Origin of the sequence: Bacillus sp. FSL M8-0025 (assembly GCF_037975475.1) — a bacterium.
Classification (GTDB): Bacteria; Bacillota; Bacilli; order Bacillales; family Bacillaceae; genus Bacillus; species Bacillus subtilis.
Genome location: NZ_CP150258.1, coordinates 2456576 through 2570433 on the forward strand (window position 1 = coordinate 2456576; position 113858 = coordinate 2570433).

The 113858-nt window shown below is 38.0% G+C and carries 123 protein-coding genes and 16 pseudogenes (2 of these 139 running past the window's edge); 48 read left to right on the plus strand and 91 right to left on the minus strand.

Features of this window, described 5'->3' with window-relative positions; translation table 11 throughout:
- Positions 1-751 carry the 3' portion of a late competence protein ComER gene (gene comER, locus MKX38_RS12590; RefSeq protein ID WP_032722142.1) on the plus strand. It extends 71 nt beyond the left edge of the window, so the window shows 751 of its 822 coding nt (coding positions 72-822); its start codon lies beyond the left edge, outside the window; its stop codon occupies positions 749-751.
- A gap of 65 nt (positions 752-816) precedes the next feature.
- Here comER and MKX38_RS12595 read toward each other — a convergent pair whose 3' ends face one another.
- The 8 genes from MKX38_RS12595 to MKX38_RS12630 are packed head-to-tail and all read right to left on the minus strand — an operon-like array spanning position 817 to position 5828.
- The gene (locus MKX38_RS12595) at positions 817-1560 is read right to left on the minus strand and encodes a class I SAM-dependent methyltransferase (protein ID WP_339187283.1); all 744 of its coding nucleotides are present in this window, start codon (positions 1558-1560) and stop codon (positions 817-819) included.
- The gene (gene rsfS / locus MKX38_RS12600; protein WP_041333759.1) at positions 1557-1913 is read right to left on the minus strand and encodes a ribosome silencing factor; all 357 of its coding nucleotides are present in this window, start codon (positions 1911-1913) and stop codon (positions 1557-1559) included. Before rsfS ends, MKX38_RS12595 begins: the two co-directional genes overlap by 4 nt.
- 17 nt (positions 1914-1930) lie before the next feature.
- Positions 1931-2491 carry a bis(5'-nucleosyl)-tetraphosphatase (symmetrical) YqeK gene (yqeK, locus tag MKX38_RS12605; RefSeq protein ID WP_014480316.1) on the minus strand — a complete coding sequence of 187 codons (561 nt, stop codon included), beginning with the start codon at positions 2489-2491 and terminating at the stop codon, positions 1931-1933.
- The gene (locus tag MKX38_RS12610; RefSeq protein WP_004398676.1) at positions 2481-3050 is read right to left on the minus strand and encodes a nicotinate-nucleotide adenylyltransferase; all 570 of its coding nucleotides are present in this window, start codon (positions 3048-3050) and stop codon (positions 2481-2483) included. The genes yqeK and MKX38_RS12610 overlap by 11 nt, the downstream gene beginning before the upstream one ends.
- Positions 3051-3061: 11 nt before the next feature.
- Entirely contained in the window at positions 3062-3352 is a 291-nt protein-coding gene (gene yhbY, locus MKX38_RS12615) for a ribosome assembly RNA-binding protein YhbY (RefSeq protein WP_003226133.1), read from the minus strand.
- Entirely contained in the window at positions 3346-4188 is an 843-nt protein-coding gene (gene aroE / locus MKX38_RS12620) for a shikimate dehydrogenase (RefSeq protein WP_003229967.1), read from the minus strand. The genes yhbY and aroE overlap by 7 nt, the downstream gene beginning before the upstream one ends.
- Positions 4189-4205: 17 nt before the next feature.
- Positions 4206-5306, minus strand: a complete 1101-nt coding sequence (yqeH, locus tag MKX38_RS12625; RefSeq protein ID WP_003229966.1) for a ribosome biogenesis GTPase YqeH — start codon at positions 5304-5306, stop codon at positions 4206-4208.
- A 3-nt stretch (positions 5307-5309) separates the two neighbouring features.
- The gene (locus MKX38_RS12630) at positions 5310-5828 is read right to left on the minus strand and encodes a YqeG family HAD IIIA-type phosphatase (protein WP_105990408.1); all 519 of its coding nucleotides are present in this window, start codon (positions 5826-5828) and stop codon (positions 5310-5312) included.
- A gap of 361 nt (positions 5829-6189) precedes the next feature.
- Between MKX38_RS12630 and MKX38_RS12635 the strand changes: the two genes are divergently transcribed.
- The gene (locus MKX38_RS12635; protein ID WP_003226124.1) at positions 6190-6330 is read left to right on the plus strand and encodes a sporulation histidine kinase inhibitor Sda; all 141 of its coding nucleotides are present in this window, start codon (positions 6190-6192) and stop codon (positions 6328-6330) included.
- 305 nt (positions 6331-6635) lie between these two features.
- Here the strand turns inward: MKX38_RS12635 and MKX38_RS12640 are convergent, their stop codons facing one another.
- Positions 6636-7367, minus strand: a complete 732-nt coding sequence (locus tag MKX38_RS12640) for an SGNH/GDSL hydrolase family protein (protein WP_003229964.1) — start codon at positions 7365-7367, stop codon at positions 6636-6638.
- Between the two features lie 251 nt (positions 7368-7618).
- Positions 7619-8371: an N-acetylmuramoyl-L-alanine amidase CwlH gene (gene cwlH, locus MKX38_RS12645; protein ID WP_163138266.1), complete on the minus strand. Its 753-nt coding sequence runs from the start codon at positions 8369-8371 to the stop codon at positions 7619-7621.
- Between the two features lie 186 nt (positions 8372-8557).
- Here cwlH and MKX38_RS12650 point away from each other — a divergent pair, with 186 nt between their 5' ends.
- Positions 8558-9184 (plus strand): TVP38/TMEM64 family protein, encoded by a 627-nt coding sequence (locus MKX38_RS12650; protein ID WP_038429330.1) that lies wholly within the window; start codon positions 8558-8560, stop codon positions 9182-9184.
- 18 nt (positions 9185-9202) lie between these two features.
- Here MKX38_RS12650 and gnd read toward each other — a convergent pair whose 3' ends face one another.
- Complete coding sequence (gene gnd / locus MKX38_RS12655) at positions 9203-10096, minus strand: phosphogluconate dehydrogenase (NAD(+)-dependent, decarboxylating) (RefSeq protein WP_339187289.1); 894 nt, start codon at positions 10094-10096, stop codon at positions 9203-9205.
- Positions 10097-10347: 251 nt separating this feature from the next.
- On the opposite strand from gnd, the gene MKX38_RS12660 reads away from it, so the two are divergent.
- On the plus strand, positions 10348-11070 hold the full coding sequence (locus tag MKX38_RS12660; RefSeq protein WP_010886572.1) for a hypothetical protein: 723 nt from the start codon (positions 10348-10350) through the stop codon (positions 11068-11070).
- A 32-nt stretch (positions 11071-11102) separates the two neighbouring features.
- Here the strand turns inward: MKX38_RS12660 and nucB are convergent, their stop codons facing one another.
- Complete coding sequence (gene nucB / locus MKX38_RS12665) at positions 11103-11513, minus strand: sporulation-specific Dnase NucB (protein ID WP_227057745.1); 411 nt, start codon at positions 11511-11513, stop codon at positions 11103-11105.
- Between the two features lie 195 nt (positions 11514-11708).
- On the opposite strand from nucB, the pseudogene MKX38_RS12670 reads away from it, so the two are divergent.
- The 3 genes and pseudogenes from MKX38_RS12670 to MKX38_RS12680 form a co-directional block, all read left to right on the plus strand.
- Positions 11709-12053, plus strand: a pseudogene (locus MKX38_RS12670) (sigma-70 family RNA polymerase sigma factor); the annotation flags it as partial.
- Between the two features lie 145 nt (positions 12054-12198).
- On the plus strand, positions 12199-12669 hold the full coding sequence (locus tag MKX38_RS12675; protein WP_033884465.1) for a MarR family transcriptional regulator: 471 nt from the start codon (positions 12199-12201) through the stop codon (positions 12667-12669).
- 150 nt (positions 12670-12819) lie between these two features.
- Entirely contained in the window at positions 12820-14232 is a 1413-nt protein-coding gene (locus MKX38_RS12680) for an MDR family MFS transporter (RefSeq protein WP_339187293.1), read from the plus strand.
- A 186-nt stretch (positions 14233-14418) separates the two neighbouring features.
- Here MKX38_RS12680 and spoIVCA read toward each other — a convergent pair whose 3' ends face one another.
- The 3 genes and pseudogenes from spoIVCA to MKX38_RS12695 form a co-directional block, all read right to left on the minus strand.
- Positions 14419-15879 (minus strand): site-specific DNA recombinase SpoIVCA, encoded by a 1461-nt coding sequence (gene spoIVCA, locus MKX38_RS12685; protein ID WP_235701260.1) that lies wholly within the window; start codon positions 15877-15879, stop codon positions 14419-14421.
- Positions 15837-16015: pseudogene (locus MKX38_RS12690) on the minus strand (hypothetical protein). Before MKX38_RS12690 ends, spoIVCA begins: the two are co-directional and overlap by 43 nt.
- 408 nt (positions 16016-16423) lie before the next feature.
- Positions 16424-17146, minus strand: a complete 723-nt coding sequence (locus MKX38_RS12695; RefSeq protein ID WP_119899593.1) for an NAD(P)-binding domain-containing protein — start codon at positions 17144-17146, stop codon at positions 16424-16426.
- A gap of 225 nt (positions 17147-17371) precedes the next feature.
- Here MKX38_RS12695 and MKX38_RS12700 point away from each other — a divergent pair, with 225 nt between their 5' ends.
- Both MKX38_RS12700 and nfsA read left to right on the plus strand, forming a co-directional pair.
- Entirely contained in the window at positions 17372-17731 is a 360-nt protein-coding gene (locus tag MKX38_RS12700) for a winged helix-turn-helix transcriptional regulator (RefSeq protein ID WP_049635841.1), read from the plus strand.
- 479 nt (positions 17732-18210) lie between these two features.
- Positions 18211-18951, plus strand: coding sequence for an oxygen-insensitive NADPH nitroreductase (nfsA, locus tag MKX38_RS12705; RefSeq protein ID WP_119899595.1), 741 nt, complete (start codon positions 18211-18213; stop codon positions 18949-18951).
- A gap of 477 nt (positions 18952-19428) precedes the next feature.
- On the opposite strand, the gene MKX38_RS12710 is transcribed toward nfsA, so the two are convergent.
- A complete protein-coding gene (locus MKX38_RS12710; protein ID WP_038429342.1) occupies positions 19429-20556 on the minus strand; it encodes a Rap family tetratricopeptide repeat protein in 1128 nt (375 codons plus the stop codon).
- A 186-nt stretch (positions 20557-20742) separates the two neighbouring features.
- Between MKX38_RS12710 and MKX38_RS12715 the strand changes: the two genes are divergently transcribed.
- The 4 genes from MKX38_RS12715 to MKX38_RS12730 are packed head-to-tail and all read left to right on the plus strand — an operon-like array spanning position 20743 to position 23904.
- Positions 20743-22635 (plus strand): T7SS effector LXG polymorphic toxin, encoded by a 1893-nt coding sequence (locus tag MKX38_RS12715; protein ID WP_339187298.1) that lies wholly within the window; start codon positions 20743-20745, stop codon positions 22633-22635.
- A gap of 21 nt (positions 22636-22656) precedes the next feature.
- On the plus strand, positions 22657-23016 hold the full coding sequence (gene cdiI / locus MKX38_RS12720) for a ribonuclease toxin immunity protein CdiI (RefSeq protein WP_040082462.1): 360 nt from the start codon (positions 22657-22659) through the stop codon (positions 23014-23016).
- Between the two features lie 51 nt (positions 23017-23067).
- On the plus strand, positions 23068-23403 hold the full coding sequence (locus MKX38_RS12725) for a tRNA-Val4 (RefSeq protein ID WP_317680597.1): 336 nt from the start codon (positions 23068-23070) through the stop codon (positions 23401-23403).
- Positions 23404-23463: 60 nt separating this feature from the next.
- Positions 23464-23904 carry an SMI1/KNR4 family protein gene (locus tag MKX38_RS12730; RefSeq protein ID WP_317680596.1) on the plus strand — a complete coding sequence of 147 codons (441 nt, stop codon included), beginning with the start codon at positions 23464-23466 and terminating at the stop codon, positions 23902-23904.
- Positions 23905-24097: 193 nt separating this feature from the next.
- On the opposite strand, the gene MKX38_RS12735 is transcribed toward MKX38_RS12730, so the two are convergent.
- The 6 genes and pseudogenes from MKX38_RS12735 to terS form a co-directional block, all read right to left on the minus strand.
- The gene (locus MKX38_RS12735; protein WP_268310042.1) at positions 24098-24643 is read right to left on the minus strand and encodes an SMI1/KNR4 family protein; all 546 of its coding nucleotides are present in this window, start codon (positions 24641-24643) and stop codon (positions 24098-24100) included.
- Between the two features lie 20 nt (positions 24644-24663).
- On the minus strand, positions 24664-25656 hold the full coding sequence (locus MKX38_RS12740) for an HNH endonuclease signature motif containing protein (RefSeq protein WP_317680595.1): 993 nt from the start codon (positions 25654-25656) through the stop codon (positions 24664-24666).
- A gap of 132 nt (positions 25657-25788) precedes the next feature.
- Positions 25789-26747 (minus strand): annotated as a pseudogene (locus MKX38_RS12745) (N-acetylmuramoyl-L-alanine amidase).
- A 43-nt stretch (positions 26748-26790) separates the two neighbouring features.
- A pseudogene (locus tag MKX38_RS12750) lies at positions 26791-26931 on the minus strand (phage holin family protein); the annotation flags it as partial.
- 26 nt (positions 26932-26957) lie between these two features.
- Positions 26958-27143: pseudogene (locus MKX38_RS12755) on the minus strand (phage terminase large subunit); the annotation flags it as partial.
- Entirely contained in the window at positions 27140-27907 is a 768-nt protein-coding gene (gene terS, locus MKX38_RS12760) for a phage terminase small subunit (protein WP_317680594.1), read from the minus strand. The pseudogene MKX38_RS12755 and the gene terS, both read right to left, overlap by 4 nt.
- 181 nt (positions 27908-28088) lie before the next feature.
- Here terS and MKX38_RS12765 point away from each other — a divergent pair, with 181 nt between their 5' ends.
- Together MKX38_RS12765 and MKX38_RS12770 are read left to right on the plus strand one after the other, a co-directional pair.
- Positions 28089-28175 (plus strand): YjcZ family sporulation protein, encoded by an 87-nt coding sequence (locus tag MKX38_RS12765; RefSeq protein ID WP_073991391.1) that lies wholly within the window; start codon positions 28089-28091, stop codon positions 28173-28175.
- A gap of 40 nt (positions 28176-28215) precedes the next feature.
- Positions 28216-28308, plus strand: coding sequence for a YjcZ family sporulation protein (locus MKX38_RS12770; protein ID WP_088326573.1), 93 nt, complete (start codon positions 28216-28218; stop codon positions 28306-28308).
- A 187-nt stretch (positions 28309-28495) separates the two neighbouring features.
- On the opposite strand, the gene MKX38_RS12775 is transcribed toward MKX38_RS12770, so the two are convergent.
- The 8 genes and pseudogenes from MKX38_RS12775 to MKX38_RS12810 all read right to left on the minus strand — a co-directional run bounded on the left by MKX38_RS12775 (position 28496) and on the right by MKX38_RS12810 (position 32500).
- The gene (locus MKX38_RS12775) at positions 28496-28711 is read right to left on the minus strand and encodes a CotD family spore coat protein (RefSeq protein WP_273796126.1); all 216 of its coding nucleotides are present in this window, start codon (positions 28709-28711) and stop codon (positions 28496-28498) included.
- A 561-nt stretch (positions 28712-29272) separates the two neighbouring features.
- The gene (locus MKX38_RS12780) at positions 29273-29728 is read right to left on the minus strand and encodes a sigma factor-like helix-turn-helix DNA-binding protein (protein ID WP_033884487.1); all 456 of its coding nucleotides are present in this window, start codon (positions 29726-29728) and stop codon (positions 29273-29275) included.
- 91 nt (positions 29729-29819) lie between these two features.
- Positions 29820-30557: a hypothetical protein gene (locus tag MKX38_RS12785; RefSeq protein WP_033884489.1), complete on the minus strand. Its 738-nt coding sequence runs from the start codon at positions 30555-30557 to the stop codon at positions 29820-29822.
- A gap of 175 nt (positions 30558-30732) precedes the next feature.
- Positions 30733-30939: an XtrA/YqaO family protein gene (locus MKX38_RS12790; protein ID WP_033884491.1), complete on the minus strand. Its 207-nt coding sequence runs from the start codon at positions 30937-30939 to the stop codon at positions 30733-30735.
- An 81-nt stretch (positions 30940-31020) separates the two neighbouring features.
- Positions 31021-31452, minus strand: a pseudogene (locus MKX38_RS12795) (RusA family crossover junction endodeoxyribonuclease).
- Positions 31453-31526: 74 nt separating this feature from the next.
- Positions 31527-31676 carry a hypothetical protein gene (locus MKX38_RS12800; RefSeq protein WP_134818976.1) on the minus strand — a complete coding sequence of 50 codons (150 nt, stop codon included), beginning with the start codon at positions 31674-31676 and terminating at the stop codon, positions 31527-31529.
- A pseudogene (locus tag MKX38_RS12805) lies at positions 31667-31927 on the minus strand (ATP-binding protein); the annotation flags it as partial. The gene MKX38_RS12800 and the pseudogene MKX38_RS12805, both read right to left, overlap by 10 nt.
- A gap of 171 nt (positions 31928-32098) precedes the next feature.
- On the minus strand, positions 32099-32500 hold the full coding sequence (locus MKX38_RS12810) for a hypothetical protein (RefSeq protein WP_080529581.1): 402 nt from the start codon (positions 32498-32500) through the stop codon (positions 32099-32101).
- A gap of 422 nt (positions 32501-32922) precedes the next feature.
- Between MKX38_RS12810 and MKX38_RS12815 the strand changes: the two genes are divergently transcribed.
- Both MKX38_RS12815 and MKX38_RS12820 read left to right on the plus strand, forming a co-directional pair.
- Positions 32923-33765 (plus strand): sialate O-acetylesterase, encoded by an 843-nt coding sequence (locus MKX38_RS12815; RefSeq protein WP_163130587.1) that lies wholly within the window; start codon positions 32923-32925, stop codon positions 33763-33765.
- Complete coding sequence (locus MKX38_RS12820; protein WP_103803722.1) at positions 33762-34319, plus strand: PadR family transcriptional regulator; 558 nt, start codon at positions 33762-33764, stop codon at positions 34317-34319. Before MKX38_RS12815 ends, MKX38_RS12820 begins: the two co-directional genes overlap by 4 nt.
- Positions 34320-34497: 178 nt before the next feature.
- Here MKX38_RS12820 and MKX38_RS12825 read toward each other — a convergent pair whose 3' ends face one another.
- A complete protein-coding gene (locus MKX38_RS12825; RefSeq protein WP_163130585.1) occupies positions 34498-35034 on the minus strand; it encodes an AAA family ATPase in 537 nt (178 codons plus the stop codon).
- Positions 35035-35298: 264 nt separating this feature from the next.
- On the opposite strand from MKX38_RS12825, the gene MKX38_RS12830 reads away from it, so the two are divergent.
- Positions 35299-35817 carry an ImmA/IrrE family metallo-endopeptidase gene (locus MKX38_RS12830; RefSeq protein ID WP_339187309.1) on the plus strand — a complete coding sequence of 173 codons (519 nt, stop codon included), beginning with the start codon at positions 35299-35301 and terminating at the stop codon, positions 35815-35817.
- Positions 35818-35822: 5 nt separating this feature from the next.
- Positions 35823-36215, plus strand: a pseudogene (locus tag MKX38_RS12835) (sigma-70 family RNA polymerase sigma factor); the annotation flags it as partial.
- A gap of 571 nt (positions 36216-36786) precedes the next feature.
- On the opposite strand, the gene MKX38_RS12840 reads toward MKX38_RS12835, so the two are convergent.
- A complete protein-coding gene (locus MKX38_RS12840; RefSeq protein WP_015714344.1) occupies positions 36787-37467 on the minus strand; it encodes a TetR/AcrR family transcriptional regulator C-terminal domain-containing protein in 681 nt (226 codons plus the stop codon).
- Positions 37468-37597: 130 nt separating this feature from the next.
- Here MKX38_RS12840 and MKX38_RS12845 point away from each other — a divergent pair, with 130 nt between their 5' ends.
- On the plus strand, positions 37598-38941 hold the full coding sequence (locus MKX38_RS12845; protein ID WP_033884504.1) for an MATE family efflux transporter: 1344 nt from the start codon (positions 37598-37600) through the stop codon (positions 38939-38941).
- A gap of 523 nt (positions 38942-39464) precedes the next feature.
- On the opposite strand, the gene MKX38_RS12850 is transcribed toward MKX38_RS12845, so the two are convergent.
- The 14 genes and pseudogenes from MKX38_RS12850 to bltR all read right to left on the minus strand — a co-directional run bounded on the left by MKX38_RS12850 (position 39465) and on the right by bltR (position 48118).
- Positions 39465-40562 carry a glycosyl hydrolase gene (locus MKX38_RS12850; protein WP_033884505.1) on the minus strand — a complete coding sequence of 366 codons (1098 nt, stop codon included), beginning with the start codon at positions 40560-40562 and terminating at the stop codon, positions 39465-39467.
- 774 nt (positions 40563-41336) lie between these two features.
- The gene (locus MKX38_RS12855; protein ID WP_033885479.1) at positions 41337-42113 is read right to left on the minus strand and encodes a sulfite exporter TauE/SafE family protein; all 777 of its coding nucleotides are present in this window, start codon (positions 42111-42113) and stop codon (positions 41337-41339) included.
- A gap of 59 nt (positions 42114-42172) precedes the next feature.
- Positions 42173-42400: a sulfurtransferase TusA family protein gene (locus MKX38_RS12860; protein ID WP_042976637.1), complete on the minus strand. Its 228-nt coding sequence runs from the start codon at positions 42398-42400 to the stop codon at positions 42173-42175.
- 33 nt (positions 42401-42433) lie between these two features.
- Positions 42434-43568: pseudogene (locus MKX38_RS12865) on the minus strand (MBL fold metallo-hydrolase).
- A 29-nt stretch (positions 43569-43597) separates the two neighbouring features.
- Positions 43598-43810 (minus strand): annotated as a pseudogene (locus MKX38_RS12870) (DsrE/DsrF/DrsH-like family protein).
- A 30-nt stretch (positions 43811-43840) separates the two neighbouring features.
- The gene (locus MKX38_RS12875) at positions 43841-44398 is read right to left on the minus strand and encodes a sulfurtransferase TusA family protein (RefSeq protein ID WP_339187314.1); all 558 of its coding nucleotides are present in this window, start codon (positions 44396-44398) and stop codon (positions 43841-43843) included.
- Between the two features lie 65 nt (positions 44399-44463).
- Positions 44464-44560: pseudogene (locus MKX38_RS12880) on the minus strand (rhodanese-like domain-containing protein); the annotation flags it as partial.
- A 23-nt stretch (positions 44561-44583) separates the two neighbouring features.
- Complete coding sequence (locus MKX38_RS12885; RefSeq protein WP_015251635.1) at positions 44584-45066, minus strand: DsrE/DsrF/DrsH-like family protein; 483 nt, start codon at positions 45064-45066, stop codon at positions 44584-44586.
- A 145-nt stretch (positions 45067-45211) separates the two neighbouring features.
- Positions 45212-45472 (minus strand): metal-sensitive transcriptional regulator, encoded by a 261-nt coding sequence (locus MKX38_RS12890; protein WP_003237170.1) that lies wholly within the window; start codon positions 45470-45472, stop codon positions 45212-45214.
- 21 nt (positions 45473-45493) lie between these two features.
- Entirely contained in the window at positions 45494-45811 is a 318-nt protein-coding gene (locus MKX38_RS12895; protein ID WP_015251633.1) for a hypothetical protein, read from the minus strand.
- A gap of 383 nt (positions 45812-46194) precedes the next feature.
- Complete coding sequence (locus MKX38_RS12900) at positions 46195-46755, minus strand: cupin domain-containing protein (protein ID WP_015251632.1); 561 nt, start codon at positions 46753-46755, stop codon at positions 46195-46197.
- Between the two features lie 225 nt (positions 46756-46980).
- Positions 46981-47124, minus strand: a complete 144-nt coding sequence (locus MKX38_RS12905) for a hypothetical protein (RefSeq protein ID WP_032722385.1) — start codon at positions 47122-47124, stop codon at positions 46981-46983.
- A pseudogene (locus tag MKX38_RS12910) lies at positions 47102-47233 on the minus strand (hypothetical protein); the annotation flags it as partial. The gene MKX38_RS12905 and the pseudogene MKX38_RS12910, both read right to left, overlap by 23 nt.
- 63 nt (positions 47234-47296) lie before the next feature.
- Entirely contained in the window at positions 47297-48118 is an 822-nt protein-coding gene (gene bltR, locus MKX38_RS12915) for a multidrug efflux transcriptional regulator BltR (RefSeq protein ID WP_015251630.1), read from the minus strand.
- A gap of 116 nt (positions 48119-48234) precedes the next feature.
- Here bltR and blt point away from each other — a divergent pair, with 116 nt between their 5' ends.
- On the plus strand, positions 48235-49437 hold the full coding sequence (gene blt / locus MKX38_RS12920) for a multidrug efflux MFS transporter Blt (RefSeq protein WP_280149953.1): 1203 nt from the start codon (positions 48235-48237) through the stop codon (positions 49435-49437).
- A gap of 168 nt (positions 49438-49605) precedes the next feature.
- Positions 49606-50064 carry a spermine/spermidine acetyltransferase gene (gene bltD, locus MKX38_RS12925; RefSeq protein WP_069322783.1) on the plus strand — a complete coding sequence of 153 codons (459 nt, stop codon included), beginning with the start codon at positions 49606-49608 and terminating at the stop codon, positions 50062-50064.
- 156 nt (positions 50065-50220) lie between these two features.
- Here bltD and MKX38_RS12930 read toward each other — a convergent pair whose 3' ends face one another.
- The 3 genes from MKX38_RS12930 to MKX38_RS12940 all read right to left on the minus strand — a co-directional run bounded on the left by MKX38_RS12930 (position 50221) and on the right by MKX38_RS12940 (position 52933).
- A complete protein-coding gene (locus MKX38_RS12930) occupies positions 50221-51525 on the minus strand; it encodes a hemolysin family protein (RefSeq protein WP_339187319.1) in 1305 nt (434 codons plus the stop codon).
- Between the two features lie 281 nt (positions 51526-51806).
- Positions 51807-51950, minus strand: a complete 144-nt coding sequence (locus MKX38_RS12935) for a YrzO family protein (protein ID WP_014477437.1) — start codon at positions 51948-51950, stop codon at positions 51807-51809.
- A 17-nt stretch (positions 51951-51967) separates the two neighbouring features.
- A complete protein-coding gene (locus tag MKX38_RS12940) occupies positions 51968-52933 on the minus strand; it encodes a DMT family transporter (protein WP_033885204.1) in 966 nt (321 codons plus the stop codon).
- Positions 52934-53058: 125 nt separating this feature from the next.
- Between MKX38_RS12940 and czcR the strand changes: the two genes are divergently transcribed.
- A complete protein-coding gene (gene czcR, locus MKX38_RS12945; RefSeq protein ID WP_021480163.1) occupies positions 53059-53925 on the plus strand; it encodes a LysR family transcriptional regulator CzcR in 867 nt (288 codons plus the stop codon).
- Positions 53926-54044: 119 nt separating this feature from the next.
- On the opposite strand, the gene MKX38_RS12950 is transcribed toward czcR, so the two are convergent.
- The 3 genes from MKX38_RS12950 to MKX38_RS12960 all read right to left on the minus strand — a co-directional run bounded on the left by MKX38_RS12950 (position 54045) and on the right by MKX38_RS12960 (position 56795).
- The gene (locus tag MKX38_RS12950) at positions 54045-55082 is read right to left on the minus strand and encodes an NAD(P)/FAD-dependent oxidoreductase (RefSeq protein ID WP_029318140.1); all 1038 of its coding nucleotides are present in this window, start codon (positions 55080-55082) and stop codon (positions 54045-54047) included.
- A gap of 87 nt (positions 55083-55169) precedes the next feature.
- A complete protein-coding gene (czcD, locus tag MKX38_RS12955; RefSeq protein ID WP_029318141.1) occupies positions 55170-56117 on the minus strand; it encodes a CDF family zinc transporter CzcD in 948 nt (315 codons plus the stop codon).
- A gap of 288 nt (positions 56118-56405) precedes the next feature.
- The gene (locus MKX38_RS12960; RefSeq protein WP_029318142.1) at positions 56406-56795 is read right to left on the minus strand and encodes a tautomerase family protein; all 390 of its coding nucleotides are present in this window, start codon (positions 56793-56795) and stop codon (positions 56406-56408) included.
- Between the two features lie 332 nt (positions 56796-57127).
- Here MKX38_RS12960 and gltR point away from each other — a divergent pair, with 332 nt between their 5' ends.
- Positions 57128-58018: a glutamate biosynthesis transcriptional regulator GltR gene (gltR, locus tag MKX38_RS12965; protein ID WP_019712544.1), complete on the plus strand. Its 891-nt coding sequence runs from the start codon at positions 57128-57130 to the stop codon at positions 58016-58018.
- A 157-nt stretch (positions 58019-58175) separates the two neighbouring features.
- Here gltR and MKX38_RS12970 read toward each other — a convergent pair whose 3' ends face one another.
- From MKX38_RS12970 to MKX38_RS13015, 10 genes and pseudogenes are all read right to left on the minus strand, one after another.
- Positions 58176-58493, minus strand: coding sequence for a hypothetical protein (locus MKX38_RS12970; protein ID WP_015251620.1), 318 nt, complete (start codon positions 58491-58493; stop codon positions 58176-58178).
- Complete coding sequence (gene brnQ / locus MKX38_RS12975) at positions 58451-59773, minus strand: branched-chain amino acid transport system II carrier protein (RefSeq protein WP_033885122.1); 1323 nt, start codon at positions 59771-59773, stop codon at positions 58451-58453. The genes MKX38_RS12970 and brnQ overlap by 43 nt, the downstream gene beginning before the upstream one ends.
- A gap of 160 nt (positions 59774-59933) precedes the next feature.
- Complete coding sequence (gene azlD / locus MKX38_RS12980; protein WP_003245988.1) at positions 59934-60266, minus strand: branched-chain amino acid transporter AzlD; 333 nt, start codon at positions 60264-60266, stop codon at positions 59934-59936.
- Positions 60263-61027 (minus strand): azaleucine resistance protein AzlC, encoded by a 765-nt coding sequence (gene azlC / locus MKX38_RS12985; RefSeq protein WP_015251618.1) that lies wholly within the window; start codon positions 61025-61027, stop codon positions 60263-60265. The genes azlD and azlC overlap by 4 nt, the downstream gene beginning before the upstream one ends.
- A 12-nt stretch (positions 61028-61039) precedes the next feature.
- Positions 61040-61513 (minus strand): azlBCD operon transcriptional regulator AzlB, encoded by a 474-nt coding sequence (gene azlB, locus MKX38_RS12990; RefSeq protein ID WP_015251617.1) that lies wholly within the window; start codon positions 61511-61513, stop codon positions 61040-61042.
- A 331-nt stretch (positions 61514-61844) separates the two neighbouring features.
- Positions 61845-62080: pseudogene (locus MKX38_RS12995) on the minus strand (barstar family protein).
- Positions 62081-62351: 271 nt separating this feature from the next.
- Positions 62352-63584: pseudogene (locus tag MKX38_RS13000) on the minus strand (cytochrome P450).
- A 392-nt stretch (positions 63585-63976) separates the two neighbouring features.
- Positions 63977-64126 (minus strand): hypothetical protein, encoded by a 150-nt coding sequence (locus MKX38_RS13005; protein ID WP_003229864.1) that lies wholly within the window; start codon positions 64124-64126, stop codon positions 63977-63979.
- 98 nt (positions 64127-64224) lie between these two features.
- The gene (locus tag MKX38_RS13010; RefSeq protein ID WP_015251614.1) at positions 64225-64788 is read right to left on the minus strand and encodes a cysteine hydrolase family protein; all 564 of its coding nucleotides are present in this window, start codon (positions 64786-64788) and stop codon (positions 64225-64227) included.
- Between the two features lie 227 nt (positions 64789-65015).
- Entirely contained in the window at positions 65016-65387 is a 372-nt protein-coding gene (locus tag MKX38_RS13015) for a YrdB family protein (RefSeq protein ID WP_010886579.1), read from the minus strand.
- Between the two features lie 465 nt (positions 65388-65852).
- On the opposite strand from MKX38_RS13015, the pseudogene MKX38_RS13020 reads away from it, so the two are divergent.
- Positions 65853-65969: pseudogene (locus tag MKX38_RS13020) on the plus strand (TetR-like C-terminal domain-containing protein); the annotation flags it as partial.
- Between the two features lie 231 nt (positions 65970-66200).
- Here MKX38_RS13020 and MKX38_RS13025 read toward each other — a convergent pair.
- Both MKX38_RS13025 and aadK read right to left on the minus strand, forming a co-directional pair.
- Complete coding sequence (locus tag MKX38_RS13025; protein ID WP_015251612.1) at positions 66201-66704, minus strand: DinB family protein; 504 nt, start codon at positions 66702-66704, stop codon at positions 66201-66203.
- A 226-nt stretch (positions 66705-66930) separates the two neighbouring features.
- Positions 66931-67785, minus strand: a complete 855-nt coding sequence (aadK, locus tag MKX38_RS13030; protein WP_014477445.1) for an aminoglycoside 6-adenylyltransferase AadK — start codon at positions 67783-67785, stop codon at positions 66931-66933.
- 391 nt (positions 67786-68176) lie between these two features.
- Between aadK and MKX38_RS13035 the strand changes: the two genes are divergently transcribed.
- The 4 genes from MKX38_RS13035 to MKX38_RS13050 all read left to right on the plus strand — a co-directional run bounded on the left by MKX38_RS13035 (position 68177) and on the right by MKX38_RS13050 (position 72110).
- Entirely contained in the window at positions 68177-69220 is a 1044-nt protein-coding gene (locus MKX38_RS13035; protein WP_015714372.1) for a nitronate monooxygenase, read from the plus strand.
- A 349-nt stretch (positions 69221-69569) separates the two neighbouring features.
- On the plus strand, positions 69570-70367 hold the full coding sequence (gene murI / locus MKX38_RS13040; protein ID WP_015714374.1) for a glutamate racemase: 798 nt from the start codon (positions 69570-69572) through the stop codon (positions 70365-70367).
- A 381-nt stretch (positions 70368-70748) separates the two neighbouring features.
- Positions 70749-71456, plus strand: coding sequence for a YrpD family protein (locus MKX38_RS13045; RefSeq protein ID WP_339189431.1), 708 nt, complete (start codon positions 70749-70751; stop codon positions 71454-71456).
- Between the two features lie 576 nt (positions 71457-72032).
- Positions 72033-72110: a YjcZ family sporulation protein gene (locus tag MKX38_RS13050; RefSeq protein WP_072175780.1), complete on the plus strand. Its 78-nt coding sequence runs from the start codon at positions 72033-72035 to the stop codon at positions 72108-72110.
- A gap of 286 nt (positions 72111-72396) precedes the next feature.
- On the opposite strand, the gene MKX38_RS13055 is transcribed toward MKX38_RS13050, so the two are convergent.
- The 3 genes from MKX38_RS13055 to sigZ form a co-directional block, all read right to left on the minus strand.
- A complete protein-coding gene (locus MKX38_RS13055) occupies positions 72397-72558 on the minus strand; it encodes a hypothetical protein (protein ID WP_003245984.1) in 162 nt (53 codons plus the stop codon).
- A 62-nt stretch (positions 72559-72620) separates the two neighbouring features.
- Positions 72621-73376, minus strand: a complete 756-nt coding sequence (locus MKX38_RS13060) for a metal-binding protein ZinT (RefSeq protein ID WP_003229858.1) — start codon at positions 73374-73376, stop codon at positions 72621-72623.
- Between the two features lie 133 nt (positions 73377-73509).
- On the minus strand, positions 73510-74040 hold the full coding sequence (gene sigZ / locus MKX38_RS13065; RefSeq protein WP_014480374.1) for an RNA polymerase sigma factor SigZ: 531 nt from the start codon (positions 74038-74040) through the stop codon (positions 73510-73512).
- A 134-nt stretch (positions 74041-74174) separates the two neighbouring features.
- Here sigZ and MKX38_RS13070 point away from each other — a divergent pair, with 134 nt between their 5' ends.
- On the plus strand, positions 74175-75155 hold the full coding sequence (locus tag MKX38_RS13070) for an aldo/keto reductase (RefSeq protein WP_339187329.1): 981 nt from the start codon (positions 74175-74177) through the stop codon (positions 75153-75155).
- 275 nt (positions 75156-75430) lie between these two features.
- Here the strand turns inward: MKX38_RS13070 and MKX38_RS13075 are convergent, their stop codons facing one another.
- Together MKX38_RS13075 and MKX38_RS13080 are read right to left on the minus strand one after the other, a co-directional pair.
- Entirely contained in the window at positions 75431-76747 is a 1317-nt protein-coding gene (locus MKX38_RS13075) for a citrate:proton symporter (RefSeq protein ID WP_015251605.1), read from the minus strand.
- A 114-nt stretch (positions 76748-76861) separates the two neighbouring features.
- A complete protein-coding gene (locus MKX38_RS13080; protein ID WP_015251604.1) occupies positions 76862-77731 on the minus strand; it encodes a LysR family transcriptional regulator in 870 nt (289 codons plus the stop codon).
- Positions 77732-77875: 144 nt separating this feature from the next.
- Here MKX38_RS13080 and MKX38_RS13085 point away from each other — a divergent pair, with 144 nt between their 5' ends.
- On the plus strand, positions 77876-78979 hold the full coding sequence (locus MKX38_RS13085) for a 2-methylaconitate cis-trans isomerase PrpF family protein (protein ID WP_019712533.1): 1104 nt from the start codon (positions 77876-77878) through the stop codon (positions 78977-78979).
- Positions 78980-79262: 283 nt separating this feature from the next.
- Here MKX38_RS13085 and csn read toward each other — a convergent pair whose 3' ends face one another.
- On the minus strand, positions 79263-80078 hold the full coding sequence (gene csn, locus MKX38_RS13090) for a chitosanase (protein ID WP_339187330.1): 816 nt from the start codon (positions 80076-80078) through the stop codon (positions 79263-79265).
- 435 nt (positions 80079-80513) lie between these two features.
- Here csn and MKX38_RS13095 point away from each other — a divergent pair, with 435 nt between their 5' ends.
- The gene (locus tag MKX38_RS13095; RefSeq protein ID WP_003229850.1) at positions 80514-80777 is read left to right on the plus strand and encodes a CD3324 family protein; all 264 of its coding nucleotides are present in this window, start codon (positions 80514-80516) and stop codon (positions 80775-80777) included.
- A 136-nt stretch (positions 80778-80913) separates the two neighbouring features.
- On the plus strand, positions 80914-81729 hold the full coding sequence (locus MKX38_RS13100) for an alpha/beta hydrolase (protein WP_124072912.1): 816 nt from the start codon (positions 80914-80916) through the stop codon (positions 81727-81729).
- A gap of 406 nt (positions 81730-82135) precedes the next feature.
- On the opposite strand, the gene MKX38_RS13105 is transcribed toward MKX38_RS13100, so the two are convergent.
- From MKX38_RS13105 to MKX38_RS13120, 4 genes are all read right to left on the minus strand, one after another.
- Complete coding sequence (locus MKX38_RS13105; protein WP_004398671.1) at positions 82136-82492, minus strand: SH3 domain-containing protein; 357 nt, start codon at positions 82490-82492, stop codon at positions 82136-82138.
- Positions 82493-82543: 51 nt separating this feature from the next.
- Positions 82544-82903, minus strand: coding sequence for an SH3 domain-containing protein (locus MKX38_RS13110; protein WP_004399021.1), 360 nt, complete (start codon positions 82901-82903; stop codon positions 82544-82546).
- A 271-nt stretch (positions 82904-83174) separates the two neighbouring features.
- Positions 83175-83276, minus strand: coding sequence for a hypothetical protein (locus MKX38_RS13115; protein WP_119123071.1), 102 nt, complete (start codon positions 83274-83276; stop codon positions 83175-83177).
- A 142-nt stretch (positions 83277-83418) separates the two neighbouring features.
- Positions 83419-83805: a VOC family protein gene (locus MKX38_RS13120; protein WP_015251599.1), complete on the minus strand. Its 387-nt coding sequence runs from the start codon at positions 83803-83805 to the stop codon at positions 83419-83421.
- A 248-nt stretch (positions 83806-84053) separates the two neighbouring features.
- On the opposite strand from MKX38_RS13120, the gene MKX38_RS13125 reads away from it, so the two are divergent.
- The 5 genes from MKX38_RS13125 to MKX38_RS13145 are packed head-to-tail and all read left to right on the plus strand — an operon-like array spanning position 84054 to position 86371.
- Positions 84054-84299: a spore coat protein F-like protein YraG gene (locus MKX38_RS13125; protein WP_003229845.1), complete on the plus strand. Its 246-nt coding sequence runs from the start codon at positions 84054-84056 to the stop codon at positions 84297-84299.
- Positions 84300-84316: 17 nt separating this feature from the next.
- Complete coding sequence (locus MKX38_RS13130; RefSeq protein ID WP_014477470.1) at positions 84317-84685, plus strand: spore coat protein; 369 nt, start codon at positions 84317-84319, stop codon at positions 84683-84685.
- An 18-nt stretch (positions 84686-84703) separates the two neighbouring features.
- Positions 84704-85840, plus strand: a complete 1137-nt coding sequence (locus MKX38_RS13135) for a zinc-dependent alcohol dehydrogenase (RefSeq protein WP_327829570.1) — start codon at positions 84704-84706, stop codon at positions 85838-85840.
- An 18-nt stretch (positions 85841-85858) separates the two neighbouring features.
- Positions 85859-86056 carry a hypothetical protein gene (locus MKX38_RS13140; RefSeq protein WP_070547576.1) on the plus strand — a complete coding sequence of 66 codons (198 nt, stop codon included), beginning with the start codon at positions 85859-85861 and terminating at the stop codon, positions 86054-86056.
- Positions 86057-86071: 15 nt separating this feature from the next.
- Complete coding sequence (locus tag MKX38_RS13145) at positions 86072-86371, plus strand: spore coat protein (RefSeq protein ID WP_251187863.1); 300 nt, start codon at positions 86072-86074, stop codon at positions 86369-86371.
- A gap of 260 nt (positions 86372-86631) precedes the next feature.
- Here the strand turns inward: MKX38_RS13145 and adhR are convergent, their stop codons facing one another.
- Entirely contained in the window at positions 86632-87054 is a 423-nt protein-coding gene (gene adhR, locus MKX38_RS13150; protein WP_004398725.1) for an aldehyde stress transcriptional regulator AdhR, read from the minus strand.
- Positions 87055-87236: 182 nt separating this feature from the next.
- Here adhR and MKX38_RS13155 point away from each other — a divergent pair, with 182 nt between their 5' ends.
- The 3 genes from MKX38_RS13155 to yraA all read left to right on the plus strand — a co-directional run bounded on the left by MKX38_RS13155 (position 87237) and on the right by yraA (position 89251).
- Positions 87237-87431: a carboxymuconolactone decarboxylase gene (locus MKX38_RS13155; RefSeq protein ID WP_003229839.1), complete on the plus strand. Its 195-nt coding sequence runs from the start codon at positions 87237-87239 to the stop codon at positions 87429-87431.
- A gap of 130 nt (positions 87432-87561) precedes the next feature.
- Positions 87562-88611, plus strand: coding sequence for a formaldehyde dehydrogenase AdhA (gene adhA / locus MKX38_RS13160; RefSeq protein WP_339187340.1), 1050 nt, complete (start codon positions 87562-87564; stop codon positions 88609-88611).
- A gap of 130 nt (positions 88612-88741) precedes the next feature.
- Positions 88742-89251, plus strand: a complete 510-nt coding sequence (gene yraA, locus MKX38_RS13165) for a cysteine protease YraA (RefSeq protein WP_003229836.1) — start codon at positions 88742-88744, stop codon at positions 89249-89251.
- Positions 89252-89294: 43 nt separating this feature from the next.
- On the opposite strand, the gene sacC is transcribed toward yraA, so the two are convergent.
- From sacC to levR, 7 genes are all read right to left on the minus strand, one after another.
- Positions 89295-91304 carry a levanase gene (gene sacC / locus MKX38_RS13170; protein WP_339189433.1) on the minus strand — a complete coding sequence of 670 codons (2010 nt, stop codon included), beginning with the start codon at positions 91302-91304 and terminating at the stop codon, positions 89295-89297.
- The gene (locus MKX38_RS13175) at positions 91237-91404 is read right to left on the minus strand and encodes a hypothetical protein (RefSeq protein WP_119123072.1); all 168 of its coding nucleotides are present in this window, start codon (positions 91402-91404) and stop codon (positions 91237-91239) included. Before MKX38_RS13175 ends, sacC begins: the two co-directional genes overlap by 68 nt.
- Positions 91405-91484: 80 nt before the next feature.
- The gene (gene levG / locus MKX38_RS13180; protein ID WP_003229834.1) at positions 91485-92312 is read right to left on the minus strand and encodes a PTS fructose transporter subunit IID; all 828 of its coding nucleotides are present in this window, start codon (positions 92310-92312) and stop codon (positions 91485-91487) included.
- A 20-nt stretch (positions 92313-92332) separates the two neighbouring features.
- Positions 92333-93142, minus strand: coding sequence for a PTS fructose transporter subunit IIC (gene levF / locus MKX38_RS13185; protein WP_003229833.1), 810 nt, complete (start codon positions 93140-93142; stop codon positions 92333-92335).
- A 16-nt stretch (positions 93143-93158) separates the two neighbouring features.
- Complete coding sequence (levE, locus tag MKX38_RS13190) at positions 93159-93647, minus strand: PTS fructose transporter subunit IIB (RefSeq protein ID WP_004399158.1); 489 nt, start codon at positions 93645-93647, stop codon at positions 93159-93161.
- A complete protein-coding gene (gene levD / locus MKX38_RS13195) occupies positions 93647-94087 on the minus strand; it encodes a PTS fructose transporter subunit IIA (RefSeq protein ID WP_003246144.1) in 441 nt (146 codons plus the stop codon). Before levD ends, levE begins: the two co-directional genes overlap by 1 nt.
- 189 nt (positions 94088-94276) lie before the next feature.
- A complete protein-coding gene (gene levR, locus MKX38_RS13200; protein ID WP_339187343.1) occupies positions 94277-97084 on the minus strand; it encodes a transcriptional regulator LevR in 2808 nt (935 codons plus the stop codon).
- A gap of 556 nt (positions 97085-97640) precedes the next feature.
- On the opposite strand from levR, the gene MKX38_RS13205 reads away from it, so the two are divergent.
- Both MKX38_RS13205 and MKX38_RS13210 read left to right on the plus strand, forming a co-directional pair.
- Complete coding sequence (locus tag MKX38_RS13205; RefSeq protein ID WP_129010220.1) at positions 97641-97781, plus strand: hypothetical protein; 141 nt, start codon at positions 97641-97643, stop codon at positions 97779-97781.
- Positions 97782-97819: 38 nt separating this feature from the next.
- A complete protein-coding gene (locus tag MKX38_RS13210; RefSeq protein WP_251233097.1) occupies positions 97820-99208 on the plus strand; it encodes an amino acid permease in 1389 nt (462 codons plus the stop codon).
- 84 nt (positions 99209-99292) lie between these two features.
- Here MKX38_RS13210 and MKX38_RS13215 read toward each other — a convergent pair whose 3' ends face one another.
- A complete protein-coding gene (locus MKX38_RS13215; protein ID WP_003229828.1) occupies positions 99293-99925 on the minus strand; it encodes a LysE family transporter in 633 nt (210 codons plus the stop codon).
- 154 nt (positions 99926-100079) lie between these two features.
- Between MKX38_RS13215 and MKX38_RS13220 the strand changes: the two genes are divergently transcribed.
- The 5 genes and pseudogenes from MKX38_RS13220 to MKX38_RS13240 all read left to right on the plus strand — a co-directional run.
- The gene (locus MKX38_RS13220) at positions 100080-100907 is read left to right on the plus strand and encodes a TrmB family transcriptional regulator (protein ID WP_208555880.1); all 828 of its coding nucleotides are present in this window, start codon (positions 100080-100082) and stop codon (positions 100905-100907) included.
- 196 nt (positions 100908-101103) lie between these two features.
- Entirely contained in the window at positions 101104-101604 is a 501-nt protein-coding gene (gene sigV / locus MKX38_RS13225; RefSeq protein WP_015251591.1) for an RNA polymerase sigma factor SigV, read from the plus strand.
- Complete coding sequence (gene rsiV, locus MKX38_RS13230; RefSeq protein WP_063335505.1) at positions 101604-102461, plus strand: anti-sigma-V factor RsiV; 858 nt, start codon at positions 101604-101606, stop codon at positions 102459-102461. The genes sigV and rsiV overlap by 1 nt, the downstream gene beginning before the upstream one ends.
- Before the next feature lie 110 nt (positions 102462-102571).
- Complete coding sequence (gene oatA / locus MKX38_RS13235; RefSeq protein ID WP_339187349.1) at positions 102572-104476, plus strand: peptidoglycan O-acetyltransferase OatA; 1905 nt, start codon at positions 102572-102574, stop codon at positions 104474-104476.
- A 133-nt stretch (positions 104477-104609) separates the two neighbouring features.
- Positions 104610-104762: pseudogene (locus tag MKX38_RS13240) on the plus strand (YrhK family protein); the annotation flags it as partial.
- A 941-nt stretch (positions 104763-105703) separates the two neighbouring features.
- On the opposite strand, the gene MKX38_RS13245 reads toward MKX38_RS13240, so the two are convergent.
- The 8 genes in view from MKX38_RS13245 to MKX38_RS13280 are tightly spaced (at most 54 nt apart) and all read right to left on the minus strand, a layout consistent with a single transcriptional unit that may run on beyond the window.
- Entirely contained in the window at positions 105704-106693 is a 990-nt protein-coding gene (locus MKX38_RS13245; RefSeq protein WP_015714405.1) for a hypothetical protein, read from the minus strand.
- The gene (locus MKX38_RS13250) at positions 106693-107241 is read right to left on the minus strand and encodes a hypothetical protein (protein WP_128484055.1); all 549 of its coding nucleotides are present in this window, start codon (positions 107239-107241) and stop codon (positions 106693-106695) included. Before MKX38_RS13250 ends, MKX38_RS13245 begins: the two co-directional genes overlap by 1 nt.
- A gap of 54 nt (positions 107242-107295) precedes the next feature.
- Positions 107296-108471, minus strand: a complete 1176-nt coding sequence (locus MKX38_RS13255; protein WP_339187352.1) for a Gfo/Idh/MocA family oxidoreductase — start codon at positions 108469-108471, stop codon at positions 107296-107298.
- Between the two features lie 33 nt (positions 108472-108504).
- The gene (locus MKX38_RS13260) at positions 108505-109743 is read right to left on the minus strand and encodes an ArgE/DapE family deacylase (RefSeq protein ID WP_015714408.1); all 1239 of its coding nucleotides are present in this window, start codon (positions 109741-109743) and stop codon (positions 108505-108507) included.
- Positions 109740-110981, minus strand: a complete 1242-nt coding sequence (locus MKX38_RS13265; RefSeq protein ID WP_015714409.1) for an ATP-grasp domain-containing protein — start codon at positions 110979-110981, stop codon at positions 109740-109742. Before MKX38_RS13265 ends, MKX38_RS13260 begins: the two co-directional genes overlap by 4 nt.
- A gap of 27 nt (positions 110982-111008) precedes the next feature.
- Positions 111009-112616, minus strand: coding sequence for a phenylalanine aminomutase (D-beta-phenylalanine forming) (locus MKX38_RS13270; protein WP_339187356.1), 1608 nt, complete (start codon positions 112614-112616; stop codon positions 111009-111011).
- A gap of 28 nt (positions 112617-112644) precedes the next feature.
- Complete coding sequence (locus MKX38_RS13275) at positions 112645-113532, minus strand: NAD(P)-dependent oxidoreductase (RefSeq protein ID WP_015714411.1); 888 nt, start codon at positions 113530-113532, stop codon at positions 112645-112647.
- Between the two features lie 13 nt (positions 113533-113545).
- On the minus strand, positions 113546-113858 hold the 3' end of the coding sequence (locus MKX38_RS13280; RefSeq protein WP_339187358.1) for an amino acid adenylation domain-containing protein. It continues 1451 nt past the right edge of the window; 313 of the gene's 1764 nt are visible here — the last part of the coding sequence; the start codon falls outside the window, past its right edge — the gene reads right to left on this strand; its stop codon occupies positions 113546-113548.

A 113858-nucleotide genomic window follows, 5' to 3' on the forward strand; every position in this document is an offset into this window, starting at 1 on the left:
GGCCGATCCCTCAAACATAACAATCACAAACCGCACAATTGAAAAAGCGTTGCACATAAAAAACCGCTACAACAGCATAAACGTTACCGAAAGTCTCGAAAAGCTCGTTTCTGAGAACGAGATGATTTTTATTTGTGTTAAGCCGCTTGATATATATCCTTTACTGGCAATAGCGTTACCTTATTTAAGAAAAGATCATATTCTCATTTCAATTACAAGCCCCGTTCAAACCGAACAGCTCGAACAATATGTGCCGTGTCAAGTGGCGCGAGTGATCCCAAGTATTACGAACAGAGCGCTGGCAGGTGTTTCTCTCGTCACTTTCGGCACAAGCTGCGGCGAATCTGCAAAAGCGAAAATCAATGAGCTGATGCAGCATATCTCTCATCCGCTGCAAATTGAAAGTGACATCACGAGGGTTGCATCAGACATCGTAAGCTGCGGCCCCGCTTTTATGAGCTATCTGATTCAGCGGTTTATAGATGCAGCTGTTTCGGAAACATCAGTGTCTAAACAGGACGCGATTTTGATGTGTAAGGAAATGCTTGTCGGAATGGGAAAACTGTTAGAAACCGAATTGTATACCCTGCCTGCATTACAGGAAAAGGTTTGCGTTAAAGGCGGTGTAACAGGAGAAGGCATTAAAGCGCTGGAAAGCGGTGTGCAGGATATGTTTCACCGAGTATTTCAAAATACTCATATGAAGTACGAGGAGGATATTTCCGCAGTGAAAAAGCAGTTTCATGTGTAGACGAGTATGTCATACGTTCGTCTGTACTGCAAAGGCATAAAAAAGCATTTTAAAAAACCATCGTTTTAGGAAACGATGGTTTTTGATTTCTGCGCCTTGAAAAATAGGCGTTCTGATTGTGCTGATGGCTCGGTATCCGTAAAATCAGCTGTCACGCGATGGAGCTGAAAGCCGCAGCTCTTAAGCATTTCTTCGTATTCTTCCACCGGGAACGTTCTTTGCTCGTGTGTCTCATCAAAACGATCATACGCTTCTCCGTTCCACACAAAAAACGACATATCATGAATGACAGAAAGCTCGCCACTTCCGGCAAAGCTCTGCCAAATATAGCTGATATCTTCGTCCTGGTCAGCAAATGTGCTATCCGGAAAGACTTCCGCAATTTTATAAGATGAATGAACATCAAACAGCAAAATGCCTTCAGGCTTTAATACCCGAAATACACTTTTAAAGGTTTCGATCACATCATTTTTTGTTTTTAAATAATTTAATGAGTCACAGCATATCACAACAGCGTCAAACTGACCGTCAAAGCCGGTAATCTCTCTCATATCCTGCTGAAGAAATAAAATAGGCTGGCTACTCGATACCTTTTGCTGGGCGAAAGAAAGCATCTCTTCGCTGAGATCGATGCCTGTAACCTCGAAGCCTTTTTCGGTAAGCCGGATGGAGATTTCCCCCGTGCCGCATGCCAGATCGAGAATACGGCCTTTTTCCGGGAGAGATGCTTCAATCCATTGTGTCCATTGATCGTAAGGCGCGTGTGACATTAACTCGTCATACACGCTTGCAAAGCCTTGATAAATCATTGATTCATTCCAAGATCAAGATCTGCGAGTGGAGCGTCTCCCCACAGCTTTTCAAGGTTGTAGTAGCTTCTTTCATCCTTGTGGAAGACATGGACAATTACATCGCCTAGATCAACGAGAACCCATCTTGCTTCATCAAAGCCTTCCATCTTTTTGACTTGAATGCCGTTTTCATCAGCTTGATCCTTGATTTCACGGGCAATAGCCTGTACCTGTTTATCTGAATTTCCGTGGCAGATCAGAAAATAATCAGCAACCAGAGAAATACCTTCCATATCCAGTGCTAAAATATCCTCTGCCCGTTTATCATCGCAAGCCGCAGCTGCGATCTTTAAAATGGACTTATGGTTCATTCACAAATTCCTCCTGTTCAGCTGCCAGACACAAGCCAGTTATACGTTAAAAATGTGTCTGGAAAAACCGGTTGATTTTTTTTCATAAGAAAAACCATTGTATTTTTAATGGACTGAATCAGCGCTTGATTCAAATCTGTCTCAGCAAGCTTACGCACCTCATCGACACCGGGAAATGCCCGGTTTGGCTCAATGTAATCGGCAACGTAAATGACTTTTTCTAAAAGTGTCATGCCGGGGCGGCCTGAGGTATGATACCTAATGGCGTCAAGAATGTCTTCATCTTGAACCCCTGCCTCTCTTTGGACCAAATAAGCGCCGACCGGAGCGTGCCAGAGCTCCGGATTATGATCCAATAAATGCGCAGGCATTTTTTCACGCGCAATAATTTGTTTCATTTCTTCTTTCGGGCGGAATTTGGCGTAATCATGAAAGATTGCCGCTGTTTCCGCTTTTTTAGAATCGGCTCCAAAACGCTCCGCAAGTTCGATCGCCGTGTTCATCACGCCAACCGTATGGATATATCGGTGTTCGGTCAATTGCTGCTTCACGCATGCAAGTGCCTCCTCACGATTCATATAAACCATTCTCCTCTACATACTTCTTCACTTTATCAGGGATTAAGTAGTCAGTGGGCTTCTTGCTTTTAAACCGTTCCCTTATCATAGTTGATGATACCTCAAATTCCGGAACGTCTGCAAAGAGAAGCGGATAAGGGGTTTCAACATGAAAACCGGGGCGCTTTACTCCAATAAATTGAATGAGGTTCAGCAGCTCGTCCAGCTTATACCATTTCGGCAAATATTCAATCATATCAGCGCCGATAATAAAGAACAGCTGATCATTTGGATAACGCTGCTTCAGTAAAGAAACGGTATCAAAGGTATATGATGGCCCTTCTCTTTCCATTTCAACAAGCTCCAGCTTAAAGGACGGATTAGATTGAATTGCAAGCTTTAGCATTTCCACGCGATGAAAGCTGTCGGTATAGTCTTCGTTCTGTTTATGCGGCGGAATTTGATTAGGCATAAACCAAATTTCATCAAGCCCCGCCTGGTACAGCACCTCATTAGCCATTAAGAGGTGACCATTATGCGGAGGGTCAAACGTGCCTCCGAAAATTCCGATTTTCTTCATTTCAACCACCTTTAAGGAAGCTCGATTTGTTTATTTTCCTTTGATTCCTTATATAACACAATCGTATTGCCGATTGTCTGCACCAATTGAGAGCGGCTTCCTTTTACAAGAGCTTCCGCTACATCGTTTTTATCCTCTTCGCAATTCTGAAGCACGCTGACTTTAATCAGCTCTCTCGCTTCAAGCGCCTCAGCAATTTGTTTAATCATGTTGTCGTTTACTCCGCCTTTACCTACTTGAAAAATCGGCGTTAAATGATGCGCTTTTGAACGCAAAAAACGTTTTTGTTTACCTGTTAACATTCTGTTCCTCCTAATTTTCCTATTACAATGGATCTCATTTTTTCAATATTAGGCTCTTGTCCAGTCCACAATTGGAAAGACAATGCTGCCTGTTCAACAAACATGCCCACACCGTCGAGTGTTTTCAAGCCTTTTTGGCTTGCTTCTTTTAAAAGGGCCGTCTGTATTGGATTATACACGATATCACATACGACAGCACTGCTCGCGGCACGCTGTAATGAAAGCGGCACATCGTCCACGTTCGGATACATGCCCACAGACGTTGTATGGATGATAACATCATACTGCTCAAGACGTTCTTCTGCTTCTTTTATGCTTAATACTTCTTTATTGTGAAACGAGGGAGTAGCTTCTGTAAGCCGCTTTGCTTTTTCTAACGTCCGGTTGCAAATGTCAAATTTTTTCGGGGTATTTCGGACAATTGTTGTAAAAATGGCTCTCGCCGCTCCGCCAGCGCCGATCATTAAGAATGACAGTTCAGAGATGGGCTTGTCTAATACCTTCATTAATGACTTCACGAAGCCTTCCCCATCGGTATTGTATCCGACAAGCTTATCTCCCTCTCTTCTGACCGTGTTTACGGCACCGAGCACTTTTGCACTCTCATCAATATGATCCAAATAATCCATAATGGAAACCTTGTGCGGAACAGTCACATTGATTCCTTGTACGCCTAGAGCTCTTATTCCTTTTACCGCATCCTCCAGATCATTCTCTTCTACCTTGAAGGCATGATAATGTCCGTCAAGCCCGAGGTCTTTCAATGATGCGTTATGAATATCAGGTGACATAGAATGGCCAATAGGATTTCCGATAACCCCGTACAGCTTTTTCATACTCCTCTCCCCTTTTCTTAAATTAATGAACGCCGAACAAATACATGAACGCCTTTTGGCGCATATGCAGTTACCTTTTTATCGGCATCATGGACAGTAACCCAGCCTAACCCAGAGAAAACGATATCTGTCTTTTTGTCTTTTATCGTAAACGTATGGGCAACCAATTCAGGAAACTCATCCATTTCATCTTTACCCGGAGGTGTGAGCAATTCCCCTGCATGCTTTTCATAAAGCGCGTCTGCATTTTCAAGTTTTGTTCTATGAATCATCAGCTCATTCGGCATATAGCAAATAAAAGGAGATCTTTCCCCAGACACATAATCAAACCTTGCAAGTCCGCCAAAATACAGTGTTTGCTGATCATTAAGCTGGAATGTGCGAGGCTTCAGCTCCTTTTTAGGAGATAATATTTTCAGATCCTTTTTATTGACATAATGCGCCATTTGATGGTTGTTGATAATTCCCGGTGTATCATAAAGCGATGAACCGTCATCCAGCGGGATTTCAATCGCATCAAGGGTTGTGCCAGGAAATTGGGATGTTGTAATAATATCTTCTTCACCTGACACTTCTTTAATAATCCGGTTAATAAAGGTTGACTTTCCTACATTTGTACATCCAACAACATAGACGTCTTTTCCGTTGCGGTAATGCTCAATCGCGTCAATTACTTCTCTTATTCCCTGGCCGCGTCCCGCACTGACCAAAAATACGTCAACCGGTTTTAAGCCAAGCTCTTTCGCTTCACGCTTCATCCATTGGATCAGACGCTCTCTTTTCAGTGACTTAGGCAAAATATCCGCTTTATTGCCAACTAATAAGATAGGGTTTCCCCCCACCAAGCGCTGCAGCCCATTAATCCAGCTGCCGTTAAAATCAAAAATATCAACAATTTTTACGACAAGAGAGTCCGTTTCTCCAATACCGTGAAGAATGTTCAAAAAATCATCATCAGTTAAGGAGACATCTTGTATTTCATTATAGTTTTTCAGTCTGAAGCAACGCTGGCAAATCACATTTTCTTTCGTAAGCGATGCAGGCGGCGCGTACCCCAAACCTGTTTTGTCCTCGGTTTGGATCGTAACTCCGCACCCGATACAAACAACCTTTTCCATTTCTTACTCCTCCCACTGAATGTGCCCTTTTCGTTTGAGAGCACTCAGTATTCTGCGTTCGACCTGGCGGTTAAAGCGCGTAATGAATCCGTCAGAGGAAGCGACTGGCACGACCAAAATCGTATGGTAGCCGTTTCGGTTTCCCCCGAGTACATCGGTCAGCAGCTGGTCTCCAATGACAACGCAGTCCTCTTTTTTTAGCTCCATATTGTGCACCGCTCTATTAAAGGCTTTACCCATCGGTTTTCTTGCTTTATAGATGAATGGGATTCCAAGCGGTTCTGAGAAAAGTTTCACTCTTCTTTCGTTATTATTAGAGACAATTGTCACTTTAATGCCGTGTTCCTTCATTTCTTCAAACCACTCGATCAATCGCGGCGTCGCGTTCGGCCTGTCCCATTCAACAAGCGTATTATCCAGGTCAGTAATAATCCCTTTTACATTTCGTTCCTTTAATTTCTCAGGTGTAATATGAAAAATATTTTTTACAAACTCGTCAGGTAAAAAAAACTTTTTTAACAAAACCCGCACCCTTCCCTTTTTCTTTCTTTCAAAATGATTGTCGAAAAAAATCGAACTTGCGCCTAAAGAAAAACTGAGCAAAAAAATTTCGACAAAAATTGGGTTTCTTCACCAGGTGTGGATAAATTTACACACACTATCCACTCTTATTACATCACTCTTTAGACAAATTATAAACACGATACTCACAAGTTATCCACTTTTTGGTGTGGATAACAGAACGATTGTTCTTATATGCATTTCATGGTAGATTAAAGATAACTTCAACCTCAGATGAACGCAACTTATCATTGTATGCGTTAAAATCATGAATGATTCCAACTTTTAAGGAGGTGCCTCTCCCATTAATTGGGTTCCTAGCATGAGAAAACTGTCTGATGAATTACTAATAGAATCTTATTTCAAAGCCACCGAAATGAATTTAAACCGTGACTTTATCGAGTTAATTGAAAACGAAATAAAAAGAAGATCGCTCGGACATATTATTTCCGTATCTTCTTAATAGGAATTTGTCTATTTTTTCCGGGCGTATTTCCTTTTTTTACTCAGATGACTGATATTATATCACTTTGGCTGCGCGCTTTACTACTATTTTCAGCAAAAAACACCCCTAAAAAGAGGTGTTTTAAAGGGCCGGTTATTATGCTAACCAGTATATGCCGCCCACAACAAGGAGAACAACAACTAAAACAACAATAAAAGCGTATCCATATGCTCTGCCTGCGCCATACATGTGAAGCGCCTCCTTAATAAGGTTTTATAACAGCCTATGTAGGAGAAATAAATCGGACTAGGCGGTTGTCCGGCTCAACGCTGCAGGATCTGCCCATCTTGTATTCCTTCATATACGATCCTTGCCCCTTTAGGTGTCATATGATTTCCAGAAGGATCTATAAGACCAGATTGGATAAGCGCTTCATCAGTTGCTTTTCCGCCGTCTGCTTCTATAAAATGCTTCCAGTTATCTACAAGAGGGACATCCAGGCGCTTCGACACATCTCTTGTAATATCGTTATATGAGTTGTGCCATTTCCTTGCTCCGCCTTTTGGTTCAAAAGCAGCTGCTTGATATCTGGAATAGTAAAACAAATGATGCTTCCCATTACCTTCTATAATTGGGATACACGTCATTAAGATTGGCTTGATCCCGTGTTTTCTGCTTTCTTCAATAAAATAAACCAGATTTTCTCTAAAACGCTGCTTCGACACTCTCGGTTTCCCCTCAGTCAGTATGGCAGCGTCATTGGTGCCGAACATAATAAACAAATACTTCGGTTTTTGATCCAGCACATCTGTCTGAAATCGGAGACGGGCATCCTCTGTCGTCTGTCCGCCGATTCCCGCATTGAGTATATCAAGGTTACCGCGCTCAGCTGTTTTTAATATATTGACCCACTGCTGTGCTTTTGGATAATCGCGATAATCCCAATTAGAGCCACGCGTATTGCTGTCACCAAATGCTACAACGTCTTCGTATCCCCTTCCCTCGCATCCTGCTGTAACAAACAGCAGAAGGAAAAGGATGATAAAATGTTTCATCTTTACACCCCCAAAAGCCTCACCTTAATGTTATACCTCTGTTTCTCTTCGTTCAATGAAGAGTTTTTCGCTATCACTGTTTTTTCCTATAGTTAACGTGTCCCCCTCAGTGAATATCATTCTGCTTTCATTGCGGCGCAGCTGATGATTTTTTAAAATTCCCTTCTTTCCAATCTGAAAAACACACAAACCAAAGAAAAGAAAATAACCTGAATCCGCACTGGAAACAGGTTATCCGTTAAATCCTGCATTTACTTTAACTTCGATTTAAGCTTGGCCTTTGTTTTTGGCCCATAAATCCCGTCTGCAGTTAATCCGTTCATGAGCTGAAAACGCTTGACGGCATTCGCTGTTTTCGGTCCGTAAACTCCATCTATGCCATTGTTTTTGGCTCCCTTATCAGGATAAAAGTGAAGTGCAGCTAAAGCCTTTTGCAGCTGGAGAATGTTTGTGCCCTTTCGATAAGGCGAAGTGAGCTTTATAACCCCAGACGGCAGAGGATATGATGGTGAAGTTTCTTTTGGAGGTGTATCCGAGGAAGAAATTCCGTTTATAAAAGAGTTCCAGTGGTCCAAGAGTTTCCGCGGACATTCTTTCCCGGACCATTTTTTGTGGGGAACAACACGATGTAACGGAATATTGTTTTCCTTCATCAGCTTTCTGATCAGCCACTGGGCATTTGATGTTGCTTTTTCAAAATCGCCGTCAGCATTTTCGCAGATTTCAATCCCGATCGATTTGCGGTTTCCTGTCCCGTTTGTACCGTCTCCCGCATGCCAGCCGTTTTCATCTATCGGGAGATGCTGATAAATGACTGAATCGTCAACTGTAAAATGCCAGCTTTCGGATGTGCTCGGGTTTTTCACAAAATTGGCGTGCATTTTCGCATCAGCGCCTTTTGCTGTATTCGCTGTATTATGCACCGTAATATAAGCAGGCGTCATCGAATAGCCAGGACGATTATTATTTGATAGCGGTATAAAATCCTTTTTTATGGTTACCATTTCTATCCCTCCCTATTATTAAGAATGCAGAAAACAGAGAGATGGACAGCCTTTTTTATGAGGTAAAAAAGAATTGTGTTCTTAACCTGGTTTTCAGTTGAACCGCTGAAATGGCACCAGTTATACTAATTTAGATGACGGAGGTTTTGGCTCCTGACATCACCTAAGTTGGGAGTGACCATAGACATGTTAAAAAAAGTAATAGGTATACTTGTGATTATCGCTATCATTGCAGTCGGTTTTTTTCAGAAAGAAGCTTGGCTTGATGCAATCAAAGCAGGAGGGATGTTTTCCGTTTTATTTAGTATGTTGCTGATTGCTGCCGATGTTTTTTTCCCAATAGTGCCGTTTGCTTTGGTTGCTGCTTTAAATGGCGCAGTGTTCGGGACTGCAAATGGAATTTGGATTACACTGACCGGCTCAATGCTTGGTACAATATTGCTGTTTTTTCTCGCCAGGTACAGTTTTAGAGATTGGGCCAGAAAAAAAGTTCAGGCCTATCCTGCCATACAAAGCTACGAGGCTTCCTTCAACAAAAACGCTTTTACCGCTGTTTTATTAGGAAGGCTGATACCTGTCATACCTTCACTTGTAATGAACGTGATCTGCGGGCTGAGCCAGGTTCGCTGGCATGTTTTTTTCTTTGCGTCTTTAATAGGGAAAATCCCCAATATTGTTGTTGTCACTATTGCAGGTGCCAATTTCACCAGCAATAAATTATTGTCTATCAGCATTTACGGTACATATATTCTGATCATCATGCTGGTCATTTATAAAAAGTTCCCTCATCTTCTGAAGGTGCCAAAAAAATAAGGAGGCTTGTTGGCCCCCTTACTTTTTTTCTGTCGCATGGCCTCCAAATTCATTTCGAAGCGCAGCAACCACCTTTCCTGTAAACGTATCGTCTGTTAAAGAACGGTATCTCATCATTAGTGACATGGCGATGACCGGCGTTGCCGTCTGCAGATCAAGCGCGGTTTCCACCGTCCATTTTCCTTCACCTGAGGAATGCATAATGCCCTTGATCTGATCCAGTTTCGCATCCTTAGAGAAAGCTCGCTCAGTCAGTCCCATAAGCCAAGAACGAATGACAGAACCATGATTCCACACTCTGGCAACCTTCTCATAGTCAAAATCAAATTTGCTGTTTTCAAGCACTTCGAATCCTTCACCAATCGCGGCCATCATTCCATACTCAATTCCATTATGGATCATTTTTAAAAAATGTCCGCTTCCCGCTTCACCAGCGTATAGATAACCATTTTCGACGGCAGTATCACGAAAAAGCGGTTCCACAATCTCCCATGCTTCATGGTCGCCCCCCACCATAAAACAGGCTCCATGCCGTGCGCCTTCCATTCCGCCCGACGTTCCGGCATCGAGATAATGGATACCCGCTTCTTTCATTTGATTGTAGCGGCGAATTGATTCTTTATAATGAGAGTTTCCAGCTTCGATAATCATATCGCCTTTACTTAATAAAGGTGATACATCACGCAAAACAGCATCGACAATGCCATGCGGTACCATAACCCATAGGATACGCGGCGGGTCTAATAAAGAAATGAACTCTTTAAGATTCGTTGTCCCCTCAGCCCCGTATGCTTTCAGTTCATCAACAGCCGCTTGATTTACATCATATCCAACCGCTTGATGATTGCGGTCAATGAATTGCTTTCCTATGTTTATGCCCATTTTCCCTAAGCCGATTAATCCGATTTTCATATCTGTTCCTCCTGATTGTCTAAAAAGCCTTTACTCTTTATGTTCCCTTTGGATTGTATTGTGATACGCAGAAAACAAATGGAGCTTACATCGTCTGCGCATGTAAATTTTATTTTTCATGACTGACTGTGCCTGCCAGTTCTATTACTGAATCTCTTTATATCCATAATTATCACTTTATCCTTGATTTACCATCAGTTTAAGTTAAAATATGGGAAGGTATTCGATTTTTTCAGTAAAAAGAAGGTGACATGTTGCAGAATCAATCTCATACTCTTATTGGAGTTACGAAAACTGCTGTATTCTTTTTATACGCTGCACTTGCAATCATCGGTTTTGCAATCGGGTATTTTATTCCGCAGATTGCGAAATGGGCATTATCCCTCCCCTGGATCCCTCTTGAAGGACCGCTTCGGCTCATTACCTCTTTTCAGGGATCTACAGCTTCATTTATCACTGCTCTTCTAGGTATGTGTGCGGGGATTTGGTTCGCTCATTCTGTTATTGCAATGCTGCTGTCTGTCAAAATTACAGATCACACAGTGGAATTCATCAAAGGAAAAAAAGTGCAAACAATTCATTCCGATGACATCGCTCTTGTATTTATGGATCACAAACGGCTTGTCCTCCTGGGAACAGCCGGATATGAATTGGTACGGGAAGAAATTGATGAAAAACCAGTAAACGTTGAGAAGGCCTTTAGACAGCATCATTACGAATGGGCAACAGATGGTGATCCGTTTAAAGATCAATTTCGCCGATGGATTCCTGATGCACCAGACCTATCGCAAGGCGCCCATGCCTTATTAAAAGCTCGTCACAAAGCGCTGCAGGACGAAGAAAAAGACGATATTGAAGAATTCCGTCTCGAACTGGCACAGCTGGGCATCGTTGTACGGGACGAAGGCACACGCCAATATTGGCGAAAAGCAGAAACCTATCCCCCGAAAATTCAGCTCGGCGAAGGATTGTAACAACAGAGGCTCAAGAAAGAGCCTCTTCTTTATTACTGCACAATAAACAGCACTCTGGTGCCGTCAGGATAGCTGCTCATTTGATTCCCTACCCACGAGCCGGCGCCGCGATTATCAGAAGGCGTCACATATCGGACATCAGCCCCTGCGCCGCCTTCCTCGCAGACCGCCATCGGCCACTCATCCCGGTCAAAGCCCGGCTTGGTCGGGATTCCCTTTAAAGATTCCTCCCGCCTTTTGTCTGCTCCATCTCTGTCAATGGTACAAATATCTGGATGTCCCTCTGCAATCGCATCCCTAATATGACTGCCGGTTTCCGGATAACGAGACAGCGGAAAATATAACACTTTGTCATACGAAGATGCGCCTTGGATCTGTTGCGGAACCATTAAACAAAGAAGAACTGCTGCAGCAAGAAACAGGCCTGCCATCCATTTTTTCATTCCCATCCCCCCATACCTTTGTTCATTTCAATGTATGGGCGCTTGATAAAGATTATTTTTAACATTTGAAGTTAGTATGCTGCTTACAAAAGCCGGACTCCCCCGCGAGAAATTTCCCGGTACAGACACAGACAGCCTCCAGGTCACATACATTTACATATAGGCTTTTGCCTACATACTTTTGTGGAGGTGACGATGGTGACAGGTGTTTTCGCAGCGCTCGGCTTTGTTGTTAAAGAGCTTGTCTTTTTAGTATCTTACGTGAAAAACAATGCCTTTCCACAACCGCTCTCAAGCAGCGAAGAAAAAAAATACTTAGAGCTCATGGCTAAAGGGGATGAACATGCCAGAAACATGCTGATTGAGCATAATCTGCGCTTGGTCGCCCATATTGTAAAAAAATTCGAAAATACAGGTGAGGATGCAGAGGACTTAATCTCCATCGGAACGATCGGGCTGATAAAAGGAATTGAAAGCTATTCCGCTGGTAAAGGGACAAAGCTGGCGACGTATGCTGCGAGGTGTATTGAAAATGAGATTGTAATTACAAAAGGGGGGTGCATACTCCTCTTTCATACGTTTACATATATTCGGTGATCTCTTCTCCTCTCTAGGTTTATTATTGAAACGGAAACAAAAATCCATTACACTATTGCTGATGCACCAACGGGTGGGAGGACTCGCCATGAACAAAAAAGAACTGCTCCTAATGAATTTCAGGGATTTGTTTAACAAGATGGCTTGGCTTAATAAGCCAAAGATGGAAGTCTGTCTTAAAGGGTATAAGCCTTCTGAAGTACATTGTATAGAATCCATTGAACATGGAAATACTAATGTGACAAAACTTGCTGAGTCCCTTTATATGACGAGGGGCGCCATTAGTAAAATGACTAAAAAGCTCATAGAAAAAGGCTTAATCGAGAGCTACCAGAAGCCAGATAACAAGAAAGAAATTCATTTTAGGCTTACCGAGCAAGGGAAAGAAATTTATAAAATCCATGATAAACTGCACAAAGAGTTTCTAGAGCGTGATAAGGCAGTATTTGAACAGGTAACCGAGGAACAATTTGATTTTATGATTAACTTTGCGGAAAAGTATAATAGACATTTGGATGCAGAAATAAAAAAACATGGTGTTGATATTAAGTCGGAATAAATTTAAATAATGAAAATGTAACCACAGGCAGCCAACTCTATTGAGTTTCGGCTGCCTTTTTATTACCGTTATTTTGTTGACGCGGAAACAAAATTATGTTATTTTTTGTTGACTAGGAAACAAAAATACAACTTTTGAGAGGAGAATAATATGTTAAAAGGCAAAGTAAAGGAACCAGGATTACCAAAAGAAATCCTCATGGCTGCCTGGGCTATTGCACTTGGAGCAATTGCCCCAATGCTTGACTCAACTATGGTGAACATTGCCATCCACAAATTAAATAAGGATTTCAGTACGACGTTGGATACCATTCAATGGTCCATTACAGGTTATGTTTTAGCTCTTGCTATTGCAGTTCCAGTATCCGGATGGCTTATGAACAAATTTAATGGAAAGAAAATCTTAATCGGCGCAGTCATTGCCTTTGGTGTAACTTCTGTTTTTGCTGGAATTAGTTGGGATGTTTCTAGCTTTATCTTATTCCGTTTGCTTCAAGGATTTAGCGCTGGGATTATTACTCCACTTATGTCAACACTCTTGGTTAAAACAGCAGGTCCAGAGAATATAGGAAAAGTTATGGCTATCGTCAGCACACCTATGATTTTGGGCCCAATCTTAGGACCTGTAATCGGGGGCTTCATCGTTCAAGCTACATCATGGCATTGGATTTTCTTCATCAACGTGTTCATCGTTTTGATTGCTGCACCACTGATGATGAAAACTCTTCCAAACTTTGAGCCATTCAACAAAGATAGCAAACTTGATATTTTTGGAATTGTCGATTTATCCTTAATGAGTGCAGCATTGATATACGGAATTACGAAAGCAGCGGACCATGCATCATTTAACAATAGCGAAACAATCCTATGGGTGGGCTTCGGCCTCGCTTTAGCTGTAATTTACATCGTATATAATCGAATCAGAAAAAATCAAACCGTACTCCCTATAAATTTGTTTGCACACAAAAACTTCTTAACATCCAGCGTCGGGTTATTATTAGCGAATATTGCCGTCATGGGACCCATGTTAATACTTCCATTGTTCTTTCAAAATTTCCGTCATTTCACGGCAATCGAAGCTGCGCTTGCATTAATCCCTCAAGGAGTTGGGATGCTCGTTACTCGGCCAATGATTGGAAAAATGATTGATAAGATCGGTGCAAAATACGTGGTTACGGTCAGTCTTGTTCTTTCGCTTATCGGATCTATTCCGCTTATCTTTATCACCGATAAAACAAGTATGATGTGGATTTCTATCATATTATTCATCCGCGGGACCAGTTTTGGAGGGATTATGCTTCCGTTGACAAGTGATGCTTATACAGGACTTGACAGCAAACAACTTCCAGAAGCAGGTGTCGGTATTAATATTATTGAAAACCTTGGTTCAAGTTTTGGTTCAGCTGTTATCGCAACTGTTGTCGCAACTACTATACAAGGATTGCAACCAACGATTGCGAATGACTTAAAAGGTTACCATGCCGGATTCTTAGTATCCGCCATTGTCCTTGCGGTAATCTTCATCCCAAGTCTATTTCTCACACATAAAAAGCATGCACAATAAAGAAATCTGCACTTGAATACTCGACTGCCGAATGGTTTGTTTGGATAAATGTTGATACATGTAATGTGCACCAGTTTCATAAGCCCATTTAGAAAGGCGCTTACTAATTTGATTGGCTATCTGTTTTCTTCGATGTCTGGATCTACTTCAGAGGTTTCAATTACAAAAAGAGGGCAATAACCCTCTTTAATACGTTTCAATATATATAGTGTCAGAATCCACAACGGTAACTTCTTTCACGATAAAGTTAACAATTGTTTTTTTATCATCAAGGGTTAAATTATCTGCACCGATTGATTGAAAATAGTCTATAGCTCTTTTTAGAGCATTTTCACTTGAGCTTGTATCATCCAGGACTTTCATTTTTGATTGAATTTCGTTACACTTTTCAGTAAGCTGGTTTTGTTTTTTTTGCAGCTCAATAATTTGTGCTTTGATTTCATCAATATCTAAATCATCGTCATCGCTTAGGCTGATTAGCGTTAAAAGACGCTTGCGGCCTTTTTTTGTTTTCTCTATCTCTTTTTGAATGAGTTCTAATTCATCAGACAGGTGATTTGATTGTTCAATCTCTTTAAAAGAAGCATACTTTTGGGGATTTGTGATGAATTTAAAAATTTCATCCCATACATGCCGGTTCAATTTATTCTCAGACATTTCTTTTCCGCAGCCGCGATCCTTTGCGCCAGAATAATTTTTCCGGCAAGTATATACATAGTAGTCTTTACCATGTGATTTTCTTTTCTTCCCTGTCATGGTATTTCCGCATTTTCCGCATCTAACCAAACCCGATAACAAGTAATTGTGAGGGCTGATACTCAAGTGTTTTCTTTTACTTTGACCTAAGAGTTCTTGAGCATAATCCCATTGTTCAGCTGGAACAATTGCTGGAATTGCCACAGTGATTTGTTCTTCTTCAGGTCTAATTTTAATTATAGATTTGTTTCCTGCCTGCTTTGAAACATAGGAACCCTCTGTATCATATTTATACTGTCTATGTTCACCCTTATAGGAAGAGTTCATTAATATTTGCCGAACAACCTGCCTGTGCCATACTTTGGCGCCTTTTTTTGTTTTAACCCCCATCTGAGTTAAATGTAGAGCAATACCATTTACTCTGCCGAAAAAAGGGCTTTTATGATCGGTGAAGTAATTGAAAATCATCCGAATAATTTTTGCTTCCTCTTCAAATATCTCAAGAGTTCTTTTCTCTTTAACAAATTTATAGCCATATAGCTTGGAATCTTTAATGATCATGCCTTTTTTCATTTTTTGAAGTCGGCCGCTTGATGTCCGTTCTTTGATTTTGGCTTTTTCAAATTCTGAGATTGCTCCGCGCATAGCGAAAAATAATTGACCTTCTGGAGAATTGGCGTACTCTCCATTAACAAAAATCAAGGGTATATTTCGCTTTCGGAGTTCATCATCAATGATAAGCTGATTCATTAATTTCCGAGAAAGACGGTCAGGATCGTAACAAATAACTTGACTTATAAGTCCTTTACTCGCATCCTCCCTCAAGCGATTCAAAGCCGGACGTTCTAAAAGCTCTCCTGAAAATCCTTCATCGGCATACTTCAGCACATCCTTAGTCCCTGCTTTCTTTATACAGGCCTCGATCTGGCTGTCGATGCTCGATCCCTTGATCGCTTGCTCCTCGGTCGATACCCTTACATATATTGCTATCACCCTGGATCTCCTTCCTATAAAGTTTTATTAAATAATGATAGCAATCGTTAATGCATTTGTCAGCTTGCGGTCCCTCGATGATTATTACCTTCATAAAATGCATCACCCCTTGGGTAATGCTATGTAATAACTGTTTGTCCTAATGAGGTGATTTTCAATGAGTATGAAAAAAGCACTAAAAAAAAACGATAGTTAAAGCCATCGTTTTTTCGACACCCACTAGGCCCTCAACATAGTAAATCCATATCACTGGTTATGAAGTTTTCATCACACTCCTTTTATTCTTTTGCTATTATATCTATACGTTTATATCAATTATGGTTAAAAATTGGTGGGCCAAATATGTCAGAGAAGGATTTAATTTAAAAGCGAAATAAAAAGCTGCATACTCGAGAAAAAGAACCTTTAGCGAAAAAAAGAAAGAAGCAAAAATATATATGTAAATTTACGGAAATACACGATATACAAAAAGGTGCGCTCTAACTGAGTGCACCTCTTGTTTTTATGAATTGTATATTTCTCTGTTTAGATTTACAATATCTTCATGAGATAATTCAGCTGAAAGCTTCTCTATCACCATATCCCGTAGGAGTGGGGCTTTTTCTTTATCTGCCTTTTTGAGCGCTTCCGTTAGTTCCTCTTTTGTTAGTTCTGTGCAGTATGCAGGGGTTCCTGGTTGTTGTCTCCACGAATCACTTAAAGAGCCACTATCCACTGCATCAAAGCCTAGTTCGTTTGCTACGTCCATGATTACTTGTTTATGTGATTGGTCATTACCGGCAATCGCATAGGCAATGCGACCACTAGTACCTTCGGTGGTTCCTTTATTTTCTAATGTATAAGCTAATTGGTTGTTGAAAGCTTTAATGACAGGTCTACCTAATTGATTTGAAACCCATACACTTTCAACCATCCCGTTCTCAATTTCTTCAATCTTATTGTCTCTAAAAGGATAATAATTTGAAGTGTCTACAACGATTACTTCCTCTCCAACTTTATCTACAATGTTACGAATACTTGGCATTACAATAGAAGGGAGAGATATTATAAGAACATCAATATTAGTTATTACATCCTCTAAATTCACAGGTGTTGCATCAAGCTCTCTTCCTTCTAAATGTTCAATTCCTCGGGTTTCTGCAATTTTGACATTATGTCCATTCTCAACTAATTTTTTAGAAATATTTGTTCCTATTACTCCTGCACCTATAATTCCAAATCTCATTATTTTTCCTCCTAAAGAATTTGTATATAAAAGAATATTTCTGCTTAAAGTTACACAATTATGTTTACCAAATCGCAAACATATACTCATTAGATATGACGTATGTGTATTGAATATTTCCTTTACATATACTAGAATAAAACCATTTCTCCTCTCTTTAAAGTAGGCAATTAAAATTGCCGTAGTACACTTTTTTGTACATAACAGCAGAAAGCAGGTGAAAAGATGTCTAGAATATGTAAGGATGGATTTGACAAAGAATGTATAAAGGAACAAAGAGAAGTATATGGTATTGCCTATGCCCAAAACATGCTTTCTGGGCGTTGGAAGTACTTAATTCTTTGGTTTTTAAAAACAAAAGAACGTCGTTATAGCGAAATTAAAGCTTTTTTATGGGACATTTCACAAGGTTCTCTAACAAAACAGTTGAGAGAACTAGAAACAGATGGATTAATTAAGCGAGAAGTTTTTCCTGAGGTACCTCCACGAGTTGAATATTCATTAACAACTAAAGGGCGTGAATTTATCCCAATAATTGATTTGATGGAAAACTTCGGCAAAAAATTCGGGGAGAAACCTGAGTAAAATAATAAGTAGAAAGTAAATAACTTATTGATTCACAAAAAGGAATTATATCTATAGCTCATAGGGATAATTCCTTTCTTTTGTTAAGAGGCCTTTACAGCACTAAATCCTAAGCAGGAGACAGCGTTAGCTTACAACTTGTTCATTTTTAAATTTAGGTCCAATTTGTCTATTTTAATACAGAGGAATCGGGTTTTTTATTGGATATTCCTAAATTTTGCGAATCTTCATTTTCCGAGGCTCCCCCACATACTTCGTGTTTTTCGATTATATTATCCTCTTTAATACCTTTACATAATTTAGACCTTTTTCCTTTTGTTAAGTACAAAAAAATGTACTACGTCAATTTAAATTGCCCTCTTCATAAAATAGAGTGATGAATTTATCATATTGACTACAAGTTACATTATTTTTTACAAATAACTCCAATCCAACTTAATCAGCTTGAATCTAATATGTTAGAAAGGAAGAATATCAATATGAATAAAACAATTGAATTACTTTGTAATCATTCATCTATTCGGTCTTTTACAGATCAACCTCTCACAAAGGAGCAACGAGAGGCAATCTTTAAGGCAGCTAATCAGACTTCATCTTTCAGCCTTCTTCAGGCTGTTTCTATTATTAGAGTTACAGATCCAGATCTTCGAAAAAAAGTGATGGAACTTTCTGCGAATCAGCCTTATATTGAAGAGGCAGCAGAGTTTTGGATTTTTTGTGCAGATTTTAATCGAAATCATCAAATTGCTCCCGATGTAGATCTTGAGTATATTGAATACCTTTTAATAGGTACATTTGATGCTGGGCTCATGGCTCAAAATGCTTTAACTGCAGCCGAATCAATGGGACTCGGTGGTGTATATATCGGTGGAATAAGACTTAATATAACAGAATTAACTGAGGTATTACATTTACCAAAACATGTGATTCCTTTAGTGGGGCTATGCATAGGTCATCCTGCTGAAGAGAAACCTGGACTAAAACCACGTTTGCCACAAGCAATGGTCATGTTTGATAATCAGTATCAGGCACTAGATGATGAAAAATTAGCAACCTATGATCAACAGATGCGTGAGTACTACCGAGATCGTCCTGTTAAAGCGCCTTTCACAGTGAACAAAGTAAAGGGATGGAAAGATCATATTGAGGACCATCTCGAAAGAAGCAAACTCCCCTTCATGCTTGAGTATTTAAATAAACAGGGATTTGCTAAAAAATAATTAGATATTTTTGCAATCCAAATAAAAGAGGAAGAGTTTTGACACTCTTTCTCTTTATGCACCAACTCGATCTGCGGCTATTTTGAAACCACCATTTAATCTTCATCTAAGAAGGAGTTTTTATTAAGTAACCCTCAAAACCACTTAATTCCCTGCCTGTAAATTTTCCATTGAAACCAAAAAGTTATTGCGGTCTCACCGAAAATTTAAATTGCGGTGCCCTATTGCCTTTTTCTCTCCCCAAAAATAAGGTTAGGCCTCAAGGATTTAAAAGGGGATACTAATTAGATTCCATTGTTTCTGTTGATATCAAATAAAAAAACCTCCATTCATAAAGGAGGTTTAATGTAATATTATCAAGTTTGAAAACGATCTGAGGCAATATGGAATGTGTTTTGAGTTTGATTTTCTGTTAAGTTGGATCCGAAACCACACACTAAAACAAGTGACAAACCCAGGATTAGGCATACCTTCTTTTTAAAAGTCATACAGGCATTCTCCCCTTTGAATTTGTGTTTGAGTCTCAAGCATTTTCTGATGATATACATAGGATGTTTCAAATTCTTTTGAGTTTGCGTAAGCAGCTGCGGTCTCACAGGCAATGTCTTCAATATATGAATAGTTCTTATTTTTTTCTAAGTATTCTATTGTTTGATTAACACCTTGTTGGTCCACTGCATCGACATAAAGAGCTTTTAAATATCCCTGTAATTTTGCGAAAAGCTCATCACCTTGATAAAGAGCTGCTGACAAACCTTTCTTACTTACTTGGATAGCCTCATTCATTTTTCCTTGTTTAAAAAGGATTTTTGCATAAGAAAATAAAGAATGTGGCAAGTTTGTGAGCTTTTCTTTTTCTGTAATCTCCACTGCTTGCTTTATGTATACTTCCGCCTGCTCGTAATCACCACTGTCAGCAAAATTAGTGCCTAAATTATATAGTGCAGAACTAATCAACCTTTTGTTATTCAATTCCCTAGATAACTTTAATGCCTTTTCAAGATGCGGCTGACTTTTTTCGTAATGTTTAAAATCAGTATAATTCCCTGAGATAACAAACATACATTGAACTTTTCGCACCTTATAAAGTTCATATTGATTATAAATATCCAACGCTTGTTTAACGTGATGCATAGACACATGACTTTGCTTCATACCATAATATGCTTCAGCTAACTTAAAATGAAACTCTGCCCTTTCGATCTCATCAGGGACATGTATAAGCTGCTTTTCGGCTTCTCTATAATAGTAGATAGCTTTCATGTATTGCTTCTTATCAAACTCGTACATCCCTCTGAAAAACAGAGAATAATACGATAACAGGCCAGATATGCCTTTATTTGAAGTCTCAATTTTTTCAAGAAGTTCCTCAATAGTTGGTCTTATACGTGTCGTTACGGGTTCCAAATAATCTAACATGAGCTGATGACGAAATTTCATTAAGGAGAAGTAAATGAGTAAATACTCATCTTCCTCCATCCGTTGGATTTCTTGCTCGACCTCTGCCTTTAAAATCTCTGCATCCGGGACACTAAATTGACGTATCATTTTATACCATTCATTGATCTTTACGCCAACTTCTGACGATGATAAAACCGGATTCACAGGACCCCTCCTTTTATGTCTTTTTATGTAATATTCTAACATTTCCAAAAAGTGTTCGGACCGCAAAAAAACCGCAAACTTTTTATTCGCTATCTTTGATATGATCAATCAAGTTAATTTTAGGTTCGTTTCTTCTTTCTTCCATGGTAATATTTTGTTATATGATTAAAATGAGAGGGTTTGATTATGAAAGTCTTTGAAGCTAAAACACTTATGTCTGAAGCTACAGACCGCGCCAAAGAATATAAAGAACTAAGGACGCAAATGGTCAACTTGAGAAAAGCTTTACAAAGCGTCGCTGAACTGGATGACAGCGAATTCTCTGGTAAAGGCGCTAATAACATTAAAGCATTCTATCACGATCATGTTGGTGTCACTGATCAATGGATCGACTACATTGACATGAAGATCGCGTTTTTTAATAGCATTGCCGGAGCTGTCGAGGACAAAGGTCTCTCTGATGCATATATTGAAGAATCTTTTTTAGAACATGAACTGGCTAACGCCCATAAAAAATCAAAGTCCATCATGTCTGAACAGAAAAAAGCCATGAAAGATATCCTAAACGACATTGATAACATCCTTCCGCTCGACCTGTTTTCAACAGAAACCTTCAAGGATGAGCTTGCAGATGCCAATGACAAACGCAAAAAAACCATTGAAAAACTAGGTGATCTTGACGAAGATTTACTGACAGAATATGCAATGTCAGAGCCAAATGAACAATTCATCAAGTCAGATTTCCAAAAGCTCCAAGAAGCAACGGGCAAAGGCAAAAACGCTACGCCCATCCACTACAACGCTAAGGCGTACCGTGAGAGTGACATACATAAGAAAAAAGGCGATATTGAAAAGCGTACAGAAGCTTATTTGACGATTAAGAAAGAGGAAGCGAAGGAACGCGAGATAAAAGACTTAAAGAAAAAGCTTGCGAATGGTGTCTCAGATCCGGATGAGTATTTAGAAATTGCGAAGAAGATCGGGTATGAGAACCTTGAACCTGCACAGTTACAGTATGTGGTGCAGCTAGAACAAGCAAAACAGCTGAAGTCCGTCGGTGAAAGTGTAATCAATGCGGGTAAAACGGCTTTGGATATCATCGATGGGGTTAATGATGGGCTTAACGATGCGATTGATGATACGATATATGGCATCAAGGACTTGGTTGTAGGCGCATGGGAATTTTCACAGCTCCCTATGGAACTAAAACTTGCAAAAACAATCACAACAGTCTTAAGTGTCCCCTCCTACCCTAAAATAATTTGGACAAACATCGTCGATTCATGGAATGATAAAATGATAAATGGCAATGCATATACAAGAGCACATTATATCAGTTATGCGGTCGGTAATATCGTTGGTCCAAAAGGTGCAGGTGTTGCAGTGCAAACCACTACTAAGCTCTCAAAAGTGGGTAAAGTGGTTGAAGGTGGAACAGCCGCTTCTCATGTGAATAAAGGAATTACAAAAGGAAACAACCTTATTAATCCCTTTTTTAAAAACAGATATGAACCTGCACTTGTAGGAATTGCACAAGATATTGAGAATACTCATAACGTTAAAAACACACCACTGTTAAAAAGTATAATTGAAGAAGAAAAAAATAATGCTTTTCACAAAATAAATGTTACTTTTAGGCAAGGATATGATACCCATTTAGTTGAGGTAGAAGATATAGTTAGAAAGAAAAATAAAGGAATTGTCGGCGGTCACAATCTACAGAATTTTGAAAAGGCATTTATTGATAAAGGTTGGGATTTAGAGAGTTGTATAATTTCAAAAAGAGAACACCCCACAATTGATGGTATCTATGAAATTGAATATGGTTTACCTGCATTAGATAGAGAAGGAAATATCAAACCTGGAGAACTAAAAAAAGTCCGTACTCCAAAGACAGTTTATGATCCCGAGAAGATCTCAAACGAACAAATGTTGCAGTGGGGAGAAGAAGCAATGAAAAATGGAGAAGTAGTCGGGAGAAAAGTAACTGGATACGCTAAAAATGGTCTCAAGTTTGAAGGTTATATTGATGAAGCTACTGGAGAAATAACAAATTTTTTCCCTACCTTAAATGATTAAATAATTCGGAGTGAAAGTGAAATGGATAATAAAAACAAAGACTTAATCAACTATTTTTTTCAAGTTATGGGTGATGAACGTTTTTTACGCATTTTAGAGAAATTCTCCAACGGAGAGGGTTATGGAATAGAGAATGTCTGGTGTGTATTTGCTGATGACTACGAGGAGTGGGAAGAAGATTATTTTGGAGATGAGGGTATAGCTTTTTATTTCGATTACCCAGCAGTCGAGGAAGATGAAGAAGTCATATTAGATTACGAAAATTTCTATAAATATTTAAATGAATTTGTTAGGGAATATGTAGAACGACACCCAGAAAATAAACCCGAGGTAGAGAACTACATGAAAAGAATTAAGGAAAAGTATGATATTAAGGTATAAATAAAACTTCATATCCGTTATATAAATAATAATCTTTAAGGGAAATAACATATGAAATATCCATACAAATTTGAAGAAGATCCCTTTGGTGATTTAGGAATAGTATTGCCAGAAGAAGTCAGTATTTTCTCTGATTTTATTGAAAACATCGCTACAGAAGAACAAGCCAACGAATATATAGATTACATTGAGAAGGTTTCAAAAGGGATATATGAAGATTTTGAGATTGAGTTAAATGCTACAAGTGTTCTCATCAAGAAAGATGTGACAATTGTTGAAAACTCTTTTAGGATAGAAAAACCCTATGAAAACTCAATTGAAACCGATCAATTTAGAGAATTGCTATTAATATGGCGAGATAAGATTCCAGATATATTTAAAGGTTGAATAAAATTAAAACCCTTCTTACATAAAGAAGGGTTTTACATATCGAGGCGGAGATACCATATGGTTGAATGGGATTTCGGAGAGCATCCTGTTAGTAACGAGGAAATTATTGAAGTAGAAAACCTGTTACAAGTAAAGTTCCCAAAAGATTATTTAGAATATGTCAAAATCTATTCTGGCGCTACCCCCTCTCCTGAAACTTTTGATCTTGAAGATAGGGAAAAAATTGCATTCGGATACTTACATAGCTTCCATAAAGAAAGTGAGTCATATATAGTTAACGTTTCTAATCGTTATCGAGACGGCAGAATACCAGATAAAGTAATACCGATTGCTGATGACGTGTTTGGCAATGAAATCTGCTTCGATTTTAGAAAAAGACTCAGTAGTCCTTCTATTGTATTTTGGGATCATGAAATGGCATTTGAAGATCCTGAAAGAGCTTTAAGTCCTGTATGTGATTCTTTTACAGAGTTGGTTAATAAACTATACGAGGAATAAACAGATAAAGCCTTTCCCCTTCTTTTTGAGGAGAAAGGCTCTTTATATTTAAGCAAGGGATAACTTTGTCCGGCAATGTATACTCCATATTAAATATGCAGAAAGCCTTCTCATAACGAGAAGGCTTTCTTACACAAATACCGTCAACATGTTCTGGTCATTAGTGTTTAACTAGACGTTTTTTGAAATTTCTTTAATTTGTTCTATAATAATTTTCAGCTGAATACAGATTCCATTTCCAAAAATTCGCTCCTTGCGAAACAATATACCTGTCTACAAAGAGCTCGAAATTCAAGTTCAGAAATTCATACTCCGTTTGATTAAGTAACCATAAATAGTTTGGATCTGTTGATGCCTTTGTTTTATCGATTAACAAATAACAGCCATCTAATAAATGAGCGACAGGAATAAAGGTTGGCTTCAATAAAGCTATTGTCTGCATACTCTCATATATCTCTTTTAAACTTAAAATGTGAAGTCCGCCACCAACATTACTGCCATAAATCATTACATCATATATTCTGGCGCCGTTATGTGTTTTCAAAAATACTCTATAATCTTCTGGAAGAGTAACGTTTAGCTTCTTTTCAAATTCCGTTATTTCTTGATCTGTAGCGCTTGCAAAGAATTGACATTCAACTTCATTGAGGGTTCCTTCTTTACCTAAGATTTTCATTTGCCCTCTTTCATCAAGTAATTCCTTTAAACCTTCCAGTGTTTTTTCAATAAAAACAGCCATATCGACACCTCACATTAAAATTAATATCTAGCCCACCACGGATTTAAGAGCTGCTGATGCATAGTCCTTGGTAAAGGGTACAAGTTATTAAAGCTATTGTTCCCCCCACGTTCTCTAGGAATAACATGGTGAATATCTACTGCGGACCAGTCCCATTTAGGATTTCCGTATGTGTCTATATATTTCTTTATATAGGCCCCACGATCCTTGCTGCTATCCCAATCAACTCTATCTTTTTCAGGTACTTTAGGCAAGTCTGCTCTACTCGGTAGTGGAAGCATTTTGTTGTTATGATGATTGATAATCGCTGGATAGATCTCACCAATCTTATTAGCTAAAGTAGGAGCTAATTGTCCAGTAGATGTATCTGGAAGTGAACCTTTCCATCCAGCTACTGTAGTGTGTCTAGAAATATAAAATTTAGTTGATTTTACACTATATGACTTAGAATATGATTTGCCAACTTTTATATTAGCACCTAAAAACTCTCTACTGTGAATAAAAACCCTTTGATATTTCCCGGAATACGTATTACTTGTATAAAGATCATTTGACGCTTCTATAACAACCGGCTTTTCGCCGACTATATTTTTTATTGCGATTTTTGTCGTGATTGTTTTTTTATTGGGGTCATAAGTTGTAAGGTAAGACATTGTAACCAGACTAGGTGTTTTTGCTGAGGTTTTTGCATTGTTATCTTTTATATCAACAACTGGAACGTTCACTACATTATTTTCTTGTTTTACAAGGGGATTATTATAGTTTATTTCACTTTTAATATTGTTATTGAACAATTGTTTAGATTTTTGAATGACAGAAGATCTATCACTTCTGTTTAAGCTTTCAGTCTCTCCATTTTTATTGACCTTCAAAACCTCTTGTTCTTCATATGTAATTGGTTTTTTAGCCTCTATGAGGTTTTCTGTAGTAGCCTTGGCCGGAACTGAGAAAATAGAGATAACTACTATTAAACTTAAAACAATGCTACAAAACAAGTTTTTTAAACCTTTCATATACATCCTCCTTTATTAATTTACGAGATTATAATACAAAATATTTCCTTTATATTCAATAATCTGTAAAAGTTTTTTGTGAAAATAGTATGAATAAGAATGAAGCCCTCTCGTAAAGAGATGGGCTCTTTTTCACTTCAATGATGCTTCAATTTTTGCTCTAGTCTTAGGTCCATAAATTCCATCAGCAGAAAGCCCATGCATCAACTGAAATCGTTTAACCGCGTTCGCCGTTTTCGGACCATAATAGCCGTCAATGCCGTTGTTTTTCGCTCCTTTATCCGGGTAGAAGTATAGTGCAGCCAGTGCTTTTTGAATTTGTCTGACATTTGTCCTTTCGTCATCGGACTTGTCACTTTAATAACTCCGGAAGGAAGCGGGTATGATCTCTTTTTGCCGCTTGTTTTAGTGCTGCTGGATGAATCGGATTCTTTTAGTTTCAACTTTTGGCCAACTTTGATTTTATTCGGGTCTTTAATGTTATTCCAGCTCTGAAGATTTGCCACGCTAACCCCTTCAGCTTTTGCAATTTTGGAAAGTGTATCCCCTTTTTTGACTGTATAAGTTGATCCTGAAGAGCTACTTGAAGAAATACCTCCAAAGGCCTTTAATTCTTTTTCAATTGCAGCCTTAACTTGATTCCATCTTCCCTCTGACAAAATACGGTGCGGGCAATACTTGCCGTTCCAGTCTTAGTGCTTACGGACACGATCAACACCCCATCCGCGTTCTTTCAGTAGCCGCGCCACAAACTTAATAGCGAGCTTTTCCGCTGCCTTATATCGTTCCCCTCCTGACTTGCTATAACAAATTTCGACACCAATCGACTTACGATACCCTGTACCGTTTGTTCCATCTCCTGTGTGCCAAGCGTTACGATTCGTTGGAATCCCTTGAATGACTTGTTTATCGTCTACTGCAAAGTGAAAACTCGTTGAGCTAGAGTTATTCTTCATGTAAGAAATCTCATTGGCTGCTGAAGCATCATTTGCAGTGTTATGAATAGTGATATATTCAGCTTTCATTGGATTAGGACATTTCAATCCATACTTTGATTTAGAGACTAAATTCTTTACAACTTTAATGGCTATATATCCTCTCTCCTTCTGTCTGTGTAATAAAAAAGCCACTGGCTTAGCCAGCAGCTTTGTCTGCGTTATTCTTACTCTGTTCTTTTTCGTTCTCAATCGTTTGTAATCGATCTGTTATTGATGATGGGATTTTAACACCGATCTGCGCTAAATTTTCAGTTATTGACAATTCTTCATTAGCGACAGCTTCCTGACGCACGTAGGTAAAATATCCCTATGTGTGTCGTACACCTCTCTGATAACAAGTGCAGTTCGTTTTTCTTTAAGCAATTTCAGAACAATTTTGAGTGCCACATGATAGCTTTTGGATGATCCATAACCACCCACAAGAAACTGAAACTTTTGATTCCAGTCAAAGAGAAATTCTTTAAAATGAGGATTTACTTGTTTAATCATTTGTCATCACTCTTGTTTACAATGGTGATCTCAAAAGGTTTGTCTTCTTCTGTAAGTTTTTCGATCTCTAATTTTTTCTTGTTGATATTTAAACGCATATTCTCCAATTTAAGGCGTCGTTCGTCTTCCGAGTGGGCTACATCAAACTGTTTAATAAAGTTCCTGAGCTCTGCCATTGCCCTAGATTGAGCGTTCAAGAACGTTGCATGACGATCCCAAGAAAATTGGAATTCGTATTCTTCCTCTTCGACTTCGTTTGTCTCAGATAGGACAGACTTTTTCTTTTTTAGTTCCTTAATCATTTCTTGCTTATCAGAAACGAACATGTTTTTTTGCGCCCTTATAATTGCGGCATATTGGATCTGTATCTGATCCCATATCATATCGACAGGCAAACGTTCTTGAATACCTTCCATGATGGATAGCGTTTCTTCTGGCAGGAACTTAGAGAAGAATCCATGAGTCACAGCGTTTTGATTTCTCAGTGGAGCTGCACCACCTTTATTTCCTAATGCATTTTTATTTCCAAGCGGTGCTCTTCCTCCCTTATTTCCTTTTGCATTTTTGTTCCCTTTAGGTGCGCCTCGACGCAAAAGAGCGCTCCCTTTTATTTTTTCTTCCCATTTATCGTTTGTTTTCCATTTTCGGACAGTGCTACTTGTTACGTTTAATTGCTCAGCAATGTCTTTTAACTTCTTACTCCCGCCGCTCTCTTCCCAAAAACGAAAAGCTTTGTCTCTGCGTGGATCTCGTGGTCTTGGCATTACATCTTACCCACCTCCGGACCTCATGTTTGAGTTTGTGTTTGTTTTAATAGTTTTTGCTGATGTATCTGCTATTACACCTTTAGACAAAATATTCATTTTCTCTTATTTAGACTTAAATCTATGTCGAAAATTATTGTTTGACATATCTTATACTAACTCCACTAAAAGAGGTGATAACATGTCAAATGGTTACAATAGCTCCTTCGTGTTAGTTGTGGTGTTGTTCATCCTGTTAATCATTGTGGGTGCTTCATTCCTTTATTAGTCTTGAAATATTTTAATCTACTATTAAAGGAGGTAACTATATGGGATACTCGAATGGTTATGGTAGCACTTTCGCATTAATCGTAGTGCTATTCATTCTATTAATCATTGTTGGTGCTGCATTCCTTTATTAGTCTTTAGGCACTTTAATCCAAAGCGGCCTTTTGAATTTCACCTCCCTGTACGAAGACGCCATAAGAAGTTTTTATGGCGTTTTGCAATGTTATTAACAATATCCTTAAATTGTAAAAATAGGATAGACAATAAAAAGAGAGGCCACTTTAAAACCTCTCTTTTTTAATTAATTGTTTTCGGAAATCCTTAACAACAAGGTTTTCCGCAATACTTATGATGCTCAGTGACAGGATCGTAACTTGAGTAACTATGCGGAAAGTAATGAACATGCTCATAATGTTGATGATTCACGCTAGTTGTATGTTGCGGATGAATGTGAGGAACAATTGTATTTGAGAACGTATGATGTTCACAACACTTAGTCGGATGCACAATTGGAGGTAAAATTTTGAAATGATGCATATTTTCTTCTCCCTTCATTATTTTTTATCTGTTATAAACTATGTTCAGAAGCATCTACTAGTACTATTACAACCACCTATTTACCGCTCCATGAGGATTTAGCAAACAAAACCATGCACATCACAACAAAAGCTGTATAGATTACTTATTAGAGCAACTCTCCACTCCACATAAATACCCCATCGCTCTGCCCCACGTTTCTCCAACTCTTTATGATCAACGTGGGGTTTTATTATGAAAAGCGCTCCTCAATATGAATAGAACCCATTTTTCTTGGAAATAATCCTCCTACGAACGAATGCACCCGTTATTAGTGAATTCGCTCTAAAAGCCTCGTTTGATAGAGCACATTCAACCCTTATCATCATCAAACATGAGGCTTTATTTTGTTTTTGTCGGGAATATTAATTTTTACGCAATACTGCTGGTGTTTTATCACCCGAATTCACTGTATAAAACCTCCCAGTTGAGTTGATCCTCGCTTATCGCTGGGGGGTTTTCTCATTCCATGAATGTAGTGGTGACGCAGGAATAATTCGCCGCGCCGACCTGCCTCCCATTTTACACTACAGATTTTTTCGGATTCAACAAGCGCTCAAAGTGGCAATCTTGGCATAATTGGCTGATCAACTCGTCTTTCATTTTGCGTACAGTTTCCCTTGAAATGCCAAGATGAAGACCTATTGCACGATAACTCATCCCCTCCATCATGCAATCATAAATAACTTTGTGCTGCTCCCCTTTGATCTTTTCTGCCCCCAACTCAACTGCATATACTCGTTCCTCATAGTACTTAAGACGTTTGAAAAGACGTTCCTCTCTCATATCCATTTGCTGCAATTCTGCCTGACTCTTCCCGGGACTTCCTTTTGGCATAGCTGCTTCTAATCCATATTGTGCAACGCCCCAATTTTTCATTGGGATTACTGAACCATAGAGCACTCTCTGCAATCGATGAACCTCTTTTGCCATCCAGTGATAGCTATTGATTAGATTTTCAATATCTTTTCGATTCATGATTGTGTTCTCCTTTTCCAAATAAAAAACGGACACCAAACAAACAGTGTAATACTGTAAGTTTAGTGTCCGCAGGCTTTCCGTCTTGGACTTAAGTATTGTTTTTTTCTATTTTAATCTCGATAGGTTTATCATATAAATCTTCTTTCTTCTTGATCATAGTTTTACTGCATAAATTGTGGTTACTTTCATTTCCTAATAAAAGATATTCTCTATTTATCGAATGTAATATATACCATGTTTCTTTTCCATCTTTTATGTAAACTTTCGTAGTTTTATTAAAATTAAATATTGGTTTTAAAAGGGCTGGAATATAGCAAGAAAAATATACAGAGATAAAAAATGCAACAATTTTTTGAGTATTTGTCTCAAATTGAAAAGACAAAATTAAACCATTGAGTCCAGTATAAAAATACAAAAGGATTATTAAATATATTATTGCAATAAAGATTTTTAGAGGTTTACCCTTAATCTTTTCTATGAAGATGTAAAGTAATAAAAATATGGACACTAACATTATACCAGCTATACTTATCCACCTTATAATCTCAAGCCAATTAAAGTTGGGATTATAACTTGAAATAAGCTGAGCTATTGAGACAAAACCGAGCGTCCAGATCAAAACAGAAATACAATATATCCCCAACCTTATAATTAATAATTGTTCCTTGGAGTAAAACTTTTTTTCAACAATACTTGAAGAAAACATAGTGACTGGATTCCCCGCTCTTATAAGTTGTACTATTAAAAATCCAACTGCACTTATTGCACCAGGAAACCCTAAAGAGGTTAATAATTGTTTAAAAGTATCTTCGATTTTAATCACCACTCTTAAATTTCATAGTTATTCCATTTTACCAATTTACGCTCTCCTTCTCAACGCCTATTATTAGACGTATCGGGTAGTAAAAAGTTGATTAATCACCTGGTTTTAAATTCAAGGGGATAACAACTGTTGGTTAATTTTATTATGCTACACAAAAAAATAATTGATCAAATGCTTTTTACCTCACCTTAAATCCTATCTCATGATCAACTCTTGCAAAGCTCCCCTTTACAGTTTGAATAACAGTCTTACCGTGCTCAGGAGCATCTAAGACATGAGCAGTTCCCTGATTCCCATCTAAAACAATGATCTGAACTTTTCCTGGGTCAATTTTCTGCTGAATAGTGAAGTCTTTTTTGACGTTAATTTCTCTTGGATTGTACACTCAAAGCGCCCCCTATGTTATGATAGAAGTACCAGTTCATATCAAGAACACTGAGGCTAAGCGCTTCGGTGTTTTTTATTTTTAGGCAGAAACCTCTTTTATCATGATTTCCACCCTCGGCTCTTCGCTATAAAACTTACTGACTTTCAAATCCACCACCTGATTATCATCTTTGTATATCACTGATTCAAAGCACTTTCACACCCTTTACATAGTTATCAACATCAGGCTTTGTAGTATTTCAGCTTTCTCTTTCTTCTTTTTTGAGTTTGAAACTGACTTAGGCATTGGTCTGTACACTTTGACATCCATTGAAACAGGACCAGTAATAATTGTTTCTGGTCGATGCTGAGACGCAACCAATGCGACATACTGCTTAAAGTGCTTTGATTTTGCTGGATCCCGCATATGCACCTTCCCATTTCTTATTGATCCACGCGGCCGTCCTTGTGCGACTGGCTCACCATAAACAGTGAACTTAATGCAATCCAACTGTTCTTTACCTCCCGTCAAGCTGTTCCCATAGCTGAATTTCTTTTTCTATTCTCGGTGCGGAGAGTAAAATTGCCAGCAGAGACACGACTGCTTTAAGCACTCAGCATCCGCTCCATTTGCTTTATTTTTTCCTCAAGTAAACGGATTGTTGGTGTAAGATCTTTACCTTCAGTTGGATTTGAAGGTCCAAATATATAAAGTCCACCAGTTACTTTCACATTCGTTTCCTCCTTCATTCCCAATCACCTAACCTATGATTTAATTGCATTCGATCGCCTTTAATAATCACTATGTAATCACGGCACATCTGGTGAATTCGTGAACCAAGAGCCTCGTCAATGTCCAAAATTTCATCGATTGTTAACTCCGAAGAAATCAGCAAAGGCATGTGATTTAAGTATCGATAATTCAAGACTGACTGTATTTGTTCAACCTGCCAATCGGTTGCCCTTGGCTGACCGTTTATTGGTTTGAATAAGTCATCAATGAATAGCGAGTTTTACAACTAAGTTGTCAAGTTATGCCAGCAATACTTATGATAATCTTCTGGAATCATGGTACTTGCAAGGAAAGAAAAAAAGTGCTCTTAAATCCGTTTAAATCTAAACACAAAAGAACCGCAACTGGCGGTTCTTTTAGTATATATTCCTTTTTGACTTCATTATTATTGGACAGTACCATAATCAAAATCAATATCTTTCTTGTCTAAATCTCCCTCAAAATTTTTAGCATAAGTCATTGTTAAATGTACGCTTTTATCTATCCACCAAGTTCCATCATCAGTATTAGTATCCCAAGTAACATCTATATCTCTTCCCAAATTCTCAAAAAACACCAAATTTCCAACAGCTACTGTTTTTCCGTTGATTTTGTAATATATTAGAACAATTTTCTTATCAAATATACCTGTCCCGTGCTTTACGATTGTTAAACTATAAGGCTTATTAGGACATTGCTCTTCAAGTATAACTTCAGGATTTAAAAATAAAACATAACAAATGAATAGAATTGGTACAATCGTTAACCTTTTTAATACTTTTTTATTGATATTTAACCTCTTCAACATAGTCCTCCCTTTTTAACAATCCATTTCATTTGGGATACACCCCCATCATTGAACGTATTTCCTATGAAAAATGATTTTGAAGCTCATAGGAACCCTTACATGACAGGGTTTTTGTTGTTTTTTCATTGTCTATCAAGATCTAAATCAAAAAAAGCTATAAAAAATATGGAGTGATACATATTATACATGACTAATATGTATCACTCCTTTAGTTTTTGTTCAATAATCGCCCCCGATAGTGGGATAAGAAATAGCAAAAGAACTTGCTATTTCTCAAATACATCCACCAAATGTTCAATGTTAGTTTGTTTTTCATACATACTAATAATAAAAGTAAAACCTTATTAAAACTTTACAAGACAAACTGAATCGACTATAGTCTAATTAGACTAAAATATTGATGTAAAGAAGTGAAAAATTAGATGATAAAGTCTTTTTTAATGTTGGGGCAGTCGAATATGGCGGGCCGTGGATTTTTGAATGAAGTAGACCCGATCTATAATGAAAAAATAAAAATGCTGCGCAATGGACAGTGGCAGATGATGACAGAGCCGATTAATTATGACCGTCCGGTTTCCGGCGTTGGCCTGGCGGCATCTTTTGCAGATGCTTGGTCGAAAGCTCATCCTGATGAAGAAATTGGCTTGATCCCTTGTGCCGAAGGTGGCAGTTCATTGAATGACTGGCATCCGGAAGGCATCCTTTTTCAGCATGCTTTGTCCGAAGCCCGCTTCGCCCTCCGGTCCAGTCAAATTTGTGGAATCCTTTGGCACCAAGGTGAGAGTGACAGTTATCGTTCGCTACATGAAACTTATTACGAGAAATTAACTCTTATCATTGAGACGCTAAGAAACGAGTTGGAACTTGATGAGGTACCGTTGATTATTGGAGGGCTTGGTGACTTTCTTGGAAAGACCGGTTTTGGACAGCACGCGACTGAATTTCGACAGGTTAATGAACAATTGCTGCGTTTTGCTAATGAAAAACAGAATTATTATTTTGTTACTGCAGCAGGTTTGACTGCGAATCCTGATGGCATTCATTTAGACGCAGCTTCACAACGCAAATTCGGTTACCGCTATTTCGAGGCTTTTTCGAAAAAGCACCATATCCTGAAACCCATTTCGGGAGAGGAGCAATCGCTGAAAGTGAATGGTGACTATTCTAAAACAGAACAGATTTACCTTCATAGTATGGATTTGGCTTCGGGTAAAATCACGTACGCGGAATTTGAGGCGCGGATGGCGAAGGTGATGAAACCATGATTCCCTTACTTATCCTTGGCTTGCTAATCCAAAACCCCGGAGCTCACGGCTATGAACTTCTGGCCTTAATGGAAAAGCGTCATTACAAATACATTGTTAACTTCACGAAAGGTTCATTTTATTACAATCTGCAGCAGCTTGAAGAAAAGTGTTTTATTGAACAGATTGAGCAGAAACCCTCAACCAGCGGGCGTGAAATCCGTAACTACAAAGTCACAGATTCGGGAAGGGCAGAATTCGAAAAATTAATGATCAAATACGGCGCCAAATCGGAATATGTGAACCTGCAATTTTATGGGGCGTTACTCTTTGCAGATGAATTCGACAAAAATAAATTACTGGAGCTGATCCAATCACAAATCGATCAGACTAAAACTCGAATCGAGCTCCTTGATGAATACCTGTCCATCACTCAAGAAATTCCCGGCACAATCGATTACTTTCGCCGTATGAACGAAAATTCCCGTTCACATCACTTGGTTAATTTAGAGTGGTTTGAAAAATTGAAAGCAGAAATAGAATCGACTATTGCAGAAAAAAAAATGCAAAGTTAAATATAAGAATATTAGTTACCTACATATAAAACCTGTGTCGTAGATATTTAGTAACATCTTTGATACAGGTTTTATACTCCTTCTTTAATTAAACCACAATAGGGTTGTCAACACTTGCCCTCAACAAGAGCAAGTGAATCAGCTCCGTGTTCTTCTTTTTCAATCGCTAGCCGTTAGTTTAATTAGAATTCAAATAATCCAAGACGCGGTGAACTCTTTCGCTGACTGGGCAATCGCCTTCAATTTTTAACACTGGACAAGATAAATCTGCCATCCAATGTTCATGCAAAGCTCTACTTCTAACTTCCATTCCAGCAGTATCATATAAAGAAGCCCACTCTAAAAATGCTTTTGATTGTTCATATTTACTGCCACCGGCTAACACTTCATTTCCATAACGCTGAAATTCCCTATGCCTTAATCTCTCAAGCCGTATATCTTGTGGAATCCATAAGAAGACGACAAGGTCAAAATAACTTTTTAGATTATCGCCCCAGCCACACACTGCACCAGAAAGAATCCATTTCTCATTTATTGTTAAGTCTTTTTCAAGCAACTTTCGTCTTTCAGGAATTTCTCTTTTTTTAGTGAATTTATCTAACCAATAGTAATCATCGGTATCAAGATGCGTATGAGGCAAATGCTTTGATAATGCAGCACCCAATGTTGACGTTCCGACCCCAGAGGCTCCCAATATGTGAATATTTTTTTTCATACTTCCCCCTCCTTATTAAGCAACCAAACTCCCTGTTGCATAAGGTACTTACTATTATTTTGACATAAATCCCTAAAGACCTTTACTTTTCTAGAGAAATCCAGATGCGTGTTAAAATCATCATACTTACGAAAACAGTCATTATTAAACGGATTCATATTCCATCTCCTTAGACGCATTTTTCTATGAAAAAAGTCTTAATTTCCATATAATATTTAAACGAATCCAATTTTTAGATTGTCGTCTTTAAGGAGGTTTTTCATCTTGAGGTATACAAACAGTCATTTAGAGGATTGGATTGAAAACTTATACAGAAAGATTGATATTACAGAGCCTGAACAAATTAATTTTGAACGGATTGCCGAGGCTTTAGATATTAGGCTGTCGTTTAAACCTGTTACAAGCTTCGCACTTAAACACAGCGGAATTTATAATATATGCTTGGACAGCCATAAAAGCCGAACTGAACAATGGTATGATTTTGCTCATGAATTTTGCCATATATATAGACATGAAGGCGATAAAAAAACAATGCCTGCAACTTGGACTGATTATTTAGAGTGGCAGTCCAATTATTTTACATATCACTTTTGCATTCCAACTTTCATGTTGCGTAATATTAATCTTTCGTACATACAATCACATGCAATTGAAAATGCAGCTTGGTTATTTAAGGTATCCCCTTCATTTGCTAAGAAACGTTTGAGCATTTATTACAGGAAACTGACTCAACATTTATTTAATCAAACAGTTACGGGAAATCTGTGCACCCCCCTTTTGTAATTAATAATGAAATCCTCATGCATTTGCGCGCATTGAAAAAAACAAAAAAAGACGTCTCCCTTCACGATCCGATCGGGCAGGATAAGGAAGGGAATGAAATAAGCCTGATTGACGTTTTGAAATCAGAAAACGAAGACGTGATAGATACGATCCAGCTCAATATGGAGCTTGAAAAAGTGAAACAATACATTGACATTTTAGATGACCGTGAGAAAGAAGTGATTGTCGGGCGGTTTGGACTTGATTTGAAGAAGGAAAAAACGCAGCGAGAGATTGCCAAAGAACTCGGTATCTCACGCAGCTATGTATCGCGGATTGAAAAACGGGCGCTGATGAAGATGTTTCATGAGTTTTATCGGGCAGAGAAGGAAAAGCGGAAGAAGGCGAAGGGGAAATAATGCAGAAGAAGCCGGATCTCATACTCCGGCTTTCTCTATTTCATTAAAGTTTTTTTAAAAAGAAAATAGAGAAAAAATATATAAAAGAGTGATGAAAATCAGTTTTGTCATCACTGATAAACTCTTCGAGAAAAGCGTCTGGATCATAGCAGATGGCTTCTCTCTTATGAGGCGTTACTTCCCTCCATCAAGCGATTCTAAGCCGGACGTTCTAAAAGCTCTCCTGAGAAAATCCTTAGATCGGTATACTTCAGTACATTCCTAGTCACTGCTTTCTTTATAGAGGCCTCATCTATGCTGTCGATACCCTTACATATATGACTATCACAATGAGAGGACTTTTAATGAATATGAAGAATCAGTTAAAAAACATTGGTTAGAAGCAGTTCATTTTAAAGAACTACTCATTTTATTTCTTCTTCAATTAAATCACTGGCGTTTAAGTACAATTCTTCACAATCTCTTCTGTTGACTCCAATCCCTAAGTAGTGCTCCTCCAGTACGGTGACACATATAGAGGGACGAGAAAATCTCATTTAAACTGCCCATCCGATGGCGGGCAGTTTAATTATTACCTCTCCTGTTCCTTTATCACCCTCTCAATCCCATATAAAATCAGTTTCAAGCCAAACTCAAATGCTCTGTCAGTCCCCATCAACTCAAACAGCCCGTTCGTAAACATCCTCCGGAATAATCCCGCATCTGTCTCGCTCATGGAATCAAGAAGGCGTATCATCTCCTCCCCCGGATGCTCTTCTTGGTCCTTCAGGATAGCAGTGACATTGCGCTCATGCTGATAATCGTCTAAAACGAAGTAGAAGACATAGTTTACAAGCGTAGTAACCACTTGCATTTTCTGCTCTTGCTTAAGTGGTGTTGATTCCACGCAGAGTAACATTCGGTTCGTGAATCGGATGATGTCCGGTTCATGGGGCAGCGTCATCATCATGAGCTGCGTAGAGCAAGGATATCGGCTGAGCACGTTCCGTACCGTTATCGCAAGCCCCATCAGCTGCTCCTTCCAGTCTCCCTCGGAGTGGAACTCCTCCAGAATCATTTTCGATACTTGGTTAGCCAGACGCTGGTAAAGCTTCTGTTTGCTCTTGAAATACCAGTACAGAGAGGGAGCCTGAATCCCTAGCCTGTTGGCCAATCGTCTCATGCTGAATGTTTCGATGCCTCCCTCCCCAAGAAGTTCCCACGAGGTTTCTAAAATCTTTTCCTCTGAAATCTGAGGCTGCTGCTTTTTCATATTATCCGTCCTTTTATCTAACAGTGTAAGTTTCTCTTTACAGGTTTATAAAATGATGATACCATCTAACACTGTAAGACTCAAACTAACAGTGTTAGATTAAATATAAACAAGAAAGAAGTGAAATATAATGGATACAGAAAACCTCTATTATTTTGAAAAAGCACCGATCGCAAAAGCTGTTGCTCACTTCGCTATACCGATGATGCTAGGTACATCAATGAGTGTCATATATTCCATTCTAAATGCCTTTTTCCTTGGTACACTCCACAATACCGCCATATTAACCGCACTCGCATTAACCTTGCCGTTATTTGCAATCATTATGGCGCTAGGCAACTTGATTGGCATGGGCAGCGGTACATTCATCTCCCGTTTGCTCGGGGAGAAAAAATATGATGATGTAAAGCATGTATCCTCATTTGCCTTTTACAGCAGTTTAGTTCTTGGTCTTATTGTGATGGCAGTGGGTCTCCCTTTAATCGATCCAATTGTTCATGGCCTGGGGGCAACATCTGACTCCTTCGGCTTCACGAAGGAATATGTCATGGTTATGCTTATTGGTTCACCTTTCGTCGTATTATTTTTCACGCTGGAGAATATCGTGCGCTCAGAGGGTTCAGCAATCACGTCGATGACCGGTATGATTCTCAGTGTTGTTGTAAATATTATGCTTGATGCGTTAGTCATCTTCGTATGCCATTGGGGTGTAATCGGAGTTGCGTCTGCTACCGTCATTTCCAACTTGGCTGCGAGTTCATTCTATGCCTTCCACATGGGATATAAGAGCCAGTTCTTAACTGTCTCCGTAAAGTGGTTCAAGGTTGGCCTGGATATTCTGAGCAATGTATTAAAAATCGGCATTCCGGTCTTTATTATGAGTATTTTTTTGGGGGCAATGTCTCTTATCTTTAATCATTTTCTTGTCGAATATGGGGACAAAGCCGTTGCTGCATACGGAATTTCATCCCGCTTATTTCAATTTCCTGAATTTATTTTGATGGGACTATGTGAAGGGGTCGTACCGTTAATTGCATTCTCTTTTACAGCGGATAAATTACGCATGAAAAATACCATTGGATTTACATTAAAAGCGATTGTGACGCTAGCATTAATGTTTGGCGTTATCGTCTATTTAATTTCCGACCATCTAATAGGTTTATTTACAAATGACCCGCAATTAATTAAAATAGGCAGCTACATTCTACATGTTACGTTTTTATCCATATTTATTACAGGGATGTCCTCATTATTTACTGGTATCTTCCAAGCTACCGCGCAAGGAACGGCCGCTTTTGTTATGTCATTTATACAAGGAATTACTCTGATTCCTGTATTGTTCATCGCCAATCAGGTGAACGGCTTTCATGGGGTGGTTTGGTCACTTGTCATTGCAGATACAGTCGCATTCCTTGTAGGTGCCATCATGCTTTATGCTTTGAGGAACAAATTGCAGCCTGAATTGAATAGTTAAGTGCTAGTAAACATATGACATTTAAATCCGTATTGTAAACTAATCAAATATGTAAAAAAAGATAGTTTAGCCCTCATAATCGGCTAAACTATCCCCTTCTCAAATCCTCCCACTTTATTATTAATGTAGTTTAGAAGAATTGAACCCGCACGAGTTATTCCGCTCACTATCATTGATTATGAAGCTTATATATTAAAAAATGGTGAGCTCAAAACAGTAAACGTCGGGCTTTTTTACTCTCTTCCTTTTAAATACACGATTAGAATCATCAAAAACAATAATGATATTTACACAAATTGCGATTTACGCAAAAGTCACCACTCCTCTTTTCATGGACAGAAAAAGAGGAGCAAACCTATGTCTGCGTCTTAACGTTTTTCTTTGCACAACGTCTAGTATCTTCTTTGGAAACCATAACGTCCATTTCTTCTATGATGAGATGAATTTTTCTGTAAGAAATTCAGCTAGTCTTACTAAACCACATGAAGAAATTGTTTACTCATTATGTCCTTTGTCATTTCAGTTATTCAACTATTGGTGTAAGTGAACTACCAGCCCATACCTCTCCCTTATTAAGGGTCCAGCTGTCATTATAAAAATTAGACCCACCTTTATTAACCGAAGGGCTGTGAACCTCATCCCAAGTTAGAAAGTACACGGTTTTCGGATATTTTTGTTTGACTGTATTAAGAAACACAGCATAATCCAAATTACCATCTTGTTTTTGTGTGCCGATTTCTGTGAACGCAAATGGCTTATTAAGAGCTGTTAACTCATCATATCCTTGAATTGAAAAATTGTCTGAGAAATACGCATCTAATCCAACAATATCAACATATGAAGATCCAGGATAAAAGTCAGTCTTAAAGTCTCGATTGGCGTCCGGTGAGTAAACCCATATCAGGTTGTCCAAACCTCTTGTATCAGTCATATAATGATAGATTTTTTGATAAAGTTGTTTATAAAGTGAGAAGCGCTGGCTGTCTTTTTTGTTATATTCGGTTAGTCCCCACCAAAACCATTCTCCATTCATTTCATGAAGAGGCCTGAATAGAACAGGAACACCTTCATTTTTTAACTGATCAAGGCCATCTGCAACTTTGCTCAGAACAGCCTCTAACCGCTTGCCCTCTGTAGTTGATGAGTCTAAGATCTTTTCATACTCACTGTTTGAAATATGGGAAGCATTTTTCCCAAAAGTACTGGATGCAGGATTAGCTAGATGTAAGCTAATCTGTGGTATTCCACCGCTTTTCCAATATGAGATTAAGTCACTGTTGCAACTATAGTCGATCGTCTCAGTAATATCAGAAATATAGGGCTTCTCCAACCATCCACTGGAATAGTCACAACCATAAATTGCGGGTAGCTGGCCTGTAGCATTCTTAATTTGGTTGGCTTCTTTCATGGAAAACGAAGCATTTGTGAATCCGCCGAATGCACCTGACAGTATGCGATTTTCAGATCGGTTTGGCAGATGAGCCAGCCAATTCATCAACTCTTTCGTTGTTGCCTGTGCATTAGGATTCACAGGGTAAACTGTATGAGCAAGAGCCGACTGTGAAAAAGATGAAACGATTATGAAAGATAGTAATATAAAAACACCAATTTTTTTATACATATATATTCTCCGTCTTCTACTTTTTATTATTTTAATCATTTATTCTGTTAAAGATTTATAAAGCACAGAATCTATTAAGTCATTTACGCTTTTTCATCCCCTTTCATATTTAAAATAAGAGAGACCTTCCTTAGAGATATTTGCATTTACCCATTGTATATCTCCATTTTTTGGGCATTAATTATATTAAACCGAAAAATATCTTCTTTCATCAGACGTTTCACCTGTTTTTTACTGTATGCCTCACAGACTATAAAGCAAACTTTTCCTTTTTCATTTAAACCTTATTACCTATTTCATTAAGTCGAATTATTTTCGATATTAAGTGGTGGATGATTTTCACTCTCTTTTTTTATCCTTTTAAATTATTTTAAAAAATAATCAAAAAACAAATCATTTTGATCCCTATTCATACCAACGTTACTTTTGGTACAAAGTCCTTTATAAACAGAAAGAGGAGCAAACGTATGGTTTACTCCTCTAACTTAGTTTCTTTCTTCTTGGTTTTTCATAATCTGATGTTTTCCTTAACAGCAGTTCCAACCCGTCACTTTCTCCGCAGCATATAATCAAGATTCTAATACCAATCCAAAAGTTATTTTGATCTACTGAGAATTTTAATTTGCGGTGCCCTATTGCCTTTTTCTCTCTGACTCATAGTCAATTTTAAACCATTCAATAAAAAACCCTCAATTGATGTTTCATATTCATTTGATTTTCAAAAACTTCAGCAGTATCAACCTGTTAATCTTTCATTTTACCCGCTGACTTATATCAAAGGAGCTCTAACCAAATTTTAATGGCTGTCGCACTTATTAATAGCGCTAAAATCCATTGCAGGAATTTTGTATTTACTTTTTGCCCAACTGATGCGCCAATAGGAGAAGCAATGAAACTAGCAATCATAAGAACCAGGGCTGGTACAAAAAGAACCTGGCCCGTCATTACTTTTCCAACTGTTGCTCCAATAGATGATAGAAATGTAATCGCAAGAGATGAAGCAACAGTGATTCTTACAGGAATATTTAAAATCGATAACATAATGGGGACCAGGATAAAGGCGCCGCCAGCTCCTAAAATACCTGATACACCACCTATGATTAACGCTAGGGACGAAGCCAACCATTTATTAAATATCACTTCTTTGTCTTCGCTATGTTCTTGTCCTTTTTTAGGTATCAACATTAAAATAACTGCTAAAATAGCCAGAATTCCGTATATAAAGTTAATTCCTTTTTCAGATATGTAATGAGAAAAGTAACTCCCCAATACACTCCCTAAAAGGATGCTGCTTCCCATGTAAATAATTAATGCTTTATTTAGAAGACCACTCTTACGATAAGCCCAAACACCGCCGAGTGTCGCAAAGAAAACTTGAATAGCCCCTATCCCTGAAACTTCATGGGCAGTTAATGACATCACTCCCACTAAAGAAGGAATGTACAATAGCATTGGATAATTAATAACTGCTCCGCCAATACCAATCATTCCGGAAATAAAGGCACCAATAAACCCTATAATGAAAAGAGTTGTGATAAAGGCAATATCCATTTTATTTGCCTCCTTTCATAGGAAAAGGGTATCTTTTTATTCGATACCCTTTCACATTATTAGCCTTTTTTAATCCAAAATTTCAATACATCGCCCTCGTCCGTTTGCTCTAAAAGGTCATGTCCGCCTGATTTAGACCAGGCTGCAAGATCATTTTTAGCTCCCTTATCTGTTGCATGCACTTCTAATATTTGACCTGATTCCAGTTCATTCATCGCTTTTTTTGTCCTGATGATTGGCATTGGGCATGCCAGGCCTTTTGCGTCTAATACTTTATCTGATTTCATGTTCATCTCTCCTCTTATTAATAGAAACTTGTGTTACCGTATTGCACAGCGGTTTGGACCAATCTCCATTTCACGCTGTTTTTCTTCATCTGGGCTGATTTTCCCCATGTTTGTTTCTCGAATCTCTTGGTATGCATTTGGTTGCGGAGGCAAATGATCTGTTACTAGGTGTCTAAATTCTATTTCATCCGCAATGTTCAAACCATGGTTCTCGCTAAATAATGTACTTAGTTTTTTACCAACACTTCCATCCTCATTTAGCTCGTCAATGATCATAAAGTGTGCCGGTAATACAATTAAATCCTTTGATAACGCTTTGTAACGGCTATAAAGCGTTTTTCTTAAATCTCCTACCCAATCTTCTGCCATACCGGCTAAGTCTGGTCTGCCGATTGAATCAATAAACAAAATATCACCTGAAAGAAGATACAGATCATCGACAATGAAAGAAGTGGACCCAATCGTGTGCCCCGGAGAATAAATCGGTTGAATTTTAATCGTTGTATTTCCAATGATCATGTCGTTTCCTTCTTCCAACGGCTGATAATCGAATACCACTTCTTCAGCATCTTTAGGCGGTAACCAGTAGGTTGCTTTTGTTTTTTCAGCAATGACTCTGCCGCCTGAAATATGGTCCGCGTGAAGATGTGTTTCAAATACGTGAGTAATCGTTGCACCCTTCTCCTTCGCAAAATCCATAAAGAAATCTACCATACGTGTCGCATCAATAATTGCTGCTTCACCATTGGAAATGACCATGTATGACAGGCAGCCTTTACCGATTCGAACAAACTGATACATCTCACCGCCATCTTTTAAATCCCCGACTTTTACCGGCTCTAAATGTTCGCTCCATGCTTTCATTCCACCCTTAAGATAGGATACAGAATGACCTGCTTCAGATAGCATTTCGGATACCATGACGGATGAACCTTCTTTTGCACAAACAACCAGCACTTCTTTATCAGAAGGAATTTTCTCCAAGATATCTTCTACGCCATCTAAAAGATCGAAATACGGTACATTTAAATGGTCAAAGTCATGTCCTTCAATCTTCCAATCGTTAAAATCATTTTCATTACGCACATCCAGAATAAATAAAGATTCTTTGTTAAAGATTTTTTTTGTCACTTCTTTTGGGGTCATTGCCTTTACGGTCATGTTTCAATACCTCCTATATCGAATCTTTTAGCGGGACTAAAATGTTAAGGATACATCAGCATCTTTAGTAAAATCTAAAAAGGTAACAGCCCCGCCTACTTCGATTCCTTCCATAAAATCATCTTTTGTTAAACCTATAACGTCCATCGTTATTTGACAACCAATTCATGCAACTCCCATTTCAATCAGCTAAGAATAGAAGGCACATACTTTATAAGCATCAAACAGACCATCATTTTCCGCAATAATCGCTACTCATCTGTTCATCATGCTTTTTATTTATTCGGTTTTACCTGTCCAATCCCGCATACCGGGAACAACATTAATAACCTTTTTAAAACCTTGTTTTTTCATAGTGCAGGCCGCCATTTCACTTCTTCTTCCCGAATGGCAGATAATATAAATTTCATCATTTTCGTTTAATTCGTTAGAGTGCTTTTCCACTTCACCAAGAGGGATATGCACAACTCCAGGGATATGAGCTTTTTCATACTCCTCTATCTCTCGTACATCTAAAATGTTAAGAGACTCGCCACTATCCACTTTCTGTTTGAAAGCTTCTAATGAAATCTCAGGAATTGAAGATGCATTTTCTGATAAATGCTCTCCTCCTTTTCGAAGAAAATGACGAAGTATTTCTCCCTCTGCTTCAGTACCTAGATATTCATGGCCTGTACTTTTTGCCCATGCTTCCAGATCTGCTGTAGAACCTTTATCTGTCGCATGAATTTCCAATACTTCACCAGCTTTTAAATCCTTCATTCTCTTCTTCGTTTTTACGATAGGCATTGGACACGCCAAACCTTTAGCGTCTAGTACAATATTTGCTTTCATCATTTTTTCCTCCTTTTCTCATATAGGGGTGGGGGTATATAAACATACAAAAAGTTTCTCACTGGAAGTTAATACCATGTATTCATGCCCCCTTTTATATTTGTGATGTTTTTAAATCCTTGTTTCTTCAATATTTTTACTTGCCTTTAAACTTCTCATTCCGCTTAGCAATGAGTAAATGAGTAGCATTAGATAAATAAGTTGACACTGCCTTCCTCAGCATCTGCCAAATAAGCTGCTACACCAGCATAGTCAATATCATCTAATAGTTCTTTTTCCTGTAAACCAAGAAGATCCATTGTCATCGTACAAGCTACGAGCTTTACCCCCTGTTCTTGAGCCATCTCAATCAACTGAGGCAAAGGAAGTGCATTATGCTTTTTCATCACATTTTTAATCATTTTAGGGCCCATACCTGCAAAGTTCATTTTAGATAAACCCATCTTATCAGCACCACGAGGCATCATCTTTCCAAACATTTTTTCAAGAAATCCTTTTTTCACTGGAATCAGCTCTTCTTTACGTAAAGCGTTTAATCCCCAAAAAGTATGGAAGATCGTCACTTCATGATCGTAGGCAGCTGCACCATTTGCAATAATATAGGCTGCCATTGCCTTATCATAATCCCCGCTAAATAAAACAATTGTTGTGCGTTTTGTTTGTTCTGTCATGTTTATTCCCCCAACTAATTACCCCTGTGGGTATATTAAAGTCAAAAATTTTTTTTCGAAAGATGCTTTTATTCAACTCTTTAAATACCATAGGGGGTATAATATAACGCATATAAAAATTCGTCAACCTTAGGTTGATGAATTTTTATCGGCTCTTTACCAATAAGTCGACTGCTTCTTTTACTAAATTTTGTGTGTCTTCGCCTTTTTCTAAACTTTCACGAACACAATGTTCAAGGTTTGTGCTCACAATTAAACCCATCGCTCGATCGATCGCATTACGGGAAGCTGCTAATTGGGTCACAACCTCTCTACAATCTTTTCCTTGTTCCATCATAGTCAATACACCTTTAATTTGTCCTTCAATCCGTCGTAAGCGGTTTTTAATCTTTTGATCATACTCCATATATCAATGAAATCCTTTCTTTCATTTATTTTTACATTTACATGTTGCCAGTTCATAACTGTTTACATGGATACCTTTGCGCTTTAGAAAACGCACTCCTAAATTTAATTCCACCTGGTCACGAGCTATTATGTGTATTTTATCACGTGGAATCTCTAAATAAAAACGTTTTAGATACGCATATGGGATGTTTAAAATAATATTATCCGAAAAATTGGGTACATCGTTATAATGGCGAATATCTAATATTGTGATGTCCATAGCCTTTAATTTATCTTTATGGATACAAGAGATTCCGGTTATAGGATAATAACGTCTATACGTTGCAATGATAATCACAAAAATAAGCAGGAATGCAATAACTAAATAATTGATACTACTTACACCACCTTATTAACTCTTTGTTATTCACAAAACAATAATATACCCCCATAGGTATATAGTCAAGTGTGAAAGTTACTTTCTTTGAGCTGATAGATTCATTTCGATATCCGCGGATTGAAAAAATACTTACATTCGATAATGCCAATTCTGCTAAAAGGAACTCGAATAAAGCAATAAGCCGATTTAATTTTAAATCGGCTTTATTTATCAATTACTTAAAATTAGCACAAGACACGCTGCTTGGATATTAAATGGGGTTTCATTAGCATGGTACTGGTTCCCCATGTTTCATGCTGAATGTGACTTTAATTATTCTAGAATTCTGCAGAATATCTGTGCTAATCTTCCGCAGCCACTGCATCTGCTTTGGTTTCATGAACTGTACCAAATGGATGGTTAGGAGGAGCATAAATGGAGTAAAGTTTTAATGGCGTATTTCCTGTATTAATTACGTTGTGCCAAGTGCCGGCAGGGACAACAATGGCAGAATCATCATATACATTTCTTTGAAAGTTCAAATGATCTTTACTCTTTCCCATTTTGACGATCCCACGCCCCTGCTCAATCCGTAAGAACTGGTCAACGTTAGGATGGATTTCCAAACCAATGTCTTCTCCAATACCAAGACTCATCAAAGTCACTTGAAAATGCTTTCCTGTCCATAAAGCAGTACGGAACGTATTGTTTTGTTTTGTGGCTCTATTGATATTTACAACAAATGGTTTTGGTCCATAATCCTTCAAAAGAAGGTTTCTATCTTCATATGAAGAGCGCAAATCGGCACCTCTGTGTACGTTCTCCATCTCATTTGGAATAGTCCAATAAACAGATCTTCCGTCATTATACATCGGCACAGTCACATAATAATAACATTGAGGCGAAAAAGGGTTATAGTACATTTTTTGATCCCCGCAATTATAAATTTTTGTGATAGTATCCTATGCATTTATTAAGGGAGTGTGCTAAATCAAGAAAACTCATATTAAACACAAAAATGAATGTTCGATCACCGTTTGATTCATGGATGAATAATTTATCACCGACCTTGTAATCGTTTTCTGGATGTTGAATTTCACTAGCCTTTGTTAACAAGACATCGAATGACACCTTTATATGATGGATTATCAAAGGTCGACGATCCTAAATGGTTTTTGAACATTTACATAGCACAACAACAGAGTATACGGAATTCTGTTGTTTGTCCCCCCTATCCCAGCTCTTTTAGATTTATCTCTTTGGATGCGCCTTGATGGCCAGCTTTTCAGCAGCGTAGTATTTAGCGCCTCCTGAATCGTTATAGCATATTTCAACGCCGATAGACTTGCGGTTCCCAGTGCCGTTTGTACCGTCACCTGTATGTGGGCTCGCTTTTAGTAAACCAGTTTATATTCTTTTTGGGCACACAATAGAAGCAATTTTTCATATGAAAATTTCGTAATCTTACACCTCTTTAACTTGAAGGAGGATTTTTGCATATGTATTTTCATACCCGTCAACTACCATCTCATCCAGCATATATTCCTCATATGCATTTTCCCCTATTTGCATTCCATTCTTTTCAATGAACTCAATGATTCTCCGGTACGCCTCTTCAGTATTTCCGCCTATTTCATATCCAACTGCATACAGGCCTTTTGGTCGTACATGATAATTTATGTTCTCTGCCCCATCTTTTACTTTTATATAAAAGTAACTGTAATTGTAGAAGTCTTTTTCTAAGATTTGTTCCCGTGCAAAGATTCCGCCTATCGGATATCCTTCATCTAATTCATATTGCTGAACTTCATGAATGAGTTCTGAAATGGCTGCCACATATTTTCGTTCCGGTAAGTTTAATGTTTTTCGGCTTAACATGAATGTTTCTTCATTTAAATATTCAAAAGAAATTGAGGAAAAATCAGTCTCAAGTGCTTGTTCTGTAAGCGTCACTTTTGTTTGTAAGATCATTTGCAACTGCTTAAGCTCATTTATTTTTTTATCAATCTCAATAGACTTTTCTTTTAGAACATGCAGGATCTTGTCTGGTGTTTTTCCTTTTATTAGACACTTTATTTCTTTTAATGGAACCCCAAGCTCTTTAAATAGACTGATGACTTGAAAAATCTCAAATTGATGATAGGAATAATATCTATACCCATTTTCTTTTTTTATTTCCGGCGAGAAAAGACCAATCTCATCATAATGAAATAAGGTTTGTTTTTTTACACGGCAGAGCTTCGAAAACTCCCCTGTTGTGAAATACTTCTTAACATCTTCGCTCATAAAAACCTCCTTGACTATACGGTAACCATATACCTTATGATTTGATTGTACTTGAAAAAAGCTTCAAGCGAAAAGGATAGGTAAAAAGGGTTCAATTGAGTAAAAGGGGAATTCAGATGAAAAAATCAATAAATGAGCAAAAAACGATATTCATTATACTATTAAGCAACATCTTCGTAGCATTTCTTGGTATCGGTTTAATCATTCCAGTTATGCCTTCTTTTATGAAAATCATGCATTTATCCGGCAGCACAATGGGTTATCTTGTTGCGGCTTTTGCCATTTCTCAGTTAATTACTTCACCTTTTGCAGGTAGGTGGGTTGACCGTTTCGGGAGAAAAAAAATAATTATTCTCGGGCTGCTTATATTCAGTTTATCTGAGTTGATTTTCGGATTAGGGACCCATGTTTCAATATTTTATTTCTCGAGGATATTGGGTGGTATAAGTGCGGCTTTTATCATGCCCGCGGTAACAGCATATGTAGCTGATATTACAACCCTAAAGGAAAGGTCAAAGGCTATGGGGTATGTTTCTGCTGCAATTAGCACAGGCTTTATTATTGGGCCTGGTGCGGGAGGATTTATTGCCGGCTTTGGCATCCGCATGCCGTTTTTCTTCGCCTCCGCCATCGCGTTAATAGCAGCTGTCACTTCTGTTTTTATACTAAAAGAGTCATTGTCGATAGAAGAACGCCATCAACTCTCATCTCATACAAAGGAATCAAATTTCATTAAAGACTTGAAGAGATCCATTCATCCTGTCTATTTCATTGCATTTATTATCGTCTTTGTAATGGCTTTTGGTTTATCAGCTTATGAAACGGTATTCAGCTTGTTTTCTGATCATAAATTTGGCTTCACGCCAAAAGATATTGCAGCCATTATTACGATTAGCTCCATTGTTGCGGTAGTTATTCAAGTTTTACTTTTCGGGAAATTGGTCAACAAACTTGGAGAGAAAAGAATGATTCAGCTGTGCTTAATAACCGGTGCGATCTTGGCTTTCGTGTCTACTGTTATGTCAGGATTTTTAACTGTTTTGCTTGTAACTTGTTTTATTTTTCTGGCGTTCGATTTGCTACGTCCGGCCTTAACCGCTCATTTATCCAATATGGCCGGTAACCAGCAGGGTTTCGTAGCAGGCATGAACTCCACATACACCAGCCTGGGAAATATATTTGGACCTGCTCTAGGCGGTATACTATTTGATCTTAACATTCATTATCCTTTCCTTTTTGCAGGTTTCGTTATGATTGTCGGCCTTGGTCTTACAATGGTTTGGAAAGAAAAAAAGAATGATGCTGCAGCTTTGAATTAATTCATTTTCTATAAAGTCAAGTCATTTGGATGCAGGGAATGCCCCTGGTTAGGCACAATAAGAAAAGGTACTTAATTTGATAGGCTACATGTTGCTTGACGTGAATATAGTTTAAGCTGAGTTTTAGCAATATCAGGATACCGGGATAAGAAAAAAGGAGAATGTAGTATGAGTATAAAAATAAAAGGAGTAACTGATGATAATCGTGCTGCAATTCTTGATCTACATGTCAGCCAGAATCAATTATCATATATTGAATCTACAAAAATATGTTTAGAGGATGCAAACGAATGTCACTATTATAAACCTGTCGGGCTTTACTATGAAGGAGATCTAGTCGGTTTTGCAATGTATGGATTGTTTCCCGAGTATGATGAAGATAATAAAAATGGACGAGTCTGGCTTGATCGATTTTTTATTGACGAACGCTATCAGGGAAAAGGATTAGGGAAGAAAATGCTTAAAGCCCTCATTCAGCACCTTGCTGAGCTATATAAATGTAGGAGAATTTATTTAAGTATATTTGAAAATAATATTCATGCTATACGCCTTTATCAAAGGTTTGGTTTTCAATTTAATGGTGAACTCGACTTTAATGGTGAGAAGGTAATGGTAAAAGAGCTATAGATATCCAGGCCTCCTTTTTTGCTGAGAAACGTTTGAACTTCGATAATGATTACCTACTTAAACTGCAAGATCATTGTTTAAAAAAGCCTGGATGAAAATTTCATCTCAGGCTTTAAGCATCTTATTAGTCAAAATCTCATGTGTTTTATCCAGATGTTATTCTTTTTTCCGGACAATTTCTAAATAATTAATATGCCGGCCAACTGTTTTGTGCACTTTAAAAATATACCCATCGGCTTCTATAACGGACCCAACTGCAGCGTCTATTTGTTGAGTCATAAACCAGCCGCCTATTGTATCCACTTCGTCACTTGCTAACGTCGTTCCCAATAAATCATTTACATCTTCAATGAGCACTTTCGAATCTAAGATATAGTGATTATCATTTACTTTTCTAATATTAGGCACTTCATCTTTATCAAATTCATCTCTGATTTCCCCGACAATTTCTTCAAGAATATCTTCAGCAGTGACTAAACCTGAAGTGCCGCCATATTCATCCACAAGAATAGCGATATGTGTTCGCTCTTTTTGCATTTTTACCAATACATCATGAATTGGAACGGATTCAATAACATGGATAACAGGGTTGATATGATTTTCTAACTTGAAATCCTCTTTTATCTTCTGGTCTGTGTCAATATAAGCTGACAAAAATTCTTTAGCATTGATAAAACCAATGATTGAATCTTTATCTCCATTTAGGACGGGGTACCTTGTATAGCTCTCTGTCTTAATGGTCTTAACAATAGTTTCATAAGAATCCTCACTAGAAATCGCTACGATCTCTCTTCTCGGAATCATAATTTCTTTGGCGATTCTTTCATCAAATTCAAAAATATTATTTACATATTTCAACTCATTTTGATTGATTTCACCGCTCTTATAGCTTTCAGACAGTAAGATGCGCAGTTCTTCTTCAGAATGAGCAAGTTCATGTTCTGATGCAGGTTTCAAACCGAAGAGTCCTACTATAAACCGGGCTGAACCATTTAAAAACCATATAAAAGGGAACAGGATGCGGTAAAACCAAATAATTGGCTTTGCAGTCAAAAGAGTGATGGTTTCCGCTTTTTGGATAGCGAGTGTTTTAGGAGCAAGTTCTCCAACTACAACGTGCAAAAAAGTCGCCATCACAAAAGCAATCACTAAGATCAATACATGTGAGACTGTTTCACTTACATGAAAATGAGCAAATAAGGGGTGCAAAATCACTTCAAAAGTCGATTCTCCGACCCAGCCAATTCCCAACGCTGTAACCGTGATCCCTAATTGACAAGCTGACAAATATTCGTCCAAATGAGTAATGACCTTTTTGGCTGATATGGCACCTTTTTTTCCCTCTAATATGAGTTGGTCAATTTTTGATGACCTGATCTTTACTATCGCAAATTCAGTCGCAACAAAAAATGCTGTTAAGACAATTAAAAGAGTAAAGATTATAAGGTTAATGGTTGTCAATGATTTGCCTTACCTAGTAAGGCGTACACCTCCGATGTAAATATTTATTTTTATAACCCGTTTTTTCTGAATAAACAAAAAACAGTATATATAACATTATAAGTTCAAAAGAACCTAAAATCAACTCTGAATGATGTAAATAATCATCTTTTTCCGTATGGAGAGTGGTTCCCATAGTCTTCAACTAACGATTAGTGGCGTTTTAAGGCTTAAAAAAGAAAGCAAAATAAAAACACACCTGAATTTTCTGGTGTGTTTCAATAATACCCAACCGTCTTGATTTATTTAATGTCTTTATTAAGGTTTTCTTTTAAAATTTGAATCAATTCCGCCTGTTGCTTTATATTTTTGCGGCCATTTCTATTAATTGCAGCAAGTTCACAGACAATTCCAGCTGAAATGAAAAACAATAAACCTTCAAACATTTTAAATCCCCCACCGTCTAAGTGATAGTCAAATGTGTTTTTTCTTTTTGTAATACCTGCTTATAATCTTCCTTACGCTGATATATGTTATTTAAAATGAGTCCAATAATGACAAACAGTGTTCCTACTATATCAAATGCAGTTATGTTATATCCTTTGATCACCATGATTAACAATGTAGTAATGGGGACAAAGTTAATAAATAAAATCCCATTAATGGATGATAGGATTTTAATGCCATAGTTCCAACTAAGGAGGGCTATGATACCTGGTAAAGTAATCATAAATAAAAAATCATACTTAATTGCTGCAATCACTTTAATACTCGGTACCGACACGTAACCTTGCGCGGTAAGTATAGCTGTCATGATTCCTGTTATAGCTGTGCCGAATAAACATGTCAAAGTTGAATAACGAAGTGTGGACCACTCTCGGAATATCTGTCCCCCCATTGTGTAGACAACCCACCCTAAAACACCAATGAATATAAAGAGTATCGAGAATAGATGATCCCCTAATGAAAAAAAGAAACTTATATTACCTTTGGTTATGACCATCGAAGCCCCCAAAAAGGCAATCAATATACTGATCATTGTGTATTTTTTAGGTTTCACATGTTTATATCCCCATAGAATAACAATTGAAAGCATCGGCATGAGTGCCTCGGCAATGGATGCTGTCATAATTCCAGACTTCCCCATCAACCTTTGACCTAAAAAAATAAGAACATTGTATATAGTAAACGCCATCACCCCAAATAAAATGATCCATTTTGCTTTACCCTCTAAATGAAATGATTTCTTTCCTTCTCTCACCAATAATAAAATCACTAACATAATCGTTACCACACCGTAGCGAATAAATGAAAAATAAAACGGATCAATAAATTCTAATGCATGATCTGCAACTGGAAACATCGCGCCCCAAGACATACTTGCTACTAAACATGTAAGGGCACCAATGAATAATTGACTTTTTTTCATTGAATTCCCCTCCTTTTCTTTAAAATTACAATGAGAATTATAAAAAGAAGTAAGCATCAAGTAAAATGAACAAAAGTGATGAAAAACATCATTGATAATGATACTTTAATGAAGGGGGGATCTTCATGGAACTGCGAGACTTACAAATTTTCAAATGCGTAGCCCATCACAAGAGTATTACCGGTGCTGCAAAAGAGTTAAATTATGTACAATCTAATGTAACTGCGCGGATTAAGCAATTAGAGAATGAACTCAAAACACCTCTTTTCAATCGCCATAAAAAAGGGGTTTCACTAAGTCCAGAGGGCCGAAAAATGATTGAATACGTTAACAAAATTTTGAAAGATGTTGAAGAACTGGAGCAAGTCTTTCTAGATACTGATATACCGTCTGGAATATTAAAAATCGGTACAGTGGAAACAGTGAGGATACTGCCGACCATCATAGCTTCCTATTATAAAAAGTATCCTAATGTGGATTTATCATTGCAGGCTGGTCTAACAGAGGAACTTATTAAAAAGGTCATGAATCACGAATTAGACGGAGCTTTTATTTCAGGCCCTTTGAAACATTCTATCCTGGAACAGTATGATGTTTATACTGAAAAACTTACTCTAGTAACCAGTAACAAAACGTTTAATATAGAGGATGTTTCAACGACTCCGATTCTTGTTTTTAATCAGGGGTGCGGGTATCGGTCTAGGCTTGAACAATGGCTCAAAGATGAAGGTGTGCTCCCAAACAGAATGATGGAATTTAACATCCTGGAGACAATCTTAAATAGTGTTGCACTTGGACTCGGTATAACAGTGGTACCGGAATCTGCTGTTATGCATCTAGCTGCACAAGGTAAGGTTTATTGTCACCCATTACCTGAGAAAGATAGCTGTATCTCAACAATCTTTATACGCCATAAAGATGCGTACCTGACAAATTCAATGCGCAGCCTCCTTAAGACCATTGTTGAACATAAAAATATGAGTATGTCTTAAAGTGCTTTTTCTCTTTCTATGTTAACTTCTTAAATAAAAGAGAAGGCGCATCTCCACTTCGCTACCCTTATTCACAATAAAATAGAGCAGTAAACATGTGAGTTACTGCTCTGCTTCGTTTATCCACCGTTCATTTGTTTTACAATGTATTCAGCATCATTTCCTACGCCTTGAAGCAACGCTGAACCTCGCTTATGCTGCCAAGGCAACCCTATAAAGTACAATCCTTCTACAGGTGAAACACCTCTATGATGTATGATTCGACCTTCTTGATCCAAAACACCTTTTATATTTATCCAACATAAGGGATTCCTGAAACCAGTAGCCCAAATAATATTGTTTACTTCTAATGTAGATGAATCTTTAAAAATGATTTCATTTTGCTTTGCGGCAATGACTCTTTTTTTTAAGATGATCTCCTTCTGTTTTATTGCATGTTTTAATTCATGCCCAAATACTGGATCACCTTTCTTTTGAATGAATTTGCCTACTATTGATGTATGACTTGCATGTAAAACTCCTAATTTATCAAACCACCAAAAGATGCTTCTTTTTCCGATCATTAAAGGGAAATAAACTAGTTTATTACTACAGGCTAAATATGTAACTCTTTCTTTGGATAATTCAACAGCTATCTGAGCACCACTATTCCCACCACCAACTACTAGTACATTTCCATATGCCAATTGTTTTGAATTCTTATATTGTGATGAGTGTAGTTGATTAATATGATCAGCTAAATCCTTTGATATTGATGGAATACTAGGGGTATGAAAAGGCCCTGTAGCAATGACAAGATTCTTCGTTTGATATTCTTCCCGATTTGTTTTTATTAAGAAATAATTCTTTATTTTTAGGACACTTATTACTTCTGTCCGTAATTGGATTGGAATTTCAAATTTTTTAACATACTTCTTTAGATAAGCAACAATTTCATTTTTTGTAGGAAATCCATGTTTTTCTCCTTCAAGATGCATTCCAGGCAAAGAGCTATACATTCGAGAAGTAAATAAAACTAATGAGTCATACCGATCTTTCCAGCTCTCCCCCACCTCATGACTTTTATCCAAAATGATAAACTTTTGATCGGACTGCTTAAGATAATATCCTATCGAGATCCCTGCTTGACCAGCCCCGATTACTATAGTGTCGTACACATTATCACCCCGCCAATTTCAAATTGTCAGTAGACAGAATCTGCAAAATGCTAGTTGATCTCCTCACGATAAAGTTAGATAAAAAATTTAATGGTGATGGTGGTCACGCGGCTTCTCCATTTTGGGCTGACAAAGGATCGCATTGTCGTGATTATGCGCTTCGGTTTCCATTTGAATGGTTACGTGCGTAATGCCTTTATGCTCAAGTTCATGTTCAATTTTGCGTAAAATATTTTCACTTTCTGAAATGGTCAGTTGACCGTCAACAACTGCGTGGCAAGAAAGAGCATTCAATCCGCTTGTGATAGACCATATGTGTAAATCATGAATGTTTTGAATTCCCTCTGTCCCTTCAATTGTACGAATGATATCATAGACATCGATATTTTCTGGAGTTCCTTCCATTAATATGTGAATGGAATCTTTAGTCACATTGTAACCGCTTCTTAGAACAAGAATAGCCACAATGATACTAGCCAATGGGTCTGCCCAGCCCCATCCAAAGAAGATGATAAGTATGGCAGCTAAAATGGCACCTACAGAGCCGAGCATATCGCTTATTACATGTAAATAAGCTCCTCTTATATTCAGATTATTCTTTGTATCTCCGCCACTCATCATAATCCAAGCGACCAATAGATTCACAACTAACCCGATGATACTAATTGTAAGCATGCCGGTTGTTGCTACTTCTGGTGGATGAGAGAAGCGTTCGATTGCTTCATAAATGATATAAAGAGAAATAAGAATTAAGGCAGCACCGTTTATCACAGCTGCAAGAATCTCAAATCGTTTATAGCCGAATGTCTTATTGTGATTTGCCTTTTTTTCAGCTAATGTAAAAGCAATCAGGGCAACCATTAATGAAATTGAATCACTCAGCATATGGCCTGCATCAGATAAAAGCGCCAGACTATTTGTTAAAAATCCTCCTATAGCTTCTATTATCATATAACCTGTAATCATGATAAAAGAGATCAATAAAACCTTTTTATTTGCTCCTTCATTATGATTGTGACTATGATTGTGACCCATAAAAAACTCCTCCTTACCTAAAGTTTATTGATACATATGTATTTATTATTTCAAATCTGTTATGAAGCATTCTAACATAATGCAAACAATATTTATATATGATCATGTGTTCATATATAAATATATCTACTCTTTACTGAAATGTCAAAATATTTTTTATAGAAATCCACAATACCTCCTTAATTATTCTTTTATAAACATAAAAAAGCGGAGCAAACACATGGTTTGCTCCGCTACCCTAGTTTCTCTATCCTTTTCTTCAATCAAGCATTTGAGGGTAGTATTCAACTACAATTTACCTGTTAAAAATTGGGCCTCACCAAGTCCAAAACTCCAGTCAGCATTATCATTTTCAACAATAGATACAATTAAATCAGTTGATGCGATACCACACTCAGATTCCAGTCTTTCAGCTAACAGCCTGTAAAATTTTTGTTTCTTCTCTTCCAGTCGGGATTTACTTGTAACTGAAAGAACAACAAGATTTTTAGTTCGGTTAAATCCTAACCCAGTATCCTCAATAATCATATGATTTTCTGGATGTTCATGAACAATTTGATAACGGTCTTGTTGAGGCACATCAAAAGCCTCTACTACAACATTGTGAGCGACATCTAAAAGTTTTTTCAAACTTGATTGATCTCGCCCTTCTATTAAGTCAAAACGAAGTAATGGCATAAAATCCCCTCCTTCTACTACAACAGTCTTTTTAATTTCATTCGTTAATGTGTCAGCTATTTCCAAGCAGCTGCTACATTTAGAATAAAGTAATTTCCCAATAACCCCTTCATTCTGGTGTTAGTCAAGCCTATGTTATGATGTGTATTTCCATAGGCAATATACAGAATCAACTTCGAGTAAATTAACCATTTTTTGAAATAGCCTTATCACTTACTTTAGAAATCATTTATTCTTCTAAGCTTTAGTTTACATGAAGCTCTGCTATCATATATAATTCAAAATTAAGATGGAAGACATCTCAAAATCAGATATCAACTATGGAGGACTAGATGAATATTCAGTTGTTACAGGTTTTTCTCACTACTGCTCGTGAAGGCAGTATTTCCAAGGCTGCTCAGACTTTAAATTATGCACAATCGAACGTAACGAATAAGATACAACAACTAGAAAACGATTTACAGACAAAATTATTCTATCGCCATAGTCGAGGAATCACACTTACTCCCCCAGGGCAAATTCTTGTTTCTTACTCAGAGAAAATTCTACATACTATTGAAGAAGCTAGAGCAGCCATGGGCGAATCATCCGCGCCTTCTGGGCCACTGCGTATAGGATCAATGGAAACAACAGCTGCAGTTTGGCTTCCTCAACTCCTTGCACATTATAATAACCTCTATCCAAATGTTGATTTGAACCTAGTAACAGGCCCTACGGAACAACAAATACAAGCAGTTTTACATTATGAGTTAAACGGCGCTTTTATTTCAGGGCCTATTGAACACCCTGATTTAGTTCAAGAAAAGGTATTGGATGAAGAGATGGTTCTTGTTACAAGCGCTTCACACCCTGTGATTTCTTCCATTCAGGATGTTCAAACACAAACAATGCTTGTATTCCGTAAAGGATGCTCTTACAGAGCAAAGCTCAATCATATCCTCCAAGAAGAAGGTTTATTACCTATAAAATTAATGGAATTTGGCATACTTGAAGCGATCATTGGCTGTGTAAGCGCCGGCTTGGGGATTTCACTGCTGCCTCGTTCAATCATTGCTTCGCATGAAAAAGAAGGCCGCATTCGCAGCCACACTATCTCTGACAAATATTCTTTCGTATCAACCATGTTTATAAGGCGGAAAGACACTTTAATTACCCCTGCTTTATCTGCTTTTTTAACGCATATGAGGGATCATTTTCAGGTAAAGAGGCCAGATCAATCGTAAATAAATGGATGGAAGGCAGGCTTCGCCTCAAAATACCTCTGATCAGTTGTCTGATATAAAAATATAGGCGCATCTCATTGTTTGTATAGAGCAAAAAAGCAAACTTCGGTATGTAGTTTGCTTTTTCTTCGTGATTTTGCACTCTGAATTGTGAAACCTAGTCGATATTAGAATGTAGATTTTCCTCATTCAAAGAATTTTGAACGAAGATCATTGCCCTAGACACTTGGTTGCGTCTTGAAGTTAAAGGCTGACTATTTCCTAAAGAGTCAATCGCTCTCACAACTATTAAATATTCACCTACAGATTTCGGGTGACAACGGAAAGATTGATATTTTCGGTTGGACAGGGGCAGAACATCCAATTGTAACAGTTGAAGTATCCACTGATGGAGGAGATCCTGCAGATCTGAGTGATATTGCTGTTGATTGATCAACTTGTTTTTGTTCGGAATATACTCAGTATATAGCCGCATATTCCCCCTGTAATAGCTGGAATGAGCCACCCCAGCCCTATGTTATACATAGGAAGAATCTGAGTGAAAATATGATTCACAACTTCAATTTTTATTCCCGCCTCCTTCAAACCGTCAAATAAGCTGATGATGAATGCGAATAATAAACTGCCTTGATACACTTCTGTCTTCCCTTTAAATACAGAATGCAAAAACGTTAAAAATATTAAGGAAATCGCGATAGGATACATCGTCAGTAAGACAGGCATTGACACCTTAATAAGCTGGGTTAATCCTATATTTGCGACAAGCGTACTAAACACTGATAAAACGACAGCAATTTTTTTATAAGAAATGTTCGGGAATAGTTCATGAAAAAATGAAGAACACGCAGTGATCAGTCCGACACTTGTCGTCAGACACGCCACTGTAATCATTAAGCCCAATAAGATTGAACCATAAGAACCAAAATAATAGGATGAAACCTTAGCCAAAACCTCTGCTCCATTTTCTAAAATCCCTAGTTCTTCAACGCTGGAAGCCCCCATATAGGAAAGAGCTGTATACATAACTGCTAAGAGTACAGCTGCAATCGCGGCTGCTTTTGCACAAACACCCATCAGCTGTTTTTTGGTAGAAGCTCCTTGTTCCTTCAATGCATTCACGATGATAATTCCAAAAACAAATGCTACAAGGGCATCCAGAGTAAGGTATCCTTCCTGAAATCCTTTAAAAAACGCTTGTGATGTGTACCCTTTTGATGGTGCTTGAATGGTTCCAATTGGGCGAATAAGAGCTACCACTACAAGCAATCCGATAAATGTCAGCTTAATTGGTGTCAAAAATTTCCCAACTATATCAATGATTTTTGAAGGATTAAGTGATAATACGCATGCCAATCCGAAAAATAATATTGTAAATATGATCAATGAGACAGGGCCTGCATCATTTGATAAAAAAGGTTTTACCCCAATTTCAAACGATACGTTTCCTGATCTCGGGATAGCGAAAAAAGGCCCGATTGCCAAATAGAGAATCGTCGTAAATACAAAGCCAAACACCGGGTGAACACGGCTGGCTAACGACTGTAAGTTTTGTTTACCCGAAAAAACAAATGCTGTTATAGCCAGTAACGGCAATCCAACTCCGGTCACTAAGAAACCTGCATTAGCGACCCATACATTTTTCCCAGCCATTTGACCAAGCATAGGCGGAAAAATGAGGTTTCCTGCTCCAAAAAACAATGCAAATAGCATTAATCCTATAATGATGATATAGGAAGCAGACACTTTTTTTGACATTATATATCCTCCGATTAAAGTAGACACTTCTTGAATAGCCAGGAAACATTACAGATGCTATTTGCACTGGCACAGTGTTGATTCCAAAATAAGCTTGTGTCAGTTTTATATATTTTTATCAAGTTTAATAAAAGCATGATTTGATAGTTTCCGATATCGGTTAAAAAACCAATTGCACCAAAACCATATAAACAACGGTTCCCCCCGCTATGGAAAGAAGCATATTTTTCTTCCACAAGTGAAGCAGTACAACTGCAGCTGCTCCAACCAATTCAGGAATGCCATGACTTCCAGAAAGCAGACTCACATCTTTTAAACAATAAATGACCAAAAGCCCGATTACCGCTGATGGCAGCACTTTACCAAGATACTGTACATATTTCGGTGTCGGTTTGCCAGACGGGAAAATCATGAATGGAAGGAACCGTGTCAGCATTGTTCCAAGCACGACCATTGCAATGGTGATCATTTGCTGCGTCATAGTCATCGTCATACGGAAACCTCAGCTTTCTCCAATGGTTTTCTCAGAACAGTCAGTACCCCTAAAATGGCGAGCATAGCAGGAATAATAAATTGGTTTCCGCCAAAAAGGATAAGACAGGCTACTGAAAGTCCAAGTCCTGAGAGAGCACTGTAATGCTTTTTCTCTTTCATCCATTGTTCTATGAATATCACAATAAACAGAGCAGTCATCACAAAATCAAGCCCTTCGGTATTAAACTTCACGTACGACCCAAAAATACCTCCTATCGCTGCCCCCGCGACCCAATATAAATGATTAAGCAGTGTCACAAAAAACATAAACCAGCCCTTGTCAACATTCGCCGGAACATTAGCGGTATAATTGATAGAAAATGATTCATCGCACATTCCGAAAATCAGATAAAGCTTTTTCTTTCCAGTCCCCCTGTACTTATCCAACATGGAAATTCCATAAAACAAATGCCTGGCATTGACCATTAACGTCAAAAAAAGAGCATTCATAGGGTTGAACGCACCAAGTAAAAAATTCGCTGCAACAAACTCCATTGAGCCCGCAAATATCATAAAACTCATGATGATTGGATAGATTGCGCTAAATCCCAAAGAATGCATAAAGATTCCATAAGCTATCCCCAAAAACAAAAACCCCGCAAAAATCGGAATTGTATATGGGAATGCAGAACGAAATGCAGCCCATATTTGACTTCTCTTATTCATATGAGTGTTTATAGCAGGAGAGCTTAAATGTAACGATTCTTTATTTTTATTCAAATCAACAACCTCCTACATTTCATCAATTGGCACACTGACAGTTCTTTTTTCTGTACTCATGACTATGCTTGTGTCAACTCCACTAATAGCAGGGTTCTGCATTAATGAATCAATGATAAAATTCCGATAACTCTCCATGTCCTTCGCCACAATCTTGAGCATATAGTCATGGCTTCCTGTAAGTGTGTAGCATTCTTGAACCTGTGGGAATTTGTTTATATCCTCTAAAAATGAATGAATTGTCTCCCTATTTAAGGGTGATAAGTTGATGAGAGCTAGTGCTGTGACTTCGATTCCAAGTTTTTTCTCATCAACAATAGTCGTAAACTTTTTAATTATACCTGCTTCTACTAGGTTCTTTGTTCTTGCAAGGCAAGCTGATGGTGAAAGCCCAATTTTCTTAGATAAATTTAAATTTGATATTGAAGCATCTTCCTGCAATTCTCTTAAGATGGCCTTATCAGTTTCGTCAAGCATAATACCCATTTCACAACCCCCAATACCCTTAACAGAATTATATTTCATCCAATTTAAATAATAACGAATTTTTATTCGATAATCAAATATTATTTAAATTTAAATCCCTTTAAAATATTATTCACAGAATAAAATTATCCCCGCTATTAACTCATAATGAAATTAACTTACATCAGAAAGAAGTCATGGGAGAGTTATGTACTTGTGTGACTTGATACCAACATCATAAGAAACTTATCAGAAGCCAAAAAGTTATTGCGGTCTCACCGAAAATTGAATTTGCGGTGCCCATTGCCTTTTTCCGCGAACGAAAATTGTTAAAATTCGCAAAACAGAAAGTCTACTCTATTATTATTTTAAATTCGTCCTTTAGTTCCTCTTGAGCCTCTTGTAAAACTTCTAATACATCGTCAGCGTATGAACCTAAAAATGTATGAACTCAAAATTTTTCAAGACTAAAGTGAGCGGCAAATCCACCCACCCTGTCAGGCAATCCCATAAAGATTTATCTTTTAAAACATCATGTAAAACTTCTATATTTTCAAAGTCTTTTCCATCTATCATTATTTTTCTCATTAGAAACTATGCCCTCCATTATTTTATCTTAACAAACGTTTACTATGTAACAGCTGTTTGTCCAAATGAGGCTGAAAACAAATAAAAAACACCGATAGGATGAAACTATTGGTGTTTGCAAGACATCTTCATACCCGGTAGGCATAAATAATGCTAAACTTTGTTTTTAAAAAGCTATCATATCAAATTTTTATGTTACAGCTTTTACTATCGTTTAATCTAATTGAGGAGTAAAACAAGATATGTTTGAAAATCACATATCCCCAAAAAATTAAAAACTAATCGGCAGTTCTTCGAGTGCTCTCATCAGAAAATTCCCTTTCCATTTCATTTGTTTCTTTTCGCCTTTTAACTGTATATTTGGACAGCGGCGTAATAAGGTGGAAATCGCAATCTTTGCTTCTAAGCGGGCTAGCTGTGCACCAAGACAAAAATGATTGCCATGGCCAAAAGCAATATGGCGGTTGTTCTTTCTTTCAATATCAAATATGTCGGCATTTGGAAATATCTTTTCATCACGGTTTGCTGATGCTAAAGAAATGATGATCACATCTTTCCGTTTAATCTCCTGCCCATGCAGTATAAACGGTTCAGCCGTCCAGCGAATTGTCGTTAGCTCAACAGGGCTGTGAAACCGCAATGCTTCTTCTATGGCTGAATTCATCAAGTCCGGCTGCTGGCGGAGCTTTTCTAGTTGATCATGGTGACACATCAGAGCATATGTCATATTGGTGATTAAGTTTACGGTTGTTTCATGACCTGCAACGATAAGCAGCATAATCATCGAGTACAATTCTTCTGTACTTAATTGTGTGCCTTCACTTTCCGCTTGAATTAATGCACTGATTAAATCTCCTGCAGGTTCTCTCCTTTTTTTGCGAACTAAGGATTCCAGATATTCAACAAACTCCCCTAACAAGTGATCATTCTCCTGAAGTCTTTCAGGGGCATCTGAAAAATCAATAATTGCTTGCGACCATACTCTGAATTTTTGACGATCTTCCAAGGGAATGCCGAGCATTTCACTTATCACGATAATCGGCAATGGAAACGCATAATCGTCTACTAGGTTCATGAATTTGTTGGGCTGCACTTTATCCAATAAAGAATCTGCGATATGCTGGATTTTGTCTTCCAACTGCAAAATCATCCGATGCGTAAATGCTTTTTGAACAAGAGTTCGCAAGCGGTTGTGATCAGGGGGATCTGAATTAAGCATATGTTTTGTTAAAGTCTCTTCATTCTTCAATAGAGCAGGACGTTTTTCTTTTGCGGTAAATACATTTTCATAGTTTTTCTTTAATTTTTCATTCTTTAATAAATGTATTGCATCATCATATCTCGATATGAGCCAGCCTTTCCCCAGAGCTCCTAAAGATAATGGGTAGAGAGGCTGTTATTTTCGCAATTCTTTATAAAATTCATACGCTTCATCTTTAAATGCTCTCGAAGACAATTGACTTTCCGTCAAAATGGTTACACTCTTTTTTTCTTTTGAAGACATTCATTCGACCTCCATCTTTGAAAGGTTATGATAATCTTTAAATATAAAATCAGGACGATTTGTAAAATGATCCATTGAGATCAGTATTCATGATAAGGGCCAAAATGCCGTCCCCTCATTTTGAAATAAAAGATATGAGACAGTCATTAATCATTTTGCTGCCTAAACTCTTTCCCTGATAAAATGGCGAAACTCCTAATACTTCTATGCCGGCTCTTTTAAGGATTTGGAAAATTTTTTAGCCCCATTTTGATTAATGTTATCCCCCCTGCTGCTATATAATCGATCAAGTTTAATGTCGGGTTTATCACGATGTTTTAATAGAGCGGCAACAACCATTTCACCATTCTGAATGCCAACAAAAAAGAAATGCTTTTTAAAATATGCTCTTGTCAGTACTTTATGCATTTCAAAAATAAATGAATGATCTTTTTTTCGCGTTTTACGAGTAAATCCATAAAAGGATATTGATTGAAAGATTGATGGAATAGCTTTGCCACTTTGCTTACTTCATCTGCTCTTGCTTGTCGATAAAGAAACATTGATGCACCTCCTCTGAGCAGTAAAGCAGGAAATCGAATTAAAGCGCCCTTCCTATTGGAAAGGCGCCTGCCGTTTTACTGTGCCAAAATGTTTTTCATCAGTGAGTTTTTATAAAATCATTTATTAATTGATCAGTTGTCAATATTGTGGCAAATTCATCATGCAATGTAGCTAGAGATATATTATGAATAGTCGCCGCATCATAATATGTATCATTTTGGTCTCTCATTCCGAAGGCTGCTGTTGCATCTGAAATCAGGTATGTATCAAACCCTAAATTACCACTCATTCTTGTGGTGGTTGATACACAGTGAGGCGTGGTTAAACCAGTTATGACTACAGTGGTTATTTCATTTAATTTTAAGAATTCTTCTAAATTCGTACCAATAAAGCTGCTATTTACTGTCTTGGTTATAATGACTTCTTCATCCATAGGCTTAACTATTTCCTTTATCGCAAACCCTTCATTCTTTGGATGGAATAAAGAATGAGGTTTATCAGAAGTGTGTTGTATGTATATGACTGTCCATCCTTTTTCTCTCCATAATTTTAGTATTTTACTAATGTTTTCTTCCGCCTTTACGTTATTCCGTTCCCCCCATTTTTTATCATCGAAGGCTTTTTGTACATCCACAATGATTAAAGCTTTCTTTTCTTCCACAAGATACCCTCCTACGTAGAATTTCTATTTATTACTACATTCTAAATACAAATTTTACTTTTGTACAATTGTTTAATGATGAATTTCAAATGAGCGCCTTCTTTATTGGAAAATGCGTTCTATACTGCAACTGTGCCCAAGCCGTTAACCTTCAAATCTAATCTGAGAATCACTGGCTCTACAGAGAATAATAAAAACACTCTAATAACGAGTGCTGAAATGAAAAACTATTGATTTAGAAGCCATTTGATACGCTCAGCTGAAATGATGTAGTGGAGTATTATAAGACATAAAAAGACAATACTAACTGGTTTTAAATAACTAAAATAAAGCGCTGCAACAGCCATTGCAAAGATCAATAATTCAATAACTAACCTTGTTACTCCGTTTACAGCTATTACAGTTTGTCCGCTTCGACTAGGATCATGAGGTACTGCAAATACAGACCAGACAATCATAACTGCAATAGGTAAAACCAAAGTTAAAACATATTTAAAATAACCATTAAAGCTTATCCAAGCATACACCCCTAAGGAGATTAGTGCAGCAATTTCAAGGGTGAATCTTAAAAGTAAATTAGTCTGATTCAGTTTTTCCAACTCCTCTATAAAAAACACCCCCGCAGGAGATGCTCTTTCTCTGCTTTATTTCAGCGTATAAAAACTTTTCTGTTCTTCCTCTTTAGATTCTATTGTAGTTTTCGGCGAGATTACCTCTACTTTTGAAGAGATGATACCGACTGCTGCTGTTACCAATGCTCCGATAATAGAACGATGATAAGTATAATGAAATATGACAACTTTTCCCCTCCTATTTAGTTAATTATCCAAATAATCAGGAAGTTGTCTACAATTTGCAGAATTTGTCGAACGAAGTAAAGATTATACCTGGGAGGCTTTACTCATTGTATGAATTACAGTAAATAAATTGCCTTCCCTTTTGAGAAGACGTTCCAACTCAGCTAGACTCTTCCAATAGGCTTCCTTTTGGCGCAGCTGCTTTTATTCAAAAATTGAGCAACACCTAAATGTTTCATTGGAATTTCTGAACCATCGATCGCTGCTGAATTTGTTTCAAATGCATACGTAGGAGTAGTCGAATGGTGGTTGAAAAATGAAATGCCTTCCCCACCTCGAGTGATGGCAGAAAAAGCGGGGATTTTGTTAGAGAGGAATCTATAGACATGTGTATCTAGAAGATTTGACAGCATTAAAAATTATACTTACATTGTTGGGAACAGGCCAACAATAAAGCGGAAGAACGTTGTCATTTGAAGTGGTTTGGAATAAAAATGATTCGAATATGTTCTTATCATTGGTAAACGAACAAAAAAAGAACATGTTTTGAAAAAAGATAGATCAAAACATCTTCTTATATGTTGTCATAGCGTAACTTTTTTATAAAAAGGTTGATTACATTTTCGGGGCTTCCAAACCAAATTTTGCCCATTCTTCTTTTGCTGGACCATAAATACCTGGAACAGTTAACCCTGCTTGTCTCATAAGAACAGTCATTTGTCCCCGATGGTGATTTTGATGTTGAATTAAAAACATCAAAAGTGAACCGTTAGGCAATTGTTGTCCGATAAAGTTGATACGTTCTTGAAGTGTATGGTCAGTCCATTGGGTTTTTAATGCCTGTACAAATGCATTACTGGCTTGATGATAGCTGTCAGCTATAAACTGAGCCGAAGTTGGAACAGGATAATCTTCAGCTGGGGCATGGAACGTTAAGTCTGTGTTTGAGGTAATGATGCGAATGGCAGCAACAGTATGCCAAGCAATACGGCCTAGAGTCCAATTTTGTGAAGTTATTTCTTGTTTAAGTGATTCATCAGTCAGACTATTTAATAGTTTCTGTGTAGCATCTGCTTCGAACTCCCAAGATTTCAAAAAATGGTCTAAGGTTTGGAACACAAAAATCCTCCTTTACATTCTATTATTTTTTTAATGTGCCTATAGGTTAATTATAATGCCTCGTTTCGTTAAAAAGAACAAAAATTTTGGACAAGAATAATCATAGTAAAATGCGTAGACATTCTTAAACATAACGATTTACGCATCTTTTTACAAACATGGTGACTCCTTGGTCTCCATTGTCAGCGAGAATCAAATATCATATGAAAACAATCCTATATTCTTATTACTTTACTGAGCAATAAATACCTTCCGTATACTTAGTGATGCCTTCATCGTAATCAGGATACTTATATGCAAGACTTTCTGATACAGCTTTTGAATACTTTCTAAATAATGCATAGCAAGTAAATAAAGACTTCCACATTTCCTGATACCCATTCACAGAATATGTAGACATGAGTTCCTCCCATTCTTTATTTGAAAGGTACCGTTTCATAAATTTATAGTTCTTCCCCATACTAAATGAATACCCTTTCTGAGATGCGATATGCCAGGCCATCATTCTCAATAAATTAGGACGTACAATTTCATTTAAATGGTCAATGGCAAAAAGGATTTCATTTCTTGCTAATCCTTTTACTACGTAAGTCGAAACCATCCAGAACTCATTACAGCAATCATCAAATTCCCTTGCAGTCGGCTTTTTCATCCAGTATTGGCGATCATTTGGGGTCACTTTATAGTTGATGAACGAATCCTTATCAAGCAATACCTTAACCAAACCATCGTTATTAGCAAAATAGTCTTCTGCTTCACGAATTGGAATAAGGGTTAGATCTAATTTGTTGCCATCCTCAAAAAGAATAATGTATGAAAACCAATTACCTAATTCGGGAGGAAAAAGCTCCATATCTTCTGGTTTTTGCATCATAATGCGCTTCCCAAAGATTTCGAGCCACTGATCATTTTCTTTAAAAGAATCTACATCAGTTACAAAATACGAGATGTCATAATCTTGGAAGTTGTCAGGAGGGATATTTCTGTTTGTACGCGACCCTTCCAAAGTGACCAATCGGATTCTCTCATCGTTCAAAGCAAAGTCCAAAAAAATGTCCATCATTTCCTGCTCACTTCGCATCGCATGTTCCTCCGTTTCAGCCTTAATATCTAACTGTAAAACCGAATATTGATCTGTACGTCTTATAGATTTTTTTACTCTTGAATGTGATGTATTCTTCTAAGCTTTATTTTACATGAAGTCCTTCTATATATCATTCAAAATTAAGATGCAAGACATCTCAAAATCAGATATCAACTATGAAGGACTACATGAATATTCAGTTTTTTGTAGAGCCGCCATGGGACGACACTCTTTGACACACTTTAATCTCCCCTGCTTTATCGACATGTTAACTGGTATGAGAGATTGACAAAAAGAAGGAAAACAATATATTTAAGCGAATACGAGTTTTTGAGTAAACTTAAAAATGACACTTTTTCAAAAATCATGTCTTAACGGGGGATTCGGTATGAATGAATTTATGAAGAAGTTTTCCTTAACAAAACCGATTATTCAAGCTCCAATGGCCGGCGGTATTACAAAGCCCCGACTTGCATCTGCAGTTTCGAATCAAGGTGCTCTTGGCAGCTTAGCATCGGGGTATCTTACGCCAGACCTGCTAGAACAACAGATAAAAGAAATGTTTGAGCTGACAGACGCTCCTTTTCAAATTAATGTGTTTGTTCCGCTTGGTCTAGAAATGCCACCAGAAGATCAGGTTAAAAAGTGGAAAGAAAACATACCGTTAGCTAATCAAGTAAATCAATTCACATCTGTACAAGAAGAGTGGGATGACTTCTATCAAAAAATTGATCTAATTTTAAAATATAAGGTTAAGGCTTGCTCATTCACTTTTGATCTGCCGCCTGAAGACGCAGTAAAGGAGCTAAAAACCGCTGGATGCTGTTTAATAGGAACCGCTTCAACAGTAGAAGAAGCATTGTTAATGGAAGAACGGGGAATGGATATAGTAGTACTTCAAGGAAGTGAAGCCGGTGGACATCGCGGAGCATTCTTACCTTCCAAAGGTGAATCTGCCGTAGGTTTAATGGCTCTGATTCCACAAGCAGCAGATGCACTGAGCGTACCTGTCATAGCTGCTGGGGGAATGATAGACCACAGAGGAGTAAAAGCAGCTTTAACCCTTGGAGCCCAAGGCGTTCAAATCGGTTCTGCCTTTTTAATTTGTCACGAGAGTAACGCACATCCAGTACATAAACAGAAAATACTAGAAGCAAACGAAGCAGATACAAAGCTTACGACATTATTTTCAGGTAAAGAGGCCAGAGGAATCGTAAATAAATGGATGGAAGAAAAAGAACAGTTTGAGACACAAACCCTTCCGTACCCTTATCAAAATACACTAACGAAGGCAATGAGACAGAAGGCTTCACTTCAAAATAACCATGATCAGATGTCTTTATGGGCAGGTCAAGGGATACGGTCATTGACTGAGGAAATTTCGGTTAAGCAGCTTTTAAATCAGCTTTGCCAAGAGGATATAAAAATATAGGCGCACCTCATTGATAGAGCAAAAAGCAAACTTTGACAGGCAGTTTGCTTTTTTTTTCGTAATTTCATCCACTGACTCTGGAAATCTAAATACTCCTACATTTTCAAAGCTAATTTGAATCGGGTTATCAATCATCACATTGATACGATGCGATCTTGATAATTTCACCACAACCACAATACATTACCAACATTTCGATCTTATCTCCCCTTCTCAAGTTTTGCTCCCTATTCGAATAATCGATAGCTCCCATATTAAATTTGAATAGTAAAATGGTTCTTTTTCGTTTGATTCAGATGATATAAAGTCATATGATAAAAAAAGAATGAGACAGAAAGCGTGAGAAGTGATGAAAATAGGATTTTTTGATTCAGGAATTGGTGGCATGACTGTATTGTATGAGGCCATAAAAGTTCTTCCTTATGAAGATTACATTTTTTATGCAGATACGTTAAACGTTCCATACGGTGAAAAATCAAAGGGTAAAGTTAAAGAATATATTTTCAATGCAGCTGAATTTCTGGCCAGTCAAAATATCAAAGCTCTTGTTATTGCGTGTAATACAGCTACTAGCATTGCGATAGAGGATCTTCGGAGAAACTTCGACTTTCCGATAATCGGAATCGAACCCGCTGTAAAGCCTGCTATAAATAAATGTACAGAGGAAAGAAAAAGAGTTCTGGTAGTTGCTACTAATTTGACGCTTAAAGAAGAGAAATTTCATAATCTAGTTAAAGAAATTGATCACCATGACCTTGTTGATTGCTTAGCTCTTCCAGGACTAGTTGAATTTGCTGAGAACTTTGATTTTAGTGAAGACAAAATCATTAAATATCTAAAGAACGAACTATCTTCTTTTGATCTGAAACAATATGGAACGATTGTGTTAGGATGCACTCATTTTCCGTTTTTCAAAAACAGTTTTGAAAAACTATTTGGGATAAAAGTTGATATGATTTCAGGCAGTGTCGGTACTGCAAAACAGTTGAAAAAAGTTCTTGCAGATCGTAACCAGCTTGGTAAAGGATCGGGCTCAATCACCTTTTTCAATTCTGGCCATAAAATTGTGGACCAAGTAGTCATATCAAAGTACAAAAGATTGTTTGAAATATTAGATGAAACTCAAAGGAGTCATGTTGGACATTGAATGTAAATGAAAAAGACAATCTCCTGAAGAGAAACATGAACTAAGAAGCGGGCTTAAAAAGCCCACTTTTTTTCTAACAAACAATTGAGTTATACACACATATCTGATTACAGTGTTTTCGCTCTTTCCCCTCTTATTTCTCCCCCATCTCTTATAGCTTTTCTATTTCAATAAAACACAAGTCTCGATTGAAAAGTTATCGTAACATTTACACTTCACAGGACATTTTTCGAGATTAGAAATCGACCGTTTGCCAGATACACAAAGTCATAATGTGTAAATTCTGTGTCTATTTTCATGTTGATTATGGAATTATTTTCATAATGTTTTATAATACAAGATGATAGCGTTTTCTAATTATAATGATAGGGGGAAATAATGATGATGAAAAAAGGACTGCTCGCGGGTGCGCTTACGGCAACTGTGCTTTTTGGCACATGTGCAGTAGATGTGCCGGGTATTATTAGTCCAAAAACCGCAGAAGCTGCATCACAGCTAACTGATGGAATCGGCGGAAGGGCTTACTTGAACAGCACTGGTGCCATTTTTGTTATGAAAATCCAGCTTCCTAGCTCCATTCAGGTTTCAAATGGGACAGCCTACATCTACTCTGGCTTTAGCGGGGGCACAGAATCCGATATCGGGTTTCAGTACAGTGATAAATATAACGTATGGAAACCATATATGAAAGTCGGTTCAAAAGGACAGGATCAGGTTCAGTACCTCGAAGGAGGAAGCCAATTTACGAATACGAAAGGCTTCCGTCCCGGCAGCACCGTACAACTTACCATCTACAAAAACCTTAACGGCAATACACGCGCTACATACTGGGGCACAAACAATGCAGGATACAACGGCCGTCTCATTTCAGAAATCAGCAAAACAAATGTCGGCTCCATCTCCAAATGGAAAGCGCTCGCTACAGTTGCAACAACAGGTTCACGCCAATCTATCAAATCAAATTTTTCAACATCTTTTACAAACATCACCATCGACAACAAAGCAATAACACCTGTAATTGATACACAAGACTTCGCTAAAGTAACAGTCTCAGGCAACAGTGTCAGTTTATCCGTTGTGAAAAATTAAAACATGTTAAACATACAATGCGTTAGGCTATTGAGAAGTTCTCGATAGTCTTAAAGGGGGCTTAACATGCCCCTTTTTTCATTTCAATTTAACTTTCAGTTAGCTTCGGTGCATGCCGTCTATCCCCGTCTTTTATCTGGGTGAAGTAAGGAGCAGCTCGCCCCTTCTGAGCCTGTTCCATTTGCTCAACGCAAAAGGTGTGCATCACTGTCTTAAAAATGTTAAAACAAATAGCAGATAGTGCACTTTATTTTTAGATGAGGCATGCTTACGCTCGATATGCAAGTCAAATGATTAAGGGTCTGCAAGAGAGAGAAGTTTTGGGTGTACTTTCATAAAAGAGGGATGGCTTCATATAGCTCGATTGCATCAGGAAGATTAGCCAACGATTGGCCGAGAACAACACATCACTTTGAAACGGATTCATTCCAAAATCATAAGTATGATCCAATAACTAATAAAGATCAGTTAGCAGTCCAGCCTTAAAAATATTTTTACATCAATTAAACTAGCATCACTATCGAATAAGCTCGATCTGCATATCATGTACTATCCTCTTTTAAGGAAGGTGATGTTATGAGGTCATTTCCATTAATCGTAGTTCTATTCATCCTATTAATCATCGTTGGGACATCTTTCTTTGGTGGCTATTAAGAACACACCTTACCTCATATCCATCAGACGCCATAAGAAATCTTTATGGCGTCTGTTTTTTATTAGATTTAAACAAAACCATTAAAGTGGGCCATGCAAACACACCTATGGAGATTACTGCCACGACTTCTTTGTGAGGGAAATATTCTTCCCTTTATGGACTATTGTCGATCAAAAGAGAAAGTTGAAATGCATTTTTATGGTGAGATGAATCGAGGCTTAGACATATAAAAAACCGCAAAGCTTTCTTGAAGAAGCTTTGCGGTTTTTGGGTCTCTTCTTTGCTTCATATAAGCCAATAGATTTCAAGCGTAATCCACTGCCATACATCCAATGATTTTTTATTTTGAAATAGGTTTCTTCTACTCTTCATGTGAGATGACTCAAGGTATGCCACGTCACAATAATATGGCGGATACTGAATGGTCTCAATCAGTTTTTTCCCCATTCTATCAATTCTCCACAGAAAAAATGGCTATGGCAGAACAACTTTCATAGAGTAATCATCATTTAATGAGCCATCATCTCATGGGCAATATCGTGTCCATCCATTTTTGACGGGTAGTAAGTAGGCCAGTTTTTGACTTCATCAAGTAAAGCTTCACGGTCGTCCCCCCAATAGAGATGGTAATGACTAGCTTTAGTCGGGTAAATACTATGATCACTAAACTGAATATACTGAGGCAGCCCTTCTGCTTTTTTAGCTAGTTTGAATATGTATCTTACCCCTCTATTGCCCGCATCATAGGTTAGAATTTCGTATCCGTCATACGTATACTTACCAGAATATTCTTTTCCATTTTTGAAGAACGTTACAGTATCTTTCTGGATTACAATACGGTCAACATCTGTTTGATAGCCTTTTTTATAATACTCTTTATATTCTTCAGCTGTCTTGCCGCCTTCGTGTTCTGATTTATATGAAAACACTTCGTCAAGAGTACCATCTTGCAGGTATGGATATACAGATTGCCAATCTCCTTCCCAATCAGAAAGTAAGCGATCCTTTACTTGGCTGTTTTTAAAATAGCCTTCATATATTTTTTCTGTTTCTTCATCATGCGCATGACTATGATCGTGAGAATGTTCGTGTGTATGACTGTCAGATGTTTGCTCTTGCGTTTTGGAAGAGTCTTCTTCAACTGCTGAGGATGATGTTGTTTGATTAGACTCACCTGCAGAAGAACCGGAAGTCTGACATCCTGCCAAAACTAGTAATGAACCAATCGTTAATATGCCTAGCCGTTTTGAAAATAAAATGTTCATTCCAACACTCCTTTTTTATTAAATCGAAAACATTACGATTTATATTATACATACATCTCTTGCAAACATCAAAGGAAAAATGCTCTTCATGCGGATGGCCTATTTTAAAGGAATAACTGACTATGTTCATCAGTTATTCCTTTAAAATACGAAAGTCTACGATATTTCCATATCGATCCGCTTCAATATGACAGCACCCCTCAAGCAGCTGTTTTAATTTTCCACGTCCGCGTTGTACCCTTGATTTTGCTCCGGAGTAAGAAATGCCGAGCTTTTCACTCAACTCTTTTTGTGATAACCCCTGGAATTCAGTTAACTCGAGCGCCTCTCGATACTTTTCAGGCAACCGTTTGATGGTCGATCGAATACACACAGCTGCTTCCTTGGTGAAATTTTCTTCCTCTGCACTGTCATTAAAATGTAGAACATCAGGCAATATTTCGCTTGTTTTTTTTGTACGGTAAAAATCAATAATCGTATTTCTAGTGATCCGATAAATCCAGCTGTCGATCTTTTGTTCATCGATCAGATTTGGGAGATGCACTTGTATTTTCATAAATACGATTTGCAAGAGGTCATCAACGATAGATTGATCGTTAACCCTATGTGAAATATATGTTTTTAACGGCTGATGAAATTGATCCCATAGATCCTCTATATTCATTTGAAAAAACCTCCTATAATTTTGCGTCTGCTTTACATTTGCTTCGTCTTTTTAATCGTAACAAAGAGCAAACAATTGTTGAATCAATTGTATTGCAGCTGTTGCCAAAAATAATGATAAAGGAGAGGTTTGTTGTGGAGTATACCTATTTAGGGAGAACAGGATTGCGGGTGAGCCGTTTATGTTTAGGCACGATGAATTTTGGAGTTGATACAGACGAAAAGACTGCGTTCCGTATCATGGATGAAGCGCTTGATAACGGCATTCAATTTTTTGATACTGCCAATATTTACGGCTGGGGCAAAAACGCAGGATTGACAGAGAGCATCATTGGAAAATGGTTTGCACAAGGAGGACAGCGCCGCGAGAAAGTTGTTCTGGCGACAAAAGTATATGAACCGATTTCTGATCCGAATGACGGACCAAATGATATGAGGGGCTTGTCTCTATACAAAATCAGACGTCATCTGGAAGGATCACTGAAGCGGCTTCAGACAGATCATATCGAATTGTACCAAATGCATCATATCGATAGGCGGACACCGTGGGATGAGATATGGGAAGCTTTTGAGACTCAGGTTCGCTCCGGCAAAGTAGACTATATTGGATCCAGTAATTTTGCAGGCTGGCATTTAGTTAAAGCGCAAGCTGAAGCTGAAAAACGGCGATTCATGGGACTCGTCACTGAACAGCATAAGTATAGTTTATTAGAACGAACAGCTGAAATGGAAGTGCTGCCGGCTGCACGGGATCTTGGTTTAGGAGTAGTGGCGTGGAGTCCCCTTGCAGGAGGGCTTCTTGGCGGGAAGGCATTGAAAAGCAATGCCGGAACTCGTACAGCAAAAAGAGCAGATTTAATTGAAAAACATCGTTTGCAACTCGAGAAATTTTCAGATTTATGCAAAGAACTAGAAGAAAAAGAAGCAAATGTGGCTTTGGCATGGGTGCTGGCAAATCCAGTTTTAACTGCGCCGATCATCGGACCACGAACGGTTGAGCAGCTGCGTGATACGATAAAAGCCGTTGAAATCAGTCTGGATAAGGAGATTCTCCGCATGTTAAATGATATCTTTCCCGGACCTGGAGGAGAGACACCTGAGGCATACGCCTGGTGATACATTCATTACTCAATACTGACATTTTTCTTAAATATTTATACTGAACTATCATATTAAGAAAGACAAGAGCATGTTTGTCTCTTGTCTTTTCCACATCATGCTGAAAATGCTGGCTAAACATCGACAAAAATGCTGCCACTTCTAAAAAAGAACCCTAAACAATAGAGTAACTGGAGAGACAACTGGCTTGATCAGCTTGGGACCCCTTTCAGCTGTATTTAAATCAATCAAACTAATGATTCATTGGCAGTCTAAATATTATTATTGTTTCTTTACAAAATAGTAATAGCCCCTGTAATGATTGCTAACAACGTAATAACTAATGATGTAATTACAGCCCACTTAACGGCAAACCTTTGAAATGACCCCAAGTCCATTTTAAGCATGCTTACTAGCAATACTGTTGACGCAACCAATGGACTCATCAGATGAACCGGCTGCCCCATTATAGAAGCCCTTGCAATTTCTACTGGTTCTATACCATATGCTGAGGCAGCTTCTGCAAAGATAGGTACCATACCAAAGTAATATGCATCATTTGATAAAACAAAAGTAAACGGAATACTAGTGAGTGCTACAATAACGGGGAAAAACCCTCCCATTGATGAGGGAATAACGGATATTAATGATCCTGCTATGGCATCCACCATCTTTGTCCCGGATAATATACCAGCAAATACTCCTGCTGAAAATACCAATAATACTACAGTTATGGCATTACCAGAATGCTCGGCGATTCGCTCCTTCTGCATTTTTACATTCGGATAATTTATAGTAAGGGCAAGAACAAAACCAATTAAAAATAAAACTGACGGATGCTTAGTTCCAAGCACAATAAACACCATGATACTTATAACGAGGAATAAATTAAGATATATTAAGCGTGGCCTTTTCAATTGCTCGCTCTCCAAACTAGCAGCCATATAAGATTGAGAGCTGTCCTTTGTTATATGTCTAGGCTCTAATTGAACGATGCCTATTCGATTCCTCTCTTTCCTTCCCATTAGAAAAGCCAGAAATATCACACAAGCAATACCTCCAAGCATGGTCGGAAGTAATGGCACAAAAAAATCTGAAGGATCCAAACCCAGCACTGAAATCGCTCTTGTAGCTGGTCCGCCCCATGGAGTCATTCCGCTAACGATACTCAACGACAGCATTGCTAATGTCGCCATAACCATGGGATTCATACCAATTCTTTTATACAAAGGTAACATTGCTGAGACTGTTATCATATAGGTTGTTGTACCGTCCCCATCTAAAGCGATAAGCATTGCCAAGACGGCAGACCCTATCGCTATTTTCACAGGGTCTCCCTTTACTATAGATAAAATTTTTTCTATTAGCGGATCAAATAAACCTGCATCAATTAAAATTCCGAAAAAAAGAATAGCAAACAATAGCAATGCCGCTGAACTTGCAACTGTTTGAATTCCTTCTAAAATCATGTCGCCAATACCCTTACCAAAACCTCCAATAAGAGCAAAAACAATGGGAGTGATGGTCAAGGCAACAATAGGCGAGACTTTCTTTGTCATTATTAATATTGTAAAAACAGTTACCATCGAAAAACCTAAAATAGTAAGCATATTACACCTCCAAGAATGCGCTTTCAAATGACTTTTGATTAACATATCTTATACGGTGTAATAAGTTAAATAAATATTTTTTTACTGTGTTTCAAAAAAAATTCTATCATAACTTTAAATGGTTACCATTTGTTCACCCTTTAAAAAATCAATGAATGCTTTAACGAGTTTGATTCCTAATGATTTTTGATCGTACATTAGCCAAGTATCTCTCATTAGAGGCTTACCCTTAGCATTATACAGTTCCATTGTGTACAAATGATCAGATTCCTGCAGGCAAATTTCTGGTGCTATGGAGTAACCAAGACCATGCTTTACCATCTCTTTGCAAGTCTCTTGTCGATCCACTTCCATTGCAATAATGGGGGCTTGTTTTAGATTCGTATGCATCCAATCTTCTATAATCGTTTTTAAAGAAGCATCCGTTTTATATTTGATAAAAGGTAAAAAAGGAAGCTGCTCTATCGTTATTGGTTTTTTTGAGATGATATGTAATTTTTCCCGTGTCAGCCGTTCCTCCACCCCTTTCCAGCGATGGCTTCCTCTCAGTATACCGACTTGTACAATACCAGCATCTAATAATTTCATGACATCTGTGCTCCAGCCTGTTTGTACACTATATTGGACATTAGGATACATAGTGGAAAATTCCCTTAATAACTTAGGGAGCTTATATTGAGCGAAATTGCTTGATACCCCCAGCCTTAGATGTCCTTGCACCTCTTTGCTTAGATTAGAGATATGATCTTTGGTATCTTGAAGTTCCTGTAGCATTCTTCTTGCATAAGCAACCAAGTGTTCTCCTTCCGCAGTAAAGGTAATTCCTTTATGCCTTTTGGTGAATAATTCAATTCCGAAAATCTCCTCAATCTTATTCAACCGATAAGTGATGGAAGGCTGTGATGTAAATAATCGTTCTGCTGTTTTTGTTACACTTTGTTCTTCGTGAAGAATTTTCAATAAAATCCAATCTTTCTCATCCATTTTCATCTTCCTTTCTAGTCCTTCTTTCACAATTATAAAAGTTTTTTTATCGAATATTAAGAAAACTTATATTTTATTTTTATTTTTTTACCTTCTACACTAAAAAACATAAAAAATACTACCTTTAAGATGAGGATGATGACGATGGTCAAGACGAATGTAACAATCATGAGAGGCGGAACAAGCAAAGGCGTTTTTTTCCACGAATCAGCCATGCCTAACAATAAAAACGAATGGGAGCCCTTTTTGCTTGATGTCATGGGAAGTCCTGATAAAAGACAAATAGATGGTTTGGGTGGCGGTAATTCCCTTACTAGTAAAGTGGCAATAATAAAGAAAGCATATACTTCGGATATTGATGTTCACTATACTTTCGGTCAAGTCAGCATTTCAGAAGAAAAAGTGGACTTTAAGGGGAACTGCGGAAATATCTCCGCTGCTGTTGGTCCATTTGCTATCGAAGAAGGACTTGTAAAAGCGACAGAACCAATGACTGCGGTAAGGATCCTGAATACCAATACGAATAAAATGATCATTGCGGAAGTAGAAGTGGAAGACGGTCAGGTCAAATATGACGGAGATGTTACGATATCTGGAGTACCTGGATCTGGATCTCCAATCTATTTAAACTTTCATGATGCCGCTGGTTCAGTTACCGGTCATTTATTGCCTACTGGAAATAGTTCGGAGTTTTTAGATACAAGTCAAGGCCAAATAGAGGTGTCTATTATCGACTATGCAAATCCATTAGTTTTTGTGGAAGCGAGCAGTATCGGCCTGGATGGAACGGAACTTGCAGAAGAATTTACTGATCTACAGTTGGCTCAATTTGAAGAATTAAGATCCATTGCGGCAGAGAAATGCGGCTTTGCCAGTCGATTTTCAGCTACAAAGTTATCGCCGGCTGTCCCCAAACTGGCTATAGTAGCAAAACCAGAGAAATATAAAGATAGTACAGGTGCTTGGCATTCAAGCGTTGAGATGGACTTACACATCAGGATGATGTCCATGCAAAAGCCACATCAAGCACTGGCTGTCACTGGAGCGATATGTACAACAAGAGCCCTTTCAGTGGAAGGTGCAATCCCTGCAAGAATAGCAAAAAACCACTCTACAAAGGTTCGGCTAGCTCATTCTTCTGGTATTATTGAAACAATGGTGGAGCCCACTGGTATAAAGATCGTCCGTACCGCACGACGTATTATGGACGGAACAGTTTATACGCATGGAGACTATCAAATGATGTAGATGGACTGTGCAAAAAGCCTCCCCCTTTCCATCGTTAATAGATGGATTGAAGGCGCCTTCTTGCACAGATCCATTGTAATCCGGCATGGCTGCTATAAAAAAAGCCTCTATATTGTTATTGTTTTACATGAAATCGCCAATGTCCTTTAAGGTATCTGCCTCAAGCCTGACCTAATCATTATAGAGAATTGAATACTTTTTACTGCAAATAAAAAGATACCAACATACATCATTGGTATCTTTTAGATTGAGTTCATCTGCAGCGGTTTCTTTTCCTCACTGCTTATTTGATTACAAAATTACCGTACTCGTTTGAACGAACATGAAACGGTCCGTTTAAATTGTAGTTGTTCTCCTTGGCGATAGAGCGAAGCACGTCCACACGGGCAACTGATTCTCTCCATTCGTCACGGGTGTCATGATTGGCCGGATTCATCAGATCGTCATAGCGTACGTCCAAGAATTTATTTAACCACTTCTTCTCGTCTATTCCGTCTTTAGGTGATCCGCCCGCTTTTTTGTTCGTACGTTTAATCAAGGCATAAAAAGAGTCAGGGTCATCACCATCGCCATGCTGAATAACCGTATCGTACATCACAGCTCTAGCCAATGCTGTTCTTAGTCCGGCATTGTCCGATCGTTTCATAGCAGGCTGATAATACAAATGGTCATTTACTTTGTCTTGAGCGGCGCGAAATTCCTTATCATTTGCAAGCGACTTCCAGGCAGAAGCGAATCCCTTGAGATTGCTTGTATCATCGCTTTCTTCCTTGGCCAGACGGCGCAATTCAGGCAGATACTTTTTCAGTTTGTTATTCGGAACTGCCTTTGTGTATACTTCCACTACTTCCAATGCATCCCCGGTAGCCGTTGTAAAGCCTGCCCGTCCGCATGTATAACCTCGCCCATCATCCAATCGCTCTACATATCCATATTGGATCTCCGTTGTGCCGTTTTCAAAGATACTTGTCAGCTGTTCCGCCCGGCGCTTTTGATCTTTATTCAGTCCCGCCGCAAAAACCGTTTCGCTCATCATCAGGGTAAAAAACATGGTGAAAACAAGTAATGAGATCGCTGCTTTTTGCACACTGATTTTCATTGCACTTCCCCTTTCTAAATATTGTAAATACAGACTCAGTATACATGAAGAGACTGCCCTATTGTTGAAAATGCATCAATTTGTCAATATTTTGAATCTAAAGTAATATAGCTTGAATCTTACTCTTTTGATTGCCAATCAGCCTTAGCCCCTCTCACTTGGAAGGTCCCTTTCATACTGCCAACTTTCATTAACAAGATGCCATAAGGCTTTACTCTATTTTATAATGGAAGTGATCATCGAAAATCGTTAGGGAGGTGATATAAATGGCAAGCAAGATGAGAATGCCAGATTCCGCAACGTCCCATGCAAAGCCTACTATTGGGAAGCGATACTTTGCATGGGGTAGACTTTCTAAAAGATCGCCCAAGTAAGCTTTTCTGATATAGTGGCTTTGCACCTTATTTGTCATAAAAAAATAAGGAGCTGGCAGAAATGGCATATGTAAAAGCAACCGCTATTTTACCTGAAAAGCTGATATCGGAAATTCAAAAGTATGTTCAAGGAAAAACAATATATATTCCTAAACCTGAATCCTCTCATCAAAAATGGGGTGCGTGTTCAGGAACAAGAAAGCTGATCGATGACAGAAACGCTTCTATTAAAAAAGCATTTAAAAACGGCAAAACCATTCATCAATTATCTGATGAATATCACCTCTCTATTGAAACAATAAAAAAAATTGTCTACTCTAAATAAACAAAACGGAAGCACTGATGAAAGATAATCAGTGCTTTTTATATGGCGAGTTTGTTTCTTAGTTATTTCCTGCATATGATACCATTGGCCAATTGTGTAAAGTTAAGGGAGATGAGAAGAAAGGAAGGTCCTACAAATGACGATAAACAATGGAACGTTGCAAGTACCTGGAGCGAACATCCACTATCAGGTGCGTGGCGCAGGTCCAATCATTCTTTTAGTCCACGGCGGAGGCGGTGATGCCGACAAGTTCCATCATATTGCCAATCATCTGGCTAACAGGTACACGGTTGTTACTTATGATCGCCGCGGCCATTCCCGCAGCAATCTCGCCAATCAGATTGAGGATTACCGTGTGGAAACACACAGTGACGATGCTCACCGTCTTCTAGCCAAAATCACCAATAAGCCGGCATACGTATTTGGAAGCAGCTCCGGGGCTGTTATCGGGCTTGATCTGTGCATACGCCATCCCGAACAAGTACATGTCATGATCCCACACGAACCAATCTTATTGCAGCTTCTGCATGGAAATGAGCTGAAACAAGCCGAGCAATTTATGGAAGACCTTAAGAAAAATCATCGAAGTGAAGTCATTAAGTTAATGTCAAGATTAGAGACAGACGAACAATCAAAGGCTGTGCTGACAAAGCGGCTTCTCGGCAATTCAACGTATTTCACTGAGTATGAAATTCAAGGAATTCTCAACTATACATTAGATTTCGAAGCATTAAAAACTGTGTTTACATCTTCACCGATGAAGGTACTCCCAGCTGGCGGAAGTGCTTCTCGGGAGCTTTTTCCTTATCGTTGCGCGAACGCCCTAGCGGAACAATTGAAAACAGAATTGGTTGAATTCCCCGGAAATCATACGGGGTACACAATATACCATAAAGAATTTTCTGAGAGGTTACACGACATGTTAGAAAAAGAAAAGAAACATACGTGTTAAGGATTAATTAAAATTTTCATAATAGGACAGGTAAAACTAACTATGGAATTGGAGAAGATTTCACGAAGCGTAAAAAGAACTTTTCACTAACGAGAACGCAATGTGAGATGTTTAACCAAAGTGATATTAGGAATTTCATCGAAAAATAGGTTTGTACATTACGTTCTCCTATTGATTATTTCCTATCTTAATTCCGTATTTATACCATTAGATACAACTCTAAAGCGGCTCGTTATTTTGTCCTCAACAACAACCAGTGTCTAACATCATGAATCTCTTTTGAAAATCACCACAAATGCAGGTATGGAAGACTTCATCGCAACAAAAACCATACCAACTATTGTTGTTGGTATGGTTCGTCCTAGATAGGCCCTTAAGAAGAGATTCTATTGTACGGAGTATTTAACTAATTGCATTTGTAACCGACAGGGCCGTCTGAACCTGTGTACACATATGTGTCAGACACATATCCAATATTCACGACACCCCGGGAATCTTTCCACTGGATTTGGTCCCAGATATTACTCGTTCCATACTTCCCTGTAACAGTCGTTCCATAAGCGTAACAATAATAAGGAACACGGGAGCCGCTCGGAATGGAAAGCATAATAGGATAATTTGTACCAGGACCGCTGCGCATATTGACAGGCGCACCGCTGCTTGTTGAGACAGTAAAGTACTGAACGGCAAGTGCCTGACTGGAAAAAATGAATAAAGATGCAATCATAACGGTTAACATACTCAGCATTTTCAGTTTAGTCAATGTCATCCCTCTTTCTTCAATTCCTTCATTTTAAGAAACAATAGAACAATGCTACCAGCTGCATTTAGGAACAACCGGACCGTCTGAGCCTGTATACATATATGTATCAGAGACAAATCCAGGAACGATCTCCCCGCTGGCAAGCGTCCGCTCTGTGTAATTCCAAATATTGCTCGTTCCATACTTTCCAGTTACAGTTGTACCGGTTTTGTAGCAATAGATCGGGATGCGGGTTCCGCTCGGAATGGTCGTTACAATTCCCCAACTTGTACCTGGGCCGCTGCGCATGTTGACAGGAGCACCGCTGCTTGTTGAAACCGTATAATACTGAGCCGCAAGTGCATGGCTAGAAAAAATGAACACAGATGCAATCATCACCGTTAGCATACTTAGCCTCTTTAACTTATTCACCTTATACCCTCCCCTTATAAATGCCGTACGTTTGACTTTCTTACATCCAGTTAAGGATTTACTTTCAGATACCATGCCCCCTCCCCTCCCATATATTTATCAATGTACCATAAATTAGATCTTTCAAAAGTGGAATTATTCCTATGTTTTCGACAATTAAGGATACAAAATAAATGGTAGTCAGGCTTGATATTGATGGTGTGTTACATTTGGCTCTTAATCATTTGTTCAGTCGGTAATCACGATTGACAATCAGGAAAAAGGACATGGATCAAGCGGCTTCGTTTCCACCAATTAACTCAATCAGTGTACTGCTTCCTTGTATCCACGCTTCTTCTCGATTCATAGATACTCCACCTTTTTCACCAATCAAAAACGGACACCAAACAAATCAGCGTAAATGCTGCAAGTTCAGTGTCCGCAACCTATTATGACTTTGCTTTCTTTTACCAGGGCATATAAAAATGATGAGGTACGTTATCAAACGTTATTCTATGATTTTGCGAGTCGAAAAATCATAACATTTTATATATTTCAATCAGATTATGATCAGGATCTCTGAAGTGAGCAACTCGGGCACTCCATTCCTTGCGATCATGCGGTTTATTCACACATTTAACTCCTTTTTCGTGTAAATCGTCATATGTTTTATCAACATCTTCTACCTTAAACTGAAGCAAAAATTTTGATTGAGCTTCTCCTTCCAAGGACTTTTTTTCCTCTCCAACGATTTCAGCCATCGTTTCTCGAGATAAAAGCTCTATTTTCGTTTCCCCATTATCAAAGAGTGCATATTCCATTTCATTCTCTAACCAACTTATTGGAAGTCCTAATGAATCTTTATAAAACTCGACGCTTTTCTTAAAATCATTCACCAACAGTCTAATTTGTAACAGCTTCATATCGAGTGCCTCCTATAAAACCATACTTTTACTAGTCATCCAATTTAATGATACCAAAGAAACCTGACAGCACTATGTCAAGTTTCCATACTTCACCCTTATTTCAGATTTAAGTGCAGTTTAGTCCATGTCATAAGAACGAGCAAAAACAGCGATTCTTAAAACAAAAAATGATACCGAGTGTATTTTCTGTATGCTTCAACTTCATTTCGGGAAATGTAACGTTGATAAAAGGAGGTTACATCAATATGGATCATCAAACATTGGCAGCTCATGAGGCTGTTGACTTACATGAAATCGTGAACTTTAAAACACTTTGTATAGCGAAATCAAAGTTAATGCAAGGGCTTGTGTTTGACCAAGAACTGAAGGACTTGATGGAAAAAGATGTACAGCAATCCATTCAAGACCTTACTGAATTACAAGCGGTTTATGAGCGTGCCTCATTTCAGGCCCCTGTCCCTCAAAGCCGCCCAACGCCAATCATCAATTGAAAGGGAGGTAAGCCTCTTTGAATAATGATCATTTAGACCCCATTAATTCACTGAATGTGCCTGAACTAGCAGACACTACATTCGCGATGGATTTTCTTATACGAGCTAAGGAAGGCGTAAGGAATACTGCTGTAGCTTTGACAGAAACCGCTTCACCAGATGTAAGAGCACTGCTGCGGAAACAGCTGATGCAAGGAATTAGAATGCACCAAGAGATTACGGAACTGATGATCAGCAAAAAATGGTTCCATCCATATGAGCTGAGCGAACAGTATAAGCTGGATCAGCTCTCTGCAAAAAACACGATCATGGTCGGCAATATGAACCTCTTTCCTGATGAAACAAATCGCAAAGGGATGTTTGACCGGACACCTGATGAACACTAACACTGGAGGTTGTACAGCATGAAGGCAGTAACGTATCAAGGCATTAAAAATGTTGTTGTCAAAGATGTCCCCGATCCAAAGATTGAAAAATCCGATGACATGATTATCAAAGTCACCAGTACAGCCATTTGCGGATCAGATTTACACTTAATCCATGGATTCATTCCTAATATGCAAGAAGACTATGTCATTGGCCATGAACCGATGGGAATTGTTGAAGAAGTTGGGCCAGGGGTTACAAAGGTCAAAAAAGGTGACCGCGTCATTATCCCTTTTACGATCGCCTGCGGTGAATGTTTTTTTTGTAAAAACCAGCTGGAAAGCCAATGTGATCAGTCTAATGACAATGGGGAAATGGGTGCTTATTTCGGCTATTCAGGGCAAACTGGCGGTTATCCAGGCGGGCAAGCGGAATATTTAAGAGTGCCATTTGCGAATTTTACCCATTTTAAAATCCCTGAATCTTGTGAGGAACCCGATGAGAAATTAAGCGTGATTGCCGATGCCATGACCACCGGCTTTTGGAGTGTGGATAATGCCGGCGTAAAAAAAGGCGATACAGTTATCGTTCTCGGCTGCGGACCAGTCGGCCTGTTTGCTCAAAAGTTTTGTTGGCTAAAAGGCGCAAAACGCGTCATAGCAGTTGACTATGTAAACTATCGCTTACAGCATGCGAAACGTACAAACAAAGTAGAAATCGTTAATTTTGAAGACCATGAGAATACAGGAAATTATTTAAAGGAAATCACGAAAGGCGGAGCGGATGTAGTCATTGACGCTGTTGGGATGGATGGTAAAATGAGCGATCTCGAGTTCCTTGCCAGCGGATTAAAGCTTCATGGCGGAACAATGAGTGCATTGGTCATTGCCTCTCAAGCTGTTCGCAAAGGAGGAACCATACAAATTACAGGTGTGTACGGAGGCAGATATAACGGTTTTCCGTTAGGAGATATCATGCAGCGAAACATCAATATACGCTCTGGACAGGCTCCTGTGATCCACTATATGCCGTACATGTTTGAACTAGTATCGACAGGCAAAATTGATCCGGGAGATGTTGTCAGCCATGTCCTGCCGCTTAGTGAAGCCAAGCATGGCTATGACATTTTTGATTCCAAAATGGATGATTGTATCAAAGTTGTGTTAAAGCCTTAAAAAACGGAGGTTACAGAAATGGAATACGCCTTACACGAAATGCTTGAGGTTCAGGAAATGACTTCATTTAAGACACTTTGTTTGACGAAATCTAAAACAATGAAAGCACTGGTATCTGATCCGAAGCTGAAAGAAATCATGCAGCAAGATGTTGACATCACCACACGCCAGCTGCAGGAATTTGCCTCTATTTTATCTAATGCAAAGCACGAATGAGGAGATGAATAAATCATGAATCCTATCATAGAATATCTGACTGGCATGAATGTTCTAACAGACCAAATCATTGCTATGGACTTATTAATTTCAGCAAAAAACGGAGTCAGAAATTATGCGATGGCAGCCACTGAAGCCGGAACGCCTGAAGTAAAAGAGGTCCTTATCCGCCATTTGGAAGAAGCACTTGATATGCACGAACAACTCTCAAGCTATATGATGGAAAAAGGCTGGTACCATCCTTGGAACCCTGACGAACAAGTCAAGCTACATTTAAAAAATATTGATACAGCCATTCAATTGCCAACCCTTTAACATACAATGACTGATTTGCTGAGGAACAGTATTGATTGGCCACAACTGTTCCTCAGCTTCAAAATGAGCACTGTTTGTTCGGGTCCTATGACCGTAAATAGATTAACCGCTTTTCTCCATCTGATCTCGATAATGTTTGCAAATTCTCCAATCCAAATAAGGAATCGTAACCACCTCTTTTTATGCGATCTCTTGATGGAGAAAACAGGCCAGAATCAAAATCCTTCGTTTTAACCTGCCCTCTTCACACGCAAAGAACGCTACCTTCTTTGCTCCACTGATCCGTGAAGACTTTCCGTTTTAGGCCTGCTTTTGAGCTTTGCCTCGTTTTCGCGCAATTTCCCATCATAATCTTTAATTTTTGTGTCTAATCTTTTAATTGTTTCATCAATTTCTTTCCGCTTCTCTATCAGCCGCTGTCGTTCGTCAGCCAGGATATTTTTTCGAGCTTCTACTGTACGGTCACCTTCGGTAAATAATGTTGTATATTCAATTAGCGCTTCTATCGATAGTCCCGCATTTCGCATGCATTTAATGAATTCAATCCATTTGATATCTTCTTCATCATAGTCGCGAATGCCGCTGTCTTTTCGTTTTACAGGCGGGATTAATCCTACACGTTCGTAATATCGGAGTGTTGCGGCTGTCAGGCCAAACTGCTTTGCCACCTGAGCAATATTCATGATCTTCACCTCTCTATCCTGTATGTTGTGAAGGTAACACTTAAAGTTAACTTTAAGTCAAGCTCAAAACAAGTGGTTAGCTGCTGAATCTGGGTTTATATATTCGGGACTTGCCTTAAAGCACACTTTAAACTCTATACTTCTCCATGCACTAAAAACAGTGTAGTTGGAGGGATTGCTGAATGGCAAATAAACACACTGCCGGAAGAGAACAATTAGGAGAATTTGCGCCAAAGTTTGCTGAACTTCATGATGATGTTCTATTCGGTGACATTTGGGCAAGAGAAGAAGAACTTTCATCCCGGGATCGCAGCATGATTACAGTTTCTGCATTAATTACTGACTGTTTCTCAGCTTATAAATCAGGTTCATTTTAAATGGTTTTTTTAAAAAACCCTTGCCTTAAAGCAGACTTTAAGGTTTATCGTTATGTTGAAGACACCATAAAACATAAATAAGTGCATGTTTTTATTTACAACACTTATGATGAAGAAAGGATAGGTTCATATGTGTAATCAACATCAAACCCGTGTATTAAGCGTGTCACATGCAAAAGCCAAATTTGAACAAACGACGATTGAGCGAAGAGGATTACGGCCGCACGATGTCTTAATCGATATTAAATTCAGCGGTATTTGCCATTCAGACATTCATAGTGCTTTTGATGAATGGGGCGGTGGCATCTTCCCAATGGTGCCTGGACATGAAATAGCCGGTGTTGTAACAGCCGTTGGAACAGAAGTCACCAAGTTTGCTGTCGGAGACCGCGTTGGTGTCGGCTGTTTTGTTGACTCTTGCGGAGAATGCGAATACTGTCTCAACGGAGAGGAACAATTCTGCACGAAGGGTGTTGTTCAAACGTATAACTCAGTAGACTACGACGGAAACCCCACTTATGGCGGGTACAGCCAAAAAATCGTTGTCACTGACAGATTTGTTGTTCGCATACCAGATCGTTTGGAAATGGATGTTGCCAGTCCGCTGTTGTGTGCAGGTATCACCACGTATTCCCCGCTGAAACACTGGAATGTTGGCCCTGGTAAAAAAGTTGCGATTGTAGGCGTGGGTGGCCTTGGACATTTGGCGATTCAATTTGCACATGCGATGGGTGCAGAGGTAACCGTTCTGAGCCGTTCCATGAATAAGAAAGAGGAAGCTCTGGAACTCGGTGCAAATCATTACTTTGCAACAAGTGACCCAGCTACATTCACTGCATTGGCCGGGCGTTTTGACGTGATCTTAAATTCGGTATCGGCAAATCTCGATGTAGATGCCTATTTATCAATGCTTCGTATAGACGGGACACTTGTAAACGTTGGAGCTCCTGCCAAGCCGGACACATACAGTGTGTTTTCCCTAATCATGGGGCGCCGCAGCATTGCAGGTTCTCTAGTCGGCGGAATTCAAGAAACTCAAGAGATGCTGGATTTCGCAGCTGAGCATGGCATCGAACCTAAAATCGAAGTCATCGGAGCTGACCAAGTGGACGAAGCATACGAACGTATCCTCCGAAGCGATGTCCGTTATCGATTTGTGATTGATATTTCCACATTGTAATAGGTTAGTCCTTATATGGGCTGCCGCTTTTATTGAAACTCACGAAAAATGATCTCTTTAAGCAAATATTTTGAAGGCCGGTCAATCTTCCTGTTATTCTATGAATAGAGAGTTATTAGGAGGGTTTTTTATGAGCAAAAAAATTGCAGTTCTTGTTACAGACCAATTCGAAGACATCGAATATACAAGTCCGGTAAAAGCATATGAAGAAGCAGGCTACAGTGTTGTGGCTATCGATTTGGAAGCCGGCAAAGAAGTCACCGGTAAACATGGCGAGAAAGTAAAGATTGACAAAGCCATCTCTGATGTGGATGCAAGTGACTTTGATGCACTTCTAATTCCTGGAGGATTCTCTCCGGATTTGCTTCGTGCAGATGACCGTCCGGGTGAATTCGCAAAAGCATTTGTCGAAAACAAAAAACCTGTTTTCGCAATTTGCCACGGCCCGCAAGTACTGATTGATACGGATCTTCTAAAAGGCAAAGATATCACAGGCTACCGCAGCATCCGCAAAGATTTAATCAATGCCGGTGCAAACTACAAAGATGCAGAAGTAGTCGTCAGCCATAACATTGTCACAAGCAGAACACCTGATGATTTGGAAGCATTTAACCGCGAATCATTAAATTTGTTAAAATAAAACGAGAAGGCACAGACTGTTCAGGTCTGTGCCTTTTTTAAAATTAAGACTCCTTCGTTACATTCTGAAAGACAGCAGTCGCGTCCCACACATTCAAGCCAAATTGGCCTTCTGAAAATGCGGAATCATGTGCATCAATCACAAGACGATCATCTAAATAAATTTTAAAGCGATCGCCCTCGGCCTCTGTTTTCAGATGATACTTTTTATTAACGTCTATCGGTGTTTTGTATTCAGCAATGACAGAAGCAGCACCGTTCTCAAATTTAAAGAATTTCACTAGGTCATGCTTCGCATCCACATTGGCAAGGTAACCGTTTTTGGCATCTTTGTCAGAGCGAAACATTAGTGCTCCTGCCCCTCTTCCGTTTCCATCCTTAATGGTGATATCAGATTCATAAGTGAAGTCTGACCCGGATGCTGAAGACAAGATAAAGGAATCGCCGTCCGACCTCCCTTGTTTCCCCTCAATTGTGTCTGCCCACGTGCCATTTACAGTCGTCCAGCCAGTCATATTGGACATAAAAGGTGTCGTTCCCCATACCTTTTTTAAAGGGTGTATCGTTAAAGATTTTACCTTTACACCGCCATTTGCAGCATATAATTCAAGCCCTTTGCTTGATCGGTCTGGGAGAATAATATCCGTTATGACCTGCTTTCCGTCATTCCCAAATACTTCAACCGAGGAGCGGTCAACAAAAATGCGCAACTTAACCTTCCCATTTACCGGCTTCAACGGGGCTGTTTCTTTTCCGGTGTTAAAGGCCGGATTAAAGGTGTCGTTGCCTGACTCGCTCCGGTCAACGAACAATTTGGCGTTCCTTCGGTCATAGCCGACCTTCGTAAATTGATTTTCACCTGTTCGGACCTTAAAACCAAATTCAGCAGCTGAACCAGGGCTTACTTTAAATTCTGCATTTATTTCATAGGCATCTCCAGATTGCCCCGCTAACACATTATGACTTGCAGGCGATATGGTCAGATTCTTCCACTTCTTAGAGGTTCCGCGAATGGTTTCCAGCTCTTTCACCGGTGTTTGGACCACTCTAACCCCTTCGGTAAACGCTTTCAATTTTAACTTTCTTGGAATGGACGTTGCACTTCTCCATGGGGATGTCGGAACATCATTCGCATATTGCCAATTGCTCATCCACCCTAACCATAGCCGGCGGCTGTCTGTGGATGGAATATCAGACCAGGATACAGCCGCATAAAAGTCTCTGCCGTAATCCGTCCAGAGAACTTTGTTTGGCGGGTTTTCATTTTTAAAATGAGTTCCATCAAAGTCCCCTACAAAATATTGCATGCCTGATCCTCCCGAGACCGCTCCGTTTCCGACACTGACCTGCATGACCCATTTCTTTTGATTCGGATTGCCGTCTACCGGAAGCTCAAATAAATCCGGGCATTCCCATACTCCCCCGTGGCTTCCTTGATCCTGTCCAAATTCACTTGCATACGTCCACTGCTTCAGATTTTTTGATGTATAAATGAGGATTCGGTCACCGGCCGCAAGCACCATCACCCACTTTTTTTCTTTCTCATACCAAAAGACTTTTGGATCGCGAAAATCTTTTTTACCCGGGTTTGGAATGACAGGGTTGCCAGCGTACTTCGTCCATGTTCTTCCTTTGTCGTTGCTATAGGCAATACTTTGCACTTGATGGCCTTCCCGATCCTGTGTATAAATGGCCACAAGCGGCTTCTCTTTGCCTGTTTGAAAACCGCTTGTGTTATTTTTATCTACAACTGCGCTTCCAGAAAAGATCGTGCCTTTTTCATCCGGATACAGCGCAACAGGAAGGTGTTCCCATGTAACCAAATCTTTGCTGACGGCATGCCCCCAATGCATGGGCCCCCACTGAAGCCCGTATGGATGGTATTGATAGAACAAGTGATATTCCCCAGCATAATATACCATTCCGTTTGGGTCATTCATCCAGTTTGCCTCCGGTGTGAAGTGATATTGAGGACGGTAATCCTCATCATAGTAGCTTGAATCGGCTGCATCTGCCGAAAATGCCATAGTCAACAGCAGGGTGAACATGATCATGACTTGAATCAGTCTCTTTTTCATTTGTTCCTTCGCTCCTCTCTTCATGTTTGAACACTTTCAAGAGAGACTGCTGCGCAAGCTGGTCCGTTTCTGGCAATTCTCCTCTGTTTCACTGTTATCCGAATGATTTATATATGAAAAGACTGCTGCAGTTTCTCTCTCTTTCCTTCACACACCTTATGCTAAGAATCCAGCCCAATACCCGAGAATCCCGATGACAAAGATGCCGCAAATAATGAGAAGTGGATTCACCCCTTTGCGAAGCATCCATGCCACCAATAACGTTAATCCGAGAGGCAGCGCCCCCGGCATAATGCTATCTAGCACGTTTTGTACCGTTTGAACATCTACTTTTCCGCTTTCATCCTTAATCCTGGATACAACGATTGGAATGTTGATGGTGGTCCATTTGGACACGAGAGCCCCCATAACAAATAACCCGAGAATCGAAGCGCCCTCTGTAAGCTTTTGAATGCGATTCCCCGCTAAATCCTGAAGAATCTCCATTCCTTTCACATAGCCATACTTTAATCCGTAATATTTTGTGCTTAATCTTATGGCATTCAGCAAGAAAAAGAATAGCAAAGGACCGGCAATGTTTCCTCCTAAAGCAAGGGAGGCTCCTAGCGCAGCTAAGACAGGACGAATCGTTCCCCAAAAAATTGGATCGCCTACGCCCGCTATTGGTCCCATCAAACCGATTTTCATTCCGCTTATCGCTTTTCCGTCAATTCCTTTATTGTTCGCCATTTCTTCTTCCATGGCTGCCGTCACGCCAAATATAGGCGCTGTCAGCCACGGATGTGTATTAAACCATTCCAAATGCCGCTGTAAGGCTTCGTTTCTTTTCGCTCCGGGACCGTACAATTTTTTGATCGCCGGTATCATGACATAACAATATCCCATTGCCTGCACACGTTCGAAGTTAAAGGAACCGAGTAAAAAATTTGAACGAATAAACATGCTGAAAATTTCTTTCTTCGTTAATCGTTTTTCTTTCTCCATTTTTTCTTCCCCCTCATCGTTTAGGCATCAAGATCATCATCATCGTCATCATAAACAGCAACACTGCCACTGTCTGATGCGGCCGCGACTGCTCCGTGAGCGCTTTGTTTTTGCATCACCTGCTGGTATAAAAGCGCCAGACAGAGACCAAGGGCTCCAAATCCCACTAAGTTAAAATCGGTAAACGCCGCTAATAAGAAACCAATATAGAAAAATGGCTTTAAATAAGGAATATTCATCATATTGATCACCATGGCATACCCGACAACCACAATAATGCCTCCGCCTATTTGCAGTCCTTTTGTAATGACATCAGGAATATTTCCCAGGAACGCCTGAACAGCGCTGACACTAATTAAAGCAACAATCAATGTAGGAATCATGACGCGCAAAGCTTGAAACACCATCGCGGTAATATGCATAATTTCAATTCCTTTTATATTTCCCGCTTTTGCATATTGATCAGCGCGGTGGATGAAAAAGACAGTGATCGTCCGAACAAAAATCGTCAGCGCCTGACCCGCAGCTGCTAAAGCAACAGCGACAGCAATCCCTTCGCCAATTCCTTGATCAGCGGTAATAACTAAAATGGTTGAGATGACAGAGGCGATCGCTGTATCAGGTGCCATGGCAAGCCCGACGTTCATCCAGCCGAGCGCCATCAGCTCCAGTGTGCCTCCAAGAATAATTCCCGTTTTTAAGTCCCCGAGCACCAAGCCAACCAACGTACAGGCCACTAGCGGCCGGTGTGTCTGCCCTTCATCCAATACACTTGCGATTCCGGTGATTGCTGCAATGATTAACAACAAAATAATTTGTAATGAAGACATATTCTCATCCCCTTGATTATTTTGTTACGTTCCGTAAAATCTGTACAAAATCCTCACTGGCATCTGAAGGCAGCTGCCTCAATTCCAGTTTCACGCCCTTGTCACTTAATGTTTCAAATGCCTTTATATCTTGTTCTGTGACACTGACTGATTTTGTGATTTGCCTGCGATGATTTTCAAAACGCATTCCCCCGACGTTTACGGTTTTGATCGGTACACCTGCTTCTATAAGAGATACAATATCGGACGGATTTTCAAACAAGAGCATTGCCGTTACCCCTTCGTAGCGCGGACTATGAAATGCTTTTGCCATTTTAGAAACCGAGACGGCACTCGCCTTTACATTTGAAGGCGCAACAGAAAGGATCAGCGTTTTTCTCATTTCGTCCTGAGCAATATCGTCGGAGACAACGATGATTCGGTCGGCTGCATGGACTTTTATCCACCTTGTCAGGATTTGGCCGTGAATAAAGCGGTCATCAATTCTTGCTAACACAATGTTCATCATAATTCATCCTCTCTTGTATCTTGATTGGCTGTTTTTACTTTTTCTAAATGTTCACTGCACACTTGAAAGCTTTGCTGACTCATTGCTTTTAAGTTGTTCAGCAAATCTTTGAGAGCCAGATGTTCTCTCAGGCTTAATACCTCCAGCAGAATCGGCAGGTTTACGCCGGCTGCCATATCCATTCTTTGATCCTCAGCAATAAAGGAAGCTGCCGCGTTATATGGCGTCCCTCCAAAAATATCGACTAAAAAAAGCACTTCATGTTCTTCCGGGATATCCTTGAGCGCCTGATGATATTTTTCTTGCAGCGTTTGTATTCCTTCCCCTTTAAAAAACGGCACTGCAATCAGGTTATTTTCTTCACCGAATATCATCCCTGAAGACTCTTTTAATGCTATGGGAAAATCTCCATGACCGCTGATAATAACTGAAATCATATCTATTGCTCCTTTCCTGTTTTGTACATCCATATATAATGCAAGGATCGTGCCAACACAGTTGTGTTAAGCGTTTTCATTGTTATTTCAGCCAATAGCAATTTGTTGTTGAAACACTTAAAACGAAAAAAATAAACCTGTATTAAAATGGTGTTCCATTTAATACAGGTTCATATGAAAAAACTGTTTTTAAAACAGCTGGCCATGCACTTCTTCAGCAAATATGGCGGCTATAAATAATTTTTCATCATCACTTATGCGAAGTCCGAGCTTTTCTTCATAAGGGGCTAATGTTCGCTCTGTCACGTACACCATTTCCTTCAGCTGATCATTGATCTCTTCTTCCTCTGAGAAAGCGATCGGATTCTGCTTAATTACCCTTTCAAAGACGAAAGCCGTGTGCATAATGACTTTGATCAAAACCGCATTATTGAAAATGACCCCCAGCTCATCCTGAACGGTTTGCAGCCACTCCAATAACATGTCGATCACATGGTGGGGATTCAAGAAGACAAGGTATTTTTTCAGGCTATCCTCGCAAAGCTCCCTGACAATAATATTTGCTTCGTTCAATCCATTGCTCAAGGAGATGCTTCCTTTTGTAATCGCCTGTTGAATCAGCTTCTCTCCCTCCCCTTCAATTAACACTTCTAAAGATACATGCGGAGCATTGATTTTAGGGTCTTTCGTTCCGACTGTCGCAAGGATTTCATACTCTTTTTCGATTTCTTTTATGCTGTTGGCCAGCTTAATCGATGATACGGTCAATATGTGAATGGGGGTATCGGAGGCCTTGTTTACGATCGTGGTTAGAATGTCTTCCAGCTTTTTGGCCGTTCCGCTACCCGTCGTGCAGATGGATACCAATGCCTTCTTTTTGCCGGATGCCGCTGGCTGACGCTCCCACAACTCGATAAAATCCTTCGTGACCGATTGATAGATCGCATGCAAATTTAAATTCAAATAGTTGACCTTTCTGACAGCATCCAGCACCATTGAAGTCGTAACATTGCTGATCGTTTTAATAGAAATGCCTGTCTTTTCCTCCAGCCTGCTTTCCAGCATTGCAAGCGACCCCATATCTACCAGCATTAAAACACCTTCACCTTCATCAACCTGTTTCATTTTTTCTGCTACGCATTCAAGAATGTCCGAAGGTGAAACAGTAAGCGGCATGTCAACTGCTGCAATCGGCGTACTCCCTAGCAGTTCTGTCGCGACTTCAACCATTGAACTCGCCGTGCTGTTTCCATGAGCTGCCACGATAATACCGACTCTTTTGTTCTCCTTTAACGATTTGATGGAATGAATTAACATCGTTAAGTAGATGACTTCTATTTCAGGAATAGCCACTTTAAAATATTCCTGAATTTTATCTTTAAAAATCATCGCCACCCGATATTCTTTCACATGGGTATCACGAATTTCATCTGTCTCCTGTGTATTCAAAACATCAATTTGCTTTCCTCGCTTTAAAAATGCGTCAATATGCATACTCAAGAAATAAATAAACTTACGGTCAAATGTGCAATCCAGCTCATGTTCAGCTATTTCTTTTAACTGTTTTGTCATTTGAATCACATCGTCTTCAACGAATGTCAGCAGGTTGTCTTTTTGAAAAGCTTGATGATGAAAAAAACTTCTGACATGCAAATGGACATCAGTCAAGATGTACTGGTTAATATCCTTTTTGGATAAACCTTCTTTCATAAGCGTTTTCACTTTTTCCTCAATCAAATGATATAAGTTAAATGAGAGGTCTTCGTCAATTTTTGTTGTTTCATCTTCTACAATCGGAGAGATAATCGTTGTAATATTGACATATTCAGAAATGGCTTTGCTTCTTTGCATGTTTTTGCTGCTGGACATCCATTCTTGCTTGATTTCATCAGGCAGATCGCGAACAGTCAGTTCAATAACTTCATTTCTGTCAAGGTTATGCAAAAATCCGTGTGCGCAAACTAACTGGACATTTGATTTCAGCTGTCCGACATTCCCAAATTTCGCAGAGTGAATAAGCGCATTATAGACATCGATATGCACACTCAGATTCTTCTTAATTCGCTCTGCTTCTTTCCCTAATAAAAACGTCGTCAGATCCACTCTTTCTTTAAGCGATCGTTCTTCAAGCGAAGGAATATGAATGGTCATTGGGATTCTTCGCAAAAACGTTTTCAATAGTGCAGAACTCGGATTTTCTGTAGTCGCACAAATAAACAATACGTTCGATGTTCGTTTATGTTCAGATTCTCCAAGCCTGTTATAAGAACCGCTGTCAATAAAATAAAACAGCATTTCTTGTCCCTCGGGAGGGAGACGGTGGATTTCATCCATAAAAAGAATGCCCCCATTGGCCTGTTCGACTAAACCCGCCTTATCCTCGGCAGCACCTGTAAATGAACCTTTTTTGTGTCCGAATAATTGAGAAAGCAATAATTGAGGGTTGTTGTAGTAGTCTGCACAGTTAAATGTAATAAATGGTGCGCCGGCCTTCAATATGTCAGAGTAAATGGCAAACTGGTAAATTCGGTTCGCAAAAAGGGATTTACCGGAACCAGTCGGCCCTAGGAGGAGCATATGCAGACCGGTCGGCGGATAAAAGACAGCTGCTTTTGCCTGGGAGATCGCTTTCTTCAAACTCCCTTTTGCCCCTATCATAAGCTCTAGAGGATTCGTGGAAATGTGTTGATGATTTTGCTTTGAATTTCCGGAAAACGCCTGAAGGTCTTTCACTTCCATCATCTCTGTATCCCATTTCTTGTTGAATAATTTTTCTGCTATCTCGACTGGGATGTATCTTACAGGAAACGTTTTAATTTTGATGACCTTTTTGGACCGGACGAGATTGTTCAATTCAAAGCTGACATTGGACCGCTCCATTTTCAGCTGCTCGGCAATCTCCTTTGCTGAATTCCCTTGTATTTTTAAAAGATGATCTAAGGTTGAATCATGAAAATTATGCTTGAGCTGATGGTATATTTTATCTATTCTTCTCACGTCTATCATCCTTTGTCCTTATTAGATAAGCCATTAACAAGAATATTTCGTAACTTTATAGTCCGCGTTGAGATTATCTGCTGATACACGTTTAAAAAGGTCTCTATAGCAGATTGACAAAACTGGCTTTTATGCGTATATGTTTACATGTTGAATCATTTGCATCTCATATTAGTATGATAGATGCTCAGTTCTGGAGGGCCAGTCCCCTTCAAAAGTAATAATCAGTAAACAGTTTATCATTCTCGGGGAATGTAATGATGTCAAAATCATCAATGACAAAAAATGAATCTTATAGATCATGACAAATTACCCAAATATAACCCCTTAAGTTCGTTCACAACTAAAAAGACGGACACTCTATGTGACCGCCACAGTATTACAATTTGCAAAACTTCGTCATTTTTGCAATCCACTTTGAAGGTTAAGAAATCTGTAAGCTTAAAAACTTTATCTCCGATTCTCTCGATTTGATCCCCCTTGCAGGTCTCAAACATAGTGGGTATGCAATTATACAAATCGTTACCGATTAAAACTAGCCTGTCAGATTGTCCAAATGATTTTCCTGTTTTACTCTGCTATTCAGGTAGAATCACGAGTGAAAAATAGAGCCAGAAGACATGTAACAGCACTTAAAATAGTTTTAAAATTTAAAAATAAAAGTATCTATCCTTTTAAATGTTATAATATCCGATAAAACTTTACTCATCTTTTTATTACTGGAGGAAAATAAAATTGATAGGCAATTCTAGCAAAGACAATTTTGGCCAGCAACAGAAATTGTCTAGAGGCCTTAAAAACAGGCATATACAATTAATGGCGATTGGAGGTGCAATCGGTACAGGTTTATTTTTAGGTTCAGGTAAATCCATCCACTTTGCAGGACCATCCATTTTATTTGCTTACTTGATCACCGGCGTATTTTGCTTTTTCATTATGCGTTCGCTCGGAGAACTGCTCTTATCAAATGCGGGATACCACTCTTTTGTTGATTTTGTAAGGGACTATTTAGGAAACATGGCAGCATTTATCACTGGGTGGACCTACTGGTTCTGTTGGATTTCCCTCGCGATGGCTGATTTAACGGCGGTCGGCATTTATACGCAATATTGGCTTCCCGATGTGCCTCAATGGCTGCCGGGTCTTCTTGCGCTTATTATCCTGCTGGTCATGAACCTTGCCACCGTTAAACTTTTCGGAGAATTAGAATTTTGGTTTGCATTGATCAAAGTCATTGCCATACTGGCTCTGATCGTAACTGGCATTTTCCTGATTGCGAAAGGTTTTTCCGCAGCTTCCGGCCCTGCCAGCCTCACCAACCTTTGGAGCCACGGCGGCATGTTCCCAAATGGCTGGCATGGGTTTATCCTATCGTTCCAAATGGTTGTCTTCGCTTTCGTGGGTATTGAACTGGTTGGACTGACAGCAGGTGAAACAGAAAATCCCCAAAAAGTGATCCCTAAAGCCATCAATCAAATCCCTGTCCGGATTTTACTTTTTTATGTTGGCGCACTTTTCGTGATTATGTGTATCTATCCTTGGAATGTGTTGAATCCAAACGAAAGCCCATTTGTTCAGGTCTTCTCTGCAGTAGGCATCGTTGTGGCTGCCAGTTTGATCAATTTTGTTGTATTAACATCAGCCGCGTCAGCTGCAAATAGCGCTTTATTCAGCACAAGCCGAATGGTCTATTCACTTGCAAAGGATCATCACGCACCTGGACTATTAAAGAAATTGACTTCTTCTAACGTGCCAAGCAATGCGCTGTTCTTTTCATCCATCGCCATTCTGATTGGCGTTAGTCTGAATTATTTAATGCCCGAGCAAGTCTTCACACTGATTACAAGTGTTTCTACAATATGCTTCATTTTTATTTGGGGCATCACGGTGATTTGCCATTTGAAATATCGAAAAACAAGGCAGCATGAAGCGAAAGCAAACAAATTTAAAATGCCTTTTTACCCATTATCCAACTATTTAACACTTGCATTTCTCGCGTTCATTCTTGTCATATTGGCACTGGCAAATGATACACGTATTGCTTTGTTTGTCACCCCGGTCTGGTTTGTTTTATTGATTATTTTGTATAAGGTGCAAACCCGCAGAGGACATAAGGTGAAATAAAAAAGACAAGGGATACTCACTCCCTTGTCTTTTTTATAGGGCCAAACACTAAATTAAACTTTGGTTTCAAATTTCATTTAAGTGTTAACTCAAACCAGTTTTGATGCCGAAACCTACTAATATTATTCCGGTAATTTTTTGAAACACTTTCTGGAACTTCGAGTTTTTCATCCATTTTTTTGCGTAATCAATAATATAAACAAGAAACAGGAACCACAACACCGCTAATAAGGTTAGGATTGAAGCTAAAATGATGAGCTGCTGGTTTATATTTCCGTTCAAATTGATAAATTGGGGCATGATTGTAACATACACCAAAACAGTTTTAGGATTGAGAATGTTACTGAGTGATCCCTGCATAAAGGAAGTTTTATAATAACGTTTCGGAGAACTTGCCATATTTTTTGCTTGGGATTGCATGTCATCTAACGAAAACATACTTTTCGCAAAAAAACTTTTTACACCTAAATAAATTAAGTATGCCGCTCCCAAATATTTGATCGTTGTGAAAAGAATCACTGACTTTGCGATCACCACTGATAATCCTAAAATGGCAATCACCGTCCAAAAGGAAAGTCCTGTTGCCAATCCGAGAATGTTATAACGGCCAGCTTTCGGGCCATACCTAAGCGTATTTTTCATCACAAGCATCGTATCTGCCCCCGGTATAATAACCATCATGGCAGCGATCGGTATGTATGCGAGTAAGCTGTGCATTGTTCTCTCCCCCTTTAAAAAATCCCCTTAATCATATAGTGACTACAAAAGTAACTACTTATAAAAAGTGTATCAATGTGTTTGGAATAAATCAATATGGTTTGTTAAAATAGCGATTACTAAGGCAGCGATTGCTCTTTATATTGGAGGATATATGAAAGAAAATATGTTAGACATTTTAAAAAACCTCAATTTTACAGAATATGAATCGAAAGCGTATTTGGCATTATTGCAAGAATCACCTTTAACAGGCTATGCCGTTGCCAAAAAATCCGGAGTGCCCCGTTCTAAAATTTATGAAGTATTGGAAAGCCTTGTCATAAGGGGAGATGTTTTTGTCAGTCATGGAAATACGCCTCAGTATGTTCCAGTCCCCGCAAAAGAACTGATTAAAAACCGCCGGCTCAAAGCGGAAGAGCATTTTGATCAGGCTGAGAAATATTTTGAAAAGTTCGAGCAGACTGCTAATGACCGGGAAAACATCTGGAATATCACCGGCCGCAGTGAAATTCTTGAAAAGGTGAAGGCTTGTATCTTATCCGCCAAAAAAAGAATCCTCTTAGAAATATGGAAAGAGGATTTTGAGGAGATAGAAGCAGAGCTCAAACAGGCGGCAGATCAAGGCGTTATTGTCACCATTATTGCGTACGGAGACATCGTATCTGATTTTGCCAATGTTTACCTTCATGATATGAGCAGTGAAATTACAGAAGAGTATGACGGACGGTGGCTTGTCTATAGCGGAGATGATTCAGAAGTAGTAGCGGGCATTGTCTCACTTGGCAATGACAGCCGTGCTGCATGGACGATGCATGTAGGTTTAGTCATGCCTATTACTGAAGTGATCATTCATGATCTGTACCTCATGGAAATTCTGAAAAAGCATAGAGAGCTATTAGAAGAGAGCTTCGGGAAAAATCTCATCCAGTTGCGCCGTAAATTTTCTATTCACTCAGATTTCAAGAAACATTATTTGGAATAATGTTTGGCATCTCTTACCCCAAAAACAAGGCTTGTACAAAACAAGCCTTGTTTTTTTATGCATAAACCCCCCATGCTGATTTACTTCTCTCTTTTAAAAAAATGTGATTCTGCGCAAACTATTTTTCAGCCTGCCGCGTCTATCCTAGGTAACAGCCTACGATATACGTATATTCAAAAAGGAGCCCTTTATTGCAATGAAGAAAAAACAAACAACAAAAGCGTTGCTTGTCACATGCATAACTGACCATAAGCAAGATTTCTACAGGTTGGCTTTCAGTTATGTGAAAAATCAAGATGACGCATTAGATATTGTTCAGGAATCTATAAAAAAAGCGCTGAGCTCAGTTGAAACGGTCAGGAACCCTGGGACGATAAAAAGCTGGTTTTATAAAATTTTAGTACGGACAGCCATTGATTTTTTGCGCAAACAAAAAAAGATAAGAGTGATGGACGACGAAACGATAGAATTTTTAAGCAAAGGAAAGGAAGACCATTACAAGGATACTGATCTCCATGAAGCGCTTGACGAATTGCCGTACCGCTATAAAACCATTATTATTTTACGTTTTTTTGAAGACCTCAAATTAGAAGAAATTGCGGAAATTACAGGAGAAAACACGAATACCGTCAAAACGCGCCTATACAGAGCATTGAAACTGATGCGCATTCAGTTGACGAAGGAGGATCTTTCTTAATGGATAAGAGATTACAGCAATTAAGAGAAGAATATAAAAATGTTCAGATTCCTAAAGAATTGGATATCATTGTTGAAAAAGCCCTTCAGCAAGAACCAAAAAAGAAAAGAATCGTCATGTGGCCGACATCAGCAGCAATCGCTGCAGCTATTTTATTCACTGCGCTTGTTAATATCAACCCTGACGCTGCTCAGGCTATGTCAAAGATCCCTGTCATCGGCAAAATCGTCAAGGCGATCACCTTTATTGAAATCAAAGAGGAAAAAGACCAATCAAGCATTGATGTCAAAACACCTGCTTTGTCCGGGCTTTCTAATAAAGAGCTTGAAAACAGCATTAACGAGAAATACTTGAAAGAAAGCCAGCAGCTGTATAAAGAGTTTATACAGTCCACATCCAAAAACAAAAAAGGGCATCTCAGCATCTACAGTGATTACGAGACGGTCACAGACACGCCAGATTTACTCTCTATCCGGCGCAATATTGAAAAAACACAAGCATCTTCCTACACACAAAGCCGTTATATTACAATTGACAAGAAGAATGATATTTTACTTACATTAAAAAGCTTATTCAAAGATGAGCGCTATATCAAAGTCATCAGTCAAAACATCAAAGAACAAATGAAACAGCAAATGAAGGAAGATCCAAATAAAATATATTGGCTCACTGACGAAGATGCAGAACCGTTCAAAACGATTCTTCCTGATCAGACGTTTTACATTACTGAAGACCATAAACTTGTGATCTCATTTGACGAATATGAAGTCGCCCCCGGCTATATGGGCGTTACCGAGTTTACAATTCCAACCAGCGTCATTTCAAACTTGCTCGTGGGAGAACGTTATATTCGATAAAATAAAAACATCCATCTAAGATTATGGATGTTTTCTCTCTTCTCTATTCGAGGTCGTAACCCCGCTATCAAAAACAACGAGAATATTTGCATACTATTGGAGGAATACCCATGTATCACAAGACACAGCATCATCGATACATCCCTGGACTTGATGGCCTTCGCGCTTTTGCCGTCCTTTCAGTTATCGCTTATCACCTAAATTTCAATTGGGCTAACGGTGGTTTTATCGGAGTTGATATCTTTTTTGTTTTATCCGGATATTTGATTACATCTATTCTATTACCGGCATATGGAAATGATATCAATCTTGATTTTCGGGATTTTTGGGTGCGCCGCATTCGGCGGCTTCTGCCGGCGGCTTACCTTATGATCTTTTCCACTGTTGTGTGGGTCGTATTGTTTGATCGAGAACTATTGCACACTGTACGTGGAGATGCGATCTCTTCTCTCTTTTATATGAGCAATTGGTGGTTTATTTTTCACAAGCTATCATATTTTGATAGTTTCGGTTCCCCATCACCTCTAAAAAACCTTTGGTCGCTGGCGATTGAAGAACAATTTTATATCATATGGCCGATGTTTTTAGTTGTTGGAATGTACATAATGAAAAGCCGCGCCAGATTGGCTGCGATGATATCATTGCTTGCGCTTTGTTCAGCCGTGATGATGAGCGTACTGTATGAACCTGGCGGAGATCCGAGCCGCGTTTACTATGGCACAGACACTCGTTCGTTTGGACTTCTCATCGGATGTGCCTTGGCTTTGGTATGGCCGATGAAAAGGCTGTCTTCCAACAGGCTGCCTAGCAAACTGAAGCACACTTTGCACGCCACTGAATTTTCGGCATTTTGTATTTTAGTGTTGTGTGTCTATTTCACAGATGAATACGAGCCTTTTCTTTACAGAGGCGGAATGCTATTCATTAGCGTGACTGCCGCAATCCTTATTGCATGTGTTTGCCATCCGAGCAGCTTTTTAGGCAATCTGCTTTCATGGAGGCCGCTTCGGTGGCTTGGAACGAGGTCTTACGGAATTTATCTTTGGCACTACCCTGTTATTGTGTTAAGCACGCCAGTTCAAGAAATCGGAAACCCTGTTTTTTGGCATATCGTGCTAAAGGTCATTGTGACATGTATACTTGCCGAGCTTTCCTACCATTTTATTGAGAAGCCGATACGGACACAGGGATTTAGGTCATTTTTCCGCCGTGTTTTTATACATAGAATCAAGGAATGGAAAACGACATCTGTCATCAGCAAAATGTCAATTGGTTTCATCATTTTCGCTATACTTATTTTTGCAGGCGGGCTGTCAGGGCTAGCCGGCGAGCAAAAGCACCCTACCAAATGGACCTATAGCTCACAAGAAACAAATGCTGACACCAGCCAGGCTTCTGGGGATAAAAAGAACGCTGCAGCAGATAAAAAACACTATCCTGAACAAAAGACAACGGAATCGGATCAACGTCAAAAGGAAAACAAAGATAGTGGGCAAGAGACTCATAAAAAGAAAGACACGCAATCCCAACAGCAGAAAAAACCAGCAGACACTGCGAAAGAGGTGTTAGCTATAGGAGATTCCGTCATGCTTGATATTTCTTCACACCTGCGTCAGTCATTTTCAAATGTGACGATTGATGGAAAGGTAGGAAGACAAATGTCTCAAGCTTTGGAACTCGCAAGGGAGTACAAGTCTTTTAATCAGCCGAACAAGGCTGTCATCATTGAGCTTGGAACCAATGGCTACTTTACAAACAGCCAAATCGAACAACTGCTTCAATCTTTCTCAAAAGCCCATATCTATCTTGTCAATACACGGGTTCCCCGCCAATGGGAAAGCAAGGTTAATGAATCTTTACAGCACCAGGCAAACGCACATCAAAATGTTAAATTAGTTGACTGGCATACAGAAGCCCTTCAGCATCCGGAATATTTTACCCCTGATGGTGTTCACTTGGTTCCTAAAGGGGCAAAAGCTTTGACCGCTCTTATTGTTCAGGCGATGAAATCGTAAAAAAGAGATCCTATACGAATCACTTTTTTACTTTAGTTTCTGATCGTTGATTATGTCTCCTTTCAGCAAGGCAGCCCTTATGTTTACATGCCGTTTACGTAAGGGTAAGCCAAAATTGAATGGAGGGATGATAATGAAAGGAAATGAAGAACATGACATCCAAAAAGAGCTGAAACGATATGAGCTTTTTTTCAAAAAACGATATAAGGTTCTTTATACCGTAAACGATTTTATCATCGGTGCTATGTTTCTCGTTGGAAGTTTTTTCCTTTTCTATGGCCAATTATTTATCGAAAACACCTTAAGTGTCAATACAGGCACATCAAGTCAGCAAAATGACAGATTCTTCACTAAGTAAAATGGCTTTTATTGTTTTTCAGCCTTTTGGACAAATGAAAAATAATACAAATTTAATTACCAGTCGGAAATTCGCACGGCCTCAAATTTGTGGGGGTAACAACTTTTACTGCTCGAGCTATTTATCTCACAATAGCTCTTAAAAGAGACGAAAAAAAGAAGTAAAGAGTGTCGACCTTTATGTTTTTTTCAGCAAAAATGAAAAATCAGAAATAGCAGGTTGATACGGTAAGGTTGAAAATAGCTTCACTTGTAAAAGGTCATTAAATTGCACTTTTTAATTGTGCTGTTCTGTTTGTCGCAATGAACAGGCAAAATCAATGTTCAAAATAAACCCAACACCCAATGAAATTTCACAGCCATCACGGCTGCTGTCCCTTTTAAGATTTTTCCTAGGGGCAAAATACACCATTGATGCATCAAAAAATGCTTTAATAAAGAGACACATCATTCATTCTTATTTGACCAATCGGAAAGCAAAAATTGTATTGCTTACTGATCGAGTAGTAAAGTTTTTCTGCTTAAATATAAATTTATTTATACTAGAACACTTATAGTATAAGGAACGGCGAGCTTTTACAGGGAATGTTGGGATTTAGGTGTACCAGATCATAGTTAGATGTAAAGTGATAAAGAACACGAATACAGGATGAATCAATTCATAAAAAAGAGCTGTTTTCAGAATTCTGAAAACAGCTCTTTTCTTTTAATTATGGTGCTATTTTTTAAGTAGTACGCTCTTCGACACGTTCTTTCATTGTAAAATCCCTCCCTCGTTACATTTTATCAAGATTCAGAATATTCCAAACCCCGATATTGTCACTATACCATAACTCATTTCATTTTACTACCTTTTTTTTAATATTTTGTTTATTTATTACAAATAATGCTATGAATTTCTTCTGACATTCTAAGTGTTTCTTTCTCTTTTTCCATTATTAATTCGACTTTGTCAAGCATTCTCTGAATTAAATTTAACCTATTATTCATAGTTGATTTTAGAACCATATTCGCCGACACTTTCCAATCTTGTCCTATAAATAAATAAGCCTCTGCTATATTTTTTATTTCAGGATAATAAACAGAAATATCAAATAGATAATCAGCATATTTATATCTAGAATTTGAAACCGCTGATAACCCCCTATATATTTCCATAATTTTTTCTTCAGACTGATTGAAGGTGTCATCAATATTATGTTCGTAATAAAAATCTAAAAATTTTTCCAAACCCGACAACCCAAATTCTTTAATAACACCCGGTACATCAGGAATATTAGAGGTAGATATTATTCCCCTCAGATTATTATTATTATGTTTAATAGGTTCTAATAGTATTTCCTTAGTTAAATAATTTTCTTCAGGTAATTTAATATACATGTATTTAAGATTCATAGAGTTTGCCTCTATCAGCTCTTTAGGTTTTAGTTCTGCTATTGAACCATAAGCATCATCAACATATGTAAAAAGACTTTCTTCATAACCGATAATTGTGATTATATGAGGAGTGTGACGTGTTTGATAATACATATTTCCTCTCGTATAGTATGTATCAACTGGGACAAGTACAGGTTCATTTTCTCTTAGAAGATTGATTATTCCGCTTAAAAAATCATTTTTATATTTATGTTTAATAGTCTTTACTTTAATATTGTGTATCCACTCTAGCTCTTGGACACGGGTTAAATATGAACCTTCTAAATTACCAATTCCATACTTTTCATCAATATAATAAATTAACCCTGATTGTTTCCAGACTGAATTAGAATGGGGATAATTCTTATAAAACAATATGTTAGTTACACTTAAATTCATACAATCATATCCAGCTCTATTATATGGTTTAATATCCAATATCATTATAACCATCCATCCTTCTCAAGTGTTAAAGAAAAAATATGCATACTGGGATTATCAACTAGTAATATGCTTTTAAAGAGACTATTACTTGGAATTCCAACAACAGAATACCATATATTAGTTTTTACTGTCCTAGTATAACCACTCTTATTTGAGTTAATACCTTCACAAATAATACCTTTTTTATTATTAAATTTAGGCGAAGACTCAATCCAATCTGTTAATCCAATTTTTACTTCTTTAATATCATTTCCCACAAGTTTAATAGGTTCAATAAAAGAGCCATTATCAGCGGCACCAAGAACATGTATATTGCTATAATATGCTTCTTTAATTTGAATTTCTTGATTCATAAACTCCAAATTGTCAACAACTAAAGGATCTTTATTTGGAAACAAAAAGGGCACACCATATAATTCTAAAACACTTCTAGAAGATGGGAGATTTTCAGAAATATAACTTGATCCAAATCCAGTAAAATTAGCATCTTGTGGATTATTCATTCTGGAAATCCCTTTATTATTAAATAATTCTTCTAAATTTATCATTTCGTATTTCCCCATAAAATCACCTTTCTTAGAAAATATACTTATTTAATTTGTTTAAAAGTTTTCGTCTATTTTTGCAAAATCATTTCCTCTTATCTTTCCAGTTAAGTAATCTTTAACTGCCTCATCAACTTTTTTATAGTGATTAAGATTAAAAGTTTTTTCTCCAAAAATGGGGGTATCTATTAGATTTAATTCTGAATGTGAATGTAAAGAACTAACAATTTCCTGAACATAAGCAGAACTTGACAACTTAGCGAGGGTAAAACTTTCTCTTAACCCTTTAATTTCATTTACATTTTCGTCTATAAATATACTGGTCTTATGAACACAAAAAAGTTCTGAAATCATTTTATTAGAATTTACTTTCCAAGTATTAATTAATCTTTTTCTTCCATAAGGCAAATTAACTTTATAAACTCGACATATGTCCATATCCCAATGTGGTTTATCAAAGATCAGTACAACCATATATGTCACTATTCCTTCACTATTTGCTAGATAAAATTGTACATTTCGCCTGCGTTTTTCCCATAAAAATGAACTTGATCCATTAACAAGAATCTCATTTCCAATTTTTAAATTAACATTGATAGTATCTAACACTTGCTTTCCTGATATTGAAAAATCACTATAAACATAAGTACCTCCGAGTATTTCAAAAGGTGTACCAGGTTTAATATTACTAATCATTAATATTAAATCAATTGGGTGTGATATCTCAGATGTAACTCCTATTGTAGGTCTATGATCGTATAACCTGAACTTTCCCCAAAAAAAACTTGCCCTTTTTACAGTAAGGTTGTTTGTTTGCATCCAATTCAACAAATACTTTAAAATTAAACTATGTCTCTCTACAAAATGCACAGCAATTTCATTTTCATCATATATAGAAAGTATATCTCTGACTTGATTAAATTTCTCAACCAACAATTTTTCAACTAAAATTCTTTTATATTTTGTAGAGTATTTCTTTATATCTTTAAGTATATTAAAATGGCTATTCTCATTTGTTGCTATAACTATAATATCGTACGCCCCATTTATGAGCAGGTCATTAACTTTTTGATAAGTTTTTATATTTGTATTATAAAAATTTTGAAGTCTCTCTCTATTTCTATCACAAATTGCAACTAGTTTTACATCGCCTTTAATTTTTTCTCTATATAATATCGCTCTTAAGAACCTGCTGCCCGCACTTCCCATACCAATTAAAGCAATTGATAGCATAATATTAAGTCCCCTTGAATAGATGTTTTCTTTTTATTCTTCCTTAGATAGATAATCAGCAAGGATTAGGATCCCTTTTTGTAATTCAGCTATATCTATTTTTTCGTGAGCTGAATGTGCATCAGAGAGATCACCGGCACCAAAAATTAAAGTGGGTATACCAGTAAATCTTTGATAAAGATGTGCGTCACAACTTACACACCATCCATAGCTTTCTTGTTGTTTTATTCCATTTCTATTTAGTGAATTCATTAAGCTTACTACGTTCGGGTCATTTTTCTCGATCAGGTAAGCACTATTCTTTAATCCTTCAAATTTTATACAAACATTATTATTAGTCCAGTCATCATTTGTATCTCTGCATACTTTTGTTATTTTTTCTTTTATATCTTCAATAGAGTAGTTCGGAAGAAAACCAATATTACAAATAAGCTCGCAATATTCTGGGACGGATCCTGCCCACTCTCCTCCATTTATTTTTCCTATATTTATTTGTACTGGCATATCCCATATGGAAAATGCTTGATTGTTTTTTGCTTCTTCTAGTAACTCTAGTTCTAAGCACTTAAGTCGATTTACTATATTGTAAGCACTTTCTATAGCATTGACACCTGCTTCTTTACTTCCCATATGTACTGCCTTACCTTTTACGGTAATATTCGCTGTTATACAACCACGATGTCCCCTATACACTAAAAGATTTGTAGGTTCCATCACAATTATAGAATCTGCCTCGACACCATGCAGAATAGAAGATATAGTTCCATTACTACTGACCTCTTCTTCAATCACTAAATCAATAGCTATTTCTTTATTTATTTTAATATTGTTTTCTTGCAAAAACCTAATAGCTTCTATTAGCATAATTAAATTACTTTTTGTATCACAAGCACCGCGTCCATATATGTAACTATTTTTAATGTATGGAGAAAAAGCATGAGGAAAGTCTACTGTTGCTGGGACAACATCTATATGAATATTAAATAGCACACTCTTTAAACTATTATTTTTACTGTATTTAAACGCTTTAATATTAAAACGTTCTGAATTAATAACTGATTGGTTGGTTTTCACAAAAGCTGAGTGAAGTTCTAAATCTTTATGTAAATGTTGTTTTTCAATTATAAAGCCAACTTCGTTTAGATAGTCTCTTATAAAATTTAATGCTCTATGTTCATGTGGTGAAGAAGTATCTATACTTAAATAAGAAAACAAATTACTTATTATCCTATCTTCATTTTGATAAAACCACTCTTTAAATTTCATTTTCATTTTAACACCTCATTCTTTGTTGTTATTATTCTGATTGTCTGTTCTATTAAATTTGCATTCTTGCTTGCTTCTTTTCTATCCTTCCCTGTTACAATAATATAACCAATGCCTTCCGCCATATTGCGAGGTTTTTTCACAATATCTCCTACAGAGTATGGGGGAAACTTCCACCACTTAAAGTCATAATAACCTGGTAAATTTTTAATTTCTTCTAAACCCTCTATATTAGTTATAATACCTGGTTGTGCAAAAATTGTTCTATTTACCATACCCTTTTCATATTTTGGATTCAAATAATTGTAATCAATTTCTTCATGAAGTGCTTGTTGAATAGCAGCTCGGAGGATATTCGTACCATTACTTAAAGGAATCATCTCTGTACCGAAGCGAGGACCACCAAGCCTAGGCGTAATTTCAAGAACTTTTATTTGTTTGTTATGTAATATAAGATCTCCTTTTACAATCCCATTTTTAATTCCTAAAGCAAGGGCAGCTTCTTCAGTAACTTTAGAACACATCCTTTTTTCTTGATCCGCTAAAAGTGTAGGAATAATGTCTCCAACTTCCACAAAGTGGGGCTTGTACTTTTCATAATGAAAAACTCGTTCGGAAAGACCAGTTAAATGAAACTTTCCATCTATCATTAAACCTTCACTGCTGTATTCTGTTCCTTTTAAATATTCATTTACTATAACACTTTTTTCATTAGTAGCATTCGTACAGTATTTATAGGCTTCATAAAGATCTTGTTTACTTTCCACAAGTACTACGCCTATCGATCCGTATAGATTTATAGGTTTTAGTACTAAGGGAAACTCTACATCTATTGCCCTTTCCAATAATTCAGCATAACTATTTACGATTCTATATTTAGGTGATGGAATATTATTCTCTTCAAAAATTTTACTTCTATTTGATTTTATAGTTGAATTAACTGCAACTTCATAAGGAATACCGAATAAATTAAAATGTTCCGCAATGATTGATACAGATATTGCTGTATCAATACATAAACTAAAAACAGCTTCAAATTCATATCCTTTTTCATATAGGTAACAAGCTGCTTCTAAGGCGCTCTTAGGATCAATAGGATCTGCTCTAACGAATTTAGTAATATACTGCATGCCAATATCATGCTTAAACTCTGCTATCATATAAATTTCGTAGTCTTTGTTAAGATCTTTTAAAATCTCGGCACTATTTCCATTACCACAGAATAAAATTCTTCTTTTTCTCAATTTATAACACCTCATTATCTATGACTATTATTTATTGATATCGATACTTGTTATATTATCCAATTCCTTTAATAATGTTGTTTTTTGTACTAAGTATTTCAATTCTTCAATAAAAGGGGTGATCGAAGTATCGTATGATAGATAAGGTACAATCTTTCTTACATTATCATAAAGAACTTTGGTTGCATTTGATAGGTTGCTTTCTTCTCTTATATCAATAGCTTGACAAGCACATAAAAGTTCAAAACTAACGATATATAAAGTATTCTCTAAAATTTCTTTACATCTCCGTGAAGCTATTAATCCAAAAGAGACTATATCTTGAAAATCTCCAGTTGATGTTAATGTTTGTATTGATAATGGTGTGCATAATGATCTATTTTCAGCAGTCAGGGAAGTACTCATAAATTGACCACCCATTAAACCTAATCTTAATCCTGGATTTTCTTTTGTTAGGAAAGCAGGTAGACCATTACTATTTGACTTATCCATAAATCTATCAATTCGTCTATCAGACAAATTAGATAATGTCGTTAAGCAAATTGATAAGTAGTCCATAGCCATAGAGATATATTGCCCATGGAAATGTCCATTATGAAAAACATCGTTTTCCTCTGGTAAAATCAAAGGATTATCACTACTTGAATTGATTTCATTTTCTATAATAGTCGATGCAAATTCAACAGTTTCATATAATGGACCTAGTATCTGAGGAGAACATCTTAATGAATACGCATCTTCAATTTGATTGTCTAAATGCTCTACAACATTTTTTTTCTTTTCTTGAATATTAGCCTCTGTTTCTGCTTCATCTATAACAAATTTACTTGATTTTAAAATATTATAAATTTTAGTTGAAAAATAATTCTGTCCTTTATGGAGTTTTCTTTTATGAACTATTGGATCAAAAGGTTTAAGCTTTGTAGCAAGCCCTTCAAAAGTCAACGCAGAAATGTATTCGTAAAAGCCTAAAAGTTGTTTTACCCCATCACTTACCATAGCACCCGTACCTGCCATAGCCGAGGTTCCATTTATAAGAGCTAGACCTTCTTTGTAGCCCAATTTCATTTTTTTAATTTTAGCTTTAATAAGTGCTTCTTCTCCTGTTAAAACTTCGCCTTCAAACTTTGCCTTCCATTTTCCCACTCCAACCAATGCTATAAACGCTAGAGGCCCTAAGTCTCCGCTTGCACCTAAAGATCCTTTTTTTGGTATACATGGTATTACATTTTTGTTTAACATATTCAAAAATATTTTGAAATTCTCTAAAGATATTGCAGAAGCCCCTTTAGATAGAGAAATTAATCTCGCTAACATTGTCGCCCGAACATCTTCATCACTCATATATTCGCCTACATTTGAGGCAACAGAGGATATTAAATTATTTTGTAACTTTTCGGAAAATTCGACAGGGACTAGATAATCTACAAATCCTCCCATACTTGTTGTTACACCATAGATTATACGACCATTTTCAACATATTCATCCAATAAATTTCTAGACGCTAAAATTTTATTTTTCACTTCATCATCAATTTCAACTTTCAAATCTGGCTCTTTTACTATTTTAATAAAATCAGAGAGACTTATTTTTTGGTTGGATAATACAAATTTTTTAAATGAGTAATTTTCCATTAAATTATATTCCTCCTACTAGCTTAAGTTAAAATTTTTTATGCTTTGAGTAAAAATCATACAATCTAGGTAACATTTCATTTCCCAATCCTCGCTCTATAGCTTGTTGAAAAAATAAAATAAATTCATCAACAATAAATAGTTTACTCTGTTCTTCTTCATTAATTATTTCTTTAAAATATTTTAAATCTTTATAAGCATTGTTGATTGAAAATTGTAATATACTTTCTTCCTTATTATTAATCCAATTAATCATTGAAGGTAAAGTAGATATATAATTAGAACCTTTGGACATTATCTCATCAAGTTTATTAACATCAATGTTATTTAATTTAGCTAATGCCAAAGAAGTAATAACTATTCCTGTAAACCCCATAGAAATGAAATTGTTAAATAGTTTTAATTTGTGTGCTTCCCCTAATTTGCCTATATAAAAAATATTCTCCGAAAAACAGCGCAAAATGTCTTTATTTTTTTCAAAAATAGTATAGTCTCCACCAACCATAACATTTAGTTTACCCTTTATTGCTTCTTCAGGGCCTTTTGTTAGTGGGGCATCAAGAAGGGTTACTTGTTTATCCTTTAAATAATCCCCTAAGATTTTTGTTGATTCTGGGCGGGATGTTGAACAATCAATAATTACAGCATTATTCCTTAAATGATTAATAACTCCATCTTCCCCTAATAAAACTTCTTCTACAACCCGAGAGTTAGGCAAGCATAATAGAATTGTTTCACATTTAAGAGCAATATCAATTATTGAATACTCTAGCCTTGCCCCCATCTCCTGTAACTTTTGAACTTTTTGACTATTTCTGTGTTTAATTATGTGTAAAAAGTACCCTGCTTTTATTAAATTTAAAGCTATACCGTAGCCCATATTTCCAATTCCTATAAGACCAATTCTTTTACTCATTGTTTTTTTCTCCTTACTCAAACTTTTTATTTTGTATCCTATTTAATCTTATATATACAAAATTTATAATATCTTCTATCGTTTTAAATTTATCATAAATTAAAAAATCATCGTCAAACTCGATTTCAAAACGTCTTTCAATTTCTGAAACCATTTTGATAAATCGTACCGAATCCATACCAATTTCACTAATTTTCAAAGTTTTATTCTTAAAATCTGTCTGTAAAATATCATTTATAATATACATTATAGTTTCTTTATAATCACTTTTGTGTTCTGAAGTTTTTCCTTTTTGAATAACAAGTTCTTTAATTTTTTTCCGATTT

What these genes read in the sequence shown, in the direction of transcription:
- MKX38_RS12595 (WP_339187283.1), bottom strand. Translation starts at nt 1,560, where the DNA reads ATGATTTATCAAGGCTTTGCAAGCGTGTATGACGAGTTAATGTCACAC.
- rsfS (WP_041333759.1), bottom strand. Translation starts at nt 1,913, where the DNA reads ATGAACCATAAGTCCATTTTAAAGATCGCAGCTGCGGCTTGCGATGAT.
- yqeK (WP_014480316.1), bottom strand. Translation starts at nt 2,491, where the DNA reads ATGAATCGTGAGGAGGCACTTGCATGCGTGAAGCAGCAATTGACCGAA.
- MKX38_RS12610 (WP_004398676.1), bottom strand. Translation starts at nt 3,050, where the DNA reads ATGAAGAAAATCGGAATTTTCGGAGGCACGTTTGACCCTCCGCATAAT.
- yhbY (WP_003226133.1), bottom strand. Translation starts at nt 3,352, where the DNA reads ATGTTAACAGGTAAACAAAAACGTTTTTTGCGTTCAAAAGCGCATCAT.
- aroE (WP_003229967.1), bottom strand. Translation starts at nt 4,188, where the DNA reads ATGAAAAAGCTGTACGGGGTTATCGGAAATCCTATTGGCCATTCTATG.
- yqeH (WP_003229966.1), bottom strand. Translation starts at nt 5,306, where the DNA reads ATGGAAAAGGTTGTTTGTATCGGGTGCGGAGTTACGATCCAAACCGAG.
- MKX38_RS12635 (WP_003226124.1), top strand. Translation starts at nt 6,190, where the DNA reads ATGAGAAAACTGTCTGATGAATTACTAATAGAATCTTATTTCAAAGCC.
- MKX38_RS12640 (WP_003229964.1), bottom strand. Translation starts at nt 7,367, where the DNA reads ATGAAACATTTTATCATCCTTTTCCTTCTGCTGTTTGTTACAGCAGGA.
- cwlH (WP_163138266.1), bottom strand. Translation starts at nt 8,371, where the DNA reads ATGGTAACCATAAAAAAGGATTTTATACCGCTATCAAATAATAATCGT.
- MKX38_RS12650 (WP_038429330.1), top strand. Translation starts at nt 8,558, where the DNA reads ATGTTAAAAAAAGTAATAGGTATACTTGTGATTATCGCTATCATTGCA.
- gnd (WP_339187289.1), bottom strand. Translation starts at nt 10,096, where the DNA reads ATGAAAATCGGATTAATCGGCTTAGGGAAAATGGGCATAAACATAGGA.
- MKX38_RS12660 (WP_010886572.1), top strand. Translation starts at nt 10,348, where the DNA reads ATGTTGCAGAATCAATCTCATACTCTTATTGGAGTTACGAAAACTGCT.
- nucB (WP_227057745.1), bottom strand. Translation starts at nt 11,513, where the DNA reads ATGAAAAAATGGATGGCAGGCCTGTTTCTTGCTGCAGCAGTTCTTCTT.
- MKX38_RS12675 (WP_033884465.1), top strand. Translation starts at nt 12,199, where the DNA reads ATGAACAAAAAAGAACTGCTCCTAATGAATTTCAGGGATTTGTTTAAC.
- MKX38_RS12680 (WP_339187293.1), top strand. Translation starts at nt 12,820, where the DNA reads ATGTTAAAAGGCAAAGTAAAGGAACCAGGATTACCAAAAGAAATCCTC.
- MKX38_RS12695 (WP_119899593.1), bottom strand. Translation starts at nt 17,146, where the DNA reads ATGAGATTTGGAATTATAGGTGCAGGAGTAATAGGAACAAATATTTCT.
- MKX38_RS12700 (WP_049635841.1), top strand. Translation starts at nt 17,372, where the DNA reads ATGTCTAGAATATGTAAGGATGGATTTGACAAAGAATGTATAAAGGAA.
- nfsA (WP_119899595.1), top strand. Translation starts at nt 18,211, where the DNA reads ATGAATAAAACAATTGAATTACTTTGTAATCATTCATCTATTCGGTCT.
- MKX38_RS12715 (WP_339187298.1), top strand. Translation starts at nt 20,743, where the DNA reads ATGAAAGTCTTTGAAGCTAAAACACTTATGTCTGAAGCTACAGACCGC.
- cdiI (WP_040082462.1), top strand. Translation starts at nt 22,657, where the DNA reads ATGGATAATAAAAACAAAGACTTAATCAACTATTTTTTTCAAGTTATG.
- MKX38_RS12725 (WP_317680597.1), top strand. Translation starts at nt 23,068, where the DNA reads ATGAAATATCCATACAAATTTGAAGAAGATCCCTTTGGTGATTTAGGA.
- MKX38_RS12730 (WP_317680596.1), top strand. Translation starts at nt 23,464, where the DNA reads ATGGTTGAATGGGATTTCGGAGAGCATCCTGTTAGTAACGAGGAAATT.
- MKX38_RS12735 (WP_268310042.1), bottom strand. Translation starts at nt 24,643, where the DNA reads ATGGCTGTTTTTATTGAAAAAACACTGGAAGGTTTAAAGGAATTACTT.
- MKX38_RS12740 (WP_317680595.1), bottom strand. Translation starts at nt 25,656, where the DNA reads ATGAAAGGTTTAAAAAACTTGTTTTGTAGCATTGTTTTAAGTTTAATA.
- terS (WP_317680594.1), bottom strand. Translation starts at nt 27,907, where the DNA reads ATGCCAAGACCACGAGATCCACGCAGAGACAAAGCTTTTCGTTTTTGG.
- MKX38_RS12765 (WP_073991391.1), top strand. Translation starts at nt 28,089, where the DNA reads ATGTCAAATGGTTACAATAGCTCCTTCGTGTTAGTTGTGGTGTTGTTC.
- MKX38_RS12770 (WP_088326573.1), top strand. Translation starts at nt 28,216, where the DNA reads ATGGGATACTCGAATGGTTATGGTAGCACTTTCGCATTAATCGTAGTG.
- MKX38_RS12775 (WP_273796126.1), bottom strand. Translation starts at nt 28,711, where the DNA reads ATGCATCATTTCAAAATTTTACCTCCAATTGTGCATCCGACTAAGTGT.
- MKX38_RS12780 (WP_033884487.1), bottom strand. Translation starts at nt 29,728, where the DNA reads ATGAATCGAAAAGATATTGAAAATCTAATCAATAGCTATCACTGGATG.
- MKX38_RS12810 (WP_080529581.1), bottom strand. Translation starts at nt 32,500, where the DNA reads ATGTTGAAGAGGTTAAATATCAATAAAAAAGTATTAAAAAGGTTAACG.
- MKX38_RS12815 (WP_163130587.1), top strand. Translation starts at nt 32,923, where the DNA reads ATGATAAAGTCTTTTTTAATGTTGGGGCAGTCGAATATGGCGGGCCGT.
- MKX38_RS12820 (WP_103803722.1), top strand. Translation starts at nt 33,762, where the DNA reads ATGATTCCCTTACTTATCCTTGGCTTGCTAATCCAAAACCCCGGAGCT.
- MKX38_RS12825 (WP_163130585.1), bottom strand. Translation starts at nt 35,034, where the DNA reads ATGAAAAAAAATATTCACATATTGGGAGCCTCTGGGGTCGGAACGTCA.
- MKX38_RS12840 (WP_015714344.1), bottom strand. Translation starts at nt 37,467, where the DNA reads ATGAAAAAGCAGCAGCCTCAGATTTCAGAGGAAAAGATTTTAGAAACC.
- MKX38_RS12845 (WP_033884504.1), top strand. Translation starts at nt 37,598, where the DNA reads ATGGATACAGAAAACCTCTATTATTTTGAAAAAGCACCGATCGCAAAA.
- MKX38_RS12850 (WP_033884505.1), bottom strand. Translation starts at nt 40,562, where the DNA reads ATGTATAAAAAAATTGGTGTTTTTATATTACTATCTTTCATAATCGTT.
- MKX38_RS12855 (WP_033885479.1), bottom strand. Translation starts at nt 42,113, where the DNA reads ATGGATATTGCCTTTATCACAACTCTTTTCATTATAGGGTTTATTGGT.
- MKX38_RS12860 (WP_042976637.1), bottom strand. Translation starts at nt 42,400, where the DNA reads ATGAAATCAGATAAAGTATTAGACGCAAAAGGCCTGGCATGCCCAATG.
- MKX38_RS12875 (WP_339187314.1), bottom strand. Translation starts at nt 44,398, where the DNA reads ATGATGAAAGCAAATATTGTACTAGACGCTAAAGGTTTGGCGTGTCCA.
- MKX38_RS12885 (WP_015251635.1), bottom strand. Translation starts at nt 45,066, where the DNA reads ATGACAGAACAAACAAAACGCACAACAATTGTTTTATTTAGCGGGGAT.
- MKX38_RS12890 (WP_003237170.1), bottom strand. Translation starts at nt 45,472, where the DNA reads ATGGAGTATGATCAAAAGATTAAAAACCGCTTACGACGGATTGAAGGA.
- MKX38_RS12900 (WP_015251632.1), bottom strand. Translation starts at nt 46,755, where the DNA reads ATGTACTATAACCCTTTTTCGCCTCAATGTTATTATTATGTGACTGTG.
- bltR (WP_015251630.1), bottom strand. Translation starts at nt 48,118, where the DNA reads ATGAGCGAAGATGTTAAGAAGTATTTCACAACAGGGGAGTTTTCGAAG.
- blt (WP_280149953.1), top strand. Translation starts at nt 48,235, where the DNA reads ATGAAAAAATCAATAAATGAGCAAAAAACGATATTCATTATACTATTA.
- bltD (WP_069322783.1), top strand. Translation starts at nt 49,606, where the DNA reads ATGAGTATAAAAATAAAAGGAGTAACTGATGATAATCGTGCTGCAATT.
- MKX38_RS12935 (WP_014477437.1), bottom strand. Translation starts at nt 51,950, where the DNA reads ATGTTTGAAGGTTTATTGTTTTTCATTTCAGCTGGAATTGTCTGTGAA.
- MKX38_RS12940 (WP_033885204.1), bottom strand. Translation starts at nt 52,933, where the DNA reads ATGAAAAAAAGTCAATTATTCATTGGTGCCCTTACATGTTTAGTAGCA.
- czcR (WP_021480163.1), top strand. Translation starts at nt 53,059, where the DNA reads ATGGAACTGCGAGACTTACAAATTTTCAAATGCGTAGCCCATCACAAG.
- czcD (WP_029318141.1), bottom strand. Translation starts at nt 56,117, where the DNA reads ATGGGTCACAATCATAGTCACAATCATAATGAAGGAGCAAATAAAAAG.
- MKX38_RS12960 (WP_029318142.1), bottom strand. Translation starts at nt 56,795, where the DNA reads ATGCCATTACTTCGTTTTGACTTAATAGAAGGGCGAGATCAATCAAGT.
- gltR (WP_019712544.1), top strand. Translation starts at nt 57,128, where the DNA reads ATGAATATTCAGTTGTTACAGGTTTTTCTCACTACTGCTCGTGAAGGC.
- MKX38_RS12970 (WP_015251620.1), bottom strand. Translation starts at nt 58,493, where the DNA reads ATGCGGCTATATACTGAGTATATTCCGAACAAAAACAAGTTGATCAAT.
- brnQ (WP_033885122.1), bottom strand. Translation starts at nt 59,773, where the DNA reads ATGTCAAAAAAAGTGTCTGCTTCCTATATCATCATTATAGGATTAATG.
- azlD (WP_003245988.1), bottom strand. Translation starts at nt 60,266, where the DNA reads ATGACGATGACTATGACGCAGCAAATGATCACCATTGCAATGGTCGTG.
- azlB (WP_015251617.1), bottom strand. Translation starts at nt 61,513, where the DNA reads ATGGGTATTATGCTTGACGAAACTGATAAGGCCATCTTAAGAGAATTG.
- MKX38_RS13005 (WP_003229864.1), bottom strand. Translation starts at nt 64,126, where the DNA reads ATGTTTCTTTATCGACAAGCAAGAGCAGATGAAGTAAGCAAAGTGGCA.
- aadK (WP_014477445.1), bottom strand. Translation starts at nt 67,785, where the DNA reads ATGCGAAGTGAGCAGGAAATGATGGACATTTTTTTGGACTTTGCTTTG.
- MKX38_RS13035 (WP_015714372.1), top strand. Translation starts at nt 68,177, where the DNA reads ATGAATGAATTTATGAAGAAGTTTTCCTTAACAAAACCGATTATTCAA.
- murI (WP_015714374.1), top strand. Translation starts at nt 69,570, where the DNA reads ATGAAAATAGGATTTTTTGATTCAGGAATTGGTGGCATGACTGTATTG.
- MKX38_RS13045 (WP_339189431.1), top strand. Translation starts at nt 70,749, where the DNA reads ATGATGAAAAAAGGACTGCTCGCGGGTGCGCTTACGGCAACTGTGCTT.
- MKX38_RS13050 (WP_072175780.1), top strand. Translation starts at nt 72,033, where the DNA reads ATGAGGTCATTTCCATTAATCGTAGTTCTATTCATCCTATTAATCATC.
- MKX38_RS13055 (WP_003245984.1), bottom strand. Translation starts at nt 72,558, where the DNA reads ATGGGGAAAAAACTGATTGAGACCATTCAGTATCCGCCATATTATTGT.
- MKX38_RS13060 (WP_003229858.1), bottom strand. Translation starts at nt 73,376, where the DNA reads ATGAACATTTTATTTTCAAAACGGCTAGGCATATTAACGATTGGTTCA.
- sigZ (WP_014480374.1), bottom strand. Translation starts at nt 74,040, where the DNA reads ATGAATATAGAGGATCTATGGGATCAATTTCATCAGCCGTTAAAAACA.
- MKX38_RS13075 (WP_015251605.1), bottom strand. Translation starts at nt 76,747, where the DNA reads ATGCTTACTATTTTAGGTTTTTCGATGGTAACTGTTTTTACAATATTA.
- MKX38_RS13080 (WP_015251604.1), bottom strand. Translation starts at nt 77,731, where the DNA reads ATGGATGAGAAAGATTGGATTTTATTGAAAATTCTTCACGAAGAACAA.
- MKX38_RS13085 (WP_019712533.1), top strand. Translation starts at nt 77,876, where the DNA reads ATGGTCAAGACGAATGTAACAATCATGAGAGGCGGAACAAGCAAAGGC.
- csn (WP_339187330.1), bottom strand. Translation starts at nt 80,078, where the DNA reads ATGAAAATCAGTGTGCAAAAAGCAGCGATCTCATTACTTGTTTTCACC.
- MKX38_RS13095 (WP_003229850.1), top strand. Translation starts at nt 80,514, where the DNA reads ATGGCATATGTAAAAGCAACCGCTATTTTACCTGAAAAGCTGATATCG.
- MKX38_RS13100 (WP_124072912.1), top strand. Translation starts at nt 80,914, where the DNA reads ATGACGATAAACAATGGAACGTTGCAAGTACCTGGAGCGAACATCCAC.
- MKX38_RS13120 (WP_015251599.1), bottom strand. Translation starts at nt 83,805, where the DNA reads ATGAAGCTGTTACAAATTAGACTGTTGGTGAATGATTTTAAGAAAAGC.
- MKX38_RS13125 (WP_003229845.1), top strand. Translation starts at nt 84,054, where the DNA reads ATGGATCATCAAACATTGGCAGCTCATGAGGCTGTTGACTTACATGAA.
- MKX38_RS13135 (WP_327829570.1), top strand. Translation starts at nt 84,704, where the DNA reads ATGAAGGCAGTAACGTATCAAGGCATTAAAAATGTTGTTGTCAAAGAT.
- MKX38_RS13140 (WP_070547576.1), top strand. Translation starts at nt 85,859, where the DNA reads ATGGAATACGCCTTACACGAAATGCTTGAGGTTCAGGAAATGACTTCA.
- MKX38_RS13145 (WP_251187863.1), top strand. Translation starts at nt 86,072, where the DNA reads ATGAATCCTATCATAGAATATCTGACTGGCATGAATGTTCTAACAGAC.
- adhR (WP_004398725.1), bottom strand. Translation starts at nt 87,054, where the DNA reads ATGAATATTGCTCAGGTGGCAAAGCAGTTTGGCCTGACAGCCGCAACA.
- MKX38_RS13155 (WP_003229839.1), top strand. Translation starts at nt 87,237, where the DNA reads ATGGCAAATAAACACACTGCCGGAAGAGAACAATTAGGAGAATTTGCG.
- adhA (WP_339187340.1), top strand. Translation starts at nt 87,562, where the DNA reads ATGTGTAATCAACATCAAACCCGTGTATTAAGCGTGTCACATGCAAAA.
- yraA (WP_003229836.1), top strand. Translation starts at nt 88,742, where the DNA reads ATGAGCAAAAAAATTGCAGTTCTTGTTACAGACCAATTCGAAGACATC.
- sacC (WP_339189433.1), bottom strand. Translation starts at nt 91,304, where the DNA reads ATGATCATGTTCACCCTGCTGTTGACTATGGCATTTTCGGCAGATGCA.
- levG (WP_003229834.1), bottom strand. Translation starts at nt 92,312, where the DNA reads ATGGAGAAAGAAAAACGATTAACGAAGAAAGAAATTTTCAGCATGTTT.
- levF (WP_003229833.1), bottom strand. Translation starts at nt 93,142, where the DNA reads ATGTCTTCATTACAAATTATTTTGTTGTTAATCATTGCAGCAATCACC.
- levE (WP_004399158.1), bottom strand. Translation starts at nt 93,647, where the DNA reads ATGAACATTGTGTTAGCAAGAATTGATGACCGCTTTATTCACGGCCAA.
- levD (WP_003246144.1), bottom strand. Translation starts at nt 94,087, where the DNA reads ATGATTTCAGTTATTATCAGCGGTCATGGAGATTTTCCCATAGCATTA.
- MKX38_RS13205 (WP_129010220.1), top strand. Translation starts at nt 97,641, where the DNA reads ATGATTTTCCTGTTTTACTCTGCTATTCAGGTAGAATCACGAGTGAAA.
- MKX38_RS13215 (WP_003229828.1), bottom strand. Translation starts at nt 99,925, where the DNA reads ATGCACAGCTTACTCGCATACATACCGATCGCTGCCATGATGGTTATT.
- MKX38_RS13220 (WP_208555880.1), top strand. Translation starts at nt 100,080, where the DNA reads ATGAAAGAAAATATGTTAGACATTTTAAAAAACCTCAATTTTACAGAA.
- sigV (WP_015251591.1), top strand. Translation starts at nt 101,104, where the DNA reads ATGAAGAAAAAACAAACAACAAAAGCGTTGCTTGTCACATGCATAACT.
- rsiV (WP_063335505.1), top strand. Translation starts at nt 101,604, where the DNA reads ATGGATAAGAGATTACAGCAATTAAGAGAAGAATATAAAAATGTTCAG.
- oatA (WP_339187349.1), top strand. Translation starts at nt 102,572, where the DNA reads ATGTATCACAAGACACAGCATCATCGATACATCCCTGGACTTGATGGC.
- MKX38_RS13245 (WP_015714405.1), bottom strand. Translation starts at nt 106,693, where the DNA reads ATGATATTGGATATTAAACCATATAATAGAGCTGGATATGATTGTATG.
- MKX38_RS13250 (WP_128484055.1), bottom strand. Translation starts at nt 107,241, where the DNA reads ATGATAAATTTAGAAGAATTATTTAATAATAAAGGGATTTCCAGAATG.
- MKX38_RS13255 (WP_339187352.1), bottom strand. Translation starts at nt 108,471, where the DNA reads ATGCTATCAATTGCTTTAATTGGTATGGGAAGTGCGGGCAGCAGGTTC.
- MKX38_RS13260 (WP_015714408.1), bottom strand. Translation starts at nt 109,743, where the DNA reads ATGAAAATGAAATTTAAAGAGTGGTTTTATCAAAATGAAGATAGGATA.
- MKX38_RS13270 (WP_339187356.1), bottom strand. Translation starts at nt 112,616, where the DNA reads ATGGAAAATTACTCATTTAAAAAATTTGTATTATCCAACCAAAAAATA.
- MKX38_RS13275 (WP_015714411.1), bottom strand. Translation starts at nt 113,532, where the DNA reads ATGAGTAAAAGAATTGGTCTTATAGGAATTGGAAATATGGGCTACGGT.